Annotated in this window: 94 protein-coding genes, 1 tRNA gene and 5 pseudogenes (2 of these 100 cut by a window edge); 63 read left to right on the top strand and 37 right to left on the bottom strand. The window is 64.1% G+C overall.

What is annotated here, in order from left to right; translation table 11 throughout:
* Positions 1-115: the 3' portion of a LysR family transcriptional regulator gene (locus LVJ94_05265; GenBank protein WXB06645.1), read on the top strand. 839 nt of this gene lie to the left of the window's left edge; only the last 115 of its 954 coding nucleotides appear in the window; the start codon falls outside the window, past its left edge; it ends in the stop codon at positions 113-115.
* Positions 116-497: 382 nt separating this feature from the next.
* Here LVJ94_05265 and LVJ94_05260 read toward each other — a convergent pair whose 3' ends face one another.
* Together LVJ94_05260 and LVJ94_05255 are read right to left on the bottom strand one after the other, a co-directional pair.
* Entirely contained in the window at positions 498-1,163 is a 666-nt protein-coding gene (locus LVJ94_05260) for a hypothetical protein (protein WXB06644.1), read from the bottom strand.
* A 601-nt stretch (positions 1,164-1,764) separates the two neighbouring features.
* Positions 1,765-2,073 carry a stress-induced protein gene (locus tag LVJ94_05255; protein ID WXB10684.1) on the bottom strand — a complete coding sequence of 103 codons (309 nt, stop codon included), beginning with the start codon at positions 2,071-2,073 and terminating at the stop codon, positions 1,765-1,767.
* A 311-nt stretch (positions 2,074-2,384) separates the two neighbouring features.
* Between LVJ94_05255 and LVJ94_05250 the strand changes: the two genes are divergently transcribed.
* Entirely contained in the window at positions 2,385-2,876 is a 492-nt protein-coding gene (locus tag LVJ94_05250; GenBank protein WXB06643.1) for a response regulator, read from the top strand.
* A gap of 58 nt (positions 2,877-2,934) precedes the next feature.
* On the opposite strand, the gene LVJ94_05245 is transcribed toward LVJ94_05250, so the two are convergent.
* From LVJ94_05245 to LVJ94_05225, 5 genes and pseudogenes are all read right to left on the bottom strand, one after another.
* Positions 2,935-3,156, bottom strand: coding sequence for a DUF3606 domain-containing protein (locus LVJ94_05245; protein ID WXB06642.1), 222 nt, complete (start codon positions 3,154-3,156; stop codon positions 2,935-2,937).
* Positions 3,157-3,213: 57 nt separating this feature from the next.
* Entirely contained in the window at positions 3,214-3,549 is a 336-nt protein-coding gene (locus LVJ94_05240) for a hypothetical protein (GenBank protein ID WXB06641.1), read from the bottom strand.
* 5 nt (positions 3,550-3,554) lie between these two features.
* Positions 3,555-4,082, bottom strand: a complete 528-nt coding sequence (locus tag LVJ94_05235; GenBank protein WXB06640.1) for a hemerythrin domain-containing protein — start codon at positions 4,080-4,082, stop codon at positions 3,555-3,557.
* A gap of 99 nt (positions 4,083-4,181) precedes the next feature.
* Complete coding sequence (locus tag LVJ94_05230; protein ID WXB06639.1) at positions 4,182-4,751, bottom strand: response regulator; 570 nt, start codon at positions 4,749-4,751, stop codon at positions 4,182-4,184.
* Positions 4,715-5,066, bottom strand: a pseudogene (locus tag LVJ94_05225) (PAS domain-containing protein). Before LVJ94_05225 ends, LVJ94_05230 begins: the two are co-directional and overlap by 37 nt.
* Before the next feature lie 174 nt (positions 5,067-5,240).
* Here LVJ94_05225 and LVJ94_05220 point away from each other — a divergent pair.
* The 13 genes and pseudogenes from LVJ94_05220 (at position 5,241) to LVJ94_05160 (ending at position 22,080) form a co-directional block, all read left to right on the top strand.
* A complete protein-coding gene (locus LVJ94_05220; protein ID WXB10683.1) occupies positions 5,241-5,654 on the top strand; it encodes a low affinity iron permease family protein in 414 nt (137 codons plus the stop codon).
* Positions 5,655-6,258: 604 nt separating this feature from the next.
* Positions 6,259-6,927, top strand: a complete 669-nt coding sequence (locus tag LVJ94_05215) for a DUF2971 domain-containing protein (GenBank protein ID WXB06638.1) — start codon at positions 6,259-6,261, stop codon at positions 6,925-6,927.
* A gap of 98 nt (positions 6,928-7,025) precedes the next feature.
* Positions 7,026-7,358 carry a hypothetical protein gene (locus LVJ94_05210; protein WXB06637.1) on the top strand — a complete coding sequence of 111 codons (333 nt, stop codon included), beginning with the start codon at positions 7,026-7,028 and terminating at the stop codon, positions 7,356-7,358.
* Between the two features lie 471 nt (positions 7,359-7,829).
* Positions 7,830-9,014: pseudogene (locus LVJ94_05205) on the top strand (hypothetical protein).
* 402 nt (positions 9,015-9,416) lie between these two features.
* Positions 9,417-9,743, top strand: coding sequence for a ferritin-like domain-containing protein (locus LVJ94_05200; GenBank protein ID WXB06636.1), 327 nt, complete (start codon positions 9,417-9,419; stop codon positions 9,741-9,743).
* 820 nt (positions 9,744-10,563) lie between these two features.
* Entirely contained in the window at positions 10,564-11,580 is a 1,017-nt protein-coding gene (locus tag LVJ94_05195; GenBank protein WXB10682.1) for a DUF2252 domain-containing protein, read from the top strand.
* 300 nt (positions 11,581-11,880) lie between these two features.
* Complete coding sequence (locus tag LVJ94_05190) at positions 11,881-12,414, top strand: terpene cyclase/mutase family protein (GenBank protein ID WXB10681.1); 534 nt, start codon at positions 11,881-11,883, stop codon at positions 12,412-12,414.
* A 504-nt stretch (positions 12,415-12,918) separates the two neighbouring features.
* On the top strand, positions 12,919-14,109 hold the full coding sequence (locus LVJ94_05185; protein ID WXB06635.1) for a sensor histidine kinase: 1,191 nt from the start codon (positions 12,919-12,921) through the stop codon (positions 14,107-14,109).
* A 273-nt stretch (positions 14,110-14,382) separates the two neighbouring features.
* Positions 14,383-15,121 (top strand): annotated as a pseudogene (locus LVJ94_05180) (hypothetical protein).
* Between the two features lie 1,074 nt (positions 15,122-16,195).
* Positions 16,196-16,432 (top strand): hypothetical protein, encoded by a 237-nt coding sequence (locus LVJ94_05175; GenBank protein ID WXB06634.1) that lies wholly within the window; start codon positions 16,196-16,198, stop codon positions 16,430-16,432.
* A 168-nt stretch (positions 16,433-16,600) separates the two neighbouring features.
* Complete coding sequence (locus LVJ94_05170) at positions 16,601-17,734, top strand: hypothetical protein (protein WXB06633.1); 1,134 nt, start codon at positions 16,601-16,603, stop codon at positions 17,732-17,734.
* A 991-nt stretch (positions 17,735-18,725) separates the two neighbouring features.
* Positions 18,726-21,140 carry a DUF262 domain-containing protein gene (locus tag LVJ94_05165; protein ID WXB06632.1) on the top strand — a complete coding sequence of 805 codons (2,415 nt, stop codon included), beginning with the start codon at positions 18,726-18,728 and terminating at the stop codon, positions 21,138-21,140.
* A gap of 199 nt (positions 21,141-21,339) precedes the next feature.
* Positions 21,340-22,080, top strand: a complete 741-nt coding sequence (locus LVJ94_05160; protein ID WXB06631.1) for a hypothetical protein — start codon at positions 21,340-21,342, stop codon at positions 22,078-22,080.
* 176 nt (positions 22,081-22,256) lie between these two features.
* Here LVJ94_05160 and LVJ94_05155 read toward each other — a convergent pair.
* Positions 22,257-23,431 (bottom strand): IS3 family transposase gene (locus LVJ94_05155; GenBank protein WXB06630.1). Its coding sequence is split into 2 segments (ribosomal slippage): positions 22,257-23,176 and positions 23,176-23,431, totalling 1,176 coding nucleotides; the frame shifts between segments, so codons are not numbered across the junction.
* 2,687 nt (positions 23,432-26,118) lie between these two features.
* Here LVJ94_05155 and LVJ94_05150 point away from each other — a divergent pair.
* From LVJ94_05150 to LVJ94_05115, 8 genes and pseudogenes are all read left to right on the top strand, one after another.
* Positions 26,119-26,409 carry a hypothetical protein gene (locus tag LVJ94_05150; protein WXB06629.1) on the top strand — a complete coding sequence of 97 codons (291 nt, stop codon included), beginning with the start codon at positions 26,119-26,121 and terminating at the stop codon, positions 26,407-26,409.
* Between the two features lie 4 nt (positions 26,410-26,413).
* Positions 26,414-27,242, top strand: a pseudogene (locus LVJ94_05145) (efflux RND transporter permease subunit).
* On the top strand, positions 27,206-27,994 hold the full coding sequence (locus tag LVJ94_05140; GenBank protein ID WXB06628.1) for an efflux RND transporter permease subunit: 789 nt from the start codon (positions 27,206-27,208) through the stop codon (positions 27,992-27,994). The pseudogene LVJ94_05145 and the gene LVJ94_05140 overlap by 37 nt, the downstream one beginning before the upstream one ends.
* Entirely contained in the window at positions 27,970-28,599 is a 630-nt protein-coding gene (locus tag LVJ94_05135) for an efflux RND transporter permease subunit (GenBank protein WXB06627.1), read from the top strand. Before LVJ94_05140 ends, LVJ94_05135 begins: the two co-directional genes overlap by 25 nt.
* Positions 28,497-29,387 (top strand): efflux RND transporter permease subunit, encoded by an 891-nt coding sequence (locus LVJ94_05130; GenBank protein WXB10680.1) that lies wholly within the window; start codon positions 28,497-28,499, stop codon positions 29,385-29,387. Before LVJ94_05135 ends, LVJ94_05130 begins: the two co-directional genes overlap by 103 nt.
* Positions 29,388-29,573: 186 nt before the next feature.
* Complete coding sequence (locus LVJ94_05125; protein ID WXB06626.1) at positions 29,574-29,864, top strand: hypothetical protein; 291 nt, start codon at positions 29,574-29,576, stop codon at positions 29,862-29,864.
* A 1,278-nt stretch (positions 29,865-31,142) separates the two neighbouring features.
* On the top strand, positions 31,143-31,421 hold the full coding sequence (locus LVJ94_05120; GenBank protein ID WXB06625.1) for a hypothetical protein: 279 nt from the start codon (positions 31,143-31,145) through the stop codon (positions 31,419-31,421).
* Positions 31,418-33,442, top strand: a complete 2,025-nt coding sequence (locus LVJ94_05115) for a hypothetical protein (protein ID WXB06624.1) — start codon at positions 31,418-31,420, stop codon at positions 33,440-33,442. The genes LVJ94_05120 and LVJ94_05115 overlap by 4 nt, the downstream gene beginning before the upstream one ends.
* Positions 33,443-34,479: 1,037 nt before the next feature.
* On the opposite strand, the gene LVJ94_05110 is transcribed toward LVJ94_05115, so the two are convergent.
* Together LVJ94_05110 and LVJ94_05105 are read right to left on the bottom strand one after the other, a co-directional pair.
* Positions 34,480-35,184, bottom strand: a complete 705-nt coding sequence (locus tag LVJ94_05110) for a hypothetical protein (protein WXB06623.1) — start codon at positions 35,182-35,184, stop codon at positions 34,480-34,482.
* Positions 35,185-35,289: 105 nt separating this feature from the next.
* A complete protein-coding gene (locus tag LVJ94_05105) occupies positions 35,290-35,448 on the bottom strand; it encodes a hypothetical protein (protein ID WXB06622.1) in 159 nt (52 codons plus the stop codon).
* Positions 35,449-35,519: 71 nt separating this feature from the next.
* Here LVJ94_05105 and LVJ94_05100 point away from each other — a divergent pair, with 71 nt between their 5' ends.
* Positions 35,520-36,812 carry a site-specific integrase gene (locus LVJ94_05100; protein WXB06621.1) on the top strand — a complete coding sequence of 431 codons (1,293 nt, stop codon included), beginning with the start codon at positions 35,520-35,522 and terminating at the stop codon, positions 36,810-36,812.
* A 16-nt stretch (positions 36,813-36,828) separates the two neighbouring features.
* Here the strand turns inward: LVJ94_05100 and LVJ94_05095 are convergent.
* Positions 36,829-36,900, bottom strand: a tRNA-Val gene (locus LVJ94_05095).
* A gap of 289 nt (positions 36,901-37,189) precedes the next feature.
* Between LVJ94_05095 and LVJ94_05090 the strand changes: the two genes are divergently transcribed.
* Complete coding sequence (locus tag LVJ94_05090; GenBank protein ID WXB06620.1) at positions 37,190-39,319, top strand: bifunctional aldolase/short-chain dehydrogenase; 2,130 nt, start codon at positions 37,190-37,192, stop codon at positions 39,317-39,319.
* Here the strand turns inward: LVJ94_05090 and LVJ94_05085 are convergent.
* The 3 genes from LVJ94_05085 to LVJ94_05075 are packed head-to-tail and all read right to left on the bottom strand — an operon-like array spanning position 39,279 to position 43,273.
* Entirely contained in the window at positions 39,279-40,370 is a 1,092-nt protein-coding gene (locus LVJ94_05085; GenBank protein WXB06619.1) for a trypsin-like serine protease, read from the bottom strand. The two genes, LVJ94_05090 and LVJ94_05085, sit on opposite strands and share 41 nt — an antisense overlap.
* A 38-nt stretch (positions 40,371-40,408) precedes the next feature.
* Entirely contained in the window at positions 40,409-41,566 is a 1,158-nt protein-coding gene (locus LVJ94_05080) for a hypothetical protein (GenBank protein ID WXB06618.1), read from the bottom strand.
* 9 nt (positions 41,567-41,575) lie between these two features.
* Positions 41,576-43,273 carry a TonB C-terminal domain-containing protein gene (locus tag LVJ94_05075; GenBank protein ID WXB06617.1) on the bottom strand — a complete coding sequence of 566 codons (1,698 nt, stop codon included), beginning with the start codon at positions 43,271-43,273 and terminating at the stop codon, positions 41,576-41,578.
* A 206-nt stretch (positions 43,274-43,479) separates the two neighbouring features.
* On the opposite strand from LVJ94_05075, the gene LVJ94_05070 reads away from it, so the two are divergent.
* The 4 genes from LVJ94_05070 (at position 43,480) to LVJ94_05055 (ending at position 47,765) form a co-directional block, all read left to right on the top strand.
* Positions 43,480-44,508, top strand: a complete 1,029-nt coding sequence (locus tag LVJ94_05070; GenBank protein ID WXB06616.1) for an arginine N-succinyltransferase — start codon at positions 43,480-43,482, stop codon at positions 44,506-44,508.
* 15 nt (positions 44,509-44,523) lie between these two features.
* The gene (locus LVJ94_05065; protein ID WXB06615.1) at positions 44,524-45,399 is read left to right on the top strand and encodes a lysophospholipase; all 876 of its coding nucleotides are present in this window, start codon (positions 44,524-44,526) and stop codon (positions 45,397-45,399) included.
* Positions 45,400-45,474: 75 nt separating this feature from the next.
* Entirely contained in the window at positions 45,475-47,418 is a 1,944-nt protein-coding gene (locus LVJ94_05060; protein WXB06614.1) for a GMC family oxidoreductase, read from the top strand.
* A 59-nt stretch (positions 47,419-47,477) separates the two neighbouring features.
* Positions 47,478-47,765 carry a hypothetical protein gene (locus LVJ94_05055; protein WXB06613.1) on the top strand — a complete coding sequence of 96 codons (288 nt, stop codon included), beginning with the start codon at positions 47,478-47,480 and terminating at the stop codon, positions 47,763-47,765.
* Positions 47,766-47,921: 156 nt separating this feature from the next.
* Here the strand turns inward: LVJ94_05055 and LVJ94_05050 are convergent, their stop codons facing one another.
* Positions 47,922-49,355 (bottom strand): FAD-binding protein, encoded by a 1,434-nt coding sequence (locus LVJ94_05050; protein WXB06612.1) that lies wholly within the window; start codon positions 49,353-49,355, stop codon positions 47,922-47,924.
* 67 nt (positions 49,356-49,422) lie between these two features.
* On the opposite strand from LVJ94_05050, the gene LVJ94_05045 reads away from it, so the two are divergent.
* From LVJ94_05045 to LVJ94_05035, 3 genes are read left to right on the top strand one after another with little or no spacing between them, the layout of a single operon-like run.
* Positions 49,423-50,181 carry a porin family protein gene (locus LVJ94_05045; protein ID WXB06611.1) on the top strand — a complete coding sequence of 253 codons (759 nt, stop codon included), beginning with the start codon at positions 49,423-49,425 and terminating at the stop codon, positions 50,179-50,181.
* A gap of 47 nt (positions 50,182-50,228) precedes the next feature.
* A complete protein-coding gene (locus LVJ94_05040) occupies positions 50,229-51,062 on the top strand; it encodes a MoxR family ATPase (protein ID WXB06610.1) in 834 nt (277 codons plus the stop codon).
* Positions 51,062-51,322, top strand: a complete 261-nt coding sequence (locus tag LVJ94_05035; protein ID WXB06609.1) for a hypothetical protein — start codon at positions 51,062-51,064, stop codon at positions 51,320-51,322. Before LVJ94_05040 ends, LVJ94_05035 begins: the two co-directional genes overlap by 1 nt.
* Positions 51,323-51,325: 3 nt before the next feature.
* On the opposite strand, the gene LVJ94_05030 is transcribed toward LVJ94_05035, so the two are convergent.
* The 3 genes and pseudogenes from LVJ94_05030 to LVJ94_05020 form a co-directional block, all read right to left on the bottom strand.
* Complete coding sequence (locus LVJ94_05030) at positions 51,326-52,408, bottom strand: Mrp/NBP35 family ATP-binding protein (protein WXB06608.1); 1,083 nt, start codon at positions 52,406-52,408, stop codon at positions 51,326-51,328.
* Between the two features lie 337 nt (positions 52,409-52,745).
* Positions 52,746-53,186: pseudogene (gene rplQ / locus LVJ94_05025) on the bottom strand (50S ribosomal protein L17).
* A 45-nt stretch (positions 53,187-53,231) separates the two neighbouring features.
* Positions 53,232-54,254 carry a DNA-directed RNA polymerase subunit alpha gene (locus LVJ94_05020; protein ID WXB06607.1) on the bottom strand — a complete coding sequence of 341 codons (1,023 nt, stop codon included), beginning with the start codon at positions 54,252-54,254 and terminating at the stop codon, positions 53,232-53,234.
* Between the two features lie 287 nt (positions 54,255-54,541).
* Between LVJ94_05020 and LVJ94_05015 the strand changes: the two genes are divergently transcribed.
* A complete protein-coding gene (locus tag LVJ94_05015) occupies positions 54,542-54,901 on the top strand; it encodes a hypothetical protein (GenBank protein WXB06606.1) in 360 nt (119 codons plus the stop codon).
* 162 nt (positions 54,902-55,063) lie between these two features.
* On the opposite strand, the gene LVJ94_05010 is transcribed toward LVJ94_05015, so the two are convergent.
* Together LVJ94_05010 and LVJ94_05005 are read right to left on the bottom strand one after the other, a co-directional pair.
* Positions 55,064-56,056: a GGDEF domain-containing protein gene (locus LVJ94_05010; GenBank protein WXB06605.1), complete on the bottom strand. Its 993-nt coding sequence runs from the start codon at positions 56,054-56,056 to the stop codon at positions 55,064-55,066.
* Between the two features lie 46 nt (positions 56,057-56,102).
* Positions 56,103-57,203: a DUF362 domain-containing protein gene (locus tag LVJ94_05005; GenBank protein WXB06604.1), complete on the bottom strand. Its 1,101-nt coding sequence runs from the start codon at positions 57,201-57,203 to the stop codon at positions 56,103-56,105.
* Between the two features lie 295 nt (positions 57,204-57,498).
* Between LVJ94_05005 and LVJ94_05000 the strand changes: the two genes are divergently transcribed.
* Both LVJ94_05000 and LVJ94_04995 read left to right on the top strand, forming a co-directional pair.
* Positions 57,499-57,840 carry a hypothetical protein gene (locus LVJ94_05000; protein ID WXB06603.1) on the top strand — a complete coding sequence of 114 codons (342 nt, stop codon included), beginning with the start codon at positions 57,499-57,501 and terminating at the stop codon, positions 57,838-57,840.
* A gap of 8 nt (positions 57,841-57,848) precedes the next feature.
* Positions 57,849-58,406: a helix-hairpin-helix domain-containing protein gene (locus LVJ94_04995; GenBank protein ID WXB06602.1), complete on the top strand. Its 558-nt coding sequence runs from the start codon at positions 57,849-57,851 to the stop codon at positions 58,404-58,406.
* On the opposite strand, the gene murA is transcribed toward LVJ94_04995, so the two are convergent.
* The 4 genes from murA to LVJ94_04975 form a co-directional block, all read right to left on the bottom strand.
* Positions 58,387-59,688, bottom strand: a complete 1,302-nt coding sequence (gene murA, locus LVJ94_04990; protein WXB06601.1) for a UDP-N-acetylglucosamine 1-carboxyvinyltransferase — start codon at positions 59,686-59,688, stop codon at positions 58,387-58,389. The genes LVJ94_04995 and murA overlap by 20 nt on opposite strands.
* Positions 59,689-59,774: 86 nt before the next feature.
* Complete coding sequence (locus LVJ94_04985) at positions 59,775-60,926, bottom strand: hypothetical protein (protein WXB06600.1); 1,152 nt, start codon at positions 60,924-60,926, stop codon at positions 59,775-59,777.
* A 58-nt stretch (positions 60,927-60,984) separates the two neighbouring features.
* Positions 60,985-62,361, bottom strand: a complete 1,377-nt coding sequence (gene glmU, locus LVJ94_04980) for a bifunctional UDP-N-acetylglucosamine diphosphorylase/glucosamine-1-phosphate N-acetyltransferase GlmU (protein ID WXB06599.1) — start codon at positions 62,359-62,361, stop codon at positions 60,985-60,987.
* Between the two features lie 83 nt (positions 62,362-62,444).
* Positions 62,445-64,991, bottom strand: coding sequence for an ATP-binding protein (locus LVJ94_04975; GenBank protein ID WXB06598.1), 2,547 nt, complete (start codon positions 64,989-64,991; stop codon positions 62,445-62,447).
* A 653-nt stretch (positions 64,992-65,644) separates the two neighbouring features.
* On the opposite strand from LVJ94_04975, the gene LVJ94_04970 reads away from it, so the two are divergent.
* From LVJ94_04970 to LVJ94_04935, 8 genes are all read left to right on the top strand, one after another.
* Positions 65,645-66,079, top strand: coding sequence for a DUF2384 domain-containing protein (locus LVJ94_04970; protein ID WXB06597.1), 435 nt, complete (start codon positions 65,645-65,647; stop codon positions 66,077-66,079).
* Between the two features lie 379 nt (positions 66,080-66,458).
* Positions 66,459-67,004: an RES family NAD+ phosphorylase gene (locus LVJ94_04965; protein WXB06596.1), complete on the top strand. Its 546-nt coding sequence runs from the start codon at positions 66,459-66,461 to the stop codon at positions 67,002-67,004.
* Positions 67,005-67,142: 138 nt separating this feature from the next.
* The gene (locus LVJ94_04960) at positions 67,143-68,558 is read left to right on the top strand and encodes an OprO/OprP family phosphate-selective porin (protein ID WXB06595.1); all 1,416 of its coding nucleotides are present in this window, start codon (positions 67,143-67,145) and stop codon (positions 68,556-68,558) included.
* 11 nt (positions 68,559-68,569) lie between these two features.
* Positions 68,570-69,622, top strand: coding sequence for a sulfate ABC transporter substrate-binding protein (locus tag LVJ94_04955; protein ID WXB06594.1), 1,053 nt, complete (start codon positions 68,570-68,572; stop codon positions 69,620-69,622).
* A 3-nt stretch (positions 69,623-69,625) separates the two neighbouring features.
* Positions 69,626-70,465 carry a sulfate ABC transporter permease subunit CysT gene (cysT, locus tag LVJ94_04950; GenBank protein WXB06593.1) on the top strand — a complete coding sequence of 280 codons (840 nt, stop codon included), beginning with the start codon at positions 69,626-69,628 and terminating at the stop codon, positions 70,463-70,465.
* A complete protein-coding gene (cysW, locus tag LVJ94_04945) occupies positions 70,462-71,235 on the top strand; it encodes a sulfate ABC transporter permease subunit CysW (GenBank protein WXB06592.1) in 774 nt (257 codons plus the stop codon). The genes cysT and cysW overlap by 4 nt, the downstream gene beginning before the upstream one ends.
* Positions 71,226-72,281, top strand: a complete 1,056-nt coding sequence (locus LVJ94_04940) for a sulfate/molybdate ABC transporter ATP-binding protein (GenBank protein WXB06591.1) — start codon at positions 71,226-71,228, stop codon at positions 72,279-72,281. The genes cysW and LVJ94_04940 overlap by 10 nt, the downstream gene beginning before the upstream one ends.
* Before the next feature lie 104 nt (positions 72,282-72,385).
* Positions 72,386-73,828, top strand: a complete 1,443-nt coding sequence (locus tag LVJ94_04935; protein ID WXB06590.1) for an outer membrane protein transport protein — start codon at positions 72,386-72,388, stop codon at positions 73,826-73,828.
* 163 nt (positions 73,829-73,991) lie between these two features.
* Here LVJ94_04935 and LVJ94_04930 read toward each other — a convergent pair whose 3' ends face one another.
* Positions 73,992-75,845, bottom strand: coding sequence for a DEAD/DEAH box helicase (locus LVJ94_04930; protein WXB06589.1), 1,854 nt, complete (start codon positions 75,843-75,845; stop codon positions 73,992-73,994).
* 49 nt (positions 75,846-75,894) lie between these two features.
* The gene (locus LVJ94_04925) at positions 75,895-77,511 is read right to left on the bottom strand and encodes a transglycosylase SLT domain-containing protein (GenBank protein ID WXB06588.1); all 1,617 of its coding nucleotides are present in this window, start codon (positions 77,509-77,511) and stop codon (positions 75,895-75,897) included.
* A gap of 1,209 nt (positions 77,512-78,720) precedes the next feature.
* Here LVJ94_04925 and LVJ94_04920 point away from each other — a divergent pair.
* Both LVJ94_04920 and LVJ94_04915 read left to right on the top strand, forming a co-directional pair.
* Positions 78,721-80,802, top strand: coding sequence for a hypothetical protein (locus LVJ94_04920; protein WXB06587.1), 2,082 nt, complete (start codon positions 78,721-78,723; stop codon positions 80,800-80,802).
* A gap of 241 nt (positions 80,803-81,043) precedes the next feature.
* A complete protein-coding gene (locus LVJ94_04915) occupies positions 81,044-82,393 on the top strand; it encodes a hypothetical protein (GenBank protein WXB06586.1) in 1,350 nt (449 codons plus the stop codon).
* 10 nt (positions 82,394-82,403) lie between these two features.
* Here LVJ94_04915 and LVJ94_04910 read toward each other — a convergent pair whose 3' ends face one another.
* Positions 82,404-82,865, bottom strand: a complete 462-nt coding sequence (locus LVJ94_04910) for a hypothetical protein (protein WXB06585.1) — start codon at positions 82,863-82,865, stop codon at positions 82,404-82,406.
* A gap of 61 nt (positions 82,866-82,926) precedes the next feature.
* On the bottom strand, positions 82,927-84,498 hold the full coding sequence (locus LVJ94_04905) for a VanW family protein (GenBank protein WXB06584.1): 1,572 nt from the start codon (positions 84,496-84,498) through the stop codon (positions 82,927-82,929).
* Between the two features lie 94 nt (positions 84,499-84,592).
* Between LVJ94_04905 and allB the strand changes: the two genes are divergently transcribed.
* The 5 genes from allB to LVJ94_04880 all read left to right on the top strand — a co-directional run bounded on the left by allB (position 84,593) and on the right by LVJ94_04880 (position 90,382).
* The gene (gene allB, locus LVJ94_04900) at positions 84,593-85,966 is read left to right on the top strand and encodes an allantoinase AllB (protein WXB06583.1); all 1,374 of its coding nucleotides are present in this window, start codon (positions 84,593-84,595) and stop codon (positions 85,964-85,966) included.
* The gene (gene alc, locus LVJ94_04895; GenBank protein ID WXB06582.1) at positions 85,963-87,534 is read left to right on the top strand and encodes an allantoicase; all 1,572 of its coding nucleotides are present in this window, start codon (positions 85,963-85,965) and stop codon (positions 87,532-87,534) included. The genes allB and alc overlap by 4 nt, the downstream gene beginning before the upstream one ends.
* Before the next feature lie 9 nt (positions 87,535-87,543).
* Positions 87,544-87,912 carry a hydroxyisourate hydrolase gene (gene uraH / locus LVJ94_04890; GenBank protein ID WXB06581.1) on the top strand — a complete coding sequence of 123 codons (369 nt, stop codon included), beginning with the start codon at positions 87,544-87,546 and terminating at the stop codon, positions 87,910-87,912.
* Between the two features lie 53 nt (positions 87,913-87,965).
* Entirely contained in the window at positions 87,966-89,141 is a 1,176-nt protein-coding gene (locus LVJ94_04885) for a urate hydroxylase PuuD (GenBank protein ID WXB06580.1), read from the top strand.
* Positions 89,142-89,272: 131 nt separating this feature from the next.
* Entirely contained in the window at positions 89,273-90,382 is a 1,110-nt protein-coding gene (locus LVJ94_04880; GenBank protein WXB06579.1) for an ATP-binding protein, read from the top strand.
* Between the two features lie 21 nt (positions 90,383-90,403).
* Here the strand turns inward: LVJ94_04880 and LVJ94_04875 are convergent, their stop codons facing one another.
* The 6 genes from LVJ94_04875 to LVJ94_04850 are packed head-to-tail and all read right to left on the bottom strand — an operon-like array spanning position 90,404 to position 96,976.
* Positions 90,404-91,690 (bottom strand): aldolase/citrate lyase family protein, encoded by a 1,287-nt coding sequence (locus LVJ94_04875; GenBank protein WXB06578.1) that lies wholly within the window; start codon positions 91,688-91,690, stop codon positions 90,404-90,406.
* Entirely contained in the window at positions 91,687-92,646 is a 960-nt protein-coding gene (locus tag LVJ94_04870) for an FAD binding domain-containing protein (protein ID WXB06577.1), read from the bottom strand. The genes LVJ94_04875 and LVJ94_04870 overlap by 4 nt, the downstream gene beginning before the upstream one ends.
* Complete coding sequence (locus tag LVJ94_04865; GenBank protein WXB06576.1) at positions 92,646-93,143, bottom strand: (2Fe-2S)-binding protein; 498 nt, start codon at positions 93,141-93,143, stop codon at positions 92,646-92,648. Before LVJ94_04865 ends, LVJ94_04870 begins: the two co-directional genes overlap by 1 nt.
* Positions 93,144-93,151: 8 nt before the next feature.
* Positions 93,152-95,407, bottom strand: coding sequence for a xanthine dehydrogenase family protein molybdopterin-binding subunit (locus LVJ94_04860; GenBank protein WXB06575.1), 2,256 nt, complete (start codon positions 95,405-95,407; stop codon positions 93,152-93,154).
* 10 nt (positions 95,408-95,417) lie between these two features.
* Positions 95,418-96,038, bottom strand: a complete 621-nt coding sequence (locus LVJ94_04855) for an NTP transferase domain-containing protein (GenBank protein WXB06574.1) — start codon at positions 96,036-96,038, stop codon at positions 95,418-95,420.
* Entirely contained in the window at positions 96,035-96,976 is a 942-nt protein-coding gene (locus tag LVJ94_04850; GenBank protein WXB06573.1) for an XdhC family protein, read from the bottom strand. Before LVJ94_04850 ends, LVJ94_04855 begins: the two co-directional genes overlap by 4 nt.
* A 97-nt stretch (positions 96,977-97,073) precedes the next feature.
* Between LVJ94_04850 and glgC the strand changes: the two genes are divergently transcribed.
* Entirely contained in the window at positions 97,074-98,336 is a 1,263-nt protein-coding gene (glgC, locus tag LVJ94_04845; GenBank protein WXB06572.1) for a glucose-1-phosphate adenylyltransferase, read from the top strand.
* A 25-nt stretch (positions 98,337-98,361) separates the two neighbouring features.
* A complete protein-coding gene (locus LVJ94_04840) occupies positions 98,362-99,066 on the top strand; it encodes a metallophosphoesterase (protein WXB06571.1) in 705 nt (234 codons plus the stop codon).
* Between the two features lie 16 nt (positions 99,067-99,082).
* Here the strand turns inward: LVJ94_04840 and LVJ94_04835 are convergent, their stop codons facing one another.
* The gene (locus tag LVJ94_04835; GenBank protein WXB06570.1) at positions 99,083-100,297 is read right to left on the bottom strand and encodes a hypothetical protein; all 1,215 of its coding nucleotides are present in this window, start codon (positions 100,295-100,297) and stop codon (positions 99,083-99,085) included.
* 230 nt (positions 100,298-100,527) lie between these two features.
* Between LVJ94_04835 and LVJ94_04830 the strand changes: the two genes are divergently transcribed.
* The 11 genes from LVJ94_04830 (at position 100,528) to LVJ94_04780 (ending at position 112,465) form a co-directional block, all read left to right on the top strand.
* Positions 100,528-100,962 carry a gamma-glutamylcyclotransferase gene (locus LVJ94_04830; protein WXB06569.1) on the top strand — a complete coding sequence of 145 codons (435 nt, stop codon included), beginning with the start codon at positions 100,528-100,530 and terminating at the stop codon, positions 100,960-100,962.
* Positions 100,963-101,812: 850 nt separating this feature from the next.
* Positions 101,813-102,289, top strand: a complete 477-nt coding sequence (locus LVJ94_04825) for a hypothetical protein (GenBank protein ID WXB06568.1) — start codon at positions 101,813-101,815, stop codon at positions 102,287-102,289.
* 67 nt (positions 102,290-102,356) lie between these two features.
* Positions 102,357-103,985 carry an adenylate/guanylate cyclase domain-containing protein gene (locus LVJ94_04820; GenBank protein WXB06567.1) on the top strand — a complete coding sequence of 543 codons (1,629 nt, stop codon included), beginning with the start codon at positions 102,357-102,359 and terminating at the stop codon, positions 103,983-103,985.
* Positions 103,986-104,011: 26 nt separating this feature from the next.
* Positions 104,012-104,881 (top strand): hypothetical protein, encoded by an 870-nt coding sequence (locus LVJ94_04815; protein ID WXB06566.1) that lies wholly within the window; start codon positions 104,012-104,014, stop codon positions 104,879-104,881.
* A 56-nt stretch (positions 104,882-104,937) separates the two neighbouring features.
* Positions 104,938-105,801: a 50S ribosomal protein L11 methyltransferase gene (locus tag LVJ94_04810; GenBank protein ID WXB06565.1), complete on the top strand. Its 864-nt coding sequence runs from the start codon at positions 104,938-104,940 to the stop codon at positions 105,799-105,801.
* Positions 105,802-105,861: 60 nt separating this feature from the next.
* Positions 105,862-106,542, top strand: a complete 681-nt coding sequence (locus LVJ94_04805; protein ID WXB06564.1) for a 16S rRNA (uracil(1498)-N(3))-methyltransferase — start codon at positions 105,862-105,864, stop codon at positions 106,540-106,542.
* Between the two features lie 67 nt (positions 106,543-106,609).
* Positions 106,610-107,416: a 4-hydroxy-tetrahydrodipicolinate reductase gene (dapB, locus tag LVJ94_04800; GenBank protein ID WXB06563.1), complete on the top strand. Its 807-nt coding sequence runs from the start codon at positions 106,610-106,612 to the stop codon at positions 107,414-107,416.
* The gene (locus LVJ94_04795; GenBank protein ID WXB06562.1) at positions 107,413-109,380 is read left to right on the top strand and encodes a CocE/NonD family hydrolase; all 1,968 of its coding nucleotides are present in this window, start codon (positions 107,413-107,415) and stop codon (positions 109,378-109,380) included. The genes dapB and LVJ94_04795 overlap by 4 nt, the downstream gene beginning before the upstream one ends.
* A gap of 135 nt (positions 109,381-109,515) precedes the next feature.
* Complete coding sequence (locus LVJ94_04790) at positions 109,516-109,749, top strand: hypothetical protein (GenBank protein WXB06561.1); 234 nt, start codon at positions 109,516-109,518, stop codon at positions 109,747-109,749.
* Between the two features lie 67 nt (positions 109,750-109,816).
* Positions 109,817-111,346, top strand: coding sequence for a hypothetical protein (locus LVJ94_04785; protein ID WXB06560.1), 1,530 nt, complete (start codon positions 109,817-109,819; stop codon positions 111,344-111,346).
* A 3-nt stretch (positions 111,347-111,349) separates the two neighbouring features.
* Positions 111,350-112,465, top strand: coding sequence for a hypothetical protein (locus tag LVJ94_04780; protein WXB06559.1), 1,116 nt, complete (start codon positions 111,350-111,352; stop codon positions 112,463-112,465).
* Between the two features lie 3 nt (positions 112,466-112,468).
* On the opposite strand, the gene LVJ94_04775 is transcribed toward LVJ94_04780, so the two are convergent.
* Together LVJ94_04775 and LVJ94_04770 are read right to left on the bottom strand one after the other, a co-directional pair.
* Positions 112,469-113,200 (bottom strand): hypothetical protein, encoded by a 732-nt coding sequence (locus LVJ94_04775; GenBank protein WXB06558.1) that lies wholly within the window; start codon positions 113,198-113,200, stop codon positions 112,469-112,471.
* A 69-nt stretch (positions 113,201-113,269) separates the two neighbouring features.
* Positions 113,270-115,343 carry the 3' portion of a hypothetical protein gene (locus tag LVJ94_04770; GenBank protein ID WXB06557.1) on the bottom strand. It continues 332 nt past the right edge of the window, so the window shows 2,074 of its 2,406 coding nt (coding positions 333-2,406); its start codon lies off the right edge, out of view; its stop codon occupies positions 113,270-113,272.

Below are 115,343 nucleotides of genomic sequence, written 5' to 3'. Positions count from 1 at the left end.
CGGCCGCCGGCGCCGATTTTGGCTCGCGAGCGCGCCAGCCGGGCGGTGGAGCCCGGCGGTCAGAGCTTTTAGCGAGGCGTTGGTGACCTTTCTCGCATCGAACCAAAAGCGGTAGCGAGCACTCCTATCACCCAAGCCTCGGTGTCGTGTTCGTCCAGCGCGTAGTGCAACGAGGACGACCCCGTCCGCCACCAAAGGCACCTAGGCACTTCCAATGACAACGGCCCGACGTCCTCAGGCGCCCGCTTCCTCTTCGTACTCCTCGAGCACCGAATCGGAGAGGTGCTCGAGATGCTTCATCCCAGCGAGAGCACGAATGCTGTCATACGAAAGAAACTTGCATCGTTCGGCCAGGGCTTTGCCTTCGAGCAACGAAAAGACTGGTCGCCTAATCGCGTCGAAAACCTTCAACGTTCGCACTCGGGAGCATGCCTTGATAAACCGATGGTTGTTCTCGCTCGTCGCCCAGCCAATTGCCCCGCCTGCGCTTCGGTTGCTCACCAAAAGTTTGGATCGCTAGCGATGCGTAGTCCGATCGATCCCCATATTGGAACCAACTTTTCGCCGAAGAAGCCGTCGCCCACGGTCGCATCGACCTGTACATGATTCGAGACATATTGTCGGATCCCCGCCTGAAACGCACCGCCCGGTGCGTCCGAGTAAGGATCGCCTGAGAAGATCTCTCCAACCGCGTGAAAGCCGCCCGCTACGCGGACTTGGGTGCCGACACCCCAGGTCACGAAAACGTGACGCCCGCCGAGTGCTGAATCATGCGCCGTGAAGACGCCGAGGTTTTGGTGAACGAGAACGCGGTCGTCGAGATCGAGCGACTCCGTCAGCGCCAGGTACCCAAACGAGTCCCATCCGCGCACCTGGAGAGGCCCTGTTCCAAGCGGCCCGAATACGCCGCCCACCACCGCCAGCCCGGGGATGATCGCGCCCGCCTTCGGCTCCAAGGCGAGCGCTTTGATCTGGAGGGTCGGTGCAGCTACCGTGAAGTGTCGCCCGTCACTTCCGTAGAAGCCACCGGCCGACAGCTCCAGTGGCTTCAATGGCCCAACAGCGAAGACCGTCCAGTGCTGCGGGCCGCCTTCATCCACCCGAAACCACGTCTCCACCTGCGCGGCACGCTCGCCCACCACCCGCGCGTCGTCCGTGATCAACGGCCGAATGGCCCATGCATCGGATGAGTCAAGTTGAATCAGGAGTGAGACCGGGCCGACAATTGAAATGCAAACCGTTTTCCGGTGCATCATCACCTTTTATCGGTCGTGTTCTTCGTCGGACCTTTCTGCGGGCGGTGCGCGACGACGAAAAAGACATTCTTATCGAGCAGTATATGTTATTAGCGGATCTCGATTGCACGCGTAGGAATGGGCGCGTGGATAGGTTGTTCGGGTATCGGTCGGTGAATGGGCTGCTCGTTGGGCTGCGCCGGAAAGGGGACTTCGAGCGGTGGCCCCGCTGGCTTTCCTTGGTCTGGACGCGGCTTCGGAGGGTCCGTTTGCGGTAATGAGGGCATGGGCAGTGTACCTTCCTTATTCGATTCTTGGCTCTATCGGCGGACTTCCCACCTCACGGCAGTCGACTCCATCGAAGCGAATCGCACGCCTAATCTCCTATCGCACCGAGGCCTGCTCGGAACGAAGGCGCGATTCACTTCGACGAGTCGCTCTCTCGGTTTGGCGTTGAGCGCGGCATCCATCGCCCGCCAGGCGAAACGTTGAAGGGATCCCGCGCTGCAACGCTGGGGCGAAAGGTTACTCAGCTATTCTTATGGCTTTGGGAGCCAGCTTTCGCGTGTTGCTCCGAGGAGCCACCACGCTGCCCTTGCTGATTACCTCCTTGGCCTTGGTGCGAGCCGCCCTGCTGTGAGCCTTGTTGGTTGCCACCGCGTGCCTCGCCTCCTTTACGGCCAATGTCGGCCATATGCTGACGGTCCTGGCTCACCGCTTCGCCGCCCTTGCGACCCGCCTCGCGAGCCTCCTCGCTGGTGAACTCGTGCGCGGTGCCCTTCTCGTGAGCAGCCTGGCCGCCTTTGCTCGCTATGTCGCGCTGCTTCTGCTCATCCATCGAGGCAAACCCGCGATTGCTGGTCCCTTGGTTCGAGTTCTGATTGTTTTGAGCCATTTCATGTTCCTTTCTGCGCGCCAGCCGCACGCGTCGTTGTTCTTTGTTCGTCGTGGCGGATGCAGCGACCGTGCCTTCACGACGCGGTCAACATGGTGCGACGCCGAAGTCTTCTGCGAGGCCGGCGCCAATCAGCGATAATTTGTTGTTCAGATTTCTTTCAGGTTCATAGCCGACCTCCGCAAAGGCTCGAGGCTTGCACCCCGTCAACAAGCAGTGACCCGCCCGTACTTCGAAAGGAGGGTCAACTCATCATGGCTAACATTCTTCGCTCTAAGAGGCTCGACGCCCTCGCCGGCACGGATGACGTATCGAGTTTGCCCACGCGCCTGATCATCGCATCAACGCCACACCGTGCGTCGCATGCTCGCGCACGGCCGGGCCTGGCCAGCAGGCGGTGTGTCTTACTGGTCGATGACCATCGCGATACGCGGGCGCTTTACGCAATGTCTCTGAAGCTGGCAGGGTTTCGCGTGGTCGAGGCGGCCGTTGGGGTGCAAGCACTGGAGAGAGCGTTCGGCGAAGGACCCGACATCATCGTCATGGATTTGTGGCTTCCCGTTCTCGACGGTACCACCGCGATGCGTGTTCTTCGACGCGACGAGCGCACCTCGCATACGCCCATCATCGCGCTCACCGCGCATTCAGGTGAAGAGGATCGGTACGCTGAGTTTGATGTCGTTTTGACGAAGCCGTGCTTACCCACCACCTTGAGCGAACACGTTTATAAGATTTTCGCATTATAAGGCTCGGGTCAAAGCGAAAGAACCGGCAAGGCGGGCGGAGCAAACCCCGCTCTCGCCGTCACCGTAGGCTCGCTCCTGTCGCCGGATCGCGAGGCTGGCCCTTGAGCCTTACCAGTTCAGCCTCGACCGCCGAGCGGCTGTTTCCAACTTTGGCGACGGCCCGTCGAACATCGTCGACCGAGACACCAAATTTCTTGACTAAATAGTCGACTTCCCACTTTTCTTCAGCCGCGACCCGAAAGCGATCCGGCATTCCCACCTTGGATTTGTCGTCCGACATCGTCGCTTACCTCCTAGCATGGACCGAAACGTCATATATAAAGAGTGGAAGACGGTTCTAAGCCGATGTGCCTTTGAATGGTGCCGCCATGACACCTCGCTGTGGCGCGCGCCCTGGAGTTTTTCGTGCGGCCTCCCGGCGGCGATGATGCGCGAGGATGTATAAACCGGCGAACGTATTGGCTAGCATGAGCACGTTGGTGACTACGAATACCCAGTTACGGACTAAATAGCTGTAGATGAGAAAGCCGGAAGAAGCGGACAGCTGGCCGATGAACAGCCAGACCGACACGCCGTCGCTCGCCCCCTCACGCCATTGCTTGTGAACTTGTTTAGCGACGGTCAATACGAGGATGACCGAACTGGTCCATCCGAACACTTCGGGCATCGCCATCCGCTCTACCTCGCTACCGCCTGCGATCCGCGGGAAGTGTCCCCCACCGCACGCCGGAAGGTATCCGACGACGTCGTCGTGAGCTCTTCGGTGCTCAGCGTGTCGTAGCCATCCTTTTGGACATCGTTGAACAGTTTCTCGAGCTGCGCGCCGAGTGCTTCGAGCTTGCCTGCGTCGAGCTTCTTTTCGACCTTGGGAAAGAGTTCCTGCTCTTCTTCTTTCACATGGTGCTCGATGAGCTCCTTGAGCACTGTGACACGCGACTTGAAGTTGGGATCTGCCGGATCCGTGCGAAGAAGGCGCTTCAATTCGAGTTCGGCGACGGCGTGCTCCTCGTAGCCTTCGTCCACGTGATCTTTGTCGACTTCACGAATGGCGGGGTAGAAGAGCTGCTGCTCGATCGCCATATGGCCGGCGAGCGCATTCGCCAGCTGGCGAACGAGAGTGGCGGCATTGCCGTTCTTCTTCTCCAACTTCTCGAAGATACCTTTAACCTGTTGATGCTGCTCCCGTAGAAGGGTCGTTGCTTTCATGTCGGGCCTCCTTGCCTACCTACAGCAACTTCCGCGCCGGCCGGAGGACACCTTTTTCTAGACCCCATTTTGTGAACGCATCGTGCTTGCAAGCGCGCTCTAGCGCCATGGTGTGTCAATCACGTTCACCAGATTGCGCACCACGTGAATCAGGTCGCTGAAACTCACTGGCTTCGCCAGGTGGTAGTTGAACCCCGCCTCGAGCCCGCGCCACCGGTCTTCGGCATACGCATATGCGGTTAGGGCGATCGCCGGAGTCGCTCCACCGCCTCCCGGGGCAGCTCCCGGACGGAGCGCATAAACCCGATAGCCATCCTCTCCAGGCATTCCAATATCGCTGACAATGATGTGGGGTTTGAACGTCGCGAGCGCTGCTCGCCCTTCCTTCGCCGTCGCTCCTAACAGTATGTCCACGACGCGAGGATCAATCCGCATCTTTCCGGTCACGATCCGCGACATGTCAAGCATGTCTTCAATAATGGTCGCTTGCGCGGCAGCATTGCGGCGAATTGTCTGGAGTCCCTTCTCTAGGAGATCCGGACTCGATCCGGCTGCAAGAAGGTCGACCCAACCGATGATGGCATTCAGCGGGGTCCTCAGCTCGTGAGAGATGGTGGCGAAGAACTGGTCGTTCAGCCGACTCGCTTCTTGAATACGCGCCAGTTCCACGCGATCGTCTTCCGCCTTACGCGCTCGGTTAAATCGCGCGTCATTTTGGCGAAGCCCACGAGCGTGCCGCTCTCGTCCCTTAGGGCCGTGATGACGACGTTCGCCCAGAGGCGTGTGCCGTCTTTGCGTACGCGCCACCCCTCAGCCTCGAACCGAGCGTGCCACCTCGAGCTCCATCTCGCACTTGCCATTGGCCACGTCTTCGGGCGGGTACAACTTCGCAAAGTAGTGTCCTATGATTTCACGCGCGTCGTAGCCTTTGATGCGTTTCGCCGCGGCGGTCCAAGTCGCCACGCGCCCACCGGCCTCCAACATGAAGATCGCGTAGTCCTTAATGCTTTTGATCAGAAGGCGGAACGTTGCCGGCATGGGGTGGTGCCTGCCAGCTTCGTCACTGAGTGACTGGACGCGCTCGACGAGATCGTCGGGAACAGAGTCCGTTCCCTGTCTTGAGCCATGAGCCCAAGTCTTGCATCATCACGTCCACTCATGGAAGAGCGCTTTCGAAAATTTGCGCATGCGACTGCCGAGGGCGCGGGTACATCCACGGCGTTCATTGTTGCGGCGGCAGTGATCGCCGGCTGGGCGGTGAGCGGACCGTTGTTTCACTTCTCGGACACATGGCAACTCGTTATCAACACCGGAACGACCATCGTGACGTTCTTGATGGTCTTTCTCATCCAGAATACGCAAAATCGCGACGCCAAAGCCATTCACCTCAAACTCGACGAGCTCATTCGCTGCAATGCCAATGCCCGAAACGGGCTATTGGCATTGGAGGACATGAGTGACGAAGATCTGAAAGGTCTCCAAACCGAGTTCGAACAACTCCGCGAACGCATTCACCATGTCCGCAAGAGTCGTTCGAACCTTCGTGCGGCCGACAAGCCCTCCGAGCAGTGAGCGTCACCTACAAAATCTCGATGCGAGCCCGCTCCGGTTTCCGCCGGCGGGCCCTCGGCGCGCGAGCCGCGTTGTCCTTCGCGGTCGCAACGGCGAGATGAACGACTTCGTACTTGTTCCCCTTGGAGGGCGCGGGGCGTTCGTGCAGAGCGGCACTTATAAGATTCTGCATCATTTGCAGCGCCATCGGGCGAGTCGCGCATTTGCACTGGCAGCCCTTCAGAAGAGGGCAGTCAGCCGTAACCTGCCCATCGTCCCCGTACTGCAGCACAATGGGCATATTGCGAAGCGTGTTCATGACAGCTCTCGCTCCCCGCGGGGGTGAGGTGCACTGGACGCTTTCCACTTTGCTGAACCGTTCACTGGCGAGCCTCCCTGATGAAGTGCTTGCCCCTCAGAAACGAGCACCGGCGATTAAGTCGGGGCTCGCATCCTTGGTTCCAAACAGCAGGAAACGGACCAACCTTAGTTTGTCTGAACGGCTGAGGCGAAACCATCTTGGTTTGTCGTACCATCGAAGACGTAAACGGATAATTGCACTCCCTGGCACAGCAAAAGTGCCACAGCGGGTGTGCGCCATCTCACTTTTGCAGGGCGGGCCCACATGCTCGAACGGCTTGACGGTGTGGTGGAAGCACCAGCTTCGGACGCTCCGATCTGGCGCTTCATGGACTTCACGAAGTATGTGTCGATGTTGCATCGACGCGCCCTCTTCTTCGCGCGCGCGGACCAGTTGCCGGATCCCTTCGAGGGGCTCTTCGCGCGCCGCAATCGAGGTCTTGCTCCTCCCGCCTCCAAGCCGAGGAAGGTGCACCAACGCGTTTTTGTGAGCTGCTGGCACGCGAATGAGCACGAATCTGCCGCCATGTGGAGGATCTACCTCAATGGCGAAGAGGGCATTGCCGTCCGAAGCACCGTGTCCCGACTCCGCAGCGTGCTGTCGCAAGCGACCGATACGTTCTATCTGGGGATCGTTCGATATCTCGATTATCAGAAGGAACGTGTACCGGAGGGCGACGAACTTCACCCCTTCTTCTGCAAGCGCAAGAGCTTCGACTACGAACGAGAAGTGCGCGCACTGTGGCGCGCTGGAGATCGCTCCGACGAGGTCGGGCGGTACGTCGCCGCCCAGCTCGATGCCTTGATTGAGGAGGTCGTCGTATCACCCACAGCGGAGCGTTGGTTCGAAGACCTAGTCCGCTCTGTCACCGAAAAATATGGCCTTTCGCTGCCCATCGTGAGCTCGAGCATGCGAGACCCGCCAGGCGAGTGAATCGGCCGAGGTCGGACTTGGCAGCACACGCGGGAGACGCGTGATGCAATGGCCCAGTTTCCGCATAGCGACTTTGTCGAAAAAGGAGGAGCCTCACCATGCCGACCTCGATGCCATCGCGCCTGCATGAGCAACTCTCGGAAATGCACGCCCTTCGACACGAGGTGCATAGCCGCCTGCATCTCGCGGGGCTTGAAGAAGTTTTGCAATGGCAGGACATCGAAGCCGAATCGATCGAACTCGAGAGCAGTCCGACGTCGGACATTGTCGAGAGAAAGCTTTCCGCACTCGTCGAACGACTGGCCAAGTTGCTTGCCTCCATCTCGGATGGCAACCCGGACTCGAAGTCAATGTTCATCGCGGCCGTCAAGCCAGCTCATACTCCCGAAAGGGTGGCTTCGGGAACCTCGCCATCCGGACGAGAAGGCTGAAACCAAGGCCCGCGGATGCGACACATAGGGCTGAATACGGCGTTCTGCATCGCGGGCGCGTGACCGGGCAACGACGGCCGTATCGGCGTCCGTGCCTTGACGGCAGCCACGACGTTCGGTCAGCGGGTGGAAGGGCATCGCCGGCCATGCGGTGGATCGCGCCCTTCGGGACCTTGTTCCCTATCCGACGTGGGTCGCCCTCGGCGCCCATGAGTCTTTGACGCAGCGTGTCTGCGGCAATCTGACGAAGACAGCCAACTTGCCACGACGCCCACTCTACAATAGCATCCGCCTCGTACACTTGCCATGTGTGCCGTTCTTTGATGAATGTGGCATTGCAAGTATAAAACGCCACCGCGGTCGCGTGCATCTCGGCCACAGCATCTCGGCTAACTCCTCGGCGGAAATGCGATTAAGACGAAGTGCACGCCCTTTGCAATCGGCCCGAACTCCCGGCGTGAAGGAGACCCCATGACAATTGACATCTTCAAGGAGCGCGGCATTGCGCTCGACAAACAGGAGTTTGACTGGCGGGACCTCGTGCGCGTTCCGTATAGCAAGCTCGATGACGACGCGTTCACTCGCGTCCGCGTCATCTTGATGAATGGAATCGAATCCGAAGCGTTGCGCTTCAGCCATGCGTGTGCGCGCATGAACAAGCCTTTTCAGCTGTAACTCGCCCGCGTGCGGCGCATCGAGCAGCATCAGCAGACGCTGGTGAACTGGCTCAATCCGCCCGACCAGAACGCCCTCGAGACCGCGATCGGTTTCGAGCAAGTTGCCATTGAGGTCACGGCGAGCGTGGCCATGCACGAGCCCGATCCCTACTTGAAGCAGGTTTATCACTTCGGGATGCTCGAAGACTTCGACCACCTTTACAGATATGCCGCCTTGATGGATCGGTTGGAAGGCAAGGACGCGAACGCGCTGACGCAATGCTACACGGACATCCGAGCCGGTCGCCCGACTCTCGTCGAGCATCGTGCGCCCGAAGATGACCTTCGCGAACCATACGACCGGGCCACGGCCGCCCCGATTTCGAAGTTGAACGCACTCACCACCATGGCTGGTGAGCACCAAACCCACGATTACTACATGACCGTGGGGCCGACCTTCGCGGATCCTGTCGCTCGCCAACTGTACGCGGAGATCGCCAGTATCGAGGAGCAGCACGTTACGCAGTATGAGTCCATCATCGACCCATACGAGACATGGCTCGAAAAGTGGCTCCTGCACGAGGCCGCGGAGGTGTACAATTACTTTGGGTGCTACTCGCAAGAGACGAACCCCCGGATTCGTGACATTTGGGAGCGGTTCCTACAATACGAACTGGGCCATCTTCACTACGTCATGGACCTGTACAAGACGGTCGAGAAGCGCGACCCAGCGGAATTATTGCCGCAAACGTTGCCCGAGCCAGTCAAGTACGCGAGCCATCGCACGTACGTGCGCAAAGTCCTGAACCAGGAAGTGGATCTGCGCGCCAGCGGGACGCAGATCGTCCCATTAAAGGACGACTCGCCAGCGTCCATCGCATACCGCGACCGCATGAATGCCGCGGGCTCGCCGTCGCAAACAGTGGCCGCCGGATACACGTGGGGGCCTGGCGGGGAGCTTGCAATGCAAAATGGGAAAGCGAAGGAGGTGCAGCCGTGAATAAGCATGGGGCCACCATCGACATCAATCGCACCGGAATTCAGGGTGTACCAGCGAGCACGAAGGATTTACTGGACTCTCTAAGCGGCGCGACGCCTACCTCGGAAGGCACAGCGGAACTCATTGCAGCCGAGCGCAATGCGTACGTCGAAACAGGATTCACCGTCGGACACCCTCCTCCTGCGCCGGCCAAGGAATCGATCGACCCTGCAACCGATGTCCAAAATGTGCTGACAGTCGGGATTCTGGTGGACAAGCTGGGCGAACGCCTGGCCTTCGAGCGAAGCGGCGTACGCCTCTACGATGCGCTCATCGGAAGTTCAATTCCGCGGGCGAGCTTGAGGGCGGGCCACGGCGGGAGAGCTCGTCGATATTCGAAACGACGAGCAGCGACACTTCGAAATGGTCCAGAAGGCGATCGAGACAGTCGGGGGCGATCCTACCGGCGTGACACCATCGGCCGACCTCGCTGCGGTCAAATCCATGGGCCTGCCCCAGGTGCTCACCGATCCACGCACAACGCTGGCGGAGGGATTGGAGGCGATCTTGGTCGCGGAGCTCGTCGATAACGACTGTTGGCCGATCCTAATTACCTTGACGGAAAAGCTCGGATACAAGGTCATCGCCAACCAGTTCCGAGAAGCGCTGCAATCCGAGGAGGAGCATCTGGTAAAGGTTCGAGGATGGGTCGAACGCTTGACAATGAATCCTGCAGCGCTGTTGAGCTGACGTGCGCGGAGCGCCAACAACCGTCCGTGTGCCCGCCACCCCGTTCCTGGTTGGCGGGCACACCAATTCAAAGTCGGACGACATTTTGGCCAGCCTCGAACGCGCCCCGTTTTCGCGGCGCATGTTTTTTTCACGGAGTCACATCATGACGACGCCCGCCTACACGGATGCCGAACGCAATCGATGGAAGCAGATTGGACGTGAACGGTACGAAGAGGAATTTTCGGCAACGGGTCACGAGTACGGTGATTACCCGGACCCGTATGGGGATGGCTCGACCTGCTACACCTATGCGGTCGACGGTGCCCATGATCTTCGATGTTGGGAAGCGAGCTCCCATGGAACCATCCACAGCCGACTCTAGTTACCTAATCGACGTAAATGCACCTCAATCGGATTGGCCTAATCATCCGAACGCCGTCAAAGCGTGCTATCGATGATCCACATCGACGGTAAGCCGCATTCAGCTCGGAGCCGTCCAGGTACCAAGCGTAAGACGTTGGGAGCCTGCGCTCTTCTGCGAGGACATCCGAGTCACGAGTTCTGCAAGTGTCGAGTTGAGGGAGGCGCGCTCTATGCTACGGGATCGATGGAAAGCTTCGCCCGATGAAAATGAGTGGGATTCCCACACGGCCTGAACAACGACAGTTGCTGCTGCGACGGCGACGTCAAATGAAGATGGCGCGGAGCGTCCAATCGTACGTGCGCGGCAGCGCGGAACGATTCTACGAATGGTTGGCTGGCGAAAAAGGGCACACTTTGCCAGAAGGTCCCCGTTTATGGATCTGCGGCGACTGCCACGTCGAAAAATATCGGCCCCATCGGCGATGTCGATGAGGACGTCGCGGTTCAGGTCCGCGATCTCGACCAAACAGTCCTGGGCAATCCAGCCCACGATCTGGTACGACTGGGGCTCTCCCTTGCAATGGCCGCGCGCGAGTCTGATTTGCCGGGCGTGACCACCGCGAAAATGCTCGAGGAAATGATCGTGGGGTATCAGGCGTCCTTGCTTGGCCGACCGCAGCAACCAAGCAATGGTAGGGGACCTAAAAAACCCGAATCGATTCGCATCGTTCTTAAGAAGGCATTGCGGCGCACTTGGAAAGACCTTTTCGAGGAGCGGTTGGAAGACACCACGCCGGACATCCCCCTCGGCGCGCACTTCTGGCCGTTGTCCGCCACGGAGAAGAAAGTCGTCAAGGAGCTATTCTCATCGAACGACGTACGCAGGCTGGTCACTCTACCCTCCGTTTACGACGGCAATGCGGGCATCGAAGTCGTCGACGCTGCTCATTGGGTGAAGGGATGCAGCTCCCTCGGTCGGATTCGCATCGCTGTGCTCGTTCGGGTCGAGGGGCCTGCGGGGAGCAAGCGGAAGATTTGTCTAGTCGACGTCAAGGAAGCTGCAACGGCCATTGCTCCGCACTACAAAGATGCGCGAATGCCTCGCTCGAATGCGGAGCGAATTGTCATGGGCGCCAAACATCTAGCGCCCGCTCTTGGCAAGAGGATGCTCGCCGCGAGGCTCTACGGGAAAGCGGTTTTTCTTCGCGAGCTTCTCCCGCAAGATCTAAAATTCGATCTAAAAAATCTTTGCGAAAAAGAGGCGATGAAAATTGCCCGCTACCTTGCCGTCGTAGTCGGCCAGGCTCACGCACGACAACTCGATGGAAGCGGGCGTGCATCCTGGAAACGTGAGCTGGACCGCCATCACACGAAATCTCTGGACGCACCGTCATGGCTCTGGGCCAGCGTCGTTGACCTGGTAGCTATTCACGAAGTCGCCTATTTGGCTCATTGCCGAAAGTGCGCGATGGTTCGGGCGCGGCAAACGTAAACCGTGCCCATTTTCGGCGTCCAGGCGCCGTTTGATGAGATCATTTGATCGGAGCTCCGCACCGGCGGCGATGCGCACGCACTTCGCCTTCTTGATGCCTTCCGACGGAGGCTGGCCTTTCGCCACCCGCATGCATCAGACCGACGTGGATACCACCACCCGGTGCATGGAGTTCCTCAGGCCTGCGACCCGGTGCGCCACCGCGGGCCATTGGCCAGGGGGAACGTTTATTTAGCCGAGATCGCCGGTCCTGACGGTGGGTTCCCCACTTGGGTGCGCGGCGACGCCCCGGACGTGGACATGACCGGGGGGATCCTGGCGCTAGCACCGGAAGCCCGGCGCCACGCCCGACTGCTCATGGGGGCGATGGAATTCGTGCTGAACGCCCAGCTGCCCGATGGGACCTTCGAGCGTAGCTGGACGGTCAGCGAATCCAGCGGCATCCTGCGTGCGCTGGACGCGTTGCACGCCATTCCGGGCACCGCGCTCGGGGACCGGATCAAGGTGGCCAGCACCCGGTCCGTGGCGCGCCTGCTGGCGATGCCGAACACCGATGGCGGCTGGGGCCAGCACGCCGACCGCCCCAGCGACGTGCTCTCCACCGCCCAGGCGGTGCCTGCGCTGGCGCGGCTCGGCAACCCACTGGCGGTCAGCCGGGCGGTGGCCTACCTGGTAGCCCACCAGGACCCCGACGGCGGCTTCACCTCGGTCCCCGACCAGGTCGGCCCGAGGCCACTTCCGTTCGACTACCCCGTACTCACCGACATCCGCACTCTCACCGCCCTGCGCCGCGCGAGTGCGCTTGCCCTCCCGCGCGCCAAGCAGCCCCGGTAAGGGGTACTCCACCCAGATGCTGCCAGTCTTCTCTAACCATGCAGTCGGCGTCGTCGACCTCGACCTTGAGAGACACTTCCCAAATCCCCCGCGACGCGCGAGACGCATCATTGCGATCTCTGCCCGCGGTACCAGCCGCCCGTGGTAACCGCCCCTCGTTGACCTGGGCTGCCCGCGCATTGGGCGGCTTCGTGCCCATGAGCCCACGCGGCACATTCCGATTGCTACCGTTCGCGCTCGCCGAGCAGATTCGAAACCTGTTTGCCATCGCCGGTGACGGAGTGCCCAAGGGTAGGCCGCCACATCGCGTCTGAATTTGTCCTGCAGAGTCCTCTCGCCCGAGGCTTGTGGCGCCGGCCATCGAGGACGACAACGTCGGCACCGAGAGTTCTGGTCGGTTGCCGTTCGGGTGCTTTTGCCCACTGCCGCCTCGAACGGTCCGCTCGGACATCCACCTCTCACCTGGTACTTGTCGGCTGGCCAGGGTGGCCGAACAAGGGCTTAATGAGCCACATGAGCACCAGCGATCGATCTTTCAACGAGACGGCAAAACGTGGCCGCTTGGCAAAGCTCCTTCGGAAGGAGCGGCAGGTCCTGCTCGACCGATGGCTCGATCGCGTTCTCGAGGATCCCAACATCCCCACCGCCAACAAGCTTGCGCGGCCGGCACTCGAGGACAATATGCCCACGCTGCTCGACCGCCTCATCGAAAGAACTGCGACCCTTGACCTCGATGAAGAGAGTGAGAGCACTGACCGGCACGTCGGCGCCGTGAAGGAGATCGGCATCACGCATGCACAACATCGTTTTGAGGTGCACTACACTGCGGAAGAGACGATCCGCGAACTTTCCCTATTCCGGGAGGTCCTGCTCGAACTCTGCGTCGAAAATCTCATCGTACTCACCCTGGACGAATCGAAGCTCGTGCACCTTGCCATCGACGGAATGATGGCGGCGAACGCCGAGCAGGTCGAAGAGAAGGTCTTCGGTCGAAGCGAGCAGGCTATGGCCATCGTCGCGCACGATCTCCGCAATCCGGTTCACAACGTGGAAGGATACGCGCAGCTCTTGAAGGCCGGCACACCGCTGGATGCGGTTGCCGTTGGAGAAGCCCTCGAGCGAAGCACCAAGCAAATGAACCGCCTCATCGAAGACTTGCTGTTGATGTCCAAGCTCGATATTGGGCAGCTGTCGATTCAGGCCGAGCAAGTCGATGCGTGTGAGCTCGTGAAAGAGATCCTCGAGCAGTTCTACCATCCAGCAAAACGAAAGCGCATCGCGCTCACGAGCGATCTTCCGGAGCGCGAGGTGCCCGTCGCGTGTGATCCGGTTCGAATCGGGCAAGCCATCGGAAACTTGGTCTCGAACGCGCTCAAGTTTACGCCCCAGGGGGGGCGTGTCTGGGTGGAGCTCGAGCGAGGAGCGACCCATGTCATCTTTCGAGTCGGGGATACCGGTGCGGGGATTCCACCGGAACTGCGCGACCACATCTTTCGTCCGTTTTGGCAAGGAAGCAAAACCGCGCGCCACGGCGTCGGCCTCGGCCTTGCGATTGTCCGGGGGGTCGTGGACGCGCACGGTGGAAGTGTTTCCGTTCGCGAGGCGCCGGGAGGGGGCGCGATGTTCTGCTTCACGCTCCCAGTGGAGGAGCCCGCGCGGCCCAGCACGTCGTTTGGCATCGACACGACCCAATGACGGGAAGAGATCGCGCCGAGCAGGCGCCTCGTCTTGACGTGCGTGCGCCCATCCGGGCGATTCCACTCAGAAAGCGGAGACAACACTTCATGCCTTCTTCGTCACCGAAACGGCCTGCGCATCGCCCAGGCCGTGTACCTGCTCACCACGACCGCCGGGAGCTTCTTCCTCGAGGGAATTCAGGGCGCGTTCCTCCGCGCCAACATGAGCGATACACAGACCGCCCCCGAGTTCAAAAATTGCACTCCCTCAAAGCCCCCGTCATCGGAATCGATCGAGGTCACGGAGAAGGCCACGCGTCGCCCGTTCACGGCGAAATACAAGCTGCGCATTCTCGAGGAGGCCGACGCTTGTTCCAAGGCCGGTGAGCTGGGCGCGCTGCTTCGACGCGAAGGGCTCTATTCGTCGCATCTTACGGTCTAGCATGAGGCTCGCCGCCGTCTCGTTGCCTCGAGCCACGTTCTATCGCCACCAGCGGCCCATGAGACCGCCGACGCCGCGCGGGTACCCTCTCGGGCGTTGTCGCCCGAGGAGTGCCGCGTGGTGCTCGACGTGCTGCACGAACCGAGAGTCGTCGACAAGGCGCCCGCCGAGGTCTACACCACATTGCTCGACGAAGGGCGGTACCTTTGCTCGGTACGAACGATGTACCATGTCCTGACCAGCGACGGAGAAGTTCGCGAACGCAGAGATGTGCTCCGTCACGCGAACCATCCTCGCCCTGAGCTGCTCGCGACGGGCCCCAATCAAGTTGGAGTTGGCATATCTAGAAACTGCTTGGCACAAAGAAGTGCACCTACTTCTATCTATATGGCATTTCTCGATGTATTCAGTCGCTACGTCGTCGGTTGATGGCCCGGCCGCATGTCTCGAACGACAATCCCTTTTCGGAGTTCCAGTTCAAGACTTCCCCGAGCGTTTCGGCTGCATCCAAGATGCCGGTGCCTTCTGCTCGCCCTTCTTCGCTTGGTACAACAACGATCACCGCCACGAAGGGCTCGAGCTGCACACGCATCACGCATTGCCCGTTTCCAAGGCTGGGGCTTGCGCTTGTAATTCCTCTGATGCTTGCACCTCGCTGTGAGCTGGCACTTCTGCGATATGCCGTTTCACCGCGGCCAGTGTCCGCTGCTATCGTCAGCTGTCTGGGCGTCGGTGGCATGGGGATCCACCGCGGTCCAGGAGTGTAGCGTCTCTTCTCGTCGTACGTGCATCGAACACCTTCGAAACACGACTACGCTCTTCAAGGATCCCACCACGATCTATATGAACGGCGTGATCAACTCTCGGGATCGTTCGCCAGCGGTCTGCTCGTGAATTGGGAATCGGCCGATAGCCCACCGGAACCTCATTTCACGATTGGCTGCCTCGTCCCGGAGCAGCCTGAGCACGACATCCCCGAGTATGGCTATACTCCGCCCGCGTCAGACGGGGAAGAAGACGATAAAGATACGCGGCCGTTCTTGGATTTCGGTGGAAAGGCCCTCCGTGACAAGAGAGTTGCTGCACGAATCCAGGCCACAGACGAGCAGACCGTGAGGAACGCGGCACTGGTAGCAAGCGAGCGAGCACGCGCCTCGGAAGGGAAGCAAAAAGCGAAGAAGGAGCGACGAGCGGCCCTTGCCACAACGCTCGCCGAACTGCGCGCGACGAATCGCGACGGTGACGAGCATTCTGGCTGAGGTATCTTGCCCCTGCCGTTACTTTTCACCTCGGCAGGACTCCAAGCGCGTAAACACGCGTCCCCTCGAAATTCGGGCAACCATTGGGCAATCGACTGCACGCGTTGCATGAAAGCTGCCCGGCCTCGTTTCGACAAACCCGTTTTCCCTCACAACCGGCTGGAGCGACCTTGAAGCTCGCTTTCTCCGGGCGACACGTTCCACCTTCCTTTCTGTAAAGGTTCTTCACCTCGACTTCGGTCAATTGACGCCCGAGGCCGAGATTCACGCGATCGTATCGCTTGTGCGTCCCAAGTGGCTCACTCAGGTCGAGCGATACGCTCGTTGGGGCGACGACGCTCTGACAGGCCTCGAAGGTGGCATGAAGGACCGGCTGCGTGCAGCGCGAATCAAGATAATTCCCGATGAAGAACCAAGGCACCAGGCGGTCGCTATCGGCACAATTCATACATTTTTCAAGCGAGTCCGCGGGTGACGCGGTTGAAGCTGCCGGCTTCGAAGCGGATGGCGAAGACGTCGTCGCTGGTTCGGTGTTGGAACAACCCGCAAGAAAAACGGAGTACAAGGCGGCGCGCGCGTACACGTTCATGTTGGGACTCTCATCGGCCCTCGACGGCGATCGGTTGCGCGCTGCACGCTGACGCGTGCGGCGCGCGTATGCATGTTGTCGCAACGTCATGGCGGACGCCAACTGGCCCGCAGGAAAAACCTCCACGACGAGGACGATTTCGGCCATGGATCGTTCACAAAGCTGAAGAACGAACTTTTTCGTCGCGAGTGAAGCAGTATGGCTCTCGAGGGACGAGTCGATGGATCAGGAATGCCAGCTGGCCGAAATCACGTTCGAGGCGCTCACCGAATCTCGAGCGACGGAAGTCGCATCGAACGCGCGCAAATCGCTCGAAGACGCGCCACTTCTTTCCGAAGCGCTCCGCAAAGCACTCGGTCCAGTTCTCCAGGTCGGAGGCCACGGCGCACCGGTTGCGATGAACCGGGGCAAGTATCTCGTCGAGTTCACCGCCGAAGGAAACGCGGCCCTTCGCAATGGCTTGGTGACGTTCCTTCAGCGCACGGACGGCCGCGCCCAGGCGACGCTCGTATCCCGGGTCGGGACCATTCAAGAGAACGCGGTTCTCGGGCGGGCCGCGACACAGGGCGCTGCCGTGGCGATTTCCGTCGTGCACGTCGCCATACTGCTCGCCGTCCAGGCACAGCTCGTTACGATGGAGCGTTCGTTGGCACGCATCGAGATGAAGCTCGACACGGTCCAACTCCACCTGGACGACCAGCAACGCTCTCGTGTGCATGGCTTGCTTCGCTTGCTTCGGACGCTCGGCGAAGAGATGGCAGCGTCGGATTGGGCCAGCGATGACCTGCTTCGTTGGAAAATAAGCCTGGATCGAGCCGACACGGACTTTCACGAGCTCGATTACTTTGCGACGCAGCAGAGTGAGGCCGCCGCCAAACGAATCAATGATTTGCCCGTCAACGCGACCTGGTTGGGCCCGACAGGGGTCACGCTGCTCCAACAACTTGAGGAGGCAGTGAAGCGTGACCGTCATCACCAAGACATGAGGCTTTCGTGCCTGCTCGGCCGCCTGGCCGTCGCTCGTCTTCGCGCTGCTCTTGGCGCTCACGCCTCCGTCGACGAGATCCGTGCCAAGATTGAGAAAGCGACCCTTGCTGCGCGAGAACATGAAGCGCGGGTCGTGGATCGTGCGCTAGCGTTTACGACGAAGCTCCGGCCTCACACCTTCGAGTCAAACGCACGCCGAAAGCTTCGCGATGAAGCTTGCTCCTTTCGCGAGCATGTCGAGCGTGTGGGCGGCGCCCTGTCACGCCAGCTCGCGGCACTCGAAGCGAAACACCGCATCGAGGTTCGCGCTTTGTTGGACGTAGACGATGGCACCGTGCGGAATGCCGAGTTGCTCGAGAGCGGATGAGCGAGCCTTCACCGGGGTGACCTTCACTTCAATCGCGACGTCGCGAGAATCGCTCCCCCGACATCCGCGCGCGGCGAGCAGCGGATCCGTTCCGGGCTATCTCCCCGAGTGGCCGGCCGTTCGCCCTGCGCACATCACCACACAGGAGATACGGCGCGGCGCCTTCTGCAAATTTTGGCAACGTCGCGCGAAACCATTTTGGACGATGACCGATGTTGAAAACGAAGGGGCGATTCGGATGAGAGTCGCCAAAGGCAACGACCATGCAGCATCCCGGACGTGCCTCGAAGCACCGCCATCCAACGCGTTCCGCCGCAAACGATAACTGGACCACGGAAATTCTTTGGGGGACCAAGGCCCCGCTGTTCGAGCGCGCCGTTCTCCATGTGCTCTTCAAATGGTCCACCATGCCATGGCGATGGATCTACGCGGCGACTTCGGCCGCGTTGACGCCGTCCCTTGCAGCAATGTGGGAGTCGACGTCGGCTGTCCCTTATCTACTGGCAAAGCTTGCCCTCGCCGACGCATTAAGACGGCCCCCAGGTACACCCGGAACGGATTCCGAAGGTCGAACGACGGAATACTGGTTCGTCGTGGCCCAAGTCTTCGTGGTCGCCACGGGTGAGGGCCAACTGGGGTGCGGCCGCCCGTGGGTCGACCGTTACGTCGACCAAGCTCTAAAGCATTTTTATCATCCAATTCCACCGCATTGGATTTGCTCACGACTCGGAGGCACGCGTGACGTCCATCCCATAGGGGATGACGCTCTGCAGGTTGTCGAAGACCTCCGCCGCAAGATTGTGAATCGCGTACCGGCGCAGATGAAGTAGCGGGGCGTTCGACTTCATTTGCGAGATCCCTCGCGAATCATCCGTAAATCACCGTGCTGCGCGCATCGCCTCGACTGCGCATCGAACACGCTGCCAGCTCATAGCCGTTAGGGATTGAGCTGACCAGCATTGCCAGCCATTCCTCAACTCTACAAGAAGCCATGAAATACAAAGTCCAGAACAACGGCACGATGACTTTATGGGCATCCATACGGAAGGATTCTCGAATACCCATGCAAAGTCGCGACATCCCGCAAACCAATCGTTTCGAACGGATACGCACGGTGCTGCAATCCATTCACGACGGCGCCAAGGAATCACTCCGTGTTGATGAAAAAACCGGAATCGGCATGCGACACGCGAGCTATGCTCTGAACACCGCACGCATACTCGGGTGGCTCGAGGAAGATTCTCATGAATACGCGCTCACGGAGAGCGGGCGCTCGTTTCTGGCGACAGAGACTGGATCCGATGTGGAGCGCTCGACTCTTCGCGCCGCCGTGCTCGCGTCGCGGGTGGTGCGTGAGCTGACGCCAAACCTGCTGGACGAGCAGCACGCACCGAGCATCGAAGGCGTCGCGCTCGCAATCCGAAGGAACACGCCAAACATGTCGGAATCGACAGCTTACCGACGTGCTCAGACTCTATTGTCATGGCGGCAGCAGATCCTCCAAGAGAACGCGCCGGGAGCCGCGCGCAACTATGCTGAGGCCACAAGCCCCCCAACGGCCGCGCTCGCCGAAGGCAATGCGACTCGCCGACGTAAGGGAGCCCGGTCGCCAATGGCGCCGGCCCAAACGGAGCGGGAGACGCCCCCCTTCGCGATGAAGCCACGCCAGATGAAGGTGAAGGAGCTCGCGGAACTGAAAAGGGATGGGAAACTGTTTCTTCCCGACCTACAACGGGGCTTCGTCTGGAACAACGAGCGCGTCAAGGCGCTCCACGATTCCCTCTACAGGGGATATCCGATTGGCGCATTGCTCTTATGGAAGCCCACGTGGCAAGGCGACGACGAAGCGTCTCCATTTTCAACACGCTCCTGGGACCTGTGTCCCGCGAACGACGAGGGAAAGGGTGAGCCAGAAACCCTTACCCCAGTTCGACCAGGAGCCGTGTTCGTGCTCGATGGCCAGCAGCGCCTCACCTCACTTTTTCGTGTCATTTTCAAGAACCGCGCCCGAGGAAAGAAGTCCAAGGACCCGGACCTACGTACAGCCCTCTCGCCCAAAAGAGAATGGGTGGAGCAACCCTTTCACATTGCCTCCAAACAGCTGCATCGGCAGCTCAATGACGGGTTGGTCGTGCCCGCCGAGGTGCTCTTTGCTGGCATCCGAAAAGAAGGCAGCGAGAGCGCCGCGATAAAACAAGCCATCGAGGAATGGGTGAAACCCGGGAGCGACGAGTACGACAAGGCGAACGACCGCGCGAACGCGATTCGTGATGCCATCCTCAACGCCGAGATCCTCGCCTATGAGATCGACGCCGACGTCGACGACGACAACGTCGTCGAGGTTTTTGCGCGGCTCAATCAGCAGGGCGTGCGTCTCCGCCCAAGTGACCTTGCCGCGGCGCGACTCACGGGATCCATGAGCATGTTCCGTGCGCGCGCGCGAGAATCGCTGAGCGAGCGTGATTTTCAAGACTTTGGGGGCGGAGAGGACGCCGACGAACTGGTTCGAACGGGTGGACAGGTTGATACCGATCTTCTCGTCCGCACTGCGCTCTTTCTCGGCACCGGTGTCCTTCGATATCGCGATATCGAGAAACGCCGGCGCGTAGGCGGAGACGGCGGCCCTTACGCAAACGTCGAGGGGAGTTGGGAAAGCGCCGTCGACGGGCTGAGGCAGATCGTTCGCGTCCTCCGGCGGGCGGGAGTTCCTTCGGGATCATGGCTCCCCTATCGATACGCGCTCCTCGTTCCGGCCGTCGCCGCCGCGCGTGGGCGGTTGCACGACGAGGACTGGTGGCTTGGATGGATACTCACTGCGAGCCTGTGGGGTCATTATTCGAGCTCGGCCGAGACCATGGTTCAGTCGGACGCCAAACTCGCAGCGGATGGAGACTACAAAGGACTCCTCAACAGCATTCTGATCAACGCGAAGCGCGCGGATTCGGTCCTGCCGGACGAAAGCGACTTTACGCAAAACATCGTCCGGCAGAGCGGCGTTCAATTGGCGCTATTGGTAAACCTCTATCGGGAAGATCGCGTCTCGTTCCCGAGTGGTGCACGTTTTCGCAACAACCTCCCCTCAGGCAGTGAGCCCGTTCAGGTTCACCATATCTTTGCCCGGGCCTATCTAGATGACGATGGAGACACGACAATCGCTCCCGATCGAATTGGGAATCTGACACCGTTGCTTCGGAAGGACAATGAGCACCTAAAAGACGCGCCGGCCGCGGACTACCTCGCTGACATCGTGCGCAAGGGAAATCTGGACCAACTGCAGCATCACGATATTCCCGAGGATGAAAACCTCTGGCCCGGTGAGCACTACGAAGCGTTCTGCGAGGAGCGGGAGAAGCGCCTCGCGAAAACGGTTACAGGTCTTTTGAAGAAGCTGCTGAAGCTCGGGTAAATACAGCATTCAATGGCGATACGTAACCACCTAAAGCGCTACTTCATGGCATGACCCATGAACGCATTGACATTGCCAATCAAGGCGAGTTCGAAACCGCTCGGGTCATGTGGGAGGTCCTCACGTGGCTTCGCCGGCACAATACTACATGAACGCGTGTGTCGCGCGAACACGGCATTCAAGCAGGAGTGACAATTCGATGAAAGCAACCAAAGCGCCGAGCAGAATGAAGAGCGAGAGGGGCCGGAACACCAAAGCAGAGAAAATGAAAGCCATCGCCGATGAACTTCGGCAACTGCGACGCCATCTTCATCGGTACAAGGACGAAAAACTGCAGTTACCCGCCGGCGTGCTCACCTGGACGGCGGGGCTGATCGAGGACAGTGAGTTCAAGAAGCGCTTGCCTTCGAAACTCGATGCAGATCTACGCCAAGCGCTCGACCTGCTATCAGGTTGGGGAGAATGGCGCGACGGGGATCGGCGACCATGGTGGCATAGCGGCTCTTACCGGCCCATGGCACCAGGCGAAGGGCGCGTCATTGACTTGACCAGAGAGAGGGTCGCTCGACTCCAAAGAAAACTGAGCAGTTCACATCCGTTTCCCCCACCTCCAGAGCAGCCGATTAATCTGGATGACGCCGATTCCGAGCCAGGCTTTTGGTATCTCATATACGAAGCTGTTTATCACGGCCGATCATATGTTGCCGCGGCCGCGAATCTCCTCGCTAATGTGAAAAACACGATCGAGGGCGGCCAGGCACACGATCGATTGAAGGACGGGCTTGGCCGCGAAAGGTCGCGCATCGATTTCGACAGCGCCGAGGTGCTGTCCTTCTATCGCGCTCTGAATGAGGCCTTTCGGGCGGTAAAGAATATGGAACCAATCTGGACAAACGTCTTCCACCAAATTCCGAAGTTTCGAACGGCATGGCCTTGTTGACGGCTTAGCTCCCAACCGACTCGTCGTGCCCCTTAGCGTGCCGAGTGATGCATTCTACCGACAGCCGGCCGACGAAAACGGTCATACGAAAACAGGGAGCCGTCATCCTCGTCTTGGAGCGGGCGTCGGCATGAGGCTACTCCGGTGATCCTCCCCCGCTGCAGTGGACACCGTCACTATGCGGACAGCTTGTTTGATTGCAACAAAATTAATTCAAACTCAATTGGGCTAACGTAACCAATCGACGAATGCCGTCTAACGGGGTTGTAGAAATTGTCGATGTAGTCGGCGATCGACGCGATCGCGCAAGCCCTCGTCACGTAGTTTTCATGATCGATCAACTCGCCCTTGATTGTGGCGAAGAAGCTCTCGGCGACGGCGTTGTCCCAGCAGTCGCCCTTGCGGCTCATACTCGCCACGAAGCCATGTCGTTCGAGTCCGGCACGGTAGTCGGCGCTCGCGTACGGGCTGCCGCGGTCCGAGTGATGAAGCAGCCCCGTTGGCGGTTTTCGGCTGTTCACGGCGCTGCGAAGGGCCTGCAACGCGAGCTCCCGGTCGTTGGTTTCGCTGGTCGCCCAGCCGACGACTCGTCGCGAATAGAGATCAAGGATCGCGGCGAGGTAAAGCCAGCCTTCAAGGGTCCAGACGTACGTCACGTCGGTCACCCATGCCGTATTCGGAAGATCGACGTCGAACCGTCGCTCGAGCAGATTCGCGGCAACGGGGTGCGCATGCTTCGAGTCCGTGGTGCGACGAAAGCGTCGTTTTCGTTTCGCGGCAATCCCCTGCTGGCGCATCAAGCGTTCGACGCGTTTCCGAGCCACGCGGATGCCCCGAGCCCGCAGTTCCCGATGCACACGCGGGCTTCCGTAGGTGCCACGACTGCGCTTGTGCGACGCTTCAATCTGCGTCGCGAGCTTCTCGTCACTCGTCCTGGCTTTCGACTTCGGCCGTGCTTTCCAGGCGTAGTAGCCGCTTCGCGAGACGCCGAGTACGAAGCAGAGAACCTGAATGGGCCAGAACGTCTTCTCCACGTCGATGAACGCGAACTTCACGTGTTCTCCTTCGCGAAGAATGTTGCTGCTTTTTTTAAGATCTCGCGCTCCATCTCGAGGCGTTTCACCTTTCGGCGAAGCTCCGCGAGTTCCTCACGCTCCGGCGTCGTCAGCTCGTTCGATGTGGCACTCTTCGGCGCTTGCGCGTCGGCGCGCTTGACCCAAGCTCGCAGCGCCGTTTCCGTTAGATCGAGGTCGTTCGCGACCTGCGCGATGGTTCGATCTCCGCTCTTGCAAAGCCGAACTGCATCTGCCTTGAACTCGGGCGTAAACACCCGTCGTTTCCGTTTCGCCATGGGACACTCCTCGCGTTACTTCGAGTTAACGGGACTGTCCACTGAAACGGGGGACCTCCAGTATGTCTCCAACATTCATCGCATCCAACCGAAGTTCGCAGGCCAATCGGCATACGCAACGCAGAGGCTCGAGTCCTTGTAGACGTCCGGAGCAATGGCCTCGTCACAGCATTGACGAGTGCGGGCGCCTTTCTCGAGATCTTAGATCTTAAAGCGCCGTACGAGCAGCCCCACGACCTCTGCCTCGACGCGGGATAGGTCCTCGAGGGAGTGAGCCTGGCCACTTTACAGGATATAGGTGGCCGGATCTCTGCGGCGATCTCCTCCGAGGCCCGCGCGTAACTGGCGCGAGGACCTCGCGAAGTTCTCGCGAGGATTCGCCATTTGGCGGAAATTCCTATCCTTTCTCTTGTTCGCCTCGACAGCGCCCTCTCAACTTCCGCGGTCACGCCGACGACCGCAGAGGGCTGGTGCTGGGGGACGCTAAACGGCGGATTGGCCCCCACCGGAGCTGACGGATGTTACCGCTCTAGGAAGGCGCCCCCCTCGTGGTGGCCCCTCGGAGATCGCCGTCGAGCGCGCGATGATGTTCGCGTAATAGGCTCCGTCACGACGGCCCTGTTCCTCGACACAGGTCGGGGAGGCAGAGGGCACGCGAGTAACGCATCGTCACGCGCGTCACCGCCATTTACCGGCGTCCTTTTCAAGTCGCAACAATCCAACTGATCAACTGATACCGCCCCCTCTCGGCAAGCAGCCTCACGCACGCTTTGCGAGCAGCCCCATTGACGGCTTCCACGCCGAGCTCGAGCGTCTAGGCGAGGGAAACGGAGGCCAACTTGCGTGACGTTTCGGGCTCCACGACGGCTGGGCGCGGATCAGAGAGGACATACAATCTCCCGGCAGACAGACGCACGACCGGAAGCGCTAGAGCGCTCACCCGATAAATTTGAACTGCCGACGCAGATGCCAGCCGCTCGTCAACTTTGTCCCTCCGTCATGCAACGTCGTGGCGCCGTCACGCCGCCTGCCTCGTCACGATTCGTGACTAAGGCTCGCCCCAACGACGGGGACTGGTCACGATTCGTGACTAAGGCCCTTCGGGCAACGCCATGACGGTACCGATGGCCCACGGACGAGATCGTCGCACGAAGTCGCGAACCAGGCGCATGGGGGTCGCTTCGGTCCGAGGTCCGGGGCGCTGGGCCTGAATGTCGAAGCAGGGTCCGCGAAACTGCAAAATCAGGGAGGGCGAGCGTGCACAGCGATGATCGCTGTGCACGACGCAGCCTCACTCTCATGGCATCGTCATGACCGTCACCATCGTCACCTTCCCACGCTAGGTCACCTCGAACACCGATTCCGTGCGACTACGCATTATTCGCGCGGCCGCGGGATCCAGCCAACTGCGAAATTTCCATACAATGTATGATGAAAGACCAAATACATGCAGATCTCCCGAGCAATTTCCCCCGCCCCGAATAGCGGGGGGGAAATTCACCGCGGAATTTTGACGTCCACCGGCGAGACCATGAAACCGTTCATGCTAAGCGTCCGCGCGCATCGTTGTGACCCAACCAATTGTCATCCTTATGGCGGGTTTTCCCATCGTCCTCCAACTGAGGTAATTTTCACCTCGGTTGCCCAAGGCTATTTTTTTCCAGCTCTGCGCGATCGCTGCAATCGGCCATTCCCAATGATCGACACATCGGACGGAGGGGGAAAGTCTCGCCGCTCGCGCTCAAGCACGTCACCTTGGCGCCGGATTCGCCGTGCACAGAGATGATCTCTGTGCACGCCCGAACCTTTCGCTGGGCGGTCGGCTCGAGACCAACGGTGGGCAACCGCGTCGATGATCGACGCGGTTGGAAAGGCGGGAAGGAGCGCGATTATGGCCTCCTTCGTCATTCCGACGTTATCATCGTCTCCAACCGAGGTGATTATCACCCTAGTTGCCCAGCCCCTTCTTCCCGTCCTCTCCAACCGTCTCGACGACCATCGCAACGGTTGCCCATAGATGCCTTGCAGCCTCCCGCCGCGCGTCGAAGACAACCTCCTGCGCCTAGCAAAGTGGTGCACGGTGGGGAACACACGCCTCTTGTCTCGCGCCTCGCTCAAGCCAGTCGAACTTGATGGATATCCAGCGACCCCGTCTCCAACTGGACCGCTGTGAGGTCCGGTTGCTTATGACTGCCTTCGCAGCTCCGTTCCCTAGCCGCTTGGCAAAGAGGCGAACCCGCTTCAATCGGCGTCATTCCCCGACCGCTCGGGTAGAGGTCGACCGCCTCGCCGCCTATTTTCAGGCCCACGCGCTCCCCCGTCGATATTCAGCGAATGAGACGCGACGCGCGTGGCGCATACCTACAAGCACGTCGTGAAAGTCGAAGTTGATGAGAGCAAGCAGCCTGACCAGGTGTCTCTTGATTCGTTCGGCCCGGATGACCATCGAATCGACAAACTTCTCGACACGCACGTGCAGAGCCCCAAGGCTTCATTCGCCGGGGCAGGCGGCTCGAGACCAACCGGGGGCCACCGCATAGCTCACCTCTGCGATTGGAGAAGGCGGGAAGAAGCGCGCGATTATGCGGGGCAGTGCATAGTCGCGCTTTTTCTGTCTTTTCCAACCGTCACGAACAGAGTGACGGTTGCCATGGCTGACTTTGGGAGCTTTACGCAGTGCACGTCGCGTGGCCGTCGACAACCCGAGCCATCACCTTCGCCCCGGGCAGTCCGTGCATGCGGCTATTACCAGCGGCGATCCTGCGCATACCGCGATTTTGATTCCCCACGATTCGGTCGTGTACGTGGACGGCAAAGCGACGGCCTTCGTCGCGGAAACGGATACGCGCGTGCGCCCCGTACCGGTCCGCCTTGGAGGATCCGATGGAACGCGCCACGAAGTGCTGGAAGGCCTCGAGGCCGGACAGCGGGTCGCGGCCACGGGCGTGTTTGCGCTGAAGAGTGAGTTGTTCCGGTAATTCCATGGACAATCTCGTCGCCTTCTCGATTCGCGCCCGCAAGGCACTGGCGGCCTTGTTCGTCGCCGTCCTCGCACTCGGCATCGTGGCCGCACGGCGGTTGCCCATCGATGCCCTGCCGGACGTATCCAGCATTCAAGTCGACCTCCTGACCAAGTGCGGCGGCCTCGCGCCTGTCGAAGTCGAGCGAAGCGTCACGGTTCCGATCGAAAAGGCGCTAAACGGCATCCCAGGCAGCGTCCAAATACGAAGTATCTCGCGCTTTGGTCTCTCGGCGGTCACCGTCATCTTCGCCGACGGCACCGACATCTGGTGGGCCCGGCAGCTCGTGCTGGAACGGATCCGGCAAGTTCAGAGCGAACTTCCGCCCTCCGCCGAGTTACCGGAGTTGGCGCCTCCCTCCACGGGACTCGGGACGATCTACAAATTCGTGGTCCGCTCGGGACACCATTCGCCGATGCAGCTGCGCACCCTGCTCGATTGGGAAATCGGGGCCGCGCCTGAGGGACGTGCCCGGTGTGGTCGAGGTCAATCCCTTCGGCGGCGAGCTCAAACAGTACCAAGTCGTGGTCGACCCGACGAAGCTGCGCGCCCGCGCACTCACGCTCAACGACGTCATCGAGGCACTGTCCACCGCCAACGTGAACGTGGGCGGCGGCTACGTGGAGCGCGGCGGAGAGAGCTTCACGATTCGCGGCAAGGGCATGGTGGCCAACGAACCAGAAATAGCCGATATCGTGATTCGCACCGGCAAAGAAGGACCGCCCATCCTCGTCCGCACATCGGCGAAGTGCGCGTGGGCTCGGCCCTTCGGTATGGGGTCGTCACCCTGAATGGTGAACGCGAGGCGGTTTCGGGCCTGGTGATGATGCTCGCGCACGCCAACAGCCGCGACGTCATCTATGCCGTCAAACAGCGCATGGAGCAGGTCAAACGCGAGCTCCCTCCCGGCGTGACCATCGATGTCATTTACGACCGAGCCGACTTCGTGGAGCGAACCCTGTCAACGGTCGCGACGAACCTCGCCGAGGGGCTCCTCATCGTCACCGTCGTGCTCGCGATCATGCTTGGCACGATCCGCGGCGCCTTGGTCGTGGCCGCCGGCATCCCGGGCTCGATGGCCATCGCCTTGTTCGGCATGCACCTCTTCGGCGTCACCGGCGACCTCATGAGCCTCGGCGCCATCGACTTCGGCTTCTTGGTCGATGGTCCCATCGTCATTCTCGAGGCCATCATTGCTGCCACCGCGGGGCGAGCGCTCGTGGGCCGCGCAAGGGCCCGGGCCTATGCCGAAGTCGCCAAAGTGGTGATCAAGCCCGTCGCCTTCGCCGTCGCGATCATCATGCTGGTCTACATCCCTCTTCTGACGCTGGAAGGCGTCGAGGGAAAGATGTTCCGGCCGATGGCCATCACCATGGCCTGCGCACTTTTCGGCGCCTGGTATACTCGGTCCTCTTCTTTCCGGCGCTGTTGGTCCTGTGCGTCCCTCCTGCCAAGGGGCACGGGCCCGTCTGGTTGGAGCGCGTCGCCGAACGCTACGCCGAGCTCGTGGACATGCTCATGCGCATTCGCTGGGTCCTCGTAGGCGCCAGCGTTGCGGGGCTTTTCGGTGTGGTCTTCGCGTTCGCAGGCTCCGGAGCCGAGTTCGTCCCGCGCATTTTCGAGGGAGACGCCATCCTCGCCATGCTGCGCGCCCCCAGCGTGTCGCTCGAGGAGGCGCGCCGGCTCGATCTTCTCGCCGAGAAGGTCGTCCTCGGCTTCCCTGAGACCCAGAAAGCGCTCGGACAGAGCGGGCGCGCCGAGATGGCGCTCGATGCCGTGGGCAACAACAACACAGACATTCTCGTCCCGCTCAAGCCGATGAAACAGTGGCAGAGCGTACACAGCTTCGAAGAGCTCGCGAGCACGCTCAAGGATCGCGTCGAGAGTCAGGTCCCATCGACTTTCGTCTCGGTCTCGCAGCCCATCGAGGACCTGACCAATCAGCTCATTGCAGGTTCACGCGCAGACGTATCCATCAAGATCATCGGCCCGGAGCTGAACGAGCTCGTCGATTTCTCAACCGCGTCGGCGATGTCGTTCGGGACATTCAGGGCACGGGCGACCTCAAGATCGAGCGCATCATGGGGCAGCCGACCATCACCGCCACCGCGGATCGATCGCGCATGGCTCGCCACGGCGTCAAAGTGAAGCACGCCTTCGACGTGCTCGCCGCATCGCGCGAAGGCGTCTCCGTCGGGCAGGTGTACGAACAGGAGCGCCGCTTCGACTTGCGCATTCTCGTGCCACCGTCGCAGCCGAACGCCGAAGCGCTCTCGGATCTATTCGTCGAGACAGGGCGCGGCGAGAGCGTCCCCATGCGGGAAGTCGTCGTCTTCGAAGAAGGTGACGGACCCTCGGTCGTGAAACGCTTGAACCGCGAGCGCATCATTCGCGTCGACGTCAACCTTCGCGGCCGCGATCTCGTCTCTTGGGTGGACGAAGCGAAGAGCAAGGTTGCGAGCCAGGTGTCACTTCCCAGCGGCTACCGTCTCGAATGGGGCGGACAATTCGAGAATTTCGAACGCGCGTCCGCCCGGCTCGCGCTCGTGGTGCCCGCCGTCGTTGCCGTCATCCTCGGCATGCTGTTCCTCATGTTCCGGAGCCTTCGACCTGCCTTCGCGGTGTTCCTTCTCGTTCCCTTTGCCGCCGTCGGCGGCATGCTCGGCCTCTTGGCTCGGGGGCTTCCCTTCAGCCTTCCCGCCGCCATTGGTTTCATCGCGCTCGGCGGTATTTCGGTGCTGAACGGTGTGGTCATTGCCACGGCAGCTCGAGGCGCACTGCTCGAGGGAGAATCCGTGGATGCGGCCGTCGCCACGCGAGCGCGATCACCTGCGCCTGGTGAGCGGCAAGTTGTATCGGAGCTGTACCCTCAGTGCATCTCCCCAGCGACGATGGCGTTACCGGACAGCACCGTCTCGAGCGCGGTCTTCCCCTGAGAAAGCAGCCGCATCGCTCGATCTGCAAGCTCGTTCGAGACCTCCCGCATCGAGGCCACTGGGAGCAATAGGACCGACATGCTCGGATCCCGCCCGTCTTTCAGCGTGAGCTCGAACTCGTAGAGGCCCGCCCATTCGAAATGGGTACTCCGGCTCGAGGAACGTCGGCTTCTGCTCCAGGGCGCGATGGAGATCGAAACCACCGACGTCGAGCACCGTCTCGATCGGCACCCTGGCATCGTGCGCGCGATGGATCCGCGCCATCGCGTTCATCGAACGGATCCGCGTTTCGAGCTCGTCGAGATCGTCCACCGATACCAGATCGCTCTTGTTCAGGATGATGTCGTCCGCGAATGCCACCGCTGCTTGCATTCGTCGCTGTCGTCGAGGTGCGTGTGGACATGGCTCGATTTCAAGCCCTCGGATCTCTGCCGGCATCGAGGCAACATCTTGGGTGGACAGCCGCGACCTTCCTGACCTGCGCAGGAATGTCTTCAAAGAGGCCCGCCGTCGGAGCGCCTGTCCCCTTCCGCCAGGGCCGGCGAAACAGTGCCACCGTGCAGGCGACGAGCGCGCTTCTTCACCCATGGTAAGTCGGACAAAAACGAGAACCATCTCGCTGTTTGCCATACTCAGGTATGACCTGGACCGAGCGACCTTTGACTCTCGAGCCCCAGCACGCACTCGTTGATCCGTAACGGCTAGCCCTTACGTCGCATGTCCGTGACTTGGCCGGCAATCGACGTTACCAAGAACCGCATCAAACAAGCACCATCCTCACCTTAGGAGGTCGTTGTGATGGGAAGAAAACGGCTTGATGCATCGAAGCTCCGACGCCTCGCGGTCAAATACGGAGTGGATCCAAGATCCATCGAACGAGAGGCACGAGAACCCGGATCTGTGCGTGGAATGGCAGGCGAGCGAGCTCGCGCGGCACTGCGTGATCCGATTCTCTCTGAGGCAATCTGAACGGGGGACCGTCCATCGTCTTTGACAAAACAGAGGCGGCCGCGCCGGGCGGTCACCCGACGCGGCCGACACGGCCGATTCATGAACAAATCTCGAATACCACACGCGGACGGGAGTGGCAAACGCGCTCGCGGCCAGAACGACTCTAATATACGAATTCAACTATCGCTACTCGGACGGGCTGCGCTCGCCTATGTGACTCTTCTGGGATTCTTCGTTTTCCCCCTGCTGCGCGGCAGGAAAGAACCGGACGGCAGGCTCGCAAGGCGCGGGTACCTCGATGCGACGCAGGATCGGAATTGCATCATTCGGTGGTGGCAGTGCGCGCCGGAGGCCAACGTCGGCATCGCATGCGCGGCGTCGGGCCTTTGCGTCCTCGACATTGATCCTCGCAACGGAGGTGATGAAACCCTCATTCGGCTCGAATCACGACGGCCTTTGCCGACCACGTGGAGGGTACTCACTCCGAGCGGGGGCTGGCACTTCTACTTTCGATATTTGGGTAACGACAACGTCGTAGGCACGCTCGGTGAAGGGATTGACGTCAAGCATCGAGGTTACGTCGTGGCCCCCCCCTCTATCCACCCCAACGGGGGTCAATACCGTTGGGATTCAGGAACACACCCCGTCGAATCCCACATCGCCCCCCTTCCCTCGAATCTTCAACGCATCTCACCCAGCAAACGCATCACGCAACCGATTGGCTCGGCAGCGGAATCCTTTCTTGGTATCGCATTCGCGAAGGCGTCGTGGCTTGGTCGGCCACTCGGCGGAGGGAAGTACGCCGTGCGGTGCCCGTGGGTACACGAGCACTCGCGTGACGACCACAGCGGAAAGGCTCGCGGCGGCGGGGATGATTCCAGCGCGGCGCTTTTGCCGCCCACGGGCGAGGTGCGGCTCGGCGCATTCCGTTGCCAGCACGCGCATTGCGTCGGAAGGACGATCCTCGATGTGATTCGCGCGCTTCCCTACGAAGCAATCGAACGCGCGGCGCGTGCGCATCCGGCGGCCTACCAACGAGCCGTTTACCGTCTCGCCCTCAACGCCAAGAGGGACAAGCCGTGAGCGACGACGAAATTCCGTTCGCCGACATGAGCGGCGATGCGCACCAGAACGCCGATTCGGGCCTCCCCAAGAGCACGTCTAACGTGGTCGACTTCACGGGAGCGCGCTCGAAGCACAAGACGAAGACGTTGAGGCTCGTGGAGCTTCTCAGGACCTTCTGCATCCGGCGCACCCCCGACCACGTATTGGTGTCGCTGGATGCGGCGGGTGCGGCGGTTCCCATCAAGTCCAAAACATTTATCGATCAAGTCCGCAAATCGTATTTCGAAGCCCACCAGGATAGCGCGACGCGAAACGCGGTCGAGGAGGCCTTGAACTACATCGGCTCGGACGCTCCCGAGACCGACGTGACCCCCGATCCCTCAGCCGATACATCGACCGAGCCATCCGTTTCGGCCTCCCAGCTCCTCGTGGAGCTGGCACGCACCAAGACGGAGCTTTTCCACGACAATCAAGACGCTGCCTACGCAACCATCGTTCAAGACGAACGGCACGAAACACTGAAGCTTCGCTCCAACAAGTTTCGATGTTGGCTCAATCGAGAGTTCTACAAGGACTTTGGGAAGATTCCCGGCGGGCAGGCAAAATCCGACGCCCTGAGCACCCTCGAGGGGCTGGCCGTGCACGACGGGCCGCGGCGCGATGTCCATCGGCGAACCGCAGAGGCGGGCAATGCCATCTTCATCGACCTGGGCAATGACGCGCGGGAGATGGTCGAGGTGACGGGCGACGGCTGGCGCATCGTCACGAAAGCGCCAATTAAGTTCCTTCGGCCCAAGACGCTGCACGCCCTGCCCCGCCCCGTATCGGGGGGCAGCGTCGACGAGTTGCGGACCTTCTTCAATTTGAAGGACGAATCTCACTTCAAACTACTCGTCGCTTGGTTGGTCGCCGCGCTTCGCCCCCGGGGGCCCTACCCGATTCTCTGCCTTCAGGCCGAGCACGGCGCGGGCAAGAGCACAGCGACCCGCTTCGCGCGCGAGCTCGTGGACCCCAACCCCTCGCCCATTCGGTCCGCCCCCCGGGAGATGCGGGACTTGGCCATCGAGAGCAACAGCTCGCACGTGTTGGCGTACGACAACCTAAGCGGGCTGCCGGTATGGCTCTCGGACGCTCTTTGCCGCGTATCGACCGGCGGCGGCTTCGCCACGCGGGGACTGTTCACCGACGACGAGGAGATCATCTTCGACGCCGTGCGGCCGATCATCCTCAACGGCATCGACGACATCGCCACCCGGGCGGACCTGGCGGACCGAAGCTTGTTGATCGCCCTGTCGAGGATCCCCCCGGACGAGCGCCGCCCCGAGAAGGAGCTGATTGCCGGATTCCAAGAGGCCAAGCCCCGAATCTTCGGCGCCCTGCTCACGGGGTTGTCCGGCGCTTTGGCGCGCGAACCCTCGGTCAAGCTGAGCGCCCTACCTCGCATGGCGGACTTCGTGATCTTCGCGACGGCCGCGGAGCGCGCCTTTGGATGGAAGGACGGGGAGTTCTACGCGGCCTATATAGAGAACCAGCAGCAGGCCATTGCGGCGTCTCTGGAAGCCAATGCGGTGGCCTCCGCCATCATGGAGCTGCTCGACAAGCAGTTTGAATGGAGTGGCAAGGCTACGGACTTGCTCAAGGAACTGGGCACGCTCGTCCCGAACGAGCTTCGTCGCTCTCGTGATTGGCCGAGGGCCGCCAATGCTTTAACGAAGAGAATAGGAGAGTCGCTGCCGTCGCTGCGCCACCTGGGCATTGAGGTGGTGCGTGGCCGCACCAATGACCGGCGGAATATCACGCTCTGCCGCGCGAGAAAGGTAGGAACCGACCAGGCGCCCGCCGCGGCACCGCCGCCGTCGGCAAGAGCGGAGGAAACCGGTGAGGACGACCCTCCACCTGACCTGACTGACCTCACCGCGTTCGCAGACAGCACCCCGCATGGCGGTGAATGGAAGAAAGTAGCGGGCCGATGGATATGGACGGCTCCGTCAACACGAAACCCAGGCGCCCCGCAACCCTGCCGTCCAGAACGGACGTGACGCACTTTTACGATCCGCTCCGTCGCGTCGCCGCCCTTAATTGCGCGGCGGCGGCGCGACAAGGCTAAACGGGCAAAGCATCGTCACGAGCGTCACCGCCGTCACGCGAGCCCAGCACCTTCGGCCCCGATGGCCAAAAGGAGCGACGCCGCGGACGTCTCGATGGACGGTGCCGTCAACGCCGCGTGACGGTCACCTCGCAACGCCCAGCCCCAACGGTCCGAGGGACCGTCACGGTTCACCGTCCGAAAATTCGCCGGCGAGCGCGAACGTGACGATGGTGACGGTGTCTTTGGCAATACGGTCCAATTGCAACACCGCGCTTGCCTAGGTGCATCGGCAAACGAGCATTGTTGCGCAAATCATCGTCACGACCGTCACCTCCGCCATCTCGGCCGAACTTGACGATGCTGCGGGTTCCCTATGCTGCGCGGTAAAGCACGCGTTTCCCGGTTGCGCAAAGCTGATTTTGCAGATTCACGCGCTGGGAGTCGACGTTCAGCCCGAAGACCGGGCACATCGGACGAATATGGGACGAGACGCCAGGCTTGGCCAACCCTTCAAACGCATCCCCGTGAACATCGGACTGGATGACGTGATCAGGTGTCTCCCTGATTTTCTCGGCGCGCCTGCGAATCCTCGACAAATGGCCCCCGCCGTCAGAAGCGGCGGGCAAAGTTCCCGACAAATATCAACGGAGCACACCGTGGAAGGGCGAATCCTTCGGGAAATCGTCCCCGCCGTCTGAAGCGGCGGGGGGAAATCGCGATGAATCCGCATGACGCGTCGAGGAAGGGCTCCGGCTCGTAGGCAAAGGTGCTCCGTTGGAGAGAGACGCGCCCCCTCACGAGCAACCTGGCTGTGCGCTTGCCGCTGGCAGGTGTATTTGCTCGAATCGCCGCTCCATCCGACTTGGACAGGAAGAGCGTGCCACTGGTCTCCTTTTTAAGTCGCAGCAATCGCAATTAGCGAACTGCTAGGCCCCATTCACGCGAGGAAATCCCGTCACGCCAGGCTACTTTCGCCTCATCGCGGCCTCACGCCTCGTCGTGCGCGCGTTCCACATCGTCGGCCACGCGATCGCGCGTTAACATGCTTGGGCGCCTCCAGCCACAGTCCTCCAGATAATTGAGGTACGCGATCCGAGGGCTCTCGGAACTCTTGTACACCCCGCGCCGCACGACATGTTGCACGGCGTCGAAGAGAGTGGGGGCCTTCTTATCCAGCCCAGTAAACCCACGCACCGTCAACTCGACGACGTTCGCGTCGACACGCGCCAGGTACTCGGGAAAGCGAGCTCCCAAGACATCGCGGACATAAGCCACGCGCTGCTCGAGGCTCATGTTTGGACGGCTCGTCAAACTGAGCTCGACGGCCTCCAAGTATCGGAGCGCGGCTTCCTGGGCCAAATTGGGTCGGCGCATGTACAGCATCCACATGCGGTCGAGGCTCTCCGCGATGACGCCGTGCGTTTTCTCGTCCTCGACGTCCGCCGTCCCGCCCTCGAGCAGGTCGACCATGCCTTGAAGGGTCTCGATAAGCCTCTTACCGCGCTCGATCGCGCCACGCATCCGGGGCGGCGGCGGGGCGCACAGCCTTTCCCCTCGCTCATGTGTAGCCGCGGACCGGTCGTCGAGGGCCGCATCCTCCGCGTCGCCCTCCTCGGGCCTGGCTTCCGACGTGGCCGGCGCCCCCGACGCCTCCATCGCTCGAAGCCCTCGTTCGCACTTGCTGTCTGCCATGTAACGCTTAGCCCTTACCCCGGATCCGCGCGACAGCAAGTACTCAACGCGAGTACACGCAGGGTTCATGGAACCCGGCGATGCGAGCTCCCCGTCCCCACGGCCTTACCTGACGACGGCCGACGCCGCCACGTACTGCGGATTCAAGACGACCGGCGCCCTGCGCAAGGCGAAGCTCGAAGGCCGCATCGCCCCGGCATTTCGCCGCGGCGGCAAAGCGCGGGCCACGTGGATGTGGGCCGTCACCGAACTTGACCGTTTCATGCGGGGCCCGGCTGCGGATAGCATGCCCTCGGATCGTCCGGGTGCGCCTCCGACCGATGAAGGAGAAGCACATGGACCGATGGGTCAAACGATGGAACACGTGGATGGCTCCGACGAAATTGCCAGGAGTCTGGAAGGTGAGGGACGGAGGGCACTTCGTGCGGGCTCGGGTCACCGACCCGACGACGGGCCGCCAGGACGAGATCAAGAAGGTACTGACGGAGATCGACAACGAGGTCGACGCGCTCAAGTGGCTGGATGCGGAGAAAGCACGCATCAAAGCCGGCGGCGCCTCGGTCCTAGCTCCGAAGCAGCGATTCGCCGACTACGCGCCCTCGCTGCTAGAGCGAAAACTGAAAACCGGTGAGATCAAGAGCGCCCGCGGGCGCGAGCGCTGGATCTACCCCCTTGTCCATTTGATTCAGGGAACGAAGGGCGTCTCGGGGTTCGGGGAGCTCTTCATGGATCAGATTCAGCCCATGCATTTCGAGAATTGGCGTGCTGGTATCGGCGAATTGATATTGGCCAAGGACTATTCGCCAATCACGGCAAATGGCTGGCTCAACATCCTTCGGCACATCATGGCGCGCGCCACGCGCGAGCTCAGATTGGGAATCAACCCCATCGATGGCGTGAAGGCGTTCAAGACGACCGACCACGAAACTTATACGGAGGAAAATCCAAACGCCCTCGCGCCCGAGGAGCTGACGGACTTCCTCGTCTGCATGTACGAGGAGTTCGCGATCCAGTATGCGATGAGCTACCTGGGCTTCGCGACCGGCCTTCGCCCCTCGCACATGCGGCCGCTGCGACGCAAAGGCCCCACTCCCGACATCCTTTGGGACGAAGGGGTCGTTCTCGTGCGCCGCTCGCACACGCTCAACGCGATCATGAACACGACCAAGACCGGGCGCCGCGATCGCATCCACGTCCCCGCCGAGGTCATGGGCGTGCTCCGTTGGCACGTCGACACGCAACTGACCACGCCCGAGCAACAGGCGTCCGAGCTCCTCTTCCCGGCGGACGACGGAGGCTGCCGCTCGGAGGGCTTCCTGGCGAAGGTCTTCCCGAAGGTGTGCCGGATGATCGGCCTGAAGAAGAAGCTCACGCCCAAGGGCATGCGGCGGACCTTCAACGACCTGTCCCGCCTCGTGAGCATGGACGACGTCATTCAAAAGTCCATCTCTGGCTGGACGTCACCGCGAATGCGCGAGCTGTACTCGACGGTTCACCCCGCCGAGCAACGCGAGAGCATTGGTCGGGTGCTTCGCCTCGTGCAAGGAGGCAAAGCATCCGAGGGTGGTCTGCAAGGTGGTGCGCACGAAGGGGAAAGTGGTCTGCATTCCCAACTTGCTACTTCGTAAACACCGGAAATCCTTGTAGGCGCGATTGGGATTGAACCAACGACCCCTACCGTGTCAAGGTAGTGCTCTACCACTGAGCTACGCGCCTGCTTTGCGAGAGCGTGGAATAGCGAGGCCCGCTCCCGCTGTCAAGGCAGGTTGTGAACCTTCCGTGAACGTTCGCTCCGCCATCGCCACGGCACCCCGGAAATTCTCGGGGCCGCCCTCAGCTCTTTTTCTCCGCCCCCGCCCCCACGCGCCTGCGCCGCGCAACGAACGCTACCGTGGCAAGGCAATGCTCCACCTTCTTCGAGCTACCCGCCCTGCTACGCGAGAGCGTAGAAGCATGGGACGAGCGAACTAGCCGCACGGCCAGCGGCGAGCACGGGAGGTAGTCGGTGAAATCACGGTACGTCGATGCAGAAGCGGCGCATTTTCAGCAGAATTTGACCTCCCGGGGCGTCGCAGAAACCGTCGCCGCCCGCACGTACACGGCGCGCCTCCTTGGCCAGGACGCGTCGCTCGTCCTTCACGGCGGGGGGAACACCTCCGCAAAAGGTGTCGAGCGCGACGTTTTTGGCGAGGGCGTCGAAGTCCTCTACATCAAGGGCTCGGGAAGCGACTTGGCCTCCATCGAGCCGGCCGGCCACCCTGCCGTGCGCCTCGCCACCTTGCGCAAGCTCCGCAGCCTCCCCGCCCTCACCGACGAGCAAATGGTCAACGAGCTGCGGCTCGCCCTGCTCGATGCGCATGCGCCCAACCCCAGCGTCGAAACCTTGCTCCACGCCTGGCTTCCTGCGCGTTTCGTGGACCATACGCACGCCGACGCGGTGCTTTCCATCGCCGACCAGCCCGATGCCGAGCGCATTTGCACGCACGTCTACGGGCGCGGACTCGTGTGGGTCCCCTACGTCATGCCCGGCTTCGAGCTCGCCAAACGGTGCAGCGACGCCTTCGACGCCGTCGTCAAACGAGGCGAAACGCCGACGGTCATCGTCCTGGAGAAACACGGCATCTTCACCTTTGGCGAGACGGCAAAGGAAAGCTACGAGGCCATGATCGCCGCCGTGACCCGGGCCGAGCGCTACCTCACGGACTCACGGCGCACCACGAGCTTCCTACCCGGTCAGATCTCCCCCGCCGGCAGCCTGGCCTCGTCGCGCCACATGCTCTGGGGCAACTCGGACCGCGCGCGCTTGCTCCCGCGCATCCGCGGCGTGCTCGCCAAGCTGGCCGGCGAGGCCAGTGAATCCGGACCGCTCCTCTCCGTCCGCACCACCGACACCGTGCTCTCCTTCCTCGAACGCCCCGATGCCGAGGAGCTCGTGGCCATCGGGAGCGCCACCCCCGACCACGTCATTCGCACGAAGCCGACGGCGCTCTTCTTGGGCAAGCCCGACTACGCCGACCTGGACGAGTTCCGCGACCGCGTCGAGCACGCGATCGTCCAGTATGCCCATGCGTACGACAACTACTTCGAGTCGATGTGCCGCTCGAAGAACGTGCAGCGCAAGAAGCTCGATCCGTGGCCGCGGGTCATTCTCCTGCCCGGCGTGGGCATCTGCGCGGTGGGACGCACCCTCAAAGAAGCGGACATTGCGGCCGACATCTACGAGCACACCGTGCAAGTGATGACCGACGCCGCGGACATCGGCACCTACGAGCCGGTGAGCCGGTCCGATTTGTTCGACATGGAGTACTGGAGCCTCGAGCAGGCCAAGCTGCAGGTCGGCAAGAAAGCCCCAGCTCCTCTCGCCGGCAAAATTGCCCTGGTCACCGGCGCCGCCTCCGGCATCGGGCAAGCCACCGCGGCGAAGCTCTTGCAGCTCGGAGCGCACGTGGCGCTGCTCGATCGCGATGGCGAGGCGCTGGCGCACGTTCATGAAGGGCTCGCGGCCAAGCACGGAAAGCGCACGGCGCTGGCCATCACCTGCGACGTCACCCAGTCGAAGAGCGTGAGCGCCGCCACGAACAGCGCGGTCGCATTCTTCGGGGGCCTGGACATCGTGGTCTCCAACGCGGGCAATGCGCCGGAAGGCCGGCTCGACACCGCGCGCGGAGAGGAAACCCTTCGCGAGTCGCTCGAAATCAACCTGCTCGCACACAACCACGTGGCACGCGCCGCCTCCGAGGTGATGCTCGCGCAAGGTACCGGCGGCGTGCTCCTCTTCAACGCCAGCAAAGCGGCGTTCAATCCGGGCGCAGGATTCGGCCCCTATGCCGTCGCCAAATCCGCGCTGGTCGGCTTGATGCGGCAATACGCCGTCGACCTCGGGAAGTACGGCATCCGCGCCAACGCGGTGAACGCCGACCGCGTGCGCACGCAGCTGTTCGGCGGCGGCCTCGCCGAGTCGCGCGCGAAAAACCGCGGGCTCACGGTGGACGAGTATTTCCGCTCGAATCTGCTGTCGCGTGAGGTGGAGGGCGAGCACGTCGCCGATGCCTTCGTCTACTTGGCGCTGGCGCCGGTCACCACCGGGTGCATCGTCACCGTCGACGGAGGGAATTCCTCCGCCTTCCCGCGCTGAGCAGCGCCATCGCGGCAAGCCAACCCATGGCCTCGCCCGCCGTCAGGTGGGCCGAGGCCGCGCAACCTTGGTCGCTGGCCGCGCCGGAATTCACCTTGGCACCGGCCAAGTCGTTGTTCCCATCCGAGAGAAGCCCCGCATCGGCCCAATCGAAACGCGGGGCATTGGTCCACGCGGGCGGCTCGTACGCGCCATCGCGGGCGGCCTCGAGCGCCGCATTCACGATGAGATCGCGAAACGCATCGACCCGCGTGTAGACGGCGCCGACGCATTTGTCGGCGTCGTGATCTTGCCCGCCGCGCGACAGCACGCCAAACGTCACGGCCTTGCCGGCGGCGTAGCTTCGTTGCTCGAATGCGCCCGAGCCGGAATCTCCCTGGCAGGTGCCGTCATCGGTGATGAACTCGCTCGCCCGAAGCTCGTCGTCCTTCGGGCAACCGATTTTCGCATCGCCCGGGATGCACGCGATGGCGATGTTCTCACGAATGCGGCGCGTCCCAGCGCCCTTTCCCGCGGGCGAGATGGCCCCGTAGCCAATGGCAGCCACGGCCCGATCGTAGCCGGGATCGGTGAGCGGCCGCTCGATGGCGGGCGTGGCCATCGGCGAGCCCTCGGGCAACAGCGTCTCCAGCTCGATGAGCGCGATGTCGTTGCCGCAAAGCTTCGGACTGTCCGGCACGAACACCTTTTTCGCGCGGTAGATCACCGCTTGCGCGTTCTGCATGCGCACGTCATTGGTGACCCAGAACGAGCTCGCATCGCGCGCCGCACCGAAGGTATCCGTCGCGCAGCGCACCACCTCGCTGCTGATGGACGCCACACAATGCCGCGCGGTCAGCACCAGGTTCGGCGCGATGAGTGCGCCGGAGCACAGCACCGACGTCTGCCGGTCCACGATGCCCACGGCGAAGGCATCGCTTACGTCGACGTCGCCGCCCTGAATGGCCTGCGCAGACTCCGCCGCGGATTCCTCTTCCAGCGCACTGCGCTCGCAGCCCGCGCCCATCAAGAGGCACACCACCGCCATCGCCCGACCCGCGTTCGTCCGCATCAGACCTCCGGAAGTGGGACTCCCGGATTCTGATGGCCCTAGCCGGGTCCGGGTTTCTCGACGGCTTCTTCCGTACCGAGCGGCGCTTCGTCCTCGCTGCGGCCGTCGTCACGGCGCATGCGCTCCTCTCGCTCGGCGAGAAGCGTGCGCCACATGGCGCGGTCGTCGGAGAACGCGAGCATCATCCACACCGCAGCCGCGGCCGCCGCCAGCGCGCGCAGCGGCGCATCGTAGGCACCGCGCCCGATCAGCGCGAGCGCCAGTGCGCTCGTGATGGTCAGCACCTGACGGCGTTGAAGCACGGCCACCATGGCGAACAGAATCGACGCAGCCACGAGAAATGTCGCAATGGCTCCCAAGCCGTACGATGGCGGAACGCCCACCGCTTCACCCAGCGACGTATGCAGAATCGCCTGCCACGGCTCCGCCCCCGGCAGCGCCCCGCGTGCCGCGCCCCACGTGACCACGAAGGCGGCGGCCACGGCGATGCTCGACATGATCTGCCCCAGCAGGCGCGTTCGCGTTCCCAACCAAGCCGCGGCGACCAGCTGCCCGATGCCCTCGAACACCACGGCCCCCGTCGCCGCCACGCGACTCCACCCGTACAAGTTCGCACTCGCGTGATCCCCCGCGACCACCGCGAGTTCCCACGCGAACAAACGCACCAGCGCCGCGAGCCCGAAGAAGCCCAACACCGCCCCCACCGCGCGCGTATGCGCCGAGCGCAGCGAATTGAGTGCGGCGCTGATCGCCAGGCTGCTCGTGGCAATCGACATCAACACCGCGAGGGCCAGAGGCAAGCGCCGTTGGAACGCGGGCAGCACCGTGGCCACCACGATGCCCACGCTGATGACCGTGGCGATGCGCACGCCGAATCCGAGCTTCGGCCGCCGCGACACCTCGAAGAGCCCCATCAAGAGTGCCGCGATGAGGATGCACGACATCGCGTACGAGCTGACGGCCGCCGCGCGATCCCAGAAGACGACGACGTTCTCCGAAGCATTGCCCCGAAGCCCCGGCGCGATGATGCGCCCCAGGATGGCCGCCACCACCCCGCAAACCGCCGCCACACGCAGGATCCACGTCGAGCGCACCACCGGCCCAGGCCGCGCCTGCGGGGCCGCTCCTGCTACGTCTTCGGGCGGAGGTTCGCCCTGGGGTTCTTCGTGCGACGGACGATCAGCAGGGGCAAGCACGGCGGCAGTCTAGCCCGATGTACCCATTCGTGTTGGGGGCAAAAAGAAGCCCTGGCGCGTATCCGGGGTGTTGCCCGGCGGCGGGCCCTCGTTGGGCCTCGGACGCGGAAGCGGCGACGGGGTGGGGTCCTCCGGCGGCGAGGACGGAGGTGCGGTGAGCATGAACGGCCGCGCGTTGATGGTCGAGCACGCGTAGTCGTCACGGTGGAATTCCCAGTGCAAGTACACGCGACCGTCGGGCGAAACGATGGCCGAGGGCGCGGTTCCGAAGGGCGATGCGCGCTGCACCGAGTCCAGGGCGGCGATGTCGAACGCGGTGATGCCGCTGGTCCTGACCACGCCCATATGGTGAAGCTGCCCGTCCTTGGTCAGCACGATTTCGAGCCGCGTCATCAGCTTTTGGTCGTTCATCGGGTGCGACGGCGGCAGGCTATCCAGCGACCCTAGGAAATTGTCCGCGAAAATCGGGTGAATCCGATTGTGCATCGACACCAAGTACGTCGCGAACGGCACCTTGGCCGTGTTCAGCGCGGTCGTATTGCCCGGCTTCACCGACGTCACGTAGTTCTCGATGGCGCTGCGCCATCGCTCGAAGTTCGACGCCACCCAAGAGCCACGATGCTCGCTCTTGCGGCGTTCCCCGTCGGCCAGACGCTCTTTGCGAAGCTGATCCTGCCCCACCACGGCAATCACGCCCTGCTGGTTCAAGTTCAAATTGACCTGCCCCGGCCCGGGCTTTCCGCCGAGACCGAGCATCTGCACCCCGCTCTGGCCGCGCCCCTTGTTGTTCGCGTTCTGCTGCCCGGGATGCATCGGAATGCCCCCCGTGGCCCCCGGTCGGATCGGGTTGAACGACCAGCTTCCACCCTGCGAACTGATCACGTCCGGCGAATTCATCGCCCCACCGGGCAGCGCCTGCCCTTGCGAATTCTGCGAGGGTTGCCCGTCCCCGCCCGACTGCGGCGGCACCTGCGACGACGGCCCCTGGGATGCGGTGGGTCCCATGGCCTTGTCCGGCGGCGGCATCGGCTGGACGGTGAACTCGGTGCCCTTCTCGCCCGGCGCGCGGTTCTTCTCGCCCGCGTGCTCCTCGCTCTCGGCGATCTTGTTCTTGTCGCTGTCGCCCATCTTGGGGTCGGCCCCCGGATGGTTGCCGCCCGGCGTCGGGTTCGGATCGTCCTGATCGTGCGACGTCTGCGTGGCCACCGACTCCTGCTCGACCTTGTTGGCCTCGTCCCCGACGAACTTTGCGTTGGGGTTGTCCTCCTGGTCGGGCTTGACGTGCTGCTTCACCGCGATGCGCTTGTCGTCGAGCGCCTTGGGCGGAGGGGTGACTTTGGCCTCCTCCTTCTTCTCGACGATGGCGATCTTCTTTTCCTCGGGCTTCGGCGCGTCCTTCTTCGGCGGCGTGGCCGCGGCGGCCTTGTCCTTCTCTTTTTCCTTCTTCTTCTCGGGCTCGGGCGGCGGAGGCGGCTCCTCCGGTGTCTCGTCCGCTTTGGCGCCCATGTCGAGGACGAACTCCTGCGGCACCTCGCTCGAGCGAACGCGCTCGCGCACCTTGTTCCCCAAATCTTCCAGGGCGACGCGATCCAGATGCGCGTTTGCCACCCATTTGCCGCCCTGGGCCGCGTCCCAATGGAGGTGGACGGCGGCGGCAATCACCACCAGCCAGACCAACCATGAGGTTCGGCGATCCGTCGGCAACATGAGGAAGACCCTAGAGACTAAAACCTCCCGCCTACAGATGCCAGGTTGCGGGCCCGATTACGGTGCAGCCCGACCGGCTTTTTAGGTCATTTCCGCAAGCGATCTCGAGTGATTTCGGCAGAATTCCGCTGAAACCCGACCATTTCACCGCCGTCGACCGCGCGGGCTGGACGAAACTCGCAACTCTGTGGCAGAAACGCCGGCGCATGCCGGCCTTCGAGATTCGCGGTGCCCTCGCCTCCGATGAGGACGAACTCCTCGAGCTGGCGCATCACCTGAACACGGTCAATCTGCCCTTCAGCCGCGACGCCATCGCGCACCTGCTGGACCTGGCGCAGAAGAGTTTCACCGGGGAACTCAAGGATGCGAAGCGTCGGGAGTACGTCTTCGTCCTCGTCGATTGCGAGAAGAAGCGCATCATCGGCACCTCGATGATCATTGCTCAGCTCGGGCGGAGGGATGCGCCGTACATCTACCTCGACGTCATCGACGAGGAGCGCTACTCGGCCACGCTGGACCGACATTTCAAGCACACGGCGCTCTCCATCGGCTACTCGTACAACGGCCCGACGGAGATCGGCGGCCTGGTCTTGCTGCCCGAGTACCGGCGCTTCCCGGAGCGGCTCGGGCAATTCATCTCGTACGTGCGCTTCCTCTTCATCAAGCTGCACCGCGAGGCCTTCCGCGACGAGCTGCTCGCCGAGCTTCTTCCCCCGCTCGAGGCCGACGGCACCTCGCACCTCTGGGACGCCCTGGGCCGGCACTTCACCGACCTGAGCTATGCCGAGGCCGACGTTTTGTCGAAGCAAAACAAGGAGTTCATTCGCGGGCTCTTCCCCGAAGGGACCATTTACGCCTCGCTCTTGCCGCAGCAGGCACAGGACGTCATCGGCAAGGTGGGCGGGCAGACGCGCGGGGTCGAGAAGATGCTCCGCCGCATCGGTTTCCGCTACGCCGAGCGGGTCGACCCGTTCGATGGCGGCCCGCATTTCACCGCGCCCACGGACGAAGTCACCTTGGTGCAGCGCTCGGGCAACACTGTGGTGAAGGCCATCGGCGAGGATTCCTTGCGCACGAAGAATCGGTCCATCGTGGCCGCGCAAACGGCGGAACCGCCGTACTTCCGCGCCGTGCTCGCGCACTGGGATGCCGAATCCGGCACCCTGGAGGCCGACGCCGCCGCGCACCTCGGGGTCTCGGTGGGCAGCGAGATCGGCGTGCTGTCGCTCGACTGAGCTCGATGGATCTCGATGGTGAGACCGCCCTTCACCGAAGAGATCGAGATCCGCACCGCCGACGGCGTCTCACTCCGGGCCACGGCGCAGGAGCCGATCTTGCGCGCGCGCGGCACCGTTCTTCTGGCGCACGCGGAGTTCGCATCGCGGCAGTCGTTCCTCCGTGACGGACGAGGGCTCGCCCCGTTCCTCGCCGGGCAGGGCTTTCGCACCCTGGCGTTCGACTTTCGCGGCCACGGAGAGAGCCCGTCGGAAAGCGAGGTCACGTACGACGCGTTCATCCGGCACGATCTCGCCGCCGTCGCCGAGTGCGCGCGGGCACGCTGGAAGGGGCCGCTGGTCGTCGTCGGCCACGCGCTCGGCGGGCACGTTGCGCTCGCCGCCCGCGGCACGGGGGCCATCGACGCCGACGCCATCGTGGCCATCGCCACCAACGTGTGGCTCCGGCGCTTCGAGCCATCGTTGCTCAGGTGGCAAGCCAAGCGCGCCGCCATGGCCTATGTGGCGAACATGCTCGAGGCCCGCGGGCACTTCCCCGCGCGCGCATTGGGGCTCGGCACCGACGATGAATCCTCGAGCGTGATGCGCGCCGCCGTGCGCGCGGCCCGCGAAGGCACGTGGACGAGCGACGACGGGGCCATCGACTACGTCCGCGCGCTCGCCAACGTGCGCATCCCCGTGCTCGCCATCGCCAGCAAGGCCGACAAGCTTCGTTGTGTCCCCGAGTGCGCGGAGCGCATGCTGGAGTGCACCGCCGGCATCAAAGACGTGCAGGTCATCGCAAACGACGATCGAGGCGGCGCCGCCCCGGGGCACATGTCCCTCGTCACCGGCCGCCGCTCCTCCCACGTGTGGGAAGCCGTCGCCGCCTGGCTTTCTTCGAGGGATTAGGGGTTAGGAGCGGGGGTTGGGGAGCAGGAGGAGCTTGCTTCCTGAACATTCTGCATTTACAGAATATACAGGATCATGGCACTCAACGCGCAAGAACAGCGAATCGTCATAGCCCTCGCCCGCGCAGCCATTCCCGACGGGGATATCCTGCCCGGCGGCGGCGAAATCACCGTGACGCGCCTCCAGCGCTTCCTGAAAGACGGCACCGAGCTGCATTGGCTGGGCATCAAGGCCCTGCTCTGGGCCGCGGAGCTGGCGGCCATTCCTTCCACCGGTCGCCGGCTGTCGAAGCTTCCCCTGGAGCGGGCGCGAACCTTTCTCGAGGACTGGCAGCGTTCGCAGATCCATCCACGGCGCGCACTGCTCCGGGCCATCCTCACGCCGCTCAAGGCCGCGCACTACGACGACGCGGACATGTTCGAGCGGGTCGGCTGTTCGTACGGCAAATCGGGCGATCCGGTGCGGGATCAGCGCACCCGTCTGAAGCTAGTCACCACCGACGAGCCGGTGCGCTGGATGCAGCGCGTGCGCGACGGGCGCAGCATCCGGCAGAACCTCCAGGTGGAGTGCGAGGTCGTGGTCATCGGCACGGGCGCCGGCGGTGCAGCCTGCGCTTACGAATTGGCCTCCCGCGGCCGCGCGGTGTTGCTACTCGAGGAGGGCGACTACCATCGCCGCTCGTCCTTTACCGCGCGCGCGGCGGAGATGTCGCGCAAGTTGTACCGCGACCAAGGGCTCACCGTCGCCGTGGGCAACATCGGCACCCCCGTGTGGGCCGGCCGCGCCGTCGGCGGCAGCACGGTGATCAACTCGGGCACGTGCTACCGCGCGCCCGGGCGCATCTTCGATCGGTGGGAGCGTGAACTGGGCCTTGGCGAGGTCGCACACGACGAGCTCGCGCCGTATTACGAGCGCGTGGAGCGCATGCTCGAGGTCACACCGGCGAAGCGCGAGCTCACGGGCGGCATCGGCCGGGTCATCTCCCGCGGGGCCGATGCCCTCGGGTATTCGCATCACCCGCTGCAGCGCAACGCGCCCGACTGCGACGGACAGGGCGTATGCGTCTTCGGCTGCCCCACCGGCGCGAAGCGCTCCACCGACGTGAGCTACATTCCGCAAACGCTGCTCCGCGGGGCAGAGCTCATCACCGCCGCCGAGGCGACGAGCATCTGCATCGAAGACGGCCGCGCGCGCGGTGTTCGTGCGCGCCTTGGCTCGGGCTACGAGCTGCGGGTGCGCGCCGACGCCGTGGTGCTCGCGGGCGGTGCCCTGATGACGCCCGTGCTCCTCGAGCGCGCAGGCCTTCTGCAGGGCAACGCCGCATTGGGGCGGAACCTCTCGATCCACCCGGCCACGCGGGTCATCGCCGTGTTCGACGAGCCGATCGACATGGCCAATGCCATCCCGCAGGGCTACGCGGTGGACCAATTCAAGGACGAAGGGCTCATGTTCGAGGGCGGCTCCACGCCGCTCGACGTCACCGCCATCGGCGTACCGTGGGTGGGCAACGCCTTCAGCCGGCTCATGGAGCAGTACCGCTACATCGCGCAGTTCGGCATCATGATCGAAGACAGCTCCCGCGGCACGGTCCGCGCCGTTCCCGGCAGCGCCGCGCACCCGTTCATCACGTACAACATGAACGACGCCGACTGCGTCAAAATGGCCCGCGCCGTCGCCATCCTCAGCGAGATCTTCCTCGCCGCCGGCGCACGCCGCGTGCTCCCCATGCTCCCCGGGCTCGAAGAGGTGCGCACGGGCTCCGAACTACGCCGCCTCGCCACCCATGCCTTCCACCCCGGCGACTTCGACGTCACCGCCTACCATCCCCTGGGCACCTGCCGCATCGGCACCGATCCCCGCACCTCCGTGCTAGGCCCCGACCACGAGACGCACGAAATCGAAAGCCTCTACGTCGCCGACGGCTCCGCAGTCCCCTCCGCACTGGGCGTCAATCCGCAAATGACCATCATGGCCATGTCCCACCGCGTCGCGGAATTAATCGACGCCCGCCTCGCGTAGGGGGTGTCCTCCATTCGGCCGACTTTCTGCGCGCGCCTCCAATGGGCACGTTGGCAGGCATGACGAAGAATCTATTCACCACCGCACTCGCCCTGCTCCTCGGCGCATCCCTCAGCGCCTGCGCCACCGAAGCCTCCTCCGCCGACGAGGAAATCCCGGCCACCACCGAGCAAGCCATCGGAGATCCATGCTGCCGAGGCGGCGACTACATTTGCCAATCCACCGGCCGCGAATTCACCCACGGCATCGGCGCCACCTGCGGCCCCACCGCCGGCGCCGCCCGCACCGCCTGCGAGAACCATTGTCCGGAAGCGTGCAAACATTCCAGCTGGAACTATTGCAACTAGAGTATTCGCACCGAGACGCTACGCGTTATGGAGCGCCGGCAGGATGCTGGCTGACACGATTGCAAAGCCGGCCAGAGGCCGGCGGACCGCCGGATGGAAGCCGGCGCTCCATGCTCATTCGCGACGTGGCTCATGTGCGACTTGGCGCGGCCGCGATTAGCAAGCGCCGTGGCCCGGGCGGACGGGGAAGATTTTGCCCGGGTTCAGGAGCTGCTTCGGATCGAAGACGCGTTTGATGTCGCGCTGAAGCGCCATCAGATCTTCCGATTGCTCCAAGGGCATGTACGCCGCTTTGGCGAGACCGATACCATGTTCGCCGCTCAACGTGCCGCCCAGGGAAATCGTGAGGCGCATCAGCGCCTCGATGGATTGATCCACGGCGACGCGCTCGGCTTCGTCGTTCCATAGAAAATTGACGTGGAAGTTCCCATCGCCGGCATGCCCGTAGGTCAAGTATCGCACCTTCGTGCGCGCGCCGATCTCGTCGACGCCGTCGAGTAGCTCCGCGATGCGCGAACGCGGCACCACGATGTCCTCGGACAACTTGTACTTCGCAAGCTTTCGCGTCGCCGGCGACAGCATCCGCCGCGCCTCCCAGAGACGAGCACGCTGCGACGGGTCCTGCGCCGCCAGAAGATCGATCAACCCTTCGCCGCGCCCCAGCACGTCGGCAATCTGCTCGAGCAAGGTCGCAATCGTCGCCGCCTCGCCATCGACCTCGATGAGCAACATCGCGTGCGCCCGCGGATCGATGGCCACCTTCTGGGCGCGCACCGCGTCCAAGGTCGCCGAGTCCAGCATCTCCAGGCAGCGAGGCACCAACCCGCGCGCGACCAGCGCACTCACCGCCGCGCCCGCGTGGCGGACGTCGTCGAACAGCGCGAGCACCGTCGCCACCTCGGGCGGCTTGGGAACCAGGCGCAGCGTGATCTCGGTGAAGACGCCGAGCGTCCCTTCGCTGCCCACCAAGAGTGAGGTCACGTCGTAGCCCGTCACGCCCTTCACGGTGCGCTTGCCGGTGCGGAGCACCCGCCCGCCCATGAGCACCGCCTCCAGCCCGAGCACGTACTCGCGTGTCACCCCGTACTTGAACGCGCGCGGACCACCCGCGTTCTCGGCGACGTTGCCGCCGATGCAGCAGCTCCCCAGTGAGTTCGGGTCCGGCGGATAGAAGAAGCCCTCGCGCTCCACCATCGCGTGAAAGTCACCGGTGACGATTCCGGGCTCGACCACCGCGAGAAGATCCTTCGCGTTGATCTCTTTCACCTGCTTCATCGCGTCGGTCGCGAGCACGATGCCGCCCACCACGGGAACGGCTCCGCCCGTTCGGCCGGTGCCTCCCGCACGCGGCGTGACGGCAACGCCGGTGCTCTCGGCAATCTCCAAGGTGCGCCTCACGTCCTCGGCATTCGCCGCCAAGACCACGGCGGCGGGCACGAGCCCCGTGGCCTCACTCTCGTCGCGCGCGTAGTTCTCGCACGCGTCTCCGGTGAGCACTTTGGAGTCTCCGAGTGCGCGTCCGAGCTCCAGAAGAGCCCGTGTGATCGACTCGGGTGAAGGCAGCGGCAATTTTGGAAGGGCGATGAGCACGCGAGTAACGTAGCGCGGCCCGCGTCGAAGCGGTGCTCCATGCAACACCAAAAATAGGATGCGAATCATGTATGAGAAACCCAAAACGCGGTCGCTGACCCTCGTCGGGCTGGCGGCTTTTATCGTTCTCGCTACGATTTTCGTTCCTGCGCGAGCGCAGGCGCAGCAGCGCGATCTTTTGAGCCTCCCCGGCTCCAAGGGTCAGCTCGCCATCGACTCGCTCATGGGATTCCGAATCGGCGCGTTCAGCGGTGTCTCGTACGCGGGTCCCCTCGGCTTCTCCACCCAGTCGTACAAAGCGGATGACGTCCAAAACAACAATGTCGAAGTCACCACCCGGCTGACCACGTTCTGGTTCGCCCCGGCGGCGGACTACTTCATCCTCGATCACCTCTCGGTCGGCGGCTTGCTCGAAATCGCGTCGACGAGCCGCACGGACAAAACCAAGACGAGCAACAACGGAAGCACCGTGGAGAACGAGACGGATCGTCCCACCACCACGGCCTTCACCTTCCTACCGCGTGTAGGTTACATGTTTCCCATCACCAGCCGCTTCGCCATCTGGCCGCGCGGTGGCATCGGCTACGCCTCCCGCCAGAACGTGGTCGGCGCGGACAAGGACAGCTTCTCCTCCCTCATCTTCTCGGCAGACGTCCCCGTCCTCTTCCGCATCAACGAGACCTTCTTCCTGAGCGCGGCCCCCGAGCTCACCTTCTCACTCGGCGGCAAGCACACGCTCGATGCAAGCAACTCCTCGCGGTCCGCCGACGCGAGCTTCTTCCAATTCGGCCTGGTTACCGGGCTCGGCGTCTTGCTCGATCTGTAGCGACGTCTGGAGCGGCGCGCGGTTGGGATGCTTGCTATAAGGATGCGGTGAGTCAATTTCGCCGTTTTTCGGGCACGCCGGGCTACTTGACCAATGATTCGCTGGAGGCCGCCGTCAATTGTGCGCTGGCCCTCGAGCGCCCCCTCCTGGTGAAGGGGGAGCCCGGCACCGGAAAGACATTGCTCGCCCAAGCCGTCGCGGAGAGCCTCGGGCTCTCGCTCATTCACTGGCCGGTGAAGTCGACCACCCGCGCCCAAGACGGCCTTTACATCTACGACACCGTGCAACGCTTGTACGATGCACGCTTCGGCGATGGCGACGTGAAGGACATCCGCCGCTACATCAAGCTGGGGCCCCTGGGCCGTTCGTTCGCGGGGAGCGAGCGCATGGTGATCTTGATCGACGAAGTCGACAAGGCGGACATCGAGTTCCCGAACGACCTTTTGCACGAGCTCGATCGCATGCGTTTCCACGTCACGGAAACGGGCGACGACGTCGTGGCCACCGAGCGCCCGGTGGTGATCATCACGTCGAACAACGAGAAGGAACTACCCGACGCCTTCTTGCGCCGCACGGTCTTCCATTTCATCGACTTCCCGGACATGGAGCTGATGAAGCGCATCGTGCGCGTGCACCACCCGAAGCTCGAAAGCGAGTTGGTCGACCAAGCCGTCGTCGCCTTCTACGAGCTTCGCGACATGCCGCGCCTGCGCAAGCGCCCCTCGACGAGTGAACTCATCGACTGGATCGCCGTCTTGAAGCAAAGCGGCGTCGGGAAAGAGCGCTTCGTGAAAGAGCTGCCCTTCCTCGGCGTGCTCCTCAAGAAGGAGCAAGACGTCGAGACGTACCGCGCCCAGAAGAAGGGCGGCTGGCGCTCGTAATGCCGTCCGACGAGCCGCTGCTCCGTGAGCTCGACGCAGCCGACGTCGTGTACCGCATCGTCGGGAACGCGACGCCGGAGCTGCGGATCGATGCGGGTGATGCCAACGTGATGCGGGCGTGCATCGCGCTTCGGGCCTTCGGTGCGACCGCGCAGACCATCGTCGATTTTTCGCGCGCCCCGGAGGGTGCGACCGTATGGGTCGACACCGGGTCGGGGCGCGTGGCCCTGCGGAAAGAGACGCTGCCCCCTCCTTCGTGACGGCTACTTCATGATGGGCAGCCGCTTGCGGCCGCCCGTGCCACCGCTGCGGTCGATTTCCGGCGGGGCTTCCTCTTCGCCTTCGGTGCGACGGGCGTCGATGGCGTCGGTGAGGCGCTCGGCCACGCCGACGAAGGCGCGGGCCACGGTGCTGAACGGCGCGGCCTGCACGACGGGCGTTCCCTTGTCGCCCCACTCGCGCACGCTTTGATCGATGGGCACCTGCCCGAGGAGCGGCGCCTTGGCGAAATCGGCGATGGCTTGGCCGCCGCCCTTACCGAACAACTCGTGCGAGACGCCGGCGCTGTCGATGAAGTAGCTCATGTTCTCGACGACGCCCACGATGGGGATGTTGACCTTCTCGCACATGGAGACGGACTTGTAGACGTCGTCCGTGGCCACCGGTTGCGGGGTGGTGACGATGACCGCGTACGGCGACGTTATGCGCTGCGCGAGGGTCAGCGCGACGTCACCGGTGCCCGGCGGCAGGTCGAGCAGCAGGTAATCGAGCGTGCCCCAACGCACGTCCTTGAGGAACTGCAAGAGCGCGCCGTGGAGCATAGGGCCGCGCCATACGACGGCGGCCTTGGGGTCCTCCAGGAGGAAGCCGATGGACATGAGCTTCACGCCGAAGCGCTCGAGCGGCTCGATACTCTTGCCGTCGAGCGACACCGGACGGCCGCTCACGCCGAGCATCGTCGGGATGGAGGGGCCGTAGATGTCCGCATCAAGCAAGCCGACACGGAAGCCCGCGCGGTGCAGCGCCATGGTCAGGTTGGTCGCGGTGGTGCTCTTGCCGACGCCACCTTTGCCGCTCATCACGAGGATGACGTTCTTCACCTCGGGCAGCGGATCGTCCGGCCCGATGTTGCGTCCGCGCACCTCCGAGTGCCAGCGCACCTCGGTACCGCCCACGTCGGGAAGCTGGGCCAGCGCCTCACGCACCTTCTTCCCCAGCTCTTCGCGGGACCCCGGCGCATTCAACGTCACCGTCACGTCCCGACCGAGAACGACGACATCGGTCAGCACCGACGGATGAGGGAGGAGCGGACTTAGCGCAGCAACGACTTCTTCACGGGTGGCCATCTCGCGTGAGGAAGTAAGCTGCGCCGGGTCCCACGTCAAACCCCTTTCTTTCCGCGGGCTCCTCTGGTGCCCCCTCCCCCCCGGGGGAGGGTTGGGGTGGGGGAGGATCCTGGGAGGATCCAGGCCTCCCGACGATGAGCCCACAAACGGCAACGAGCACGATCGCGCGAGGCGACCGTGCCCGTTGGGGACCCGTATCTATTCGATACTATTCGGCTTTGGCGCCGCCCGTGCTCGCCACGGCGGTGGCCTTCTTCGACTTGGCCTTGCCGGCCTTGGCCGCCGGCTTCTCCGCGTCGTCCGAGCCTTCGACCGCGACCACGGGACCCGTGGCGTCGACCCACTCGATGAGCGAGATCGGCGCGCCGTCACCGCGGCGGGGACCGACCTTGATGATGCGCGTGTAGCCGCCCGGTCGCTCCGAGAAGCGCTTGGCGAGGTCGACGAACACCTTCTCGACGAGGTCGACCTTGGTGCTCACGCCGGCCTTGTCGACCTTGGCGCCGAAGCGCGGGATGAGCGAGCCGACGACGCGCTGGGCGTGCAGGCGGCGCGCCTTGTCCTTGTCGGACAGCTCGGCCTGGGCGGTGTAGGCCACCGCACCGAGCCGCTTGGCGCGGGTGATGAGGCGCTCGGCGACGCGGCGAAGCTCTTTGGCCTTCGCGTCGGTCGTCTCGATGCGCTCGTGGAGGATCAAATTGGCCGCAAGGTTCTTGAACATGGCGCGGCGATGGCTGGTATTCCGGTCGAACTTACGACCTGCGTTTCCGTGACGCATGATGCTGTCTCCCTAAGTTCTTTCTCGTGGTTCCGTAAACTCGCGTCACGCCTGCGCTTGTTGCGCCTTCCAGCGCTCGAGCATCTGGGGCCAGTTGTCGATCTTCATGCCGAGCGAGAGCCCCATGTTGGCGAGGATCTCTTTGATTTCCTTCAGGCTCTTACGCCCGAAGTTCTTCGTCTTCAGCATGTCTTGCTCGGTGCGCTGCACGAGCTCACCGATCAGCGTGATGTTGGCGTTCTGCAAGCAATTGGCCGAGCGGACGCTGAGTTCCAGCTCGTCGACGCTGCGGAACAGGTTCTCGTTGAGCGGCTCGTCCTCGCCACCGGGGGCTTGGTACGCCGTCTCCTCGGTCTCCTCGAAGTTGATGAAGATCGAGAGCTGCTCCTTGAGGATCTTCGCCGCGTACGCGACCGCATCTTGCGGTTTGACGCTGCCGTTGGTCCAAACCTCGAGGGCGAGCTTGTCGTAGTCCGTGGCCTGGCCGACGCGGGCGTTGGTCACGGTGTAGTTGACCTTGCGGGCCGGGCTGAAGAGCGCATCGATCGGGATGGTGCCGATGGGCATCGTCGCCGTCTTGTTCTTCTCCGCCGGGACGTAGCCGCGGCCCACGTTGACCGTGAGCTCCATCGACAGGGGGCCCTTCTTGTCGAGCGTGGCGATGAGGTGGTCCGGGTTGAGGACCTGCAGGCCGTCGACGAGCTGGATGTCGCGCGCGAAGACCGGGCCGGGGCCCTCTTTCTCCAAGCGGACGGTGTAGGTCTTGGGGGTGGCGGCCTTGAGGACGACTTCCTTCAAGTTGAGGATGATGTCCGTCACGTCCTCCACGACGTCGGCGATGGTCGTGAACTCGTGCAGCGCGCCGTCGATGCGGATGGCGGTGATGGCAGCGCCCTGAAGCGAGGACAGGAGCACCCGGCGAAGCGAGTTGCCGATGGTGATGCCGTAGCCACGCTCGAGCGGCTCGCAGGAGAACTTGCCGTAGAAATCGGTGAGCGTCTCGCTCTCGATCTGAATTCCGCGGGGACGAATGAGGTCGCGCCAGTTGCGTGTAACGATATTGCTCATATGTTCGCTGTCCTTCCTGGTTACCTGCCGTTCAACGCGGTGATCTCGGTGCGCTCTGGAACCCGCTCCTCGGCGAAACCCGTCACCTGCCCGTTGTTCTGCTTCTCCGTATCAGTCCCACCTGGGAGACCAAGCGGGGGCGGACCATTTACGACAATCTGCAGGAAAAGCAAGAGGGTCGCGTTGGGCCACCGCGACACGCAAGCGGGCGCGAGGTCATCTACCCCTCCACCATGCGTCGACTTATCGTAGGAATTGCTGCGTTCGCTATCATTTCTGCGCTCGCTTTGCCGGTACAGCTCGGCTGCACCTCGAGCGCGTGCCCCTTCCCCAAAACGTCCGCGCTGACCTTCACGCCGCAGATCCCGACCTGCCTGCAGACCAAGCTGAGCGCGTGCGCCCGCGCCACGGTCGAAATGAACAACGGCTGCTCGGACGCGCTCTACGTGCCGGTGGACTACGGCATCTTCGCCGAGCAGGTGCAACCCGGCACCGAGCTGGAGGTGCGCTCGCTCCAGAATCTGGTCTACGAGATCAGGACCGAGAAGGCGAAGTCACGCACCTCGTCGCAAGAGGACTACGAGATCCCATTCCGCATCGGGAAGGACACGTACACGATGACATTCTCGATCTACTCGGATTCCTAGCGCCAACTCGGCGAAGAAGAATGAAACCGCCAAGACGCGGAGGACGCCAAGAAAGGAGGATGTGCCGGAGCGATGAAGGCGGCCTTCGTTCACGCCCCCAGATCCTTGGCGTTCTTGGCGTCTTGGCGGTTCGATTCGATCTTCGTAGCTATCGGACTCGGGCTACGCGGCCTCGACGCGATTTCGACCGCGCTCTTTGGCCTGGTAGAGGGCCGCGTCGGCCAGCGCGTAGAGCGCCGCAGCGCTCTTTGGCTTGCCGTTGGCCAGACCTCCAGAGGCGGAGGGATCGGGATCCGTCTCCTCGTCGTCGTCGGCCGAGTCCTCGTCCCCGGGAACGAAGAGCGCTGGATCGAGGGTCGCCACGCCAATGCTGACGGTGCCGCGGATCGTGTGCTTGTCGAAGGTGAATTGCGCGGCCTCCACGACCTTGCGCACCTTTTCGGCCGTCGCCAGGGCGCCTTCGTGCCGCACCTCGGGAAGCAGCACGCCGAACTCTTCGCCGCCGACCCGCGCGAAAATGTCCTCCCGGCGCAGTTTCGCTTTCACTTCCACTGCGAGCTGGCGAAGCACGAAGTCGCCGGCGACATGACCGTAGTGGTCGTTGATATGCTTGAAGTGATCCAGGTCGAGCAAAAACAGCGACAGGTGCCGCTTGTAGCGGCGGGCGCGGTTGAATTCCCGTTCGAGCGCCTCGCCGAAGTACCGCTTGTTGAAAAGCTGGGTGAGCGCGTCGACCGTCACCAGCCGATAAATCTCTTCGTGGTAGCTGGTCTCGATGTTGTCGCCGGTCATGAACTTCAAGATCGAGCGGCCGATCTTGATCTGGTCTCCATCGGCGAGGCGATGCTCGGTGATGGACACGTCGTTCACGTAGGTGCCGTTGGTGGAGCCCAGATCCATGAGGGTGAACGTCCCACCCCCGACGGCGGCGATGCGTGCATGGTGACGGCTGATGCTCTCCTGATCGATGGAGAGATCGCTCTTCGAGGAACGCCCGATTTCGAAATGACTGTGGGCCAATGGAATGCGGCGGCCTAGCTCGGGGCCGTAGATCACCACCAGGCAGGCCTCTCCGCGCCGCAAATTCGTTTCCGTTAGCGCCGCTGGCGTCACGGAAACGGTGTCGCCATCGTCATCGTCCCGCCCGTCTATCACCTATCCGAGTATAAGCTCGGCCAGCCGATGCGCGACCGCAGAAAGCTCAGATGGCGATCTCTTTCACCTGGATCTGGGCGCGCTCGTGGATACCCAGGCCCAAGTCGGCGGCGGCCTTGATGTAGGCGGGTTCACGCCCCTCGGCGGTGAGGCTTTTCAGGCCCTTGTCGGCGCGGAATTTTTCGATGATCTCCCACCCCAACGTATCCATCGCGACAGGATCCGTCGTGGCGAACACGGACTCGTACGGGTAGCGGTACTGCGGCTGCTTGTCGAGCGGCCCGCCGTGCACCATGACCTGAAACGCGTCGGTGATGCAAAGGCGCACGCGGCTCTTGATGATGTCCTGCGCATACAGCACCGCGATCTGCGGTGACGCGTGGTGCGAGTGGAAGTAGTGCGGATAGATCTGCGTGCCGTGCGTCATGTTCTTCAGACACCCGGTGTAGCCGCAGATGGAGTGATCTTTGATGAGCGAGAAGTTGATGACCGCTGTCGACTCCGTGAGCGCACGGCAGAACTTCGTACGCACACCGGTACCGGGAATGAGCCGCTCCGGCATGGTCGTGTCGCCGTTGGAGTGAATCGAGATCTTCACGCCCGCGGGAACGTTCTTCTCGTTGATGCGTGTACCTTGCAGGTAGCTTCCGTACTGCTCCAGCACGGTGATGTTCTTGGCCGGAACGCCGGAAGCAATCATCGCCTCGAGGAAGGGGATGACCAGCTCCTGGTTGGTGGCGTGGTTGCGCAGGGCGATGCCATTGACCTTGACGCAAACCTTGTCGTCCGGGTGCACGAAGCGGGCGGCGGCTTTCGGCAGATCGGGCTCGCCGGTGAGCTCCGTGAGAACCTTGGTGAGCATCTCCTTGGCCGCATCGGGCTTCGGGTACACCTTGTTGTTCTGCAGAGAGCCCGGCTTCGTCACCTTGACGATGCGTCCGGGGGCCGCAAACGGCGTGAAGCCGGGCGGCGGGCTGGCCGCGAGGTTCGGCACCGCGTTGCTGTCCTTGGCGGCCTCCGCGACCTCACTCTTGAGGAGGGTGGCGCCGGCCGCGCTAGCTGCACCGGCAGCGGCGACGGCTCCCAGGAAAGAACGCCGCGTCGTTTGGTCCTCTCGATTTTCCCCCTCACGCTCGTGCGCTGCCATGATCGAAGCTCCTTGTGCTCGTAGAAGGATACACCAGCCTGCCGCGGGCGCGGACTTTCCGGCAGGTCATTTACGTTCGATGCCCGGATCCATTCGACGCTGTAGGGCTCGCATGCCTTCGTAGACCAGAGGCGCACGCGAGAGGGCGGGACTGTCCTGGGACAGGCCAAAGCTGGCCGGGACGGGCAGCGCGCCGCGTAAGTGCGCGGATTCACGCGGGAGAGCTGATGGCACATGCATCGCTATGCCTGGGAGTGCGGCGCGGGAACGCGACCGCCAACAGGAGAAAAGACAAATGGATGTGCAATTGAACAACGGCAGCTTGTCGGTTTCGGGTTCGGGTCCTTCCACGCCGCGGAATTTCAGCAACATGAAGGTCGCGTACACGGTCTCGGAGCGGCAGGGGCGCTCCTTCTGGACGCGTGTCGGCGTCGCCTTCACGAATCGCGACGGGTCGATCAACATACGGCTCGACGCGGTTCCGGTCTCCGGCAACTTGCAGCTTCGCGATTACACGCCGCGCGATGCCGCGAGCGAGTCGGAGCTGCCGCCCGCGCCCCTCTCGAGGGGCTCGAGCAACTCTTCGAGTTTCTCACTCGGCGATAGCAGCAAACACGGCGCGGACATTCCCTTCTGAGTCCGTCGATGACGACGCAAACCCCGGGAGGCGCCGCGTACACGCTACGCGGCGCCCTTGCGTCGCTCCGCAACTCTGCCTGTCGCGTAGGCAGCGTGTGGAGCAAGCCTCTCACCCGCGTGCTTCTCGTCATCGCCGGCCTCGCGGCCCTCGCCATCATCGGCCGCACCGCCGGCGCCCACGCCGAGCCTCCGTCCCCTTCCGTCCCTCCGGCCATCGTCGCCGAGCCAACTGCGCTCGACGCAGGCGCGACCGCGCCACCCACCGTCGCGAGTGCTGCAGCGCCCGAGCCTTGCGTCGCGCGACGGGCGGGGCCGCATGCGGAGCGTGCGGGAGAAGCATCTCCCGACGATCCCGTCATCCTCAACACCGCCCAGGCCGACGACCTCCGTCGCCTTCCCGGCGTCGGCGCCAAACGTGCGGAGGCGATCCTCGCCTTGCGCACGCGCCTCGGGCGCTTCCGTCAACTCGAGGACCTGCTGCGCGTCCGTGGAATCGGCCGCGCCAGCCTGCGGCGCCTGCGTCCTCTGGTGCGGCTGGATCCGCCTAACCCTCCGCCCCCTTGACGCGCGTGATCTGGGCGCCCAGCCCGCCGAACTTTTCCTCGATGCGCTCGTAGCCGCGATCGAGGTGGTACACGCGCCGCACCTCCGTCTCGCCGTCCGCCACGAGCCCGGCGATCACCAGCGACGCACTGGCCCGCAGATCGGTGGCCATGACGCTCGCACCGTAAAGCCGATCCACGCCCTGCACCACGGCGACATTTCCGCGGAGTGCCACGTTCGCGCCCATGCGGGTGAGCTCCGGCACGTGCATGAAGCGGTTCTCGAAGATGGTCTCGCTGATCACGCTTTCACCACGGGCGAGGCTCATCATCACGAGAAACTGCGCCTGCATGTCGGTGGGAAAGCCGGGATGCGGCGCGGTCGTCACGTCCACCGACTTGAGCGGTCCATCGCGCCAAACGCGAACACCACCCGAGCCCGAACCGTCTTCGGCGGCCACGCTCTCCACCTTGACGTTCGCCTGGCGCATCTTGGCCACGAGGGCCTCGAGATCGGAGAGCTCCGCCCCCTCGACGAGAACGTCCCCACCCGTCACGGCCGCCGCCACCATGTACGTCCCCGCCTCGATGCGATCGGGGATGATGGCATGGTCGAACGGAGCCAACTCGCCTTGGTCCTGCCCGACGATGTGAATCACGTCGGTGCCAGCACCATCGACCTCCGCGCCCATCTTGTTGAGGATGCGTCCCAGCTCCTCGACCTCGGGCTCCTTCGCACAATTGAGCAGCGTGGTCCTCCCCTTGGCGAGGGCCGCGGCCATCATGAGATTTTCCGTACCGGTCACCGTCGGAAGATCGAAGTACACCTCCGCACCGCGCAGGCGCCCGCCACCATTGGGCCCCTCGGCAATGACGTAGCCGCGCTCCAAGCGAATGTTGGCCCCCATCGCTTCGAGGCCCTTGAGGTGCTGATCGATGGGACGCGCCCCGATGGCGCACCCACCGGGCAGACTCACCTTGGCGCGACCAAAGCGCGCGAGCAGGGGTCCGAGCACAAGCACGCTCGCGCGCATCTGTTTGACCAGCTCGTACGGCGCCTCGGGCCGCACGTTGCTGCCCGCGGCCACGTGCACTTCGGGCCCGTGGATCTCCACCCCACGGCCGAGGAACCGCAACAGCGCCGAGGTGGTGTGTATGTCCCGAAGGGCCGGTACGTTTCGCAACCGGCTCGCGCCATCCGAGAGCAACGTCGCACAGAGAATGGGAAGGGCCGCATTCTTGGCCCCACTGATCCGAACTTTGCCGCGAAGCGTAGCCCCTCCGCGCACCCGAATGGCATCCATGGTCCGACCTTGCCTGATGGTTCAGGGTTTTCCAAAGAAAACGACTGAACCATGGAACGCCCCGCCAAAAACGCCGATTCCCGAGCCTACTTCGCCACGCGCATCAGCCCGCCGTCGGCAACGCTGTTGGTCCAGTAGATGAAGCCATCCGCCCCTGCCCGAACGGCCTTGGGAGAAGGCTGCGCCGAGACGAAGGCAGGCGGTCCGCCATCCGGCGGTGTGTCGCCGACCTTGAATCGGTACACGGCGCCTTCATCGACCTTGTTCGTGTAGTAGACGAAATCGCTCACCACCACGATGCTGGGATCGACGAGCGATTGGCGCATCACGAGCTCGGCAGGGCCGCCCGTAGCGTTCTTCGCCACGCGGTAGATGCCGCCCAGCTCGGACGCCGAGGCATTCTGAGCGGCGATGTAGTAATGGTCCGTGCCGACGGCGACGGCGTTGGGCGTGCCTGCAGGGATGGTCCCCAGAACGATCGGTGAACCGCCATCCCCATCGACAGGAGCCGTCACCACGGCCTTGGTGGGAGCGACGACCCATACGAGCCGCGTGCCATCCACCACGAGAGAATGGCTTCCCGTGATTCCACCTCCGCTGGCCACAACCGTCTTGGCACCACCGGCGAGCGGAAACTTTTTGATGTCCCCGGGACCGTTGTTGATCCAGTACACGGTGTCACCCAAGATCAGCGTCGACTTCGGTCCATTCTCGCCGGTGGCACTCGAGCGACTGTTTCCGCCGTCAAGCGACGAACACGTCACGCGACCCCCGTTGCCCCAACAAGCAGACGTGCCGTCGGTGGACGGTCCCAGAGGAAGCTCGGCCCCCACAACGAGACGAATCGTTCCGCCATCGGCGCTGAAGGATGCGTAGTAAACATCGCCGTCGGACCCATTCGGAGGCGGGACTTGCACCACGACGGCTCCGGCGTCGTCGACCGCAAACTCTCCGGCATTCGCGATGGCTGCGAACCGCGTAGGCACGCACTGCCCTGCATTGCACGCACTGCCCAGGCAGGAGCGCTTGCACACGCCGCAATTTTCGCGGTCGGTTTGCAGATCCACGCCCTCGCACTCCCCCCCCGGACCCGAGTCGACGCCCGTGTCGATGCTCGAGTCGGGGGTGGGCCCCGCGTCGCTGCCGTCACCGCCTGATTTGAGATCGCACCCGTAGAAAAAGAGAAGCGAGGCGGCGTTCGCAGTCAGCAGGCCAAGAAAAAGGTGACGGTATCGCACGTCGGACTCATAGCATTCCTTCGGCCAAACCGTACCCTCGGACTTGCGCCTGCATCGATCACGTTGACGAAGAACTTTTCTTCGAAGGCTTCAGCTTGGCGCGAAGGCGTGGCGCGTAGCCCTCCTTGTTCTCTTGGCGAATGCGCGAAATGGCGAGGGCGTCCGCGGGCACGTCGCGTGTGACGGTGGTGCCGGTGGCGACGTAGGCGCCTTTGCCGATGGTGACCGGCGCAACGATCTGCGAGTCGCTGCCGATGAAGGCGCCCTCTTCGATCACGGTCGTGTGCTTCTTGTATCCGTCATAATTGCAAAAAATAGTCCCTGCGCCGACGTTGACCGCGGGTCCGATGACGCCATCGCCGAGGTACGCGAGGTGGTTCGCTTTGGCGCCGCGTCCGAGGCGCGTCTTCTTCGTCTCGACGAAGTTGCCGATGTGCGCCTCTTCGCCGATGTCGCTGTCCGGTCGCACGTGGGAAAAAGGCCCGATCTGAGCGCGCGCGCCCACCCGCGAGTCGGTGAGCACGGAGTACGGCTTGAGGATCGCACCGGCGTCCACGACCACGTTGGTGAGCACGCACCCCACGTCGATCGAGGCGCCCGGGCCCACGACCGTCGCCCCGCGCAACACGACGCCCATCTCGATGGTGGCATCGTGGCCAACCTCGACACCTTCGTCGATGCGTGCGCCCGCGCGAACGGTCACACCGGAGCGACGCAGATCCCGCGCGATGCGATCGTGGATCGCAACCTCCGCCTCGACCAGCTGCTGCCGATCGTTGACCCCGAGCAGCACGGCATCGCGGGCGGACGCCGTCCGAACGACTTGCCCGCTTTCCCGCGCGAGAGACACCACGTCGGTCAGATAGAGCTCGCCTTGCGCGTTGTTCGGCTTCAAGAGCGCGAGCTTCGAATGCCAGAAGGACATCTTGGCCGCAAAAATGCCCGGGTTGATCTCGCGGACCGCGCGTTCGGCGTCGGTGCGCAGATCGCGGTGCTCGCGGATCTCGGTGATATCGCCCCGCGCATCGCGCAGGATGCGACCGTAACCATGGGCGTCGTCCACGGTGCACGTCGCCAGGGCCAGCTCGCTCGCCTTGTCCCCATGGAGAGCTTGCGCGATCTGCACCAGGTCGGAAGCCGCCAGCAATGGAGCATCGCCATAGAAGACGATGGCCGCATCGCAGTCGTCGCGCGTGGCATCCACGGCGTCGATGCCCACCTTGGCCGCGTCACCCGTGCCACGCTGGGCGACCTGCACGGCGGTGCGCACGCGCCCGCCGAAGGTCTTCTCCAGGTACGACGAGACCAGCTCGCGCCCATGGCCGACGACCACGATGACCTCGACACATCCAGCATCGAGCGCGGCGCGCACGGGAAAGTAAATCAAAGGGCGCCCGGCGAGGGTGTGCATCACCTTGGGCAGCTCGCTCTTCATGCGAGTCCCCTGGCCTGCGGCGAGAATCACGGCGGCGGTGCGTTCCAACCCCGCATTAACGTTTGGCTCGGTCATTTCGACCGTCAGTTTGCGTCGATTTCGTCTCCGGGTTGAAGCGAAAACTGGAAGGCGATGCCGCCCACCTCGGGCGAGAGCACGCGAAGCTCCGCACCGTTGCGCCGCAAAACCTGGCTGGCGATGGTCAGCCCCGTGTCGAGCTGGAGCGGCCCGCCGTCGCCGGCGAGCATGACCTGCGGATCGAGCAGCCGCTCCGTCTCGTCCGGGCGCAGCTGGACCGAGGCATCGGAAATCGTGATGCACGGAAAGCCGCCCTCTTCGTGCAGGCGCACGGCGATCGAGTCGGGCTTGGGCGTGCGCGACCAGCGCGTTTCCGCCCGATGCAGGAACGAGAACACGTTCTTCAGCGCAAAGCGCAAATCGTCGCCCGACACCGCGGTGACGAAATCGTGCCCCATCGGTGTCGACGCGATGGGCGCGCCCGCGCTCACCTCGGCCACGATGGACTGCACCACCTTGGCCACGTCCGTCCGTTCGCGCAGCGACGTGCGCGGCGGCTCGGCAAGGCGCTCGAGACCCGCCACCAACTCGCTGACCCGCACGATGGCGCGCGCCGCCTCGGGCGACGACGAGGCCGCCGGCGTCGCCCGCAAGCTCGCGAGCGGCTCACGGATCTCGCCGGCCACGGCCCGCGCGAGGCGCCCCGCCAGCGAAAGCTTCTCCGCCTCCACCAGCTGGTCGCGCGTCACCACCAACTCGTCCAGGCGCAGGGCCAAATCTTGATACGCCTGGTGCAGCCGCCGGGCGGCCGCGACGCGGGCGCGCAATTCGGCAGGGGAGAACGGCTTCGTCAGGTAATCGTCCGCGCCGCCCTCCTCGAGCCCCGAGGCCACCGCTTCTTTGCCCGCGCGTGCGGTGAGGAGGATCACCGGCACCTGCTTGAGCGCAGGATCGCCCTTGATCGCCGCGACCAGCTCGAAGCCGTTCATCTCGGGCATCATCACGTCGGACACGATGACGTCGGGCAGATACCGGCGCGCAGCCTCCAGTGCCAGCTTGCCATTTTCCACGGCCACCACGTCGTACTTCGCATCGAGAAGCTCGTGCACGTAGGCCCGCATGTCCGGGTTGTCCTCGGCGAGCAACAGCCGCGGCTTGCCGGTGTACGTCAGCGGCGGCTCCGGAATGGACGACGCCGGCGACTCGGCGAGGAGCGCGTCCCGCGTCTCGTCGTAGGCGGGAACCTCGGCCGTCGCTTCCTCGATGTGCCCGCGCAGCACCGTCGCGCGATCCGCATTTTTCGGTAGCTTCACCGAGAACGTCGACCCCTTGCCCGGCTCGCTCTGCACGGCCACACTGCCGCCCATCAACTCCGCGAACTCTTTGACGAGGGCCAGACCGATGCCCGTGCCCTCGTACTTGCGCGACGCCGAGCTATCCAGCTGCTGGAAGCGCTGAAAGAGCAGCGACGTCTTCTCCGGATCGATGCCGATGCCCGTATCGCGCACGCGCAGCTCGATGCCCTCGTCGCTGCCCGTCAGCGACACGTCGATGCTCCCACCCGCGGGCGTGAACTTCAGCGCGTTGCCCACCAGGTTGAGCACGATCTTCTCGAACATGTGCGCATCGAGCGGCACGGCATCGGGCACGCCCTGCAGCACCGGCGCGTGCAGCGCCACGCCGCGTTGCTTGGCCACGAGGTGCGCATCCTCGACCACGTGCGAGACGACTTCGGCCGCGCCGACAGAGCGCCAGTGCACCGTCATCTTCCCCGCCTCGATCTTCGAAAAATCGAGCAGGTCGTTCACCAGCCCGTTCAAGCGCGCCGTGTTGCGGCGCATGCGCTGCAGGCGGGTCAGCACCTCGGGCGTCAGAGGCCCCGCCTCGCCCGCGAGCAGCGAATCGAGCGGTCCCAGAATGAGCGTGAGCGGCGTGCGCAGCTCGTGGCTCACGTTGGCGAAGAAGTCGCTCTTGGCTTGGTTCGCCGCCTCCGCCGCATCCCGCGCCGCGCGAAGCTCCTGCTCGGTGCGCTTTCGCTCGGTGATGTCCTCGCAGATGCCCAGCAGGTAACGCGGCTCCCCCGAGTCATCGAGCAGCGGAATCTTCTTCGTGTAGAGCCACCGTTGCTCGCCCGCCGGCGTGGTGAGGCGCTCGTCCACGATCACGAGCTTGCGCCCCTCGAGCACCTCCCGGTCGCGCGCGCGGAAGAAATCGGCATTTTCTGGCGTGAGCTCGTAATCGGTCTTCCCGATCATCTTCTCACGCTCCGTCCCCATGAGCTCTTCGCCCGCCTTGTTGTAGAGCACGAACTTCCCGTCGGCCGCGTCCTTCACGAAGAGCATGATGGGCACGTTGTCGACGATGGAATCGAAGAGGAAGTTCAGCTTCTTGTGCTCCGCCGCGAGCGGGTGCTTGCTGATGCTCTTGCGGCGCGCCATGTCGAGCAGCTGATTGAGCCGCGCCTCCAACTCGCGCGTCGTGTCGTCGCCCTCATGGCCCAGGTGCGGGTGGCCGAGCGAAATCGTCGCGTCGTGGTCGCGGTCCAGCGCCTCTTCGAGCTGCTCGAGCAGCGTCTTGGCAAGGTCCAGCGTTCGCTTTGCCGTGTCCGTCATGATCCCTCCGCACCCTCCCGCGCCTGGAGTCCAGGCGATCTGAGCTCGTTCACTTCCGTGACCCATCCTTCCGCGTCCGCTCGGCCGAGGCTGGCGGCGGCCTTTCGGAAGGGGGTGCTACACTGTCGAGGCCGGTGACCGGTCGCCTCAACAACTGAATGGATCGCGCCCGCTGGGCGGCCTCAGCCTCGGTGAGGAAGGCCTTCAGCCTTGCCTCGAGGCGAGGAATTGCGCGGCAATAGTCGTCGATCGTGGCCGTCTCTGGATCCGCCCCTACGTCTCTCAGCGCGCGACGAAGGGTCCCGGGGCCCAGCAGAGGCGAGAGTCCGCAGAGGGCGAGGACTCTCCGAAAAAGCGTTTGCTCTTCGTTCACGATGTTTGCGGCCTGCTCGATCATCAAAATGCGATTCGCTGCCCCCTCGCCTTCCCAAGCAATTCATCGACGACGGACGCGTTAAGATGACATTAAGGATGACCTGACACAATCGACTGGGCCGTCTGAAACGTGTCACTCGGCAATCTTCTTGCATGATGTCCAATGGTGACACCCACGACGGTGGGCACACTTCACCATTGGAAGAAAAATCGGATAACAATCAACGACCGAGCGCCAAATGGCGTGCTACCGTGTGCCATAAGGCAGGGTCCCATCTATGGCCGGAGTAGAACCCCTGACCAAGCTCCTGGGCGGCAAACAGGTGCTCGGTCGAACCGTGACCTCGCGTCTCGAACTCGTTCCCCTGGTCCGTGAGGGTCTCCCTTACGAAGCATTGGAAAGCATCACCAAAAAGCTCGATCTGTCGGTGGACACGGCCACCAAGTCCTTGCAGCTTCCCAAGCGCACGCTCTCCCGAAGAAAAAAATCGCAACGGCTCGATGCTCTTCAATCCGAACGCGTCTTACGCCTCGCCCACGTGGCCACACGGGCCACGGAGGTGTTGGGAAGCGAAGCACGCGCACGCAGCTGGCTCCTCACGGAGAATCGCGCACTCGGTGGAGATAGGCCCCTCGACTTGTTGGACACGGACATCGGCACGCAAGCCGTCGAAGACGTCCTCGTTCGCCTCGAATACGGGGTGTTCAGCTAGGGGTTAGGGGTTAGGGGAGAAAGGAGAGCTCTTCTGCATCCCTACCCCCTATGCTCGCGGCACCCAAGCCGTCGAAGACGTTCTCGTTCGCCTCGAATACGGGGTGTTCATTTAGGGGCTAGGGTTTAGGGGAGAAGAAGACCCCTAAGGGTTAGAGGGGAGAAGGCGAGCTTTTCTGCACCCTCCTTCTCCACCAAAGCCTGCCTCTAAACCTCGGGGATCGGTGGTTCGGGTTCAAGACGAGCCTTCTTCCCCTTCCTTCTCCCCTAAACCCTAACCCCTAAGCCGATGGGATCGGCGGTCGGGTTCAAGACGAACCTTCTTCCCCGTCTCCTCCTTCCTTCTCCCCTAAACCCTAAACCCTAACCCCTAAACCCTCATGCTCGTCACCTGGCGCATCTGCCGTCGCAAATACGCCGCGACGGCCTTTGGTGGAGAAGGCGCGCGGATCGCTGGCGGACGCTGGAACCGCAAAGGCACGCGCATCGCGTACTGCGGTGGAAGCCTCGCGCTGGCGGCGCTGGAGATGCTCGTGCACGTCGATGTGAATCAGTTGCCCATCGACCTGGTGTGCCTTCGTGCGGTCGTTCCCGATGACGTGGAGATCGAACCGGTGGACGTCGCGAAGTTGCCACGCCATTGGCGCGCAACCCCGGCGCCCGACGTGCTGCAGGACATCGGCACCGATTGGGTGCTGCGTGGCTCGAGCGCGGTGCTCGCGGTGCCGTCGGCCATCATTCCGGCGGAGATGAATTACCTGGTGAACCCGGCGCATCGCGATTTCGGCCGCATCGCCATCGGGCTACCGGAGCCGTTTGCCTTCGATCCGCGCTTGCGACAGCCGCCCGCCACACCGTCGACACCTCCGCGAGTCATCAAAATGCGCCCACCGAAACGACCGCGAAACACCAAGAAGCGACAGTAGAAAAATTCGCTATACTAGACACGGTTCCGCCTTGACGAACGAAGGGGGCCGCTGCAATGTCCGGTCACTATGGGCTCTTGTATCGCGACCTCGCGTCGCGGTGTTTTCGCTGGAATCTTGCTCTTTGGAATGACCGGTGTGCGCTCTGTCGCGGCGCAAGAGCCTGCTGCGCCCTCTGCTACACCGGCACCAACCTCCGCTCCAGCGCCGAGCGGCCCGAGCATCGAGGAACGGCTCGACGAGATCGATCAACGCTCACGCATCGCCTTGCGCAAACTGGAGATGGCGGAGGAGGCTGCCGCCGCCAAGGAGAAGGAGCGCGCGGCGAAGGACAAGGAACGAGCCTCCATCAAGATTGGTCCGAGCGGGCTCTCCATCTCATCGACCGATGGCGCGTACTCCGTCGCGCTTCGGGCCGTCCTGCAGGCGGACGCGCGCATCTTCGTCAACGACGAACACAAGCTGACGGACGCGTTCATCATCCGCCGCGCCCGGCCCGTCTTCGACGCCACGATGGGGAAGAACTTCCTCGTGCGCATCATGCCCGACTTCGGCGGCGGGCAGACCGTCCTGCAGGATGCCTACATCGACGCGCGCGCGGCGAACGAATTCGGCGTCATCGTCGGCAAGTTCAAGCCGACCCTCGGCCTCGAACGGCTGCAGAACGAGCAGGCCACGTACTTCGTCGAACGCGGTTACCCGTCGTCGATCATTCCCTCGCGCGACGTCGGCCTGGCCATCCATGGCGATCTCTTCGACGGCAAGCTCGGTTACTCGGTCGGCATGTACAACGGCACCCTCGACGGCGGCGCGGGTGGCGACATCGAGTTCGACGACTCCAAGGAATTCAGTGCCCACGTCTACGTGCGCCCCTTCGCCACGCAAGGGAGGTTCACGAGGCCGAAGTTCGTGCAGGGACTCTTCATCGGCGTGGGTGCCACGCGCGGGGAGAAGACCGGCACCCCGAGCAACACGTACCTGCCGGTCTACCGCACCAGCGGGCAGAACACGTTCTTCCAGTACATCGCAGACACTTCGGCCGGTGCGGCGCCAGGGTCCACCGCGGTGGCGGCGGGCGTGGAGAACCGGCTCACGGGACATGTCTACGCCCCCATCGGGCCGGTCGCCATTCTGGGCGAGTACGTCATCGAGCAAGAGCGGGTTGCACGCGGCAACGTCTCGAAGCTCATCACGTTGCAGGCGTGGAACATCACCGCGGCGGTGGCCCTCACCGGCGAGGAAGCGCGCTTCGAGGGCATCGTGCCGAAGAATCCTTTCGACCTCACCAAAGGCCACTTCGGCGGCATCGAGCTCGCCGCGCGCTACAGCGGCATGATCATCGATCGCGACGCCTTCGACGGTCTGGCGAGCGACCAGCGTTCGGCCAGGCTCGCCGCGGAATTCGGCGCAGGCATCAATTGGTACGCCACGCGCAACTACGCCGTGAAGGCGGACTACTTCATCACGGAGTTTCGCTCCGGCGGGGCCACGGCGGCGGGCGGGCGCCGTGACCTCGAGCAAGTGTTCCTGCTTCGGAACCAGATTGCATTTTAGGGGATGACGTCATGAAGACCAACGTTCGTCGCAGATTCACGTGGCTCACATGGACGGTGCTCGGGCTCGTCGCGCTCGCAGCGGGCGTATTGGCGATTGTATTCCGATCCGACAATGCCCTCGCCGGCGACGGCTCGCTGCTCAACGTGTCGTACGATCCGACGCGCGAGCTGTACCAAGATTACAACTCGGCCTTCGCGAAGTACTGGAAGGGCAAGTCCGGACAGAACATCTCCGTGCGGCAGTCCCACGGCGGCTCGGGCAAGCAGGCGCGCTCGGTCATCGACGGGCTCGAGGCCGACGTGGTGACCCTCGCGCTCGCATACGACATTCAGGAGATCGCCGAGCGCACTAAGCTTCTGCCAGACAATTGGCAGTCACGCTTGCCAAACAACAGCGCACCGTACACGTCGACCATCGTGTTCCTCGTGCGCAAGGGTAACCCGCGCGGCATCAAAGATTGGCCCGACTTGATCAAGCCGGGCACCGTCGTGGTGACCCCCAGCCCGAAGACCTCGGGCGGCGCGCGGTGGAATTACCTCGCGGCATGGGGATGGGCGCTCAAGCAAAACGGTGGCAACGAAGCCGCGGCGCGGGACTACGTGACCAAGCTGTACAAGAACGTCCCCGTGCTCGACTCCGGTGCGCGCGGCGCGACCATCACCTTCGTGAAGCATGGCATCGGCCACGTGCTCATCGCCTGGGAGAACGAGGCGCTGCTGGCCATCAACGAGATGGGCAAGGACAACTTCGAGATCGTGGCGCCGCCGCAGACCATCCTGGCCGAGCCGCCCGTCGCCATCCTGGACAAGAACGTCGACAAGCACGGCACGCGCGCCGCCGCCGAGGAGTACGTGCGCTACCTCTACAGCGAAGAGGGCCAGGACATCGCCGCCAAGCACTACTACCGCCCGCGCAACGCCGCCGTCTTCGCCAAGCACGCGTCGCGCTTCCCCAACGTGCAGACCTTCACCATCGACGACCTGTTCGGCGGTTGGAACAAGGCGCAGAAGACGCACTTCGCCGACGGCGCCATCTTCGATCAGATCTACCAGCCCAAGTAAACGATGTCGGCCACCGCCGCGCAGGTTCAGCGCAAAACATTGCCCGGGTTTCGCCTCACCATGGGCTTTACCCTGCTCTACCTCGTGCTCATCGTGATCGTCCCGCTGTCGGGGCTCTTTGGAAAGACGAAAGCGCTCGGCCTCGGCGAGCTCGTGGCCTCGCTCTCGCAGCCACGCGTGCTCGCCGCCTTCAAATTGAGCCTCGGCGCGGCCATCGTGGCCGCGATCATCGATTCGGTGGCGGGGCTGCTCATCGCCTGGGTCCTCGTGCGCTACACGTTCTTCGGCAAGCGCATCATCGAAGCGCTCATCGACATTCCACTGGCGCTGCCCACCGCCGTCGCAGGCATCGCGCTCACCACCGCGTACTCGGAGAACGGCGTCATCGGGCGCCACTTCGCCGCGCACGGCATTCAGGTCGCGTTCACGCAGCTCGGGGTCACCGTGGCGTTGGTGTTCGTCGGCCTCCCCTTCGCCGTGCGCGCAGTGCAGCCGGTGCTGGCCGACATCGAGATCGAGCTCGAGGAGGCCGCCTCCTCGCTCGGGGCCACGCGCGGTCAGATCTTCCGCCGGGTCACCTTCCCGCTGGTGCTGCCGGCCATCGTTTCCGGCGGCGCGCAGGCCTTCGCGCGCGCGGTGGGCGAATACGGCTCGGTAGTGTTCATCTCCGGCAACATGCCGATGAAGACGGAGATCGTCCCGCTGCTCATCGTGACCAAACTGGAGCAATACGACTACGCGGGTGCCACGGCGCTGGCCGCGACGATGCTGCTTCTATCGCTGGGCATGCTGATCCTGCTCCACCGCCTTCAAGGCGCGATTCAAGTGGGTGGGCACCCATGATTCGCATTCTCCTCATCACCATCGCCGTCGCCTTGGTCGGCGCACTCCTCGGCGTGCCGCTGTACGTGGTGTTCCACGAAGCCTTCAGCAGCGGGTGGAGCGCCTACGTGCAGGCGCTGGGCGATGCCGACACCCTCACGGCGGCGCTGCTCAGTGCGACGGTGGTGGCGCTGGTGGTGCCGCTCAACACGGTGTTCGGCGTGGCGGCGGCGTACGTGACGAGCCGGTTCGAATTTCGCGGGAAGCGCTTTCTGGCGGCGCTCATCGATCTGCCGCTCACCGTCTCGCCCGTGGTGGCGGGCCTCGTGTTCGTCCTGCTCTTCGGAAGCCATGGGCTGCTCGGCCCTGTCCTGGAGAAGCACGACATCAAGGTGATCTTCGCCCTGCCCGGCATCGTCCTGGCCACCGCGTTCGTCACCTTCCCGCTGGTGGCGCGGGAGATTGCCCCGGTGATGGAGGCGCAGTCCGCGGATCAAGAAGAGGCCGCGATGCTCCTGGGCGCCTCGGGCTGGACCACGTTCTGGCGCATCACCTTGCCGCGCGTGCGCGGGGCGCTCGCCTATGGGGTGGTGCTCTGCACGGCGCGCGCGCTGGGCGAGTTCGGCGCCGTATCCGTCGTGTCGGGGCACGTCCGCGGGGCGACCAACACGCTGCCGCTGCACGTGGAGGTGCTCTACAACGACTACGCGTTCGTGGCCGCCTTCGCCGTTTCGTCTTTGTTGGTCGGCGTATCGTTTCTCAACCTCGTCGCGAGGGGAACATGGAAGTAAGCCTCTCTGCCATTCACAAATCGTTTGGCAAACACCAAGTCCTTCGCGGCATCGATTTGAAGGTCGAAGAAGGCGAAATCGTCGCGCTGCTCGGCCCCTCGGGCTGCGGCAAGACCACACTGCTGCGCATCGTGGCCGGGCTGGAGACGCCTGACACGGGCGAGGTGCTCGTCGGCAACGCGTCGCCGTCGTCGAAGCCGGTGGTGGGCTTCGTGTTCCAGCACTACGCGCTCTTCCCGCACATGACGGTGTTCGAGAACGTCGCCTTCGGGCTGCGCGTGCGAAAGCGCGCCGATCGCCTGCCCGAGCCCAAGCTGCGCAAGCGCGTGGAGGAGCTTCTCGCGCTCATCCGCCTCGAGCACCTGGCCGAGTCCCGGCCCACACAGCTCTCCGGCGGCCAACGCCAACGCGTAGCACTGGCGCGGGCACTCGCAGTGGATCCCGCGGTGCTGCTTTTGGACGAGCCGTTCGGCGCGCTGGACGCATCGGTGCGCAAAGAGCTGCGGCGCTGGCTCAAGAAGCTCCACGAAGAGCTGAAGGTCACGAGCATCCTCGTCACCCACGACCAAGAAGAGGCCAGTGAGATCGCCGACCGCCTCGCGGTGATCAACCACGGCGTGCTCGAACAGGTGGGCACACCGCACGAGGTGTATTCGCGCCCCGCGAGTCCCTTCGTGAGTACCTTCCTCGGCGATGCGAACGTGGTGCAATGCGAAGTTCAGGGCGGCAGCGTGCGCGCCGCGGATCTGAGGCTCACGCTGAACGGCCACGCAGGCCATGCCGTCGACGGCAAGAAGGCGACGGTGGTGATCCGCCCTCACGATCTCGAGCTGCTTTCCACTGCAGAATCGGCAGGATACCGTGATGTGGACGATGGCCTTCTCGCCACCGTGCGGCGCGTGAGGAACACGGGGCCGCTCGTGCGGGTCGATCTTCTCACCAAGGGAGGCCTGTTGCTCGAAGCTCAGCTGCTCGAAAATGCGCGCCTCGCGGTGGACACCGAGGTGTCGATTCGCGTGCGATCGCATCGGCTTTTTCTCGAGTAGCCGATTGCAAGACCGCAAAAGACAAGGCATTACGCCTTGCGTCATTCGCTTGCGCTTGCACATCGCAGAGGCGGCTCGCATTGACTTGATGTTAACCTGGGCCGATGGAACGCCGTCGAGGAGTAATAAGGGCGCTTGCGCTTGCCGCAGGGTTCATCGTTCTTGACGCCGCGTTCGCGCACTCCACGGCGCAGGCGGGCGGGCTCAATTTCTCGGATCGCGGCGTAAAACCACTAGGACGCGGAGGCGCGTGGGTGGCGGGCGCCGACGACGTCGGAGCCGTCTGGTACAACCCTGCGGGCCTCGCCGACGCGGGCACGAGCCTCATGGCCGACTTCGCGTGGCTCAATCACACGAGCTCCTTCACGCGCAAGACGCAGGTGATCGACGGCGCGGGCACGGTGCGCGTTTACCAGTTTCCAACGGTCACCGGCAAATCTCCGGTTCTGCCCATTCCCACGTTGGGCGGCTCGTACAACTGGGGCAAGAAGAAGCAATTCACGGTCGCCGGAGCGCTTTACGCGCCGTACACCGCGATCACCAGCTTTCCCACGCAGGTCGACGGCCAGCCCGCCCCGCAGCGTTATTCACTCATTTCGCTCGACGGCTCGGCCCTGGTGAACGTCGGGGCATGGTTCGCCTGGAAGCCCATCGAGCAAATTCGATTGGGCATCGGCGTCGGCGCATTGGTGGGCACCTTCACCTCGACGGTGTTCTTCAACGCCAACCCGGCCGATCGCCTCATCGGCGCACCGGAAGACCCCAACTACGACTCCGAGGGCAAGCTCACCGCGCACATCATCTCGCCCGTGGCCAACCTCGGCGCGACGTTCGTTCCGGTGAAGTACGTACGCATTGGCCTTTCGTACAATCTGCCCATTTGGATCAACGCACCCGGCGATATGCAAGTACGCCTGCCGAATGCGGTATTGTTCGACAAAGCGACGGTCTCCGGCGAAGACGTTCGCGTGAAGTTCAAGCTGCCGGGCATCTTCCGGGCAGGCATCGAAGTGCGGCCCATCGAGGCCATTCGCGCCGAGGTTTCCTACGTTCGCGAGTTCTGGGGCATCCACGACGAAATCCAAGTTCGCCCGGAGAACATCGGCCTGAACAACGTCACCGGCTTTCCGTCACCGTACTACGTGCCCACGATTACGTTGCCGCGTCATTTCCAGGACAGCAATTCGTTCCGCGTCGGTGCGCAAGGCACGATCAACATCAAGAACGCGTACAAAATCGACTTACGCGCCGGTTTCAATTACGATCAAAGCGCGATTCCTACTCCGTATTTGTCCCCGCTCACCATCGACATGGACAAGTACACGGTAAGCTTCGGCGGCTCCCTCCACGTGGGCAACCATTGGCGGCTCGACGCCGTCTACGCGCGCATTTTCGCCCCGGATCAAGAGGTCTCCCCCGCCGAAGCCGCCGTCCCCAAGGTGAACCCCGTGCGGGGTAACCCCACCGCGACCGAGTCGATCAACGGCGGAAGCTACACCGCAAGCGCAAACGTATTCGGCGTCGGCGTGAACTACCGATTCAAATAGAAGAAGAAACCGCCAGGACGCCAGGGGCGCCAGTGGGGGCCAACGGAAACGACGCTGGTCCCTGTTTTTTTGTTCTGAAAGGCTATTCAAAACAAAAAAACCTTCGTTTCCGTTGGTGCCCCTGGCGACCCTGGCGTCCTGGCGGTTTGCTTCTTCTATGCCGTCAGCGCGCGACTTGGCGTTTCGAGGGGCGGTCGGCGCGCGGCTTCGGCTCGGCGTGGGACTTGCGCTTTACGCCGCCCGAGTGCGGCTTCGCGTGGGTGGCCGGGTGGTGCTTCGCGGGGGCGTGCGGCTTCGCGGCAGGGTGGTGCTTCGCGGCGGGCTTGGGCCGAGGGGCGTCGCCGTCGGCGCGGTGGATCGAGACGCGGGGATCGCGCGGATCGGGGACGCGGGCGGCTTCTTCGAAGGATGAGGCGGCCGCCTTGGCGATGTTGACGAAGGAGTGCGTCTTCGCGATTTCGATCGCGCCGACGTCGCCACCTTGGACGCCGCCGCGGCGGCACATCATGGCGAAGAGGCGGCGGGGATTGGCCCCGTGCAGGCCGCCCCAGGTCACGCGGAAGGTGACCCAATCCGCTGGGTGATCTTTGCGCGTGGGACGCGGCCGAGCCGGCCCGTCGCCGAAGCCCGCCTTCGACGGCCCCGACAGCTTTTTACGCTCCGCGGGCGGCGCGTGGGGGGTGACGTCGCGCGGCTCGCAGGGCCCGGTGATGCCCACGCGGGATAGCAGGCGGGTGAGGGCCTGGGCGGCCTGGCCGCTCTCGACGATGCGCTCGGCGAGGGCCGCGCAGCGCCAGTCGGCGTCGGCCGTGCCACTCGCGTCCGACGTGAGCTCGGTGAAAAGGCGCTCCTGCCTCTGCTCGCGAAGGGCATCGGCGGTCGGGATGGCCTCGACGCGAAAGGTCACCCCCGCGCGACGCAACAGCGCGGAAGTCTTCGCAAATCCGGCGGGAGGTGTGAGCACCGAGCTGATGCCTTTGCGGCCGGCGCGGCCGGTTCGGCCGCTGCGGTGCGTGTACGTGTCGACGTCCGTCGGAGGCTCCACATGGATGACGTGAGAGATGTCCTGCACGTCGATGCCGCGGGCGGCCACGTCGGTGGCCACCAAGGCGTGGAGCCGGCCTCGTTTGAAGTCGTCCAGCGCGCGGTTTCGCTCTGGCTGCTCCATCTCGCCGGACAGCGAGCGCACGTGAAATCCCGCCGATTTGAGCTCGTTCGTCAGCTCCGACACCTCGGAGCGCATGCGCGCGAACACCAGCGTCTTCGAATCGGGATCCGAGAGCAGCAAATTGATCACCGCCGCCGTGCGCTCCGAAAGCGACACCAAGTGGATCATGTGATCGATGTCCGCGTTGGCCGTACCGAGGGGCGTCCCCTCCACGTTCACCGGCTCGGTCTGCACCTTGTCGGCGAGCACGCGAACGTCCCGCGGAAACGTGGCCGACACCAAGTGCGTCGTGTGCGGCGTCGGCGCGAACGAGAGAATCCCTTCCAGCTCCTCGCGGAAACCGAGATCGAGCATGCGGTCCGCTTCGTCGAGAACCACCGTCCCGATCGCCGAAGCGTCGATGCTCCCGCGGCGCAGATGGTCGAGCAAGCGACCCGGCGTCCCCACGATGACCGCGGGCCCTTGCGCAAAGGCGCGCCGTTCGTCGCGGTAGCCGCCGCCACCGGTCACCGACGCCACCTTCACCGACTGCGGCGCGTACAGCCACGACAGCTCCTCGTCGACCTGCTTGGCAAGCTCGCGCGTGGGCGTGATCACCAGCGCCAGCGGCGCAGCAACCCCGTTCTTCGGCGCGACCGCATCCTTCCCGGCCTCGAGGGCCTCACGGAGCGTAAAGCCGATGGCCACGGTCTTTCCGGAACCGGTCTGCGAACTGATTCGCAGATCGCGGCCCCGCAACGACGGGTCGAGAACGGCATGTTGAACGGGGGTGAGCGTCGTGAAGCCCCTCTGCTCGATGGCGCTGGCCAATGCGGGGCCGAGCAACTCGGCGAAGTCGGGCGAATTCATTTGGGGGGCGCTCCTTAGCACGAGCACGCCCGCTAGGCTAAGAGAGCCTCTAAGGCAACGATCCTGGAGCAGGCGGCGTCGGCAGCGCCCCAAGGGGTTCCGGTGCGAACGGATCGTCGGCCTGGGCGCCGGGATCGGCCTTCTTCGAGTTCGCGGGCAGGTAGACGACCACGACGTCGCCTTCCTTGAGAACCTCGTTGCGGTTCTTCCGATTGATCCGCTCCATCGACGCCGGCGTCACACCGTAGCGCTTGCCGACAATCTCAATGGTTTCCCCGAGCTTGGCCGGCACGGTGATGCGCCGTCGCCCTTTTTGCCCTTCCCAGTACGTAAAAAAATCCTCGGTGCCGACCGCGATGGTGCGCACCTGGTTCTCCGACAGCGAGAGCACTTTGCTCAGATCGGTATCCGGCGGCACGAACAACTGCAGCGTCATCCCTTCTTGCAACCGACCCGCCGGATCGATCTCGTTCCACCGGCGAATCTCGTCCACCGTCACGTGGAAGGTCGTCGCCACGTCGCGCAAGGTGTCGCCCGTCACCACGCGGTAAAACACGCGCCTTCGATCGGGGTAGACGAACACGTCCGACGGCACGATGGCCACCGGCTTGTCACTCGTCGTGGGCGCCGCCACCGCTCCACCCTTGGCTGCAGGCACGAGGAGCACCGTCCCTCCGCGCACCACCTCGCCCGGTGCCATGCCATTGAGTTCCGCCACCTTGGACGACGTCACCCCGCGCGCGTTCGCGATTTGTTCGACCGTCTCGCCGAAGCGCACCACGTACCGCTCCGGCGCCACGTAGTTCTTCTTGATCTTGCTCATGTTCTGCGTGAGCAAGGCTCCTTTGCCGACGGGCACCTTCACCGGATAGCCGGTGGAGTCCCCTTCGGAGGCGGGCGCACCCTTCGCTTTTTGCTCGGCCTTTTCACCCGGATCGATCGGCGGCGTGCGCTGCGCGCGAAGTTCCAGATTGAGATCCACGATCTCCTTCGTCGGCAGCCCAATCGCGGAAGCCACCTGCGAAAGCGCCGTGCCCGGGGGCACCACGACCTCGTCGAACTCCACCGGCGGCTCCATCTTGTCCTCGGAGAGCCCGAAGGCCGCGAGGTTCTTGCCCACGATGGCCGCCGCCATGATCTTCGGCACGTAGAGCGTCGTCTCCCAAGGGAGCGCGCCCTCGAGACGTGACAAGGTCCAGAAGTCGTTCGTGTTGAACTTCCGCACGACCCCCAGCATCCCCGCGTACCCCATGTTGTACGAGGCGATGGCGAGCTCCCAGCTCCCGAAACGGCGCTGCAGATCCGCGAGAAACTCCGTGGCCGCCTCCGTCGCGAGCTGCGGATTCAACCGGTGATCGACCCAGCGGTCTTGCGCGAGCCCATATTGCTTGCCCGTCTCGGGCATGAATTGCCATAGCCCCAACGCCCCGACGGGCGATCGGGCGGCTGGATCGAAACCGCTCTCCACCATCGCAATCCAGAACAAATCCTCCGGCACCGATTTTCGCCGCAAGATCGTGCTCACCATCGTGCGATAGCGCCCCGAGCGACGGTGCCAGATGGCCAGCATGGACCGACCGCGCGGATCCTCCTTGAAGAACTCCAGGTAGCGCACCACGCGGGGGTCCCAGCGGATGGGGAAGTCCGGCAGCTTCAGGTCGGCCATCCACCCGAGATTTCTCCCACCTTCTGCGGAGGGAGGCGCACTCGGAACAGGTGCCGGTGGAAGCCCCGACGCATGCACGTGCGGCCGATCCGGCGAGGAGCTCAAAGGCGACGGCAACTCGGTCGGCCAGGTCTGTCCGGGGACCGGAGAAGCAGGTGGAAACAGCTCTCGTTCCGCTTCGTGCAAGCTGCGCAGCTCCGCGCTCTCGTAGCCCGCGGCTACATCGTCGTTGGTAGAACCACCAGCAACTTGTCGCCTCGCATTCGCATCGGGATTGCGAGTGGAAGATTTGACCCGAGACGACCCCGCGCTGCCCTTCGCGGGTGCCTTAACGGCAGTTATCGGCTTCTTTTGGGGGGAAACCTGGGGAGACTTCGATAACCTCCCCCCCGCCCCGTTCGGGGCGTGGTTCGTGATTCCTCCCCCTCCGGGGGGGACAGCTGCCGAAACTGTCGAAGCTAACGTGGGCACGAACGTGGGCCCGAGTGCGCTGACAAAAACGACGAGCGGATGGAAAAAAAATCTTCCGCGTCGGAGCATGGTTCGAGGCATCGCATCTTGATGAGACCTCGTCAAATTCTCGAAAAATTGACGCAGGTTACTTGTAGGAGAGCACTCACTTCATGGGATAATGTAAACCGAGCTCCCAGGTTACCCTCTCTTGCTTATGAAAGTCCGTTCCAGAATGCTTGGAATGAACCCACGGGGCAGCGTCGGCTATAAGTCGGTGCTTTCCCAAATCTAACGGACTGCGAGCGGTCCGGAGGGGGCCTCCTTCGAAGGTCGTGCGCGACCTTGAAGATGTTCCCCTACACAGGAGCTGGGAGGTGTTACTTACCCTCTGCTCCGAGTCCGTGAGGCACTCCCGGGCGCTTACAGGGTCGGACGTGTGATGACGCCGTCCACCTTGCTCGCCGTCATTTAGCCGCAAGGAGCTGCGAAGATATGAAGTTGAATCTCCGGGGGGAGTCACTGCTCGCATGTGTGAGCATTGTCACGGCAACGATCGCGCTGGGGTGTTCCTCGGGTGACAGCAGCACCGGGGGGCGCACGTGCACTGCCGTAACGGCGAGCGAAATTGTTGCGCGTCCAGCAGCACGACTTTTTTTGACGTCTGGACTGATATCGAAGTTGAAGGCACGTGCGTCGGCTAACGATGCTGCGTGGACCGCACTCAAAACGAAATGCGATGCCTTGACGACCGCAACGATGAATCCGCCCAGCGGTGCGGCCTATCCGAGCGGCGGCGCTGTCGGACAGGGCTATCAAGGTGAGGAATACGTCCCGCCGATCATGTCACTTGGCCTCTGCTACCGCGTGACCAACGATACGGCCGCGCAGCAAAATTATGGCGCTGCCGGCTCTCGTTTGCTCGAGGCGATGTCCACGCCGGCCGGCTCCGGTGGGCAGCAGCCGTCGACGGACTCGGGATACGGTATTCGCAATTACGGCGTCGGTATGGCCTTTGGGTACGACTGGCTTTACCCCGCGCTCTCCTCGTCCACGCGGCAGCGGGTCATCGATTCGCTCAATACGTGGATCGACTGGTACGACGCCTCTGGCTTCAGCCGTGACCAACCCATTGGCAACTATTTTGCCGGCTACCTCCTGGCAAAGACAGCGACCGCGCTCGCAACCGACGGCGAAAATTCCAAGGCCGCAGCCTACTTCGACGACGTGAACACCCGCCTGTGGGGCAAGCTGGTGAAGCCTGCGTTCCAGCGTTCGATGACCGGCGGCGGTTGGCCGGAAGGCTGGGGTTACGGACCGAAAGCGGTCCGCAGCGTGATCGAGTTCCTCTGGGCGGCGAAGACGGCGCGCAACCTCGATTGGATCAGCGAGGTCCCGCAGGCCCGCGATCAAGCGAATTATCTTTCTTACTTCGCTTGGCCGTCGCTGAAGCACATGGATGATCAAGGCACCGTGCGCGCGGGCACCAACATCGCGCCGTCGGCGTCGCTGGCCTCGGCCATCGCGACGGTTCTCGGTGAGTTGGGCGATGCGGCGGCCTCGCGTGCGCGATCGTTCGCGGCGGACGTCATTGCCGCGAACGACGATCGATCGCCGTGGCAGAAATTCCTTTATTGGGATCCCTCCGCGGCCAAAGCGCCTTACCAAGATGCCAATCTTTCGTATTTGGCAAAAGGCCCCGGGCACGTGGCCATGCGTTCGGCGTGGAAGTCCGATGCGGTGTGGGGCGCGCTGGAAAGCGGCACGTACATCAACGCGCCGGATTCGGGCGAGCAGATGTTCAACCAGGGAAGCTTGAGCATCACCGTGGGTGACGCTCCGGTGCTGGTGAACGGCACGGGGTGGATTCCCCAGGTGGCGGGAACGAGCGGCGAGGACTTCGTTTATCAAGACTCGTGGGGTAAGAAGTCGCGCACGCTCTACAATACGTTCTTCGTCATGGATTCGAACAATCCGTACAATCCGGGTCAGGCGTCCGTGCCACCCGAACAAGCGCAGACGCGCGTCGAGCGCTACGAAGAGGGCGGCCTCTTCGTGCGTGCGCGGGCGGCCGACGTCGAGCAGATGTACAAGGGTGGGTCACTCAAGAACTTCACCCGCGACCTCGTGTATCTGCGCCCCGGCACGTTCGTGCTCTTCGATCGCACCAGCGTGGCCTCCGGGTCGGCCGACCAGTGGCTCGCGTTCCACGTGCCGGCAGCCCCGGCCACCATCTCGACCTCCGGTGGCCCCCGCTTCGACATCTCCGCAGGAAGCGTGCACCCGCTGCTTCCGCGCAATGCCAACGTGCAGCCGGTGAGCTTGCCCGGTGGCGTGGTGCGCCTCGAGGAGCACTCGGCTGCGGGCGCCGATCAGCAGTGGCTCACGGTCATCAACGCCGGCGGCGCGGCGCCCGAGCACGTGCGCCTCTCGTCCGCCGACGGCAACGTGGCCGGCGGCAACGTCGTGGGCGTTCTCGTGCAGAGCGCACGCAATCAGGTGGTCCTCTTCCCCGGCGATGTCGCGGACACGTCGACCACGAAGAATGCGCGTTACACGGTAAGGCAGAGCGCCGATGCGGATCACCTCCTCGTCGACGTGGCCCCGGGCGGCTACTCCGTCACGGCCTCTGGTTCCGGTGGCAACCTCACCGTCGACGTGAAACAGGGCGGCTCGCTGCAGGCGTCCGCCCAGGGTCAACTTTGCTACTCCGTGTCGATGTCGGGCGAGGTGAAAGCCTGCCCCGCCGCGCCGGCCGCCGTCTCCATCACCGGCGCATCGACCGACCCAGCGTCCACTGGCGATGGCAGCACGAACGGTGCTTCAGCGGCTTGTCCCTAATTCATAGGGTTTAGAGGATAGGGGTTAGGGGTCAGGGAAGAGAAACTTCCCTGACCCCTTCTTCATTTCCATTCCCTAAACCCTAAACCCTAACCCCTATACCCTCTGCTCTCTGGCGTATCGCGCGTTGTGCATTGGAGCCAATACCGCCATTCGCACGAGCCTATACGAAATGTTGGATCGTCCGGCCATCAGGGGGATGAACACCCTTCCCCGGCCCCCACACGGAGGACAATCAAACATGAATCGACTTTCACCTTTGCTTGGGCTCGTATTTTCGTCCTTCGTCGTAGCGCTCGCGCAGCCCGGTTGCGCCGCTTCCGACTCGAGCGAATCGGGCTCGGCACCCCTTGCCAACACCAACGGCAATGGGCAGCAAGGCGGTGGCACCACGGATTTTTGCAAGGGTGGCGGCGCGACGATCCCGCTCCCCGGCGGAGATCTCTGCACCGGCGATCTCGGCAAGAAGCTATTTCGATTTGCGACGTGCTCGTGCAAATCGACGAATGTCGCTGGCGTGCTCACGACGGATTCGTTCAATTCGAATACGGGCGCGGACAAGCGGAATGGCGCCTCCGTTGGCGCCAACGAGAAACTCACCGATATGGGTGGATTCAGCATCGGTGGTTCGGTTTACGTCGGCAAGACCGGTGATGCGAACGGCGTTGGCTTCCAGGGCGCCGGCGCAGGAAAGGTCGCCTACGACATTTGGTCGGGCAAAGACGTGAGCCTCTCGGGCGTCGTCCAAGTTGGTCGCGATATCCATGCGACCGGCAACGTCTCTGCCCTCGGCATCGGCAGCGTGGGCGGCACGGCGCACCTCAGCGCTGGCCACTCGATCAATGGCTTCATGGGCGCCAAGACGGTGACCGAGAACGTCAACATCGAGAATCCCTGTGACTGCGAGAAGAAGGTCGATGTCCCGGCCATCGTCTCGAACTTCAAATCGACCAACGACAACGCGGTCGCGCACATCGACGAGAATACGTTCGCGCAGCGTGCAGGCGTTCAGAACATGACCCTGCCCTGCGGTAAGTACTATCTGTCGTCGGTGGGCGGATCGGGCGTCACCAAGATTCGCGCGGAAGGCCGCGTGGCGATGTTCGTCGCGGGCGACTTCAACGTTGCCGGCGCGTTCGACATCGACTTGGCCGACAACGCGGAAATCGACCTCTTCATCGCGGGCGATTTCAACGTCGCGGGCGCCACGCAGTTCGGCTCCCTCGCCAAGCCGTCCAAGGTGCGCGTCTACGTCGGCGGGAAGAACTTCCGCTTCGCGGGCGCCATGGCCGTGGGCGGCAACTTCTACGCGCCGAATGCCACCATCGCACTGGCCAGCGCCTTCGCGATGTCCGGCTCCATCTTCGGGGACAACCTGCAGATGGGCGGTGCGTTCACCATCCACTACGACGAGGCCATCCTCGATACGCAGGGCTGCAAGCCGCCGCCCCCTCCGGGTGGCTGCAAGACCAGCGACGACTGCGGCGGCCAAGCATGCGTCAACGGTACGTGCGGCTCCTGCACGGTCGACGAAGACTGCAGCTCGCCGCTCTACTGCGTCGAAGGCAAGTGCGTGAACATCGTTCACTGATCCGAGGCGGTTAATCGGCTGCCTTGCGTGACTTCTTCGACTTGCCCTTGGCGGTCTGGCCTTGGGGTTTCTGGAGCCAGTTCTCCACGACCCTGAGGACTTTGATGGAATCGGTGTAGCGCAACTCCATGTTCCGCAGCGTCGGCTCGTCCACCTGGGTGGTCACCACCACCTGAAAGAGGTCGAGCCGCGCTGCGATGGAGATGCGGTTCTCGTCGACGACGGCCATCGCGCGGCGCGAATGGCGGCGAACGCGCTGGTCGGGTTCCCGCACGATCATGTCGCGCACGGCCCGGGAGCGTGAGTCGATCTCGCGCACCCCCTGGCCCAAGGCCTCGAGGCGGGCGCTGGTGGATGCCGGCTTCGCGGTTTGCGTTGCGCCGGCCGGCATCGTATCCGCGTGCCCGAGGCTCGGCGCGATAAGGGTCGCGCTCGTCAGAACTAGAACCGACAAAAACCTGGTGACGAACATGGGGCCCCCGCTCTCGCTCACCTCATTTCGATGTGGCGAGGCAGGCCCCCGTGTCTCACCTTCAACGACGTATGGTCACCTTCTTTACCGGCTTGGATTGTGCCAACGAGGGCGCGTGCGCCCCGGGCGCATCTTCCATCACGACCGTGGAGACCGGCTGCGTGGTGGCCGGGGCCAAAGGCGTCGGGCCCGTCGCGGCCAGTGCCGCAGCTGCCGTCTGCGCGCTGGTGTCGCTGCCTTCGCCCTCGTCTTGGCTCACGGTGGGGAGGGGCGGCAGCTGCGCCACGTCGAAGCCGGGCGGCACGTTGTAGATCTCGGTCGTCGGCGGGTAGAAGTCTTTGTTCTTCTCGACCCGCTCCTTGCCACCGCGAAAGCGAAGAACGCGCTCGCGCTCGATGCGGTAGCCGAAGATGCCGTGCTGCTTGACGATGACCTTGTTGCCGGCGAGCGCCTTCTCCTCGATCTTGCGCGGGTATGGCAAGGTCTGCACCACGTCGCGTGAGAAGCTGACCGTGGCCGGGCGGCTCTTACCGAGCATGGCCACGCGCAGGCGGTTCCCGTCGACGACCGCGTGAAGCACGATGGGAAAGCGGAACGGGTTGCGCAGCTTCATGTCGACCACCGGGTAAACCACGGTGGCGTCGAGGCCCATGGGGATGTACGCGCTCGGGCGCGAGTGCGGCAGGCGCTCCACGATGTCGAGCCCCGCGAAAAACGCGGCGGCGTGAACGGTGGACGCGACTTGGCACGTGCCGCCGCCGACGCCCTCGACCATCTCGCCTTTGAAGATCTCCCAGCTCTTCTGAAATCCGTTTTCCTCGCTGCGCTCGCCCACGACGTCGTTGAAACTGACCAGCTCCCCGGGCGAAAGCACGAGGCCGTCGAGCTTGAGCGCGGCATTGTCGATGTTCTGGCCGCGGCGGGATTGGTCTTTGTTGCGCGAGAAGTACGTGAGGTACTCGCTCATGACCGTGTGCACGTCGATGGTGCGCACGAAGTCGCTGGTGACCCGCGGGGCGAAGTTCTTCACCGGCAAGGCGACGCGAACGGGAGAGCCAGGCTCGCGCGAGGGTTCACCGGCGAGCTTGGCCAACGCGGCGATGGTCGCATCGAGATCGATGAAGTGCCCCACCCGCTCCGGCACGACCGTCTGCTGCTCGACGTTGAGCCGCGCCGAAATGGGGCCGACGTCCTCCTTCTCCTTGATGCGTTCGACGGCGGCGGAAACCGCGTTCACGTCGACCTTCGCCAAGAGGGGCACGTCGAGCTGACCGCGCCGGGCACGGGCGCTTTCGTCGGCGCGCCGCAGAACGTCTCCCTCATGGCCGATGGCGCGTGCGAGCGCGAGCGCCCGCTCTTCGTCGACGCCAACCCCCAGTTGCCCGAGGGTGGCCTCCACCGCGACGTGATCGTTCATCACCAGCGCCACCTTGCGCTCGGCCACCGCCCGCGCCCGCGCCGCGATGAACGACGCGGCGTCACCCTGTAGCGCCACGCCATCGATGGTGAGCCCCGGCACGATCTCGTCCGCGGGAAGAAAATGCCGATAGAGCGGAATCGCCCCCGCGCCAAGGCCGGCGAGCAGGCCCACGGCGAGGAGTGCGCGCGTCAACGTGGGAAAACGAAGGACCATCTTGTATCCAAAACGCCTTCACCATTATCCACCATTCCCGGGTCCGCTGCCGCATGGAAAGCGCTAGGCTCCTGCTCGAAACGATGGAAACCGCATGAGTATCGAACAATGCCTGCGAAGCCGACGCGTCGTCACGCCGGAAGGGGTGCGCGCCGCCTGCGTGCACCTGGCGAAGGGGCGCATCGTCGCGGTGGAGGCCTGGGATGCCGTGCCCGACGGCTGTCCCCTGGAGGACGTGGGGGACCTGGTGCTCATGCCGGGCATCGTCGACACACACGTGCACGTGAACGACCCGGGCCGGAGCGATTGGGAAGGCTTCGAAACGGCCACACGCGCCGCCGCCGCCGGCGGGGTGACCACGTTGATGGACATGCCGCTGAACAGCATTCCGCCCACGACTTCCGTGGAAGGGCTGCTGGCGAAGCGCAAGGCGGCCGAGGGTCGAATCCAGGTCGACGTGGCCTTGTGCGGCGGGCTGGTGCCCGGCAATGCCAAGGAGCTCGCGCGCATTTTCGATGCGGGCGCCTTCGCCTTCAAATGCTTTCTTGCGGAGTCGGGCGTCGATGAATTCGGCTACGTGAAGGAGGCCGATCTCGAGGTGGGCATGCGCCACCTGGCCGAGATTGGCGCGCCGCTCCTGGTGCATGCCGAGCTGCCAGGGCCCTTGGACGAGGCGGCACCGCCGGAGCTTTCACCGGACGAGGCGCGCCGGTATGCGCATTACCTCGCCTCGCGCCCCAAGCGCGCCGAGGAAGAGGCGGTGAACATGGTCTTTCGCCTCGCGGAGCGCTTCGGAACCCGCGCGCATATCGTGCATCTCTCGGCGGCGACGGCGCTGCCGATTCTTCGACGCGCACGCGATGCGTCTCTTCCCGTCAGCGCGGAAACGTGTCCGCATTATCTGTCGTTCGCCGCCGAGGAGGTGCCCGACGGCGCGACGAGCTACAAATGCGCACCGCCCATCCGCGAGCGTGAGAACCGCGAGTTGCTCTGGGACGCGCTGCGCGAAGGGCTGCTCGACCAGGTGGTGACGGACCATTCGCCGGCGCCGGCCGACTTGAAATGCGTCGGCTCGGGCGACTTCATGCGCGCGTGGGGCGGCATCGCCTCGCTGCAGTTGGGCCTGCCCGCGGTGTGGAGCGGCGCACGCATCCGTGGGCGCTCCGTGGCGGACGTCGCCCGCTGGATGTGCGAGGGGCCGGCGCGCCTGGTGGGGATCTTCGGGCGAAAAGGGGCCATCCAGGCCGGCGCCGATGCCGATTTCGTGGTGTGGGACCCCGAGGCCACGTGGACCATCGAGGCGCCACGGCTCGAGCACCGGCACAAGATTACGCCGTACGAGGGGCGCTCGCTCCATGGCGTGGTCGTCGCCACGTATTTGCGGGGGGAGAAAATCTACCAGCGGGACCGCGAAGATCCCTTCATCGGGACGCCGCAGGGAAGCTTGCTTGGACGAGGGAATGTATGACCGATTCGAAATTCACGCAGCTCATGGATCTGGCCGCGGAGCGATTGGGCGGCGCGGTGATCTACGCCAATGACGAGTTCTTCGCCGAGAAAGAGAATCTTCTCAAGGCCACCAACCCCGTATTCGTCGAAGGCAAATACACCGACCGCGGCAAGTGGATGGACGGCTGGGAAACTCGCCGGCGACGCGTACCCGGTCACGACTTCTGCATCGTGCGCCTGGGCCTGGCCGGCGTGGTGCGGGGCGTCGTGGTCGATACGGCGTTCTTCAAAGGCAATTACCCGGCGGCGTGCTCCATCGATGGGTGTGCCATGCCGGGACGCCCCACCGGCGAAGAGCTCGCGTCGGAGTCCACGCCGTGGGTGGAAATCCTGCCCAAGACGATGCTGAACGGCGATACGCAAAACCTGTTCACCATCGACGCCGGGCTGCGTCTAACGCATTTGCGCTTTCACATTTACCCCGACGGCGGCGTCGCGCGGTTGCGCGTGCACGGCGACGTGCTCCCCTCCCCACGGTGGGCCGGCCGCCCCGGGGCCGAGGTCGATCTGGCGGCCGCCGAGCACGGGGCGCTGGTGCTCGCGTGCAACGACATGTTCTTCGGCTCGCGCCACAATTTGATCATGCCGGGCCGCGGCGTGAACATGGGCGACGGGTGGGAGACCAAACGCAGCCGCGCGGAAGGCCCAGATTGGGCCATCGTGCGCCTCGCCGCGGAGGGCACCGTCGAGCGCATCGAGGTGGACACGAACCACTTCAAAGGCAATTACCCGGACAGTTGCACCATACACGGGATTCATGCTTCGCCGGACGCCACCACCGACGAGCTATTAAGAATGCCGGTCGCCCAAAGCGGCGAACCTGGGGTAGCCGACGCCTCGAAGTGGCGTGAAATCCTGCCGCGCACCAAGTTGCAGGCGCACACGCGGCACTTCTTCGAGGAGGAGCTCACCGGTGAACGCGGGCCCTATTCGCATATCCGCCTTTCCATTTTCCCCGACGGCGGCGTGAGCCGGATGCGGGTGCACGGCACGGTGACGGCCGCGGGACGCGAAGCGCTGGGCATTCGGCATTTGAACTATGCGCCCGTTCCGGAGTTGGCGGCGTTGCTCACGAGCTGCTGCGGCGCGCGCGCGTGGGTCGACAAGATGGCGACCTTGCGACCTTACCGTGATCTCGGCTCGCTGGTGGCGCAGGCCCGCGACGTCTGGCAGTCGCTTGGAAAGCAGGATTGGCTCGAGGCATTTCGACATCATCCTCGCATCGGGGGCGGCAAAGCGGAGGCCGCGACCAGCCAAACGGCAACCACGTGGTCGAAGGGCGAACAGGCTCGCGTCGCCGATGCAAGCCGTGCCACCCAGGAGGAACTCGCCCGCGTCAATCGCGCCTACGAGGAGAAATTCGGCCATATTTACATCGTTTGTGCGACGGGAAAGAGCGCCGAGGAGATGCTCGCCATCGCGCAAGATCGGATGAAAAACGACGCCGACGCAGAACTTTCCCGCGCAGCGGACGAACAGCGAAAAATCACGGAAATTCGGCTCGACAAGTTGGTCCGGGGTGGGTAGCGAGGAGCGATGAGCATCGGCATCACCACCCACGTTCTCGACACGGCCCGCGGGCGCCCGGCTGCGGGCGTCCCGATTCGCTTGGACCGACGTACCGTTCAAAACGGGCCGCAAGCGTCCCTGCGAGAAGGCACGTGGACGGAGCTCGGTCGCGGGGTGACCGATGCCGACGGGCGCCTGCGCGACCTTTTGCGCGAGCCACTGGTGGCCGGCGAGTACCGTCTCACGTTCGACACGGAAACGTACTTCGCCGCCGCGGGCACGGAGGGCTTTTTCCGCGAAGTGCAGATTGCCTTCCTCGTGCGCGAGGCCGCCTCGCACCACCACGTGCCGCTGCTTTTGAGCCCATTCGGATATTCGACGTACCGCGGGAGCTGAGGCCCGCCTTCGGGAGAGTTACTTTGGATTCGAATCTGCGAGAGCTTTTCGATTTGCTCATACGATGGGTGCACCTCATCGCGGGCATCATGTGGATTGGCAATTCCATGCTTTGGAATTGGCTGGATCGCAACCTCGTGCCCCGGGCCGACGCGCCCGAGGGCTTCGAGGGTGAAATCTGGCTCGTCCACAGCGGCGGCTTCTACCAAATGGAGAAGAAGCAGCTCGCGCCGAACCAGATGCCCAAAGTGCTCCACTGGTTCAAATGGCAGGCCTACACCACGTGGATGAGCGGCTTTGCGCTGCTCTTGCTCGTCTATTACATGGGCGATGCCTCGTTTCTCGTGGATCCGGCGGTGGCCAAACTCAGCCACGGCGCGGCGATGGGCATTGGCCTGGGCAGCTTGGCGGGCGGCTTTCTCGTCTACGATTTGATCTGGCGTTCGCCGCTGCGCACCAAGGAGCCGATTGCCATCGGGCTTTGCTTCACGCTGCTCGCGGGAATCATTTACGGATTGAACCACTTGTTGAGCGGGCGGGCCGCGTTCATTCACGTGGGCGCGCTGCTCGGCACCATCATGGTGGGCAATGTCTTTTTCCACATCATGCCTTCGCAGCATGAACTGATTGCGCTGACCAAGGCGGGAAAGAGGCAGGACGCCAAGCTTGGAAAACACGCCAAGCAGCGCAGCATTCACAACAATTACATGACGTTTCCGGTGCTCTTCATCATGTTGAGCAACCACTTTCCCAGCACCTACGGCAACTCGCTCAATTGGGTTTTGCTGGCGGTGCTCATGGTTTCGGGCGCACTGGTGCGCCATTTCATGAACATTCGCTTCTGGTGGCCCCATTGGGGCATCGCACTTGGTGCCACGGTCGTCATTGGCGTAGGGACGACGTTCGCACTGATGACGCGCACCTCGGGGCCGCCGGTCGCGCAGGCTGCGACCGATACCGGGGAAAAGGTCGACTTTTCGGCCGTTCGGATTGTCATTGGGCAGCGCTGCGTGCCCTGCCATTCGGCCACCACCACCGACGATCAGTGGAAGGTGGCACCGAGCAATGTGACATTCGACACGCCCGAGCAGATAAAAATGTATGCGGAGCGCATCAAAGCGCGCGCAGTCATCAACAAAACGATGCCATTTGGCAATAAGACCGGTATGACGCAGGAAGAACGCGACCTTTTGGCGCGTTGGTTCTTGCAGGGTAGCCCGGTCCAATAGGGTCAATAGCGCAAGCGTTCGTAAAAAAAAAGACCCTCCGTTTCCTGCCTGTTCGAGCGACGTAGCGCCCACCATGTCATCGTGAAGGGGGTCCGAAAATGGGCATTCGGGAAGGTCACGCGTTACGGTCCATGACGTTGCCGTGCGGTTTTTTCCGCGCGGCATTCGAGCAGGCGCACGATCCGATGCTGGCCGTGGGCAGCGACGGGCGCGTGCTGGAGGTCAATCGGTCCGCGTGCGATCTGTTCGCCCTGCCACGCGAACAGATCCTATGCCGCAAGATGGGCGACTTCGTGCGGCCCCTGCGCGAGCCGGCGGAGCCGCCCTCGGAATCGGGCGGTTTTCCCAGCGCATCCAATCGCGAAAGCGTGTTCGTGCGAACGGACGGAAGCACGCACCCCCTCGAGGTGACCGTCTGGAGCGACGTCGAACCCGACGTGCACCTGGTGATGGCGCGCGATCGACGCAACGGGCGCGACGTGCACGAGAGGGAGAATGAGACGCATTGGCTTCGCGCCGATCGCTTGGCCACCTTCGGCATGATTGCCGCCTCGGTGGCGCACGAAGTGAACAATCCGCTCATGTACGCGATGACCAGCTTGCGCGTGGTGATGGAGCACATGCCCGAGTGGGCGAAGCTTGCCGAAGGAAATGCCTCGGGCGACCTCGCAGTTGCCATTGCGCGGGATATGCATCCGCTCACCATCGCATTCGAGGGAATGGCACGCATCGCGCACCTGGTGCGCGATCTTCGCGGCGCCACGCGCGAAAGCGACGAGCGGGCGCACGTGGATTTGCGCAACGTTCTCGAGTCGTGCCTCAATCTGGCGCACGGCGAGATCAAGCAGCGAGCGCGTGTGGTGCGCGATTATGACGAGGACGCGTTGGTCTTTGGCAACGCCGGACGATTGGGGCAGGTATTTCTCAATTTGCTGGTCAATGCGGCCCAGGCCATTCCGGAGGACCAGCGCGGCGGCGAGATTCGTATTGCGGTGCGGACCGTGGACGATCATTGGGTTCGGGTGGAGATCGCCGACAATGGCGCGGGGATCGCGCCGGGGGACATGACGCGGATCTTCGAGCCGTTTTACACGACCAAGCCGGCGTCGGAGGGCACGGGCCTGGGCCTCTACATCGCGCGCGCTGTCGTGCACGAGATGGGCGGCCGCATCGACGCGGAGAGCGCACTTGGCGCGGGCACCACGATGCGCGTGACCTTTCCGAGGCGCGTCGAGCGATAGCCTGACATTTCGCCCTGCGCTTCATCGAGCAAATGGACTTGGAAAGAACGAGCGACTGCGAATTTGCGCGACGGTGAGGCCCGTGGCTTGGGCCTCGTCCTCGGTGATGGCGCCGCAGTGGAGGCCGCGTAGGAAGAAGTTGAGCAAGCCTTGGCCGGTGGCGGCATCGTCGAAGACGTCGCCGACCAAGGTGGCTTGGGCGGCTTTTGCAACGAAGTTCTTCAAGCGTTCCGAGGCCGCGGGAAGAGCCTCGAGGAAGAAGCCGTAGACGGCGGCGAAGCGCGTGGGGAGCTGGGCGGGGTGCAGGTCCCAGCCTTGGTAGAAGCCCGCCTCGAGGGAGCGGCGCGTATGGCGCATGTGGATCTTCCATGCATCATGCACGCTTTGGACGTCGCCCACGGGAAGGATGTTCGTGGCGCCGTCGGAGAGCCAAACGCCGGTCCCGGCGAGGCTGACTTGCATCACGTGCTTGGCGAAGTCGCAAGCGGGGTGGTCCATGCGTTGGTGCGCGGCGATGATGCCGCAACTCGCCGTGTAGTCGTAGGTGCCGAGGTGCGCGGCGATGCAGCGGCCGCGTGCGGCCTCGATCAAGGCGGGCAACGCGGCACGCCCCGTGGCGTCGAGGATGGCCTGCGTCTGCTCGATCATGATCTCGAAGACGAGCGTCCCCGCGGCGAGACCGAGGCGCGATTCCAGGAGCTCGAGCGCGTCCGCCATCGCGGCCACCTGCTCCGGGATTTGCACCTTCGGCAACGTCACGACGTAATTCGGCGGAAGCTTGCCGCCCGTGGCCTCGAGCAGCGCCGTGAGAAAACCATCGAGCGTGCGCAGCGCGCGAGCCTGCGACTCCGCCGTGAGCGGCTTGATGCGGATGCCGATGAACGGCGGCAAGGTTCCCGCGGCGAGGCCTTTGGCCATCTCCCCGGCGGCGGCGACGGCGTGCTGATCTTCCTCCGCATCGGCGCGAACGCCGTAGCCGTCCTCGAAGTCGACGCGAAAGTCCTCCACCGGCTCACGACGCAATTTGTCCTGCACACGCGCGTACACCGTTTCGGCGAGCGCCTCCGGAAGGCCGATAGCGCGCGCAAAGGTCCCCGCATCCGGCGCACATTTGGCCAGCGCCCCGAGGGCCAACTCGCCCAGCCGCGGCGCCGTGCCCGCACGAAAGAGGTGCGCGCCACCGTAGACGGTGTGCACGGGCTGGCGCGCATTTCGCTCGCCGGGATAGCGCTGGGCAAAGGCTTGGTTGGCCTCGTGCAGCCTCGAACGAATCGGGGCCAGCGCGTCCTCGGTGAGACTCGTTTTCACTTGGCTTGGCTCAAGGCGCGGCGCACCAGACTGAGCGCAACATGCATGCGGTACTCACCGGTGCTGCGCACGTCGTCGATGGGGCGGATGTCGCGTGCGAGTGCCGCGTCCACCTCGTCGCCCTTCACCGACGCGAGCGCACGACCTTCGAGGTACGCCTGCACCTGCGCGAGCGGGTGCGTCGTCGCCGCCACCGACGCCATGCCGAAGCGCGTGTGGCGGATCGTGCCGTCCTGCACCTCGATGACGCTGGCCAGTGCCACCTTGGAGATGGACTGCGCCTGCCGCGTGCCGACCTTGCGCCAGATGACGCTCGCCATCGCCGGATCGGGCACGCGCACGTCGATGCGCACGATGAGCTCGTCCGCGCGCATCACCGTCTTGCGGTACCCCGTGAAAAACTGGGTCAGCGGAACGATGCGCTCCTCCCCCTTCGCCGAACCACCCGCGGTCGGAGCGGAGAGCAGGTGCACATTCGCATCGAGCGCCATCAGCGCCGCGACGCCATCGGCCGCCGGCGACGCGGTGGCGATGTTCCCCGCGAGCGTGCCCCTCGTTTGAATCTGCACCGCGCCCACGTCCTTGGACATCTCCGCGAGCATCGGGATCTTCTGCAAGACCAGCGGATCCTGCCGAAGGTCCCAATACGTCACGCCACCGGCGAACACGAGCCGATCGCGATCGACGGAGAACTCGCGCTCGATGGTGCGAAACCCCTCGACCCCGGTGACATCCACCACCAGATCCACCGCGTGGGCGCGCTCCACCGGGAGCAGATGCCGATCGACGATGACGTCCGTACCGCCCGCGAGCACCATCGTCGAGCGATGGTTCGCCGCGGCCTCCGAGAGCGCCTTCACCGCCTCGACAGCGGTCTTCGGGCGAATCAGCTCCGTAGCTTCTAGCCCCGCCGGCGCGTGCGCCGCGCGCGGAAGTTTTGCCGTGGACTGCAACATCAGGGTGCTCCCCCAGGCCCCGCTTGGGGGGCCGTGCTCGCGTGTTGCGAGGCCAATTTCGCGGCGTGCAAAATCGCATCGACGATGCGCTGGTAGCCCGTGCACCGGCAGATGTTGCCGGCGATGGCGTCGCGCACCTGGTCCTCCGTGGGGTTGCGGTTCGCGCGCAAAAGCGCGTCGGCCGCGACGAGCATGCCCGGCGTGCAGATGCCGCATTGGGCGCCGCCGTCTTCGACGAAACAGCGCTGCAAGGTGGAAAGCGCGCCGTTGGGATCGTGCAGGCCCTCGACGGTGGTGAGGGCCTGGCCCTCGCACTGGCCCGCAGCCACCAGGCACGAGTTCACCGGCACGCCATCGAGAAGTACGGTGCAGGCGCCGCACTCACCTTCGCCGCAACCTTCTTTCGTTCCCGTGAGGCCCATGGGGCCGCGCAGCACATCGAGCAGGCGCGCGAGCGGCGGTGCCTCCACCTCGCGGGCCACCCCGTTGACAGTCATTCGAAGCATCATTGGATGTTACTCGTCTTGGCATTCTTCGCATAGGCGAAGAGGTTCTCGGGAAGGAGCGGGAGATGGTTGCACTTTGCACCAATCGCCTGCTCGACGGCTGCGGCCACCGCCGGGGCGCCTCCGTCCATGGGAAGCTCGCCTACGCCCTTGGCGCCATTCGGACCACCGGAGAACGGATGCTCGACGAGGATCGTCTTGAACGCGGGGGCGTCTTTGCTCGTGGGGATGACGTAATTCGTCATGCGCGGATTCATGATGCGGCCATCCTTCCACACGACGTTCTCGTAGAGCGCCCAGCCGATGGCCTGCAGGGTGCCCCCCTCCACCTGCCCGGCGCAGAGCACGGGGTGGATGGCTTTGCCGATGTCCTGAGCGGCCCAAAAGCCGAGAATCTTCGTTTCGAAGGTGTCCTGATCGACTTCGACCTCCGCGATGTCGCATCCCCATGAAAACGTGGGGTAGGCATCGCCTTGGTACGTGTCGTCGTTCCATTGGTTCGCGACGGGGGGCTCGTATTGCACGAGGGACACGATGGGCTCCTTCGCAGCGTCGAGCAGGCGATCGCCGGCGGCGGCGAAGGCCGCGTGGTCGCCACCCTTCGTCCAAAACGCAGACCCCCGCACCTTTTCCGCGACCTCTTTTGCGGCCGTGCCGACGATGGATCCCACGACCATGACGGTGCGCGATGCGACCGTGGGGCCAGAGTCGGGCACGTGGGTGGTGCACGGCACCTCGAACTCGATGGCCTCGAGCGGGACGCCCGCCGCGGTGGCGGCGATCTGCCGGAACACCGTCTCGGTGCCTTGGCCGATGTCCGTCGAGGCGGTGCGGATGCGCAGCTTCCCACCGCGCTCGAGATCGACCTGCACCTTGCCCTTGAGGCGGCGCTCGCCCGAGCCGGTGAATCCCGCCCCGTGCATGAACACGCAAATGCCGATGCCGCGCCGGCTCGTCCCCGTCGTCGCCTGCTTCGCGTAGGCGGCGCGCTTTTCGTAGTAGCCGCTGTCCTTCACCGCGCGCTCGATGCACTCCTCGACGCCGACGCTTTCCTTGAGGGTCTGCCCGGTGACCGTGGTGGACCCAATCTTGAGCAGGTTCTTCTTTCGCAAATCGAGCGGATCCACGCCGAGCTTCTCCGCCAGGCGGTCCATGTGCCGCTCGATGCCCCAGATGGTCTGCGGCGCGCCAAAGCCACGGAAGGCGCCGTTCGGCGGAGTGTTCGTCGCCACGGCCTGCGCCGCGACCCGCGCGTGCTTCCACTCGTACGCGCCCGCGGCGTGGAGCAAGCCACGCGAAAGAACGACGGACGTGAGCGTGGCGTACGCCCCGCCGTCCATCACGCAGTCGACCTTGAGCGCGACGAGTTTGCCGTTTTTGTCGCAGCCGGTGGTGATGTCCACGCGCGCCGGGTGGCGCTTCGTGGTGGCCTCGATGTCCTCCTTGCGGCCATAAATCATGCGCACGGGGCGCTTGCTGGCACGGGCGAGAAGCGCGGCGTGTGCGGCGAGGATGCTGGGGTATTCCTCTTTGCCGCCGAAACCGCCGCCGGTCACCGCTTGCGCGATGTGCACCTGATCGCCCTCGAGCGCGAAGGCGCGCTTCATGGCCTTGTGCACGTAGTACGGACACTGGAGCGAGCCGGTGACGTGGACGCCCGCCTCGTCCCACCAGGCGATCATGCCCTGCGGTTCGATGTAGAGCTGCTCCTGGTGGTGCACCTCGTAGCGCCCGGAGAGAACGATGTCGCAGCGCGCGATGATGTCGTCGATGCTGCCGTGCTCCCCGTCGATGTGGTGGCGGATGACGTAGCGCTTGAAGACGTTGTCCTCACCGAAAATAGACTCTTTGCGCGCCAAGGCCTCGTCGAGGGTGAGCACCGGCGGGAGCGGCTCGACGTCGAGGGTGATGGCCTTCATGGCGCGCTGCAAGCGCAAGGGGTCGGCGCAGGCCACGAGGGCCACCGGCTCGTACACGTGGTTGATGGCGTTCGCGGCGAGGAGCGGCTGATCGTCCTCGATGAGCGCGACCACGTTGTCACCCGGGATGTCCGCGGCGGTGACGACGGTGATGCCCGTCCAATCGAACGAGGGATCCTTCTTGATGCCCCGCAGCTTTCCGCGCGCGATGTCGCTTCGCACAGTGGCGCCGTAAAGCTCGCCCTCGGCCGCGTAATCGTCGATGTACAGGGCGGCGCCCGTAACCTTGGATGCGCCATCCGTGCGCGGCACGTTGGTGCCGATAAGGTTGCTCATGGGAACTACTCTATCCGTGAAGGTGCGCTTCACGAAAGACCACGCGCGCAGCAAAGCGGGGCGATGCATTCGCGACGTTCCGAAAATCTTCCGGCGTATCCAGATCGACGCCGATGGCGGGATCGTCCACGGGCACCCGCACGCGCGCCGCCCCCAGCGCGTGCAGCACATCCCGCAACGGAAGCGGTAACGCACTGCGATAGGGTGCGAGCACTTCACACCGGCAGAGGACGGGATGACCGCCCCTCTCCTTAAAGAGAGGTGTCGCGGCCTGGGCACCATCGTCCAGCGCGGCACGCAACGCGGTGAACGTTTCCTGGCTCGCCGGAAATGCATCCACCGGCGTCACCAGAATGCGCTCGCCCTCGCCGAGCGCCCGCAGACCGACGGCCAGCGATCCCGCGGGATCGGGCGCCTCGGAACGTGCGATGGTCAAGGACGGACACGCGCTCGCATCGAGCACCTCCGCCACCTCGGGGCGCACCACCAACACGACGCGCCGGCACCTTAAAAGGAGAGCGCGCTGAACGTGTCGCTCCGCCAGCGTAAGTCCGTCGATCTCGAGCAGGGCTTTCGGCCCGCCGATGCGTTGCCCCCGACCCGCGCCGAGAACGACGGCGTCGACGGTCATCGTGTCTTTCGCCAGCCGATCAATTCGGCGGCAATGGCCACGGCGATCTCCTCCGGCAGGCGCGCATGGATGTCGGCGCCGATGGGCATGCGCATCCGCGCGCGATCCTCCATCGAAAAGCCTTTGGCCTCGAGCCGATCGCGCGTGCGCTGGGCTTTCGCGCGGCTGCCCACGCCACCGACGTACGCGAAGCCCTTGCGAAGCGCCCACTCGATGGCGGCTTGATCGAGGGCGTGGTCGTGGGTCATCACCACCACGACGCCCTCGCGTGGGAAATCTGCGCCGACCTCGTCATAGTCACCGAGCACCAAGCGCACGCCGGGGATGCGCCCTTCGTCGCTCCATTCTTCGCGCGCATCGCACACGGTGACCGCGAAGCCCACGCGGGCCAAGAGCGGCGCGGTGGCCGTGGCGACGTGACCGGCGCCGACGATCAGGCATGGCGTGAGCGCGTCGATGGGCTCGAACAAAAGGTCGGCTTGGCCGCCGCAGCACATTCCCAGCTCGGGACCGAGCCGAAAATTGCGGATTTGATGCTGCGTGACCGACTTCTTGCTGCCTTTGTCGATCGGGCGCTCGAGCATCTCCGCGAGGGCCGCCAGCACCTCACGCTCGATGGCGCCGCCACCCACGGTGCCGAACGCGGAGCCATCCGCTCCAATGTAGAGTTTTTGCCCAGGGGTCGCCGGAGCGGACCCATGGCGTGCGATGACCGTGGCCATCGCGCCAGGCACACCGCGGCGCGCGCGTTCTGCAGCCATTTCGAGCACGCGCGGGACATCGGCGCCCAATGGGGACAAAGAAGACAGCGGGAACCGACCTTGCTCCGTCCCCTGCGCATGCGCATCTCGAGCGGAATTTCCCGGCAAACCAGACTCGGCGGAGCGAGCCTCGTGAGGAGCGGGCGTGGGAGAGGGCAGTGGGATCAGCTTCGCCATCGGGCTTCCTCCATCTCGTACCATGCCGGCCTGCGATTTCCGCGAAAACTCCCGGGCTCGATTTCACCAGAGCAGGTTAGACTCGGCCCCATCCTCCATGGTGGCGTGGAATAGCATCGACCTCAGGCAAGTGCTCGTGATGATCCTCGCTGGCGGCGAGGGTAAACGTCTTCATCCGCTCACGTTGGAGCGGGCGAAGCCTGCCGTCCCCTTTGGCGGACGCTATCGCATTATCGATATCGTTTTATCCAACTTCGTCAATTCGGGCCTCACCCGCGTCAAAGTGCTCACGCAGTACAAGAGCGCTTCGCTCGAAGAGCACATCTCGCGCGTGTGGCGACTGTCTCCCCTGCTCGACAATTGGATCGAGCCCATTCCGGCGCAACAGCGCCGCGGGAAACAGTGGTACCGGGGGTCGGCCGACGCGGTCTTCCAATGCATGCACGTCATCTCCGACGAGAAGCCGGAGCTGGTGTGCATCTTCGGAGGCGACCACGTCTACAAGATGGATGTGCGGCAGATGCTCGGCTACCACGTCGACAACAATGCCGAGGCCACGGTCGCCGTCATCCCCGTTCCGAAGGCCGAGGCCACGGACTTCGGCGTGGTGGAGGTCGACGAGCGCGGCAAGATCATCAAGTTCCACGAAAAGGTGAAGAATCCGCCCACGATGCCCGGCAATCCGAACATGTGCCTGGCCTCCATGGGCAACTACCTCTTCAAGACCGACGCGCTGGTGCGCGAGCTCGAGGCGGACGCACGCATCGAGGAGAGCGCACACGACTTCGGGCACGACATTCTGCCGCGCATGGTCGCGGAGGGGCGCGAAGTTTTGGCCTACGACTTCGCCACCAACGTGGTCCCGGGCGAGGACGAACAGCCCCAAGGCGTCGGCTATTGGCGCGACGTGGGAACGGTGGACGCGTACTGGGAAGCGCAGATGGACCTCATCGCGACCCATCCGCTGTTCAACTTGTACAACAAACGCTGGCCCATCCGTACCGGGGCCACGCACGATCCGCCGGCGAAATTCGTCTTCCGCGACGAGGCGCAAGCCCGCGTCGGTACCGCGACGGAATCGCTCGTCTCCCACGGGTGCATCATCTCGGGTGGTCGCATCCACCGCAGCGTGCTCAGCGTCGGGTGCCGTACGAACTCGTTCAGCGAGGTCGTCGAGAGCGTGCTTTTCGAGGGTGTGCAAATCGGCCGTTATGCGCGGATCCGCAAGTGCATCATCGATAAGGACGTGGAAATCCCGCAAGGTGCAGAGATCGGTTACAACCTCGAAGCGGACCGGCAGCGCTTCGCGGTGACCGAACAAGGGGTGGTCGTCATCCCGAAGCGCGCCAAACTGAAGTAACGCTGGTATCGATGAGAGAGGGCCGATGAAAGAGGGCCGCACCGTCATCGTCGGAGACGTGCACGGCTGCTGCGACGAGCTGCAGACGCTGCTCGATCGCATCGCGTTCCACACCGGGGATCGCCTCGTTTTCGCGGGCGATCTCGTGGCCCGCGGCCCCAATTCGCGCGGCGTGCTGCAGATTGCACGCCGCACCGGCGCCATCGTGGTGCGGGGGAACCACGATGCGAAAATCCTCGCGTACCGGGAGGCGCTGAAGGACAAAAAGCGCCCGCCGGTGAACCTGGGGAAGAACCACCAGGGCGTGGTCGAGTCGCTCACCGATCCGGATTGGGCGGTGGTCGAGACGTCCTCGCTCTGGGTCGACCTTCCCGAGCACGACGTGCGCGTGGTGCATGCGGGGCTCATTCCGGGCATCCCCATCGAGAAGCAGGATCCCAAGGTGCTCATGCACGTGCGCACGGTCGCCGACGGCGCGCTCTGGGGTGAACGCTACGTGGGACCGCCTCACGTCATCTTCGGGCACAACGCGGTGGAGAAGCTGCAGATCCACCCATGGGCCACGGGGCTCGACACGGGCTGCGTCTACGGCGGCAAACTCTCCGCTTTGGTGCTCGAGCACGGCGAGCGCGTGCCGCAGCAGGCGACGCGGCGCATGGAGAAGATCGTCTCCGTGCCTGCGGCGCGCCTCTATTACGATCCGATCACGAAGAACCAGGTCGACCGGTAGCGGCTCGCCTGCGGCGTCACACGCTGCAGAGGAGCACCCGATCCCACGAGGGCTCACGCACCGACGTGGCCGCGAGGAGCATGAGTCCAATGCCCGCCGCCCCCGCGCGCAAGGTGCGGCTCTCGCGAGGAGGTACGCCCGGAATCGCCAAGCCATACCACTGCCGCGCGGCGTCCTCGAACGCGGGATCCTCGGTGAGCGCGAACAGACGCTGGAACGTGTGCGCAACCCCGGCCGCACCGTGGCAGAAGAAGCGATCGCGAAGACCGGACACCTGCGGCTCGACACTCGCCACCGTACGGGCCATGCGCGCGAACACCTTTTCCGCCTCGACGTCTCCCACCGCACGCGCCGCCGTCGTCAGCGCGAGTGCCGCGCCGGGATTGCCATGGCACCACGCCGTGCGCGCGGGCACGGGCGGAACGTTCGGCGCCACGTGGTGCGGAAGCGCGATCGCGTCGCCACCCCCTTCCCGAATGGCCTGCGCGAGCGTCCACTTGAGCCCCTCGCGCAGCAGGGAACGAATGGGCGCCCCACCGAACCCCGCATCGTCGGCGCGCGCGAGGAGCGAAAGCACGCCGGGCACACCATGGGCGAGTCCCAAATCGACATGCCCATTCGGCCTTTGGCGAAGCGCCTGCGCCGAGAGAAAGCGCGGAAGCGTCCACCACGAGACGCCTTCCCGCCGCACGATGGCGAGCCGCTCGAGGTGCTCGACCGCGCGGGAAACGATTTGCGATTTGCGCGCAGCGTCGCGCAATTCGAGACCGTAAACGGCAATACCGACGAGGCCCGTGGGCAAATCGAAGTTGCCATTCCAATCCTCGACGTCGAGGCATTGTGCGAGCCGCTCGTCGAGCATCTCGATCCGCGCGTCCGTGTGGATGACGCCCAGGCGTGCCAGGTGTTCCGCCGTCCAAGCGACCCCGACGTAACCCCCCAGGAGAGAGGGGAGCTGCGAGGGCTCGGCCGCAGCCTCGAACGCGGAGGCCATATGAAGGCGGCATTGATCGGCCCAGCGCTGCTCGCGCGTTTCCAGCGCAAGGTATCCAAAGAACAAGGCCACGTCGCCGTCGGCCACACGCGGTGCATCGGAGGCTCGCCGTTGGAGCCCCTCGGCCACCCGGCGCAAGCTTGCATGTGCAACCTCACGCAGGCCTGCATCCAAGGTCACGCGCCACGGCAACCGCGAGCCAAGCCTGCCCCCTACCCCATCCAACGACAAAGGCATGGAGCCCGCCTCATACCGTATTTCGCGGCCGGTGGCGCACCGCACGATTTCACCGCTCACGTTCATTCAACACGCAACCCTGCGAAGGCTTTACCCAAAAGTAGCGCCTTTTTGGCGGGAAAATCTAAAAACGAATGTACCAGCCATGTACCAGTCGCTGTACCGGGTGTACCAAACCGGGACATCGTCGCGACGTCGCGATCATCCACCCGCCTCAGGAGAGAGCCCTCATGACGATGCCCCGTGTCTGGACGTTCTTTTACGGTTCGTACATCAACCTGGACGTCCTCAAAGAAGCAGACCTCGTGCCCGAAAATGTGGAACGGGCCACACTCGGCGGCTTCGATATTCGAATTGCCCCTCGGGCCAACCTCGTGCGATCCGATGCGCATTCGGTGTATGGCATCCTCGCCACCGCCACGCACGTCGAGCTCGCTCGGTTGTACAAACACTCGCAGGATATTCTTGGGGAAACCTACCTTCCCGAGGCCGTGCTCGCGCGCACGTCCTCCGGGGATTACCGCCCCGCCCTCTGCTATTTCTGTCCGGATATGGTTCCCCGGCCGGCGGAGGCGGCCTATGTGAACCGCATCGTGGTGGCCGCACGGCAATTCCAATTTGCGGATGAGTACATCGCGCGCGTTTTGGCCTTTGCGCCGAAATGAATCGTGGGAAAGTATTCGCCGTGAAAGAGCATCGACCGCGCGCGCGGTCGATGCGAACGTTCTACAAGCTTCCCTTCCGCGAACCCTTGGACAAGTGAGCCTCGGCCAATGCGCGCTCGGCGCGAAGCATGTAGATGATCCAAGGCAGGTCTACTGCGATGGATAAGATGAACCAACCGGGAGCCAGAAGTCCAAAAAAGCTTGGAGAGTGCGAAGTAGAGCACCGTTCCGAGTGGACACACGATCGCGAGCGTGCGCGGTGCAGCGTGGGTAAGCCCACGCCGCGTACGAACCACGTCGATGCGACGGCACAGCGCTCGATGGAGAACGAAACGCCAATAGTAGCTGTAATAAGGAATGATGCAGCGCAAAGCCACGAGGTTTGGCGTCATCGATTGGAAACCGATCACGCGATCACGCTTCGGTAGGCGCTGCCAAAACGCGCGCTCCCATCCGACCCGGACGAGTCCCGATGAAAACCACAGCAGCCATGCGCCACGCTCGGTCGCGTCGGTCGACCACTCCAGGAGGCGGGGCAGCATCAACAAGCGAACGCCCCACGCGGCAAAGCGCAGCGCCTCGATCGCGACGAACGTGTAAAACCAGGCCGACGGCACGCGATGGGACGTCGGCTGCGGGGCAACCAATTGGGCTTCGGGTGCTGCGTAGGGATTCGCGGGGTCGAGGGACATGCTCGTGACGTTGGGAGGGAAATGGGATCGCCGTAGATCCAGCCGTGGATCGCATCCTCTCCGTGTGGAGGGCAAATTTCGACGTTGGCGCCGCAAATATCCGCGTTTGCGTGACGAATCGCGGTGGGACTCTTTTCTGCATAGCCCTCCACGCCACCATGAGAACTCACCTGCTCACATTTCTCTTGGCCACGTTCCTCGGGGCCGGCCTGCTCTCGGCGTGCGGCGAAAAAGGCCCGGTCGATCCGGACAAGGACGGAAAGTCCGTCGAGAGCCAGTGGACCTTCGACGACGTGTACGCGATCTTCGAAGCGCGCTGCGTGAAGTGCCATTCGGGCAAGGGTGATGGCAGTGGCGCGAGCGGGAACCTCACGCTGACCCCGAAGGCGGAAGCGTACGCAAACCTGATCAACAAGCCCGCAGCCGGCGGCAAGTGCAAGAATCCCGGAGAGGGAAACGATCCTTACATCCGGGTCAAGCCCGAAGACCCGGAGGGCAGCTTGCTCCTGCAGAAGGTCAAGGGCACGCACGGGTGTGGCGATCGGATGCCGCCAGCGGGCGCCCCCACGCTCACGGCCGAGCAGATCAAAACGATCGAAGGTTGGATCGAAAATGGCGCACTGAATCCACCCTAATGCTTCATCCTAGGGACCATCTTCCGCGCTCGCCGAAGCCGCCCGGTTTGCGCTACATGGTGTCCCGATGGCATCTCATTCGAAGGCAGCACCTCGAAATCGCGAAATACGACGAAGGGATGCCGAGCCCGAGCAGCTCAAGGCGCTGCTCCATCTGCACGCGCTCGTCGACGACATCGTCGAGGATGGGCTCGTTCACCGCCGCAACCTTGCGGAGGTGATGCACCATCTGCTGCCTGCGGTCGTGCAGGCCGTCGGCGCGAAAGGCATCTTCGTGGCCAGCTACGGGGAAGACCTCGTTCACCACGTCTTTGCCGAGCCCGCGGAGCTGGACGTGCTCGAGCACGAGGAGATCCTCACGCGCACCAGCCAAGAGCGACGCGAAACCGTGGTGCAGATCTTCGGCCGTGACCTGGTCGTGGCGCGCCCCCTCGACGTGGCCGGCGAGTGGTTCGGCGCGGCAGGGCTGGTGTTCGAAGCGCACGAACCACGTCCGCACGAGCACCTGGCCGATCTGGCCAACATGATGTGCGAAGAACTCGACAATTACCTCTACGCGATCCACGTCTCGCGCGAGAAGCACCAGGTCATGATGGAGCTCGGCGTCGCGCTCCGGCACCGGGTGCTCGGCGAAGGGCTGAAGCAAGCCATCGCCGTGCTGGGTCGCGCGGTGCCGCTGGGTCGCGTGCTGCTCGTGTACGTCGCGGAGGAAGAGCCGGGTGCGGCGCTGCACATTCAGCTCTACGAGCAGGGCGAGTTGAAGGTCGACACCATGATGGACGTCGCGAACCACGACGTGGAGACGATTTGCCGCGAGGGCGACGACTACCTTCACGACCGCGGATATGCCCTTTTGGAGCGATTCGGCTTCGTCGACGCCCGCGAAGAAGTGCTCATCAACGGCGTGACCAAACGGGTCGTGGTCGGCAAAATCCTGGTGACCTCGAAGAGTGGCTCGTTCAACACGTACGACCGCGAATTGCTCGGCACCTTCGCCGGATTCATTCGCCAGCGCGTCGTCGATTTCAACAAAGAATGGCGCCACCTTTCCGGGAGCTTCCGCCCGCAAGACGTGGCCCGCCTCCTCCAAAGCGACGACTACGAGCAAAAATATCTGCAACCGCGCGAAGAGGAAGTCGCCATTCTCTATGTCGATATTGCCGGCTTTACGCGACTATCGGAGACCATACTTCGATTGCCCAGCGCCGTGGCCGAGCTCGTGGAAGGCTGGAGCAAGGACGCCGTCGACTTGGTCTGGAAACACGGCGGTGTATTCGACAAAATGGTCGGCGACTGCGTCATTGCCTTGTTCGGCCCCCCCTTTTACGAGGCTGCACCGGGCGAACGCCTCGCCGCGGCCATCCGGTGCGCCGTGGCCATCCGCGAAATGACGCGCGCCCTCCCCCAGCGCCCCCAATTCGCCCGCCTCCGCGAGACCGGTATGGGCGTGGCGACGGGCGTCAACCTGGCGCCCCTCTTCGTCGGCACCTTCGCGCCGAGCAACAACTTCACCGGCTTCTCCAGCGGCATGAACAACACCGCCCGCCTTCAGGGCTGCGCCATCCGCGACGAAATCCTGGTCATGGCCGACGCCATCACGCGCCTCCCCGAGGGCGCGGAGTTCCAATTCGGCACCGAGCGCACCGCCGTCGTGAAAAATGTCGCCGTCCCCCTGCGTTTCCGGGCACTGCGCTAGCGCCCTCGGCGTATCGTAGGTGGCCCATGCGGCGGCATCGAACAGGCAAATGCATCGCGGCGTTGGCCCTCGCCCTCGTGGCGATGAGTGCGGCGGCGCAGCCTGGACCTGCGGCGTCGCGCGATCTCGTGGGGCGCGGGAAGCAGCTTTTCGACGATCAGCGGTACGAAGAGTCCATTCAGACGTTGAGTGCGGCACTTCTTCGGCCGAACAACGCGGACGCGGACAAGCTCGAGATCTACCGCGTGCTCGCCTTGGATTTCATCACGCTCAACAAGAAGGAAGAGGCGGAAAGTGCGCTGCGCGGGCTTTTGGCGCTCAAGCCCGATTACGAATTTCCTTCTTCGGAATCGCCCCGCTTTCGCGATTTCTTCACGGCCATTCGCGATCGATGGGTGGCCGAGGGGCGCCCTGGGTTGGTGAAGCCCACGGCCCCGCAGGCGCCCGTCCTCATGGCGCACACGTCGCCGCCCGAGTGGCCGTCGGATCGCAAAATCACGCTGTCGGCGCGGCTGGCCGATCCGCAGCATCGCGTGACCGGCGTGCAGCTTCTCTATCGAACGGGCTCGCACGGCAAGTTCAGCACCGTGGAGGCCACCATGGCGGACGATCTCGCGCATGCCACCATTCCGGCCACGGCCGTGCGCCCGCCGCTGGTCGAGTATTACATCGAGGGGATCGATTCGGGCGGCCTTCCCATCGTCTCGCGTGGGGATGCGAGCGCGCCCTTGCGCATCGCGGTGCCCGAGCCAAAACGAGCGGGGTGGGTTCTGCCCGCGGCCATTGGCGGCGCGGTGTTGGGGGCAGCCATCATCATCGGAGGCCTGGCGCTCACTGGCGTCTTTTCCAGTGGCAGCGATGCGCGCACATCCACCGTCAGCGTGACGGTTCGCTGAGGGCGCTACGATTCACGAGACGAGCTTCGGTCATTCGAGCTACTTAGGAAGACACGGTGAGCCAACCCCGATTTTACTTCGTCGTCGTCGATGTCGATCCTTTGCTTGCAGAGGATGCAGGCGTGCTGTTCTTCGAACTCGGTGCCACCGGTGTCGAAGAGCGCGATCAAACCACGCTGGTGAAAGGTCTCGTCGACAAGACGACCTTGGTGGCGAGCTTCTCCTCGCAGCAAGAGGCTGAAACGGCGCGCGACGAGCTCGATCCCGCGTGGCTTCCGCGCATCGAGGAGCTCGTGGGCGATGCCTGGCGCGATGCGTGGAAAGAGCACTTCCGCCCCTTCGAGCTTTGCCCGGGCGTGGTGGTCCATCCCCCGTGGGAGAAGTACGCCGGCCAAGCCGAGCACCTTCTCGAGCTCGAACCGGGGCGCGCGTTTGGCACCGGCCTTCACGAGACGACGTCGCTGGTGGCCACTGCGCTCCAGACGCATCGTGCGACGTATGCCGGTGGGCAGGTGCTCGACGTGGGCTGCGGCAGCGGCATCCTCGCTTTGGTGGCCCTCGTCCTCGGCGCCGGCAACGCCCGCGCGGTGGACAACGACGCGGACGTCATCGGTGTGGCGCAGGAAAATGCCGAGCGAAACGGCCTTCAGGCGCGCCTCGACGTCGACACCACGCCGGTGGGCGACATCGCGCCCGAGTTCGACATGGTGGTGGCCAACATCGAGGCCGACGTGCTCGTGACCCTGGCCGCGCCCATTTCGGCGAGGGTCAAGCCGGGCAAGCTCCTCGTACTCTCGGGCGTGCTCGGGACCCAGCACGATCGGGTGCGCGCAGCCTATGCGGATTTCGAAAGCGTCGCCTCGCCGGCCCGCGGCGAGTGGGTGGCGTTGATCCTACGCCGGCCCCACGCGAACGGGTGATGGCCCTTGGCAGCGCCGCTGCGAGCCCCCATCGCCGATCTGCGTGAGGGAAGGTGCACCGTGCGCGAGGACACCGCGCACTACCTCACGCGGGTCCTGCGGCTCGCCGTCGGCGCGACCTTCGTCGCATTCGATCCGGCCACCGCCCGCGAGGCGGATGCCACCATCGCGTCCGTCGACCCTAGCGTGGTGCTCCAAATCTCCGCCTTGCGTGCCGCACGGGTCACCGCCCGACGCCCTTTGACCTTCGTGCAAGGCCTCGCCAAAGGCGACAAATGCGACGCCGTCGTGCGCGATGCCACGGAGCTCGGGGCCACCTGCGTCATCGTCGCCGAGTGCGCGCGCAGCGTGGTGCAGCTCCAAGGCGCACGGCGCACGTCGCGCCTCGAACGATGGACGCGCATCGCGCAGGAGGCAGCACGCCAATGCGGCCGTGCCGATCCACCACGCATCGAGCTCTTGCCGTGGAAGGACGCGGTCTCGACGCTCGAGGACGATGCGCAGCGCTTTTGCCTGCATGTGCACGAGGCGCTGCCTCTCGGCCCCTTGCTGCTGGAGGCGCTTCGCACCGAGGGCGCCCCCATCGCCTTCGCCGCCGGCCCCGAGGGCGGCCTGACCGCGGACGAAGTCGCCTTGGCCATGACGCAGCGATGGCAGTGCGTATCCCTCGGCGCTCTGGTGCTGCGCACGGAGACCGCCGCCGCCGCCGTGTTGGGCGCCGTGCGCGTTCTCGATTCGTGACGGTGGCACCGGCCATCTCGCCAGATTGGCCCTACTCGCCGCGTGGATGAGCCCTATTCTGCCAAGCATGACCATTCGGGTAGCGATCGCGGGGGTTACGGGAAAAGTCGGTGGGCCGCTTGCAAAGGCGGTGCAGCAATCGAATGACCTCACCTTGGTGGGCGCGATGGCCCGCACGAACACGGGGCGCAACGTGGGCGACGTGCTCGGCATCCCCGGACTCGACGTCCCCATCCGCCACACCGTCGCCGAGGCGCTGTCCGTGCCGTGCGACGTGTTCATCGACTACACGCGCGCCGATGCCGTGAAGGGTCACGTCCTCGCGGCGCTGGAGCATGGCGCCCACGTGGTCATCGGCTCCTCGGGGCTCTCCGAGGAGGATTTCGCCGAGATCGACGCCGTCGCCAAAGAGCGTGACCGCGGGGTCTTCGCCGCGGGCAACTTCGCCATCACCGCGGTGCTTTTGCGGCGCTTCGCGCTCATGGCCGCCGCGGAGCTCCCGTCGTGGGAAATCATCGATTACTGCTACGAGAAGAAGGTCGACGCGCCGAGCGGCACCACCCGCGAGCTGGCCGCGCAACTCGACAAGGTGCGCGAGCCGCACTACCACGTTCCGGTCTCGTCCACCGTCGGCCACCGCGATGCGCGCGGCGCGAGCATCGGTAAAACGCAGGTGCACTCGGTGCGGTTGCCCGGCTACACCATGTCCTTCGAGGTCATCTTCGGCACCGGTGCCGAGCGCTTGACGATCCGCCACGACTCCCTGGACGCCGCGGGTCCCTACGTCGGGGGAACGTTGCTCGCCGTCCGCAAAGTGCAATCGCTGCGGGGCGTAGTGCGCGGACTCGATAATCTATTGGGGAACGGCACATGAAACTCGCCGTCGTCACGTTGGGCCTGGCCACGGTGGCCTGCGGCGTGGCCCCACCCAAAGCCGTCGCCGAACCGCGAAAGCCTGCCGCAGAAACCGATGCACCGCTCATCGCGCGCGAGCTGAAAGACAACGGCGAAGTCGCCCAGGCGCTGCGTGAATATTATACGAAGTACGAATACCGCATTCCCATGCGCGATGGCGTGCGGCTGACGACCATCGTCTACGTACCAAAAGACCGCTCGCGGACGTATCCCATTCTCATGGCCCGCACGCCCTACAGCGTGCAGCCTTACGGCGAAGATCGTTATCCGGCCGCCGACGATCCACGCCTCATGGAGAAGATAGCACCGTCGCAACAGCTCTTTCGCGACGGCTACATTTTCGCGCGGCAGGACGTGCGCGGGCGCTTCATGTCCGAGGGCACCTTCGTGGACATTCGCCCGCACGCACGCGCCAAAGGCGAAATCGACGAGAGCACGGATACGTACGACACCATCGATTGGCTGGTGAAAAACGTGCCGGGGAACAGCGGAAAAGTCGGTATGTGGGGTATTTCCTATCCCGGCTTTTACGCGGCACAGGGCGCCGTCGATTCCCACCCGGCCCTCAAAGCCGTTTCGCCGCAAGCCCCGGTCACCGAATGGTTCATCGGCGATGACTTTCACCACAATGGCGCGTTGATGCTCGGCGATGCGGTCGACTTTTTCTCCCCCTTCGGCAAACCTCGCCCGAAGCCGACGAAAAAGGTCGATTGGAGTTCATTCCGCGACGAGACGGATGCCTACGAATTTTATCTGAATCTAGGTCCCCTCTCCAATGTGAACGCGCGTCATTACGAAAACAAAGTTGCATTCTGGAACGATATGCAACAACACGGCGTGCGCGACGAATTCTGGAAAGCGCGCGACCCTCGTCCGTATTACAAAAATGCCAAACCGGCCGTCATGACGGTGGGCGGTTGGTTCGACGCCGAAGACTTGTTCGGCGCACTGGAGACGTACCACACCTTCGAGAAGCAGAGCCCCGGAGCGAACAACACGCTGGTCATGGGTCCGTGGGCGCACGGCGGCTGGGCGCGCGGCGAAGGCGATCATTTGGGCGACGTGACCTTCGGGCAAAAGACGTCGGCCTTCTACCGCGAGAACGTCGAGTTTCCCTTCTTTCAGCGCTATTTGAAGGGCAAGCAGGTCGCTCCGCCCGCCGAAGCGTGGGTCTTCGAAACGGGGGCGAACGCGTGGCATCGCTACGCCGCATGGCCACCGCCAGAGGCGAAGCCGGTGTTCGTCGCCTTCCACGCCAGCGGCAAGCTGTCCTCGGCCCAAGTCGCGGCGAGCGAGGATCCGACGGGGTACGATGCGTACGTGAGCGATCCGGCCAAGCCCGTGCCCTATCGGGATCGCATCGCGACGCGGGTGAATCACGATTACATGACCGAGGACCAGCGCTTCGCGTCACGGCGGCCCGACGTACTCACCTATTCGACCGGCGATCTCGAAAGCGACGTGACCCTCGGCGGGCCCATCGAGGCAAGCCTATGGGTGAGCACCACGGGCACCGACGCCGACTTCGTCGTCAAGGTCATCGACGTATACCCGGCGGACTACCCGGATCCGGTGCCGAACCCCTCGGGCGTGCACATGGGCGGCTACCAACAACTGGTACGCGCCGAAGTGATGCGCGGGAAATTCCGAACGAGCTACGAAAAGCCGGCCCCTTTCAAACCGGGCGAGCCCGCCCTGGTGCGCTTCACACTCCCCGACGCGTTCCACACCTTCCGCTCCGGGCACCGCATCATGGTGCAAGTCCAGAGCAGCTGGTTCCCCTTGGTCGATCGGAATCCGCAGACCTTCACGGACATCTACCACGCCACCGAGGCGGATTTTCGCGCGGCCACGCACAAGGTCCATCGGACCCCGCAGATGTCCTCGGGAATCAAGGTGGGCGTGATCCGCGGGCGGATTTAGCGAGCCGATACAACTACCCGTGTCTGACGTCCGATAATGGAACGTTATCGGACATCAGAATGGCCATGAGCACCCGATGGCCAAAGAAGAGCTCGATGGTCACGGAGGGGCGGGGAGACGTACACTATGGACGCGATGCAACCCCTCAAAGCCCAGGTACGCAACGGCCGCCTCGTGCTCGACGAACCCACGGATTTGCCCGAAGGCGAAGTCGTCGAACTTTGGCCAGCCTACATCGATGGGGATGAGATGGACGATGAGGAGCGCGTCGCTCTGAACGCGGAACTCGAAGCGGCCGAGCGAGAATACGCGGAAATCGGCGGCGTCAGTGAAGAGCAGCTCTGGGCGACGCTGCGAGCAAATCGGTGAGGCTGGAGCTCTCGCCTCGCGCCATGCGTGAAGGCCGTGGGCGCAGCATGCTACGCTCGGGGGCTCGATGCTCGAGCGGATTGCGCTTCACCAGACTCGACTGAGGACACCCGGGCTCGGGCTCGATGCCAAGGGGGTCGCGCTGGGTGCCAAGGGGCTCGTGCTCCTGCCGTCCATCGATCGGCTCGTTGCGTTGCTTGCAGTGTACACGCAAGAGCATTCGCTCGAGGATTTGATGCCCAGCCTCGAGATCCAACTGGTGCGCTCCAAGTTGGGCACGCGGGAGATGACCCTGTCGTTCGCGGCCGAGTCGAGCGACAGGATGGATCGCATGGCCGAGACGGCACGCCTCACCGGCGGGTTCACCTTTACGGGAACCAACCGGCACTTCGTGCAGTACCGCGATGCCGCGGCGCCGTTCGGGTACGACACGTCGCAACTTCTGGCGACCGACGCGGCGCTCTCGCTGTACCACGATCGCTTTACGCAGGCGTACGAGTTCGATCGGCTCATCGAGCTGCGGGCGCTCCTTCTTCGCCTCATGCCGCATGCCGATCCCTCGACGTACACCACACCCGGGACGCGGTACCTGGTGGCCGAACCGGGCCTGGGCCCCGCCCTGATTCACTACTTGGTTCGCTCCCGCGTCGAGGGCGAGGTGGCCGTGGGCGAGTGGCCGCCGGCCAGCGCCTTCGACGAAGGGCCGATTCGCCGCACCATCGTGCGCGTGCCGGAGCTGCCCGAGCGCATGCGCCCGCTGATGCAGTCCACACCGGGCATCGTCACGTTCTTTCCCGTGGGGCCGGGCGTCGCCGTCGAGGCGGGCTACCGTCACCCGGTGCAGCTGCGCGCGTGCCCGGTGTTCGATCCCAAGGGGCTGGTGCTCCTGCGCGGGCGCGACGAGGAGCCGTGGGTGCTGCCGCAGATGCCCCAGATGGGCGACCTTCGCGTCTTCGCGCGCATCGAGTTGCGCACGGAAAATGCCGCGGGCCCGGCGACCGCGCAGGCCGTGCGCAAGCCTGAATCGGTGCGCGTCCCGCTGAGGGTCACGCCGTCGACGGCGCCGTGGCGGGGCGTGACGGCGAGTTGGATCAAGCAGGACGAGATCCCGCTGTTGCGGCGGCTCGCGTACGCGCTGCCGCGCGAGACGGTGCAGCGCACCCAGATTGCCGTCACGCAGCGTGGGGCCTTTCTGCGCGCGTCGCTGGGCATCGAGGCGATCCCGCTGGGCACCTTCTTCGTGGAGATTCACCCGAACCTGTACATCCCTGCGGGTTACGACGTGACGCCGGCCGTGGCGCCGGAGGTGCTCTACCGCGCGCTGGGCGCGCCCGCGTCGCAAGTCCTCTTCGTCACGCCCAACGAAGCGGCGCTGGCCATCGAGGCCTCGGCCTTCGTGCCGCTCGAGCTTGCGCTCATCGAGGCGAAGCCGTGGGATCCTCTGGTGGCCGACACCATCGAGGCTGCCCTGGCGGAAGCGCCCATCGATCTGCGCGTGGAGCCGCTCGGTGCGTTTCCCATGAGCGGCGTGGAGTCTCCGACGGCGCCGGAAACCCAACGCGATCTCGGGAGCCCGCAGCCCGTGGAGGAGGAGTAGCGCGTGGCGAAGCTGGACCTCGGGAGCATTGCCGAGAGCCTGTTCGTCGATTTCATGGCGCCGCTCGTGCTCGGCGGGGAAATGACGCCTGGACGGCCCATCGGAGGGCGCGCGGCGTTGACGCTGGGGCTCGATCGCACGGTGACCGACATCGACCGGCGATCGCATGTGCAGCTTGCACGCATTCGCACGGCGCGCCGTTTGGCCCCGCTCGATCGGCTGCACGATGCACTGCCCGAAGAGTGGGCGCTCGCCGCGTGCCTGCACGACCTCGTCCAATCGACGCACCATGCGCTGGACGGGCTGTTTCGCGGACGTGCCACGGTGAAGCTTCGCACCGTCGCACTGGAGACGCTCAGCCGCATTCCCAAGCCGCGCAGCGTGGCCGAGGCCCTCTCGCGGCACACGTGGTTCGGGCGCATGTTCGAAATCACGCGGCTCGACACCACGGTTTCGTGGTGGGTGGGTTCGCGCTCGTTCTTCGGCTCCACGCCGCCGCCGCGGCTGATGACCTGGCCCGACCTGCGCCGCGTCCACGTGAAGAAGGCGCAGACGTTTCTCACGGACTTGCCCATTCACGGCGAGGAGGAGACGAACGCGCGGCGCGCGCAGAAGACGGCCTTCGAGCAGGCGCTCACCGTCTTCTTGCACCACACGCCGCTCACCGATCTGGCCACCTTGAACCGCGCCTCGCCCGGCTTCGCCTGGAGCCGCGAGACCTTGGCGCTGACCGCCACACGCGCGGGGCGCACCCTCGTGGGACGTGCACTGCGCCCCTTGCCCGAGCCCATCGTGAACGCCGCCCTGGGACGCGCCACACGTGCGCTGCTCGCCGCCGGTGCGGGGCCGCAAACGCGTGTGGCCGCGGCGTTGCTCGCGGACCTTGCCCTCACGAACGCGCAAAAGGCCATTTTGCGCGCCCAGAGCGCGCCGCCCGTTTCGTCGTTCGAGGCGCCCGACGAGGCGTTCGCACGCGTGGCCGGCGCGGTCGTGGCACGGAAAGAGATCGCGCACTCCCCTGCGTTTTCACACGCCGAGCGCGCGGCACTCGATGCGTACCTGCAGCCGGTCTGCGAGAGCGCGCTGGGACGCGATCTCGCGGCGAGCCTTACTGCCTAAGCGCTACTTCTTGCCGTCGTTCTTCGCAAAGGCCGCCTTCTCGGGGGCCTCTTCGAGCACGTCGATCTTCGTGTAGGTGAGGATGCCGCTCAGCGGATCCGAGGCGATGCCCGACGACGACTTGGAGAAGTTCACGCCGTACTTGCCGGTGACCTTCACCTTGGCGCCGACGGAGGGGAGCGGGAACGGCATGTCGATCGCCCAGAGCTCGTCCTTCAAAGGCTCCTTCGGCGGCTCCTTGAGGTTCTTGTACTTCTCGATGGCGTCGTACACGTTCGCGAAGTTCGAGGCCCAGCCCATCACCTTGATCTGCGCGCCCTTCGTATCGCCCTTGGTGTCGGCGATGGTGAAGGTCGGAATGTCCGTCTTGCAGTCGTCGGGATCCTTCTTGCCGGTCTTGTGAATGGCACACGGCGGGGCCGTGGCGATGTTCGAATCGACGATGTAGCCGACGACCGTGATCTCTTTTCCGGTCACGTCCGCGTTGTGAATGCTGCTGCGAAGGTGATGGATGGCTCCATGAACCGTGTATCCGTCGCCCGACTTGATCGGTGTGGTCGGAAGCGAGGGAACGGGCGGCAAACTCGCTTTGCGTCCGCCCGACCATGCGGGGAGCGGCTTGTACGGTTCATCGGCGTTGCTGCTGCATCCGACGAACGCCGCACTGGCCGAAGCAACGACTGCGAAAGGCACGAGAACCGCTGTGAAAAACTTCACCCGCTTCGCGATTTGCATGACAAAAAACAGGTATCACGGGCAAAAGCGTTAAAACAAGCAAACGGCTTTTCGCGTTCCACAGCTCAACTAAAGCAGCCGAATTCCCGGTCGTGGCGCTCCGGTTCCTGCCTCCGGCTCCGTGTGCGAAAGCTCGAGGGCGTCGATGTCGGCAGCGCGAATGACCAGGCGGACGGCTCCGCCGAGCCCCTCCTCGCTGACGTGCGCTCCGCCCAACCCCGCGGCGCAGCGCGCCACGAGCTTTCGGACCAGTGCCTGCAGCTCCGCGTCCTCCCCCGGAAAGGGGTATTCGACGAGGCGGGCATAAGCCGCGTCCTCCAGGCCCACGGGGCTTCCCAGGATGCGCATGCCTTCGCGCGCGAGGCGATCGGTGAGGATGGCCCGCACGTCTTCGGAGCGGTCGCGCAGGCGGGGCAGCACGATCGGCTGATCCAGCGCGTCGGCCAGGCGGGCGGCCAGCGCGTTCTCGAGGCGGCCCGAATGAAGAAGCTGGTCGGCCTCGATGGCGCTGGTGAGCACCAGCACGGTATCGAGGGGCCTCGCGGTCTCCCAGGGCATGCGCCGCTCGGCGAGGGCCTGACCGATGAGCCGCTGCACATCGTTGGGGAGCGCCACGCCGTCGACCAGCACGAGGGCGCCGCCATCGGAGAGCGCCAAAGGGGACACCACGGGATCCGACCATCGCGCGACCTCGTGCTCACGCGCGGCGGTGCCGTCGACCAGGACGAAGGGGCCATCGCGGCGGGCGCCGGCGAGGTGCGCGCGGGCGATGTACGGAATGGGGTCGATGCCGCTCTTGGCCACGACCACGGTGGCCACACCGGCCTTGGCGCGCCGCTCGAGGGCGTCGTAGGCCAGGCGCGCGGGCGGCGAATAGATGCCCACGGTGGCACGGCGCGCCCAACGCATGGTCGCACGGGCGTGGCGCGAGGCCTCCACCGCGGCATCGTGGCGCAGTCGTTCCACGGCCTCCTCGGCCTCCTCGACCTTGCGCACGAGATCGCGTTCGCGCTGGCGTGCGCGCGCCGAGGCGCTCTTCGAGTGGCAGGCGGCGGCGAGGCGATCGGCGAGCCGCTTGAGCGCGCGCACCTCTTCGAGGGTGAACGGATCGGTGCGTTCGCCGCGGGGCAGCACGAGCAGGCCCTCGGGCTCGCCGTCGCGCGTGACGACGACACAGGCGAGCGCACCGCGGTCATCCATCCAGCGCAGCACGGGGCGCAGATCGGGACGGCGCACCTCGAGGGCCTCGAGCACCTCGATGCGGAGCACGGCCTCGCGCTCCATGCAGGCGACGGGCACCAGCTCCGGGAGGAGCATTTTTTCCTTCTCGTGGGCGTAGCCGGCCAGATCGATGCGCAATACACGCATCGGATCGAAGGTCCAGAGCTCGGGCGAAGGTGCGCTGGGCCCTGCGGGCTCGCGCAAGGCCACGAGCACCTCGCGCAGGGCATCCTCCGGATCGTTGCGGAGGAGCGCGTTCTCCGCGGTCACCATGGCGTCGAGCCATCCGCCGCGCGCAGGGCGGAGGCCGGTGGCCATGCGCGAAGCGATGCGGCCGAGGAAGGCCGCCCCGATGGTGGCGCCACAGGCGATCCAGCCCGCGTCGAAGGGGCGGTCGCTGGCGATGAGCGACGCCAACAAGGTGAGCGGTGCGAGGGCGCCGGTGAGGACGATGCCCAAACGCGAGACCCGCGCGATGGTGACGGCGTCGCGATGGAGCGAGACCGCCACGACGAGGACCGACGCGAGGGTCATCCCGAAGCGCACTGCGCGATCGGCCACGACGAGTGCCCCCATGGCCAAGACGGAGGCGATGACGACGCTGGCGGCGAGGATGGCCGCGGACGCGCGAAAGCGTTCGGCGACCCCCAGCTCGAAACGGCGCTCGGTGCCCGTGCGCACGCATCCCGCGAAGAGCGCGGTGCCGCCAAAGACGCCCAGGGTGGTGGCGAACGGCCGTGGGTGTGCGCGAAAGATGGAGTCGGCATCGAGCGCGGCCACGAGGTGGGCGTAGCCGGCCACGAGCCAGAAAAATACGATACCTCCGTAAATGGCCCAGGTGATCCGCCGGTCGCGGCGCCAAGTCGAGGCCAGCGAAGGGGCCGGTTCGACGGCATCCATCGCGCGCGCCGCCGCCACGCAG

Source organism: Sorangiineae bacterium MSr11367 (assembly GCA_037157805.1).
Lineage (GTDB): Bacteria > Myxococcota_A > Polyangia > Polyangiales > Polyangiaceae > Pendulispora > Pendulispora rubella.
Note: the sequence above shows the minus strand (reverse complement) of the source record. Positions and strands in the feature narration are given on the sequence as shown.

Bases quoted from the DNA above. Each gene is read 5' to 3' on its own strand.
- murA (WXB06601.1), bottom strand. From the start codon at position 59,688: ATGGATGCCATTCGGGTGCGCGGAGGGGCTACGCTTCGCGGCAAAGTT.
- cysT (WXB06593.1), top strand. From the start codon at position 69,626: ATGTCGGCCACCGCCGCGCAGGTTCAGCGCAAAACATTGCCCGGGTTT.
- alc (WXB06582.1), top strand. From the start codon at position 85,963: ATGACCGATTCGAAATTCACGCAGCTCATGGATCTGGCCGCGGAGCGA.
- LVJ94_04915 (WXB06586.1), top strand. From the start codon at position 81,044: ATGAATCGACTTTCACCTTTGCTTGGGCTCGTATTTTCGTCCTTCGTC.
- LVJ94_04835 (WXB06570.1), bottom strand. From the start codon at position 100,297: ATGCCTTTGTCGTTGGATGGGGTAGGGGGCAGGCTTGGCTCGCGGTTG.
- LVJ94_04965 (WXB06596.1), top strand. From the start codon at position 66,459: ATGCTCGTCACCTGGCGCATCTGCCGTCGCAAATACGCCGCGACGGCC.
- LVJ94_04870 (WXB06577.1), bottom strand. From the start codon at position 92,646: ATGTTGCAGTCCACGGCAAAACTTCCGCGCGCGGCGCACGCGCCGGCG.
- LVJ94_05105 (WXB06622.1), bottom strand. From the start codon at position 35,448: ATGAAACGGTCAAGTTCGGTGACGGCCCACATCCACGTGGCCCGCGCT.
- LVJ94_04880 (WXB06579.1), top strand. From the start codon at position 89,273: ATGACGTTGCCGTGCGGTTTTTTCCGCGCGGCATTCGAGCAGGCGCAC.
- LVJ94_05170 (WXB06633.1), top strand. From the start codon at position 16,601: ATGGATCAGGAATGCCAGCTGGCCGAAATCACGTTCGAGGCGCTCACC.
- LVJ94_04860 (WXB06575.1), bottom strand. From the start codon at position 95,407: ATGAGCAACCTTATCGGCACCAACGTGCCGCGCACGGATGGCGCATCC.
- LVJ94_05045 (WXB06611.1), top strand. From the start codon at position 49,423: ATGTATGAGAAACCCAAAACGCGGTCGCTGACCCTCGTCGGGCTGGCG.
- LVJ94_05030 (WXB06608.1), bottom strand. From the start codon at position 52,408: ATGGCCACCCGTGAAGAAGTCGTTGCTGCGCTAAGTCCGCTCCTCCCT.
- LVJ94_04795 (WXB06562.1), top strand. From the start codon at position 107,413: ATGAAACTCGCCGTCGTCACGTTGGGCCTGGCCACGGTGGCCTGCGGC.
- LVJ94_04840 (WXB06571.1), top strand. From the start codon at position 98,362: ATGAAAGAGGGCCGCACCGTCATCGTCGGAGACGTGCACGGCTGCTGC.
- LVJ94_04830 (WXB06569.1), top strand. From the start codon at position 100,528: ATGACGATGCCCCGTGTCTGGACGTTCTTTTACGGTTCGTACATCAAC.
- LVJ94_05020 (WXB06607.1), bottom strand. From the start codon at position 54,254: ATGAGCAATATCGTTACACGCAACTGGCGCGACCTCATTCGTCCCCGC.
- LVJ94_05235 (WXB06640.1), bottom strand. From the start codon at position 4,082: ATGAAAGCAACGACCCTTCTACGGGAGCAGCATCAACAGGTTAAAGGT.
- LVJ94_05160 (WXB06631.1), top strand. From the start codon at position 21,340: ATGAAAGCAACCAAAGCGCCGAGCAGAATGAAGAGCGAGAGGGGCCGG.
- LVJ94_05240 (WXB06641.1), bottom strand. From the start codon at position 3,549: ATGGCGATGCCCGAAGTGTTCGGATGGACCAGTTCGGTCATCCTCGTA.
- LVJ94_04820 (WXB06567.1), top strand. From the start codon at position 102,357: ATGGCATCTCATTCGAAGGCAGCACCTCGAAATCGCGAAATACGACGA.
- LVJ94_05165 (WXB06632.1), top strand. From the start codon at position 18,726: ATGAAATACAAAGTCCAGAACAACGGCACGATGACTTTATGGGCATCC.
- LVJ94_05110 (WXB06623.1), bottom strand. From the start codon at position 35,184: ATGGCAGACAGCAAGTGCGAACGAGGGCTTCGAGCGATGGAGGCGTCG.
- LVJ94_05245 (WXB06642.1), bottom strand. From the start codon at position 3,156: ATGTCGGACGACAAATCCAAGGTGGGAATGCCGGATCGCTTTCGGGTC.
- LVJ94_05100 (WXB06621.1), top strand. From the start codon at position 35,520: ATGGACCGATGGGTCAAACGATGGAACACGTGGATGGCTCCGACGAAA.
- LVJ94_04975 (WXB06598.1), bottom strand. From the start codon at position 64,991: ATGACGGACACGGCAAAGCGAACGCTGGACCTTGCCAAGACGCTGCTC.
- LVJ94_05065 (WXB06615.1), top strand. From the start codon at position 44,524: ATGGTGAGACCGCCCTTCACCGAAGAGATCGAGATCCGCACCGCCGAC.
- uraH (WXB06581.1), top strand. From the start codon at position 87,544: ATGAGCATCGGCATCACCACCCACGTTCTCGACACGGCCCGCGGGCGC.
- LVJ94_04920 (WXB06587.1), top strand. From the start codon at position 78,721: ATGAATCCGCCCAGCGGTGCGGCCTATCCGAGCGGCGGCGCTGTCGGA.
- LVJ94_04855 (WXB06574.1), bottom strand. From the start codon at position 96,038: ATGACCGTCGACGCCGTCGTTCTCGGCGCGGGTCGGGGGCAACGCATC.
- LVJ94_04825 (WXB06568.1), top strand. From the start codon at position 101,813: ATGAGAACTCACCTGCTCACATTTCTCTTGGCCACGTTCCTCGGGGCC.
- cysW (WXB06592.1), top strand. From the start codon at position 70,462: ATGATTCGCATTCTCCTCATCACCATCGCCGTCGCCTTGGTCGGCGCA.
- LVJ94_05190 (WXB10681.1), top strand. From the start codon at position 11,881: ATGACCGGGGGGATCCTGGCGCTAGCACCGGAAGCCCGGCGCCACGCC.
- LVJ94_04925 (WXB06588.1), bottom strand. From the start codon at position 77,511: ATGGCCGACCTGAAGCTGCCGGACTTCCCCATCCGCTGGGACCCCCGC.
- LVJ94_04940 (WXB06591.1), top strand. From the start codon at position 71,226: ATGGAAGTAAGCCTCTCTGCCATTCACAAATCGTTTGGCAAACACCAA.
- LVJ94_05250 (WXB06643.1), top strand. From the start codon at position 2,385: ATGGCTAACATTCTTCGCTCTAAGAGGCTCGACGCCCTCGCCGGCACG.
- LVJ94_04865 (WXB06576.1), bottom strand. From the start codon at position 93,143: ATGACTGTCAACGGGGTGGCCCGCGAGGTGGAGGCACCGCCGCTCGCG.
- LVJ94_05200 (WXB06636.1), top strand. From the start codon at position 9,417: ATGGTCCAGAAGGCGATCGAGACAGTCGGGGGCGATCCTACCGGCGTG.
- LVJ94_04850 (WXB06573.1), bottom strand. From the start codon at position 96,976: ATGGCGAAGCTGATCCCACTGCCCTCTCCCACGCCCGCTCCTCACGAG.
- LVJ94_04930 (WXB06589.1), bottom strand. From the start codon at position 75,845: ATGAATTCGCCCGACTTCGCCGAGTTGCTCGGCCCCGCATTGGCCAGC.
- LVJ94_04775 (WXB06558.1), bottom strand. From the start codon at position 113,200: ATGCAAATCGCGAAGCGGGTGAAGTTTTTCACAGCGGTTCTCGTGCCT.
- LVJ94_04935 (WXB06590.1), top strand. From the start codon at position 72,386: ATGGAACGCCGTCGAGGAGTAATAAGGGCGCTTGCGCTTGCCGCAGGG.
- LVJ94_04910 (WXB06585.1), bottom strand. From the start codon at position 82,865: ATGTTCGTCACCAGGTTTTTGTCGGTTCTAGTTCTGACGAGCGCGACC.
- LVJ94_05070 (WXB06616.1), top strand. From the start codon at position 43,480: ATGCCGGCCTTCGAGATTCGCGGTGCCCTCGCCTCCGATGAGGACGAA.
- LVJ94_04815 (WXB06566.1), top strand. From the start codon at position 104,012: ATGCGGCGGCATCGAACAGGCAAATGCATCGCGGCGTTGGCCCTCGCC.
- LVJ94_05000 (WXB06603.1), top strand. From the start codon at position 57,499: ATGGATGTGCAATTGAACAACGGCAGCTTGTCGGTTTCGGGTTCGGGT.
- LVJ94_04970 (WXB06597.1), top strand. From the start codon at position 65,645: ATGGCCGGAGTAGAACCCCTGACCAAGCTCCTGGGCGGCAAACAGGTG.
- LVJ94_05175 (WXB06634.1), top strand. From the start codon at position 16,196: ATGAAGAACCAAGGCACCAGGCGGTCGCTATCGGCACAATTCATACAT.
- LVJ94_05055 (WXB06613.1), top strand. From the start codon at position 47,478: ATGACGAAGAATCTATTCACCACCGCACTCGCCCTGCTCCTCGGCGCA.
- LVJ94_04785 (WXB06560.1), top strand. From the start codon at position 109,817: ATGCTCGAGCGGATTGCGCTTCACCAGACTCGACTGAGGACACCCGGG.
- dapB (WXB06563.1), top strand. From the start codon at position 106,610: ATGACCATTCGGGTAGCGATCGCGGGGGTTACGGGAAAAGTCGGTGGG.
- LVJ94_05005 (WXB06604.1), bottom strand. From the start codon at position 57,203: ATGGCAGCGCACGAGCGTGAGGGGGAAAATCGAGAGGACCAAACGACG.
- LVJ94_05215 (WXB06638.1), top strand. From the start codon at position 6,259: ATGCTCGAACGGCTTGACGGTGTGGTGGAAGCACCAGCTTCGGACGCT.
- LVJ94_04995 (WXB06602.1), top strand. From the start codon at position 57,849: ATGACGACGCAAACCCCGGGAGGCGCCGCGTACACGCTACGCGGCGCC.
- LVJ94_04790 (WXB06561.1), top strand. From the start codon at position 109,516: ATGCAACCCCTCAAAGCCCAGGTACGCAACGGCCGCCTCGTGCTCGAC.
- LVJ94_05135 (WXB06627.1), top strand. From the start codon at position 27,970: ATGCGCATTCGCTGGGTCCTCGTAGGCGCCAGCGTTGCGGGGCTTTTC.
- LVJ94_05255 (WXB10684.1), bottom strand. From the start codon at position 2,073: ATGGATGAGCAGAAGCAGCGCGACATAGCGAGCAAAGGCGGCCAGGCT.
- LVJ94_04955 (WXB06594.1), top strand. From the start codon at position 68,570: ATGAAGACCAACGTTCGTCGCAGATTCACGTGGCTCACATGGACGGTG.
- glgC (WXB06572.1), top strand. From the start codon at position 97,074: ATGGTGGCGTGGAATAGCATCGACCTCAGGCAAGTGCTCGTGATGATC.
- LVJ94_05220 (WXB10683.1), top strand. From the start codon at position 5,241: ATGGAAGAGCGCTTTCGAAAATTTGCGCATGCGACTGCCGAGGGCGCG.
- LVJ94_05075 (WXB06617.1), bottom strand. From the start codon at position 43,273: ATGTTGCCGACGGATCGCCGAACCTCATGGTTGGTCTGGCTGGTGGTG.
- LVJ94_05125 (WXB06626.1), top strand. From the start codon at position 29,574: ATGGAGATCGAAACCACCGACGTCGAGCACCGTCTCGATCGGCACCCT.
- LVJ94_05185 (WXB06635.1), top strand. From the start codon at position 12,919: ATGAGCCACATGAGCACCAGCGATCGATCTTTCAACGAGACGGCAAAA.
- glmU (WXB06599.1), bottom strand. From the start codon at position 62,361: ATGAAGAGCGAGCTGCCCAAGGTGATGCACACCCTCGCCGGGCGCCCT.
- allB (WXB06583.1), top strand. From the start codon at position 84,593: ATGAGTATCGAACAATGCCTGCGAAGCCGACGCGTCGTCACGCCGGAA.
- LVJ94_05085 (WXB06619.1), bottom strand. From the start codon at position 40,370: ATGCGGACGAACGCGGGTCGGGCGATGGCGGTGGTGTGCCTCTTGATG.
- LVJ94_05035 (WXB06609.1), top strand. From the start codon at position 51,062: ATGCCGTCCGACGAGCCGCTGCTCCGTGAGCTCGACGCAGCCGACGTC.
- LVJ94_05210 (WXB06637.1), top strand. From the start codon at position 7,026: ATGCCGACCTCGATGCCATCGCGCCTGCATGAGCAACTCTCGGAAATG.
- LVJ94_04905 (WXB06584.1), bottom strand. From the start codon at position 84,498: ATGGTCCTTCGTTTTCCCACGTTGACGCGCGCACTCCTCGCCGTGGGC.
- LVJ94_05060 (WXB06614.1), top strand. From the start codon at position 45,475: ATGGCACTCAACGCGCAAGAACAGCGAATCGTCATAGCCCTCGCCCGC.